Here is a 115,343-nt window from a genome sequence, read left to right as displayed (position 1 = left end):
GGCCAAAAAAGAAAAGCCTTTGGTGGTTTCCTTTGGAAATGTAGCGGCTTCCGGTGGGTATTATATCGGCGTGGGAGGCGATAAGATTTTTGCCGAACCTACTACGATTACAGGATCTATAGGTGTTTTTGGTACCATTCCCAACGTTCACGGGCTAGCAAAAAATATGGGGATAAATGCGGAGCAAGTGGGCACCAATAAAAACTCTGTAGATTATTCCTTTTTTGAACCCATGACCGATTCCTTCCGCAATGTTATGCAAGAAAGTATTGAGGAAACCTACGATACCTTTTTGGACCGCGTATCCAAAGGCCGAAATATGCCTGTGGAACGCGTAAACGAAATCGCCCAAGGCAGGGTTTGGAGCGGGGTAGATGCCCAAGCATTGGGTCTGGTGGATGAGCTCGGCAACTTGGACGATGCTATTGCCGCCGCCGCCGATATGGCCGGCTTAAAAGATTATGGCGTCCGTAAATACCCCAAATACAAATCGGATTTTGAGCGGTTTATGGAAGATTTTGGGTCGGTAAAGACCAAATTGGGAGAATCCATCATTCAAGAGGAAATAGGTACGGAAGCCTACGAAATTTTGAAGGAATTTAATCAATTTACCAAACAAGAAGGTATCCAGGCCAAGATGCCGTTCAGTCTAAAAATTAAATAATTGAGACCAATGGTTCCGAAGCGGAGCTTTTAAACAATATATGACGCAAAAGGACAAGAAGTTAGCATTTTCCATATATCTGTATCTAGGAGCATTGTTCATTACCTCTTTGGTGGTGTCCAACCTTATCTTCCAAAAGTTTTTCTCTTGGAGTCCCTTTGGGGATGTTACCGTTTTTGGAGCGCCGCTTTTTGAACTTTCGGTGGGAATTTTACCTTATCCCATCACTTTTTTGATTACCGATTTGGTCTCCGAGATTTACGGGCAAAAAAAAGCCAATCAGGTGGTAACTGCAGGTATTTTTGCTTCGATTTTCTCCATGGGCATTATTTTGTTGGCCAATTATTCCGTCTCCATCCCTACATCACCTGTGAATGATGCCACATTTACCACGGTGTTCGGATTATCTCCTTTGGGCGTATTGGCATCAATGCTGGCCTATTTGGGAGCTCAATATATAGATATCACCATCTATCATTTTTGGAAAAGAGTGACCAATGGTAGAATGCTCTGGCTCAGGAACAATTTTTCTACATTTTCCTCTCAATTCATAGATACCTTTACCGTGGTTGGCCTCTTGTGCATTTTTGGGGTATTGCCCTGGGACAAATTTTATGGATTGTTGATCAGTGGTGTGATTTTTAAAATAATGATTGCCCTCCTCGACACCCCTTTGCTCTATTTTTTCGTATATCTAATGCGAAAAAGATTTAACTTAAAAATAGGAGAGGAAATTTCTTTGGATTGAGTCTTCTCCTTTAATTTGTTGTAAAACATACAAGTATGAAGAAAAATGTCCTAAAAATTACCGCAATAACCCTACTTGTCCTACTAGCAATTATCATTGCCGTACCCTTGCTTCTTCAAGGTAAGATTGAAGAGATTATCAAAACCAAAGCCAACAATAGCATAAATGCGACCTTGGATTTCGAAAAGGCAGACCTTAGCCTTCTCAGAAGTTTCCCAAATGCGAATGTTGCACTAACCAATCTGTCGTTGGTGAACAAAGCCCCTTTTGAGGGCGATACCTTGTTCTCCTCTTCGGAGATCGAGTTGGCCATGTCCATAAAAGAATTGTTTAAGTCTGCAGATGAGCCGATTGTTATTAAAACGCTGAATATTGACGGCGCTAAATTGCACATAAAGGCAGATACAGAAGGCAACGCAAACTACGATATTGCCAAAGAAAGTGAAGAAACAGCTTCAACAACTTCTGAAGAATCCAGCAATAATTTTACGCTGAACATGGATTCCTACGCCATCACCAATTCGGAAATTATTTATGAAGATTTGGCCAGCGGAATGTTGTTGGACATTTCTGAGATGAACCATTCGGGAACGGGCGACCTTTCCTTGGAAAAATCAGAATTAAAAACCCTTACCGATGCTTTGGTGTCTTTTGAAATGGATAGTACCCAATACTTGAACAAGAACAAGATCAATCTTGATGCCTTAATCGGTATCGACTTGAGCGAGAACAAATACACTTTTTTGGAGAACAAAGCACTGGTGAACCAACTACCCTTGGTTTTTGATGGTTTTGTGAAAGTAAACGATGATAATCAAGAAGTGGACATCACGTTTAAAACACCATCGTCTGACTTCAAAAACTTTTTGGCGGTGATACCCGAAGCCTACGCCTCAAATATTGAAAACGTACAGACCACTGGAAATTTTGAGGTGAACGGAGAATTTAAAGGTGTGGTGGATGATGAACATATCCCAACCTTCAAAATTGCGATCAACTCGGAAAATGCATCGTTCAAATATCCAGATTTGCCCAAATCGGTGCGCAATGTGTATATCGATACCGAAATCAACAACGAAACTGGAATCACCGAGGACACTTATGTGAACATTAACAGGCTATCCTTTCTTATCGACGAAGATAAATTCAACTTGAACGCCAAAATTAAGGAGTTGATGGGTAATACCAAGGTAAATGCCCACATGGACGGAAGCATCAACTTGGCGAATATTTCCCAAGCTTATCCCGTGCCAGACGATTATAACCTCAAAGGAATTTTGAATGCCGATGTTACAACGGCCTTTGATATGGCCTCTTTGGAGAAAAAACAATATCAGAATACCAAGACCAGCGGAAAGGCATCCGTTTCAGGCTTTGAATATGCTTCGGAAGAGCTGAAGAATCCAGTGGCCATCAATACCGCTGCGGTTACTTTTAACCCCAATACGGTAACCCTTAATTCTTTTAAAGGAAAAACAGGAAGTACGGATTTTGATGCCAAAGGCACCTTGACCAATCTGTTGGGTTTTATGTTCAACAATGAAAATATTGAGGGAAACTTTACACTGGCTTCCAATAAGTTTGCCCTGAACGATTTTATGGTCGAGGAAACTGAAGCGGTGGAAACGGAAGGTTCAGAAGAAGAAAAATCGGCCCCAACGGGGGAGGAATGCATCAAAATACCCTCGTTTTTGGATTGTACCATCGAAGCTGCTGCCAATACGGTGGTGTACGATAACCTTAACCTGAAAAATGTAAAGGGAACCTTGGTCATCAAAGATGAGACGGCCACGGTAAAAAACCTTACTTCGGAATTGTTCGGGGGCACATTGGGCTTGTCCGGTTCCGTATCTACCAAACAAGAGGCCTCAACATTTGATATGAGTCTTGGAATGAACAATTTCAACATTGGAGAATCTTTTGCAGGATTGGAGCTTTTTAAAGTTTTGACTCCTTTGGCCAGTGCAATAAATGGAAAGCTCAATTCGGACATAAAAATATCGGGTAACTTACAAGATGATTTTACGCCAAACTTGGCCACCATTTCGGGCAACCTTTTGGCAGAACTCCTAAATCCAACTGTAGACACGCAAAAAGCGCCATTGGTCTCTGCATTGGATAGCAAACTTAGTTTTTTAAACACCAAGGAAATTAATTTGGACGGGCTTAAAACTGCTTTGAGTTTTGACAATGGTTCGGTTAAAGTGAAACCCTTTACCTTAAATTACAAGGATATTGCCATTGATGTAAATGGAAGCCACTCGTTCGACAAGCAAATGAATTATTCGGCCACTTTGAACGTACCTGCCAAATATTTGGGTGCCGAGGTAACTAAACTGATTGCCCAATTGAACGATGATAGCCTAGGAGAGGTCACTGTACCCGTAACGGCAAATATTGGGGGTAATTTTGCGAGCCCTTCCGTAAGCACCGATTTAACGTCGAGCGTGAAAACGTTGACATCTAAGTTGGTGGAAATGCAAAAACAGAAATTAATAGGTCAGGGTAAGGAAAAAGCCAAAGATCTATTGTCCGATGTCTTTAAAAAAGATGAATCCGATACCACCAAGACCAAAAACGATGGTGTTAAAGAAACCATTGGCAATATTCTGAGCGGTGGTAAAAAGGATACAACTACAACAGATAGTACAAAGGCCAAAAAGGGTGATGAAGTAAAAGATGCAGCCAAATCTATTTTGGGTGGACTGCTCAAGAAAAAGAAAAAGGATACGGTGAATTAAAAGAAGGAGGCTGTCTAAAAAGTCGGTTTTCGTCAACCTGAACTTGTTTCAGGTTCTCATAATGATTTGTTTATCAATATGATGGGATTCTGAAATAAATTCAGAATGACGCATTTCAATACTTTTTAGACAGCCTCTTTTTATTGGTTGATCTCGTTGTCGATGGTTTTCAGAATCTCAACTATACTTTGCATCAATGGGTTGTAATGCACTGTTTCCGTTTTGATACTGGTCAGTATGAACATGAGCATATTGTTCTCAAACTCTTTCGACTTTAGCAGGTTACGGTTGCTTGTTCGGTCCGAACTAGCGGGAATCCCCAATTCATCAGAAACCCCTGTTAGGTCATATAGTGTTTTAATGCTGTTTTCTTCGCTGCGGAACATATCGAGTATATTGTCCCGCTCATTGGCCAGCATCATTTCTTGTTTGGATATGTCCTCAATGTTGGAAATCCAATTGCTCAAAAGGATACGCAGGCGTGGATTGGCGATATCTTTTAAACTTCCCGAATTGATCATTTCCATCAAGAGGGAATTGTTGGGATTGAACGAAATATCGAAGGCCAAGGCATTATACAGCAAATTGGCGAGCTCTTGCTCATTGGGTAGGTTCTCCGGGTCAACCATATAGGCTAAAATTTTCTTGGAATCCTCATAGCTTTGTTTGTTAAAAGAAATAAGTTCTTTTAATTTGATTTGGCTGGTTTTGAACTCATCCCGAAGCCCTATAAGATAGATTTGTTCCTTCTCCCTTTTTATGCTAAGCTCGTTGGCATTGTTTATGGCAAGGGCGATAAGGATACCGATCACCACCAATACAATCTCTCCTAAGGCATATAGGATGTAATTGCGGACTTTTTTTTCGGCAATGGATTTCTTTCGTATTCTCCTAAAAACTTTGAGCATGGGATTAGATGCTTTGGCTAAATTCCATCGATTGATTTAGTTTGGCCTGTCCTTCATTTTTTCCAAAAAGTTCACCATTTCCCTGAGGCTGTTCTGCAGTTCATCGTAGCCCATTACGTCCCCAATGGACATAATATCGAGTAGGTTTTCTTTGGTTTTGGTTTTTAGGGATTGTTCCAAAAAATCCATGGAATCTTTGACCTCTTGCGATGGATTATTGATTCGCTTGAGCATTTTCAGGGTCTGTAGTACTTCTTTAAGCATTTTTGTTTATTAATGAGAGCGTTTAAATTAAAAAATCTTTATCAAAGTCAAATAATGACCAACAAAAGTTGTGTAAAGTCCAGAGGTTTATCGTTGAAACATTAGTTAAAGTTTATCCCCACAAAATATCCTTCACTTCCGCGGACATTGAATACGGTATTGTCCTCAAAAATAAGGTACTGTCCTTTGATGCCTTTGAGAACGCCTTTGTAGCTCGGGGTTTTGTCCAGATTAAGACTTTTAACCTTATCAGGGTATTGCAATACAGGAAACTCGAGATTGGTTTCTTCTCGATCATCCAAAAAATAATCAATGGCCTCCTTGGGAATGCTTGCCTTTAATTTATTGCGCCACGCTACCAAATCTACATCTTCAATATCATTTTTGAGCATTTTTTGCCAGCTGGTCTTGTCGCTCACATGGTCTTTGAGGGCAACTTCGGTAATGCCTGCCAAATAACGGTTGGGAACCTCTACGATTTCTATGGCCTCATGCGCTCCTTGGTCTATCCAACGTGTAGGAACTTGTGATTTACGGGTAACCCCAACTTTAATGTTACTGGAATTGGCCAAATACACAATATGGGGCTGTAGCTGCATTTTTTTTTCAAACTCAAGGTCTCGGTCCTCCTTGTCCAAATGGGCCGTACTCAGTTCGGGTTTCATGATCCAGTCGCCGGCACGGGGCGTTTCAAAAAAACAGGATTTGCAAAACCCCTGCCGATAAATAGGTTTGTCCTCACCACAATTTAAGCATTGAAATTTGATAAAATCAATCTGAAGTTCCCTGTTCAACCCTTGATTCATGTTGATAAAGTCGTTCTCAAAAACCAAAAAATATTGAATGGGACTTCCGATTTCCGTTCGCATCTTCCTCAGTACTCCTTCGTATAGCATATTAAAATGAATGTATTTATCTTATTTGAAAATGAGTGTTAGAAAAGCTATTTTAGCGGTTGGACCAACCTTAGTTTCTTTGGTTAAAGATACCTAAAATGCCAATACCATTATTCAACTCCATTGCTTCTTGGTTATTGAGAAAGCGCTACCATCAAATAGAGCTTTTTTTAAAGTATCCTTTGGATGTTCAGAATGAGGTGCTGCACCAGCTTTTGGACTTTTCCAAAGATACGATGATCGGCAAACAATATGGGTTTCAAGACCTTCCCAAGTATGATGAATTCCGAAACAGGGTACCTATTGTAACCTACGAAGATGTTGCCCCGCTTATTGAGCGTACACGTAGGGGCGAGCAGAACCTGTTTTGGCCAACTTCCATTAAATGGTTTGCCAAAAGCAGCGGGACTACCAATGCAAAGAGCAAGTTTATACCCGTAAGTACCGAGGCCCTGGAAGATTGCCATTACAAATCCAGCAAGGATTTGCTGTGCCTATACCTTAACAACAATGAAAACTCTCAATTATTTACAGGGAAAAGTTTAAGGTTGGGCGGCAGCAAGGAACTTTACGAGGATAACGGGACTTTTTTTGGCGATCTCTCTGCCATATTGATCGATAATATGCCCCTTTGGGCGGAATACAGTAGTACGCCGAGCAACAAGGTTTCCCTTATGACCGAATGGGAATCCAAACTGGAGGCCATTATCGAGGAAAGCATCCGTGAGAACGTAACCAGTTTGGTCGGCGTGCCGTCTTGGATGTTGGTATTGCTCAATCAGGTTTTGGAGAAAACCGGGAAAAACCACTTGTTCGAGATTTGGGAAAATTTGGAGGTGTATTTTCACGGAGGGGTAAGTTTTACGCCATATAAGAACCAGTATAAAAAACTCTTGCCCAGAAAAAGGTTCAATTATTACGAAACCTATAACGCATCCGAAGGGTTCTTCGGTATTCAGGATCAAAACAACTCCGATGAGCTTTTGCTGATGTTGGACTATGGGATTTTCTACGAGTTTATCCCGATGGATTCCAATGTGGAAGGGGAGCGGGCCATTCCACTTTGGGATGTTCAACTGGGCGTTAATTATGCCATGGTCATCACAACCAATGCAGGTTTATGGCGATATAAAATTGGTGACACCATACGATTTACTTCTAAAAATCCCTATCGAATCAAGATTACTGGACGTACCAAGCACCATATCAATGTGTTTGGCGAAGAGCTGATTATTGAAAATGCAGAGGAAGCCTTAAAGCAGGTTTGTTTAAAGACAGCGGCAGAGATAGTGGATTATACCGCCGCCCCTATTTTTATGACGGGCAAGGAAAAAGGCGCACATGAGTGGATGATAGAATTTAGAAAACCACCGGAGAGTATTGCGTATTTTACCGAAATGCTGGACAATGCCCTTAAATCCCTGAACTCGGACTACGAGGCAAAACGTTATAACAATATCACTTTAAAGATGCCCAAAGTGCATGTAGCGCGTAAGAATTTGTTCCATCAGTGGCTCAAGTCCCAGAACAAGCTAGGTGGCCAACACAAGATTCCAAGATTGTCCAACGAGAGGAACTGTATCGAGGAACTTCTTCAAATGAATATCCAATAGGGGTAGATTATCGTAAAAAATCGACATTCATCTGAGGTTTACGAAAACGTTTTCGTAAATTTGAACCGTTCACCGTAAAATTATTTCTTTTGAACAAATAAAAGAGGATTTGCAGCGTTTATTGATGAAATTCCCCCTATCAAATCTTTTGTAAACACAAAAACCATTAAAATCATGGCAGAAGAAAAACTTGTTATAATTTCAGACAAATGGGGGTCCAAAAAGGGACTTTGGATAGCCTCTTATTTTGGTTACCTTCAACAGTACTACGATATTGTTTATTATGATTGCCAACAATTGGGCAATATTGATGTTTCTATATCATCAGAAGAGAATATAGACAGAGCTTTTAAAGAAAATGGAATTAAAATGGCGGTCTCCAGCCTTATCAAAAAGGAAACCCAACCAGCGCATTATTTAGCTTTTGGTATGGGAGCAACGGTTATTTACAAAGCTTCGTTAATGGGCTTGCCAACAAAAACAATTACCGCTATTTCTGCTATTGGAATTGAAACAGAAGAACAAGCAGCACCTACCGATGTGCAATTAATTTACGGAGAGTGTGATAAATCCAAGCCTGGGTTAAAGTGGGCCAAAAGTGTTGGTGCCAATCTTAAGATTGTTCCAAATTTTGGGCACACCCTTTATTCTGATGAGAAAATTATCTCGGAGATTAGTTTGGAACTATTGGAGAATGTTACTAAAAAAGCAGTCTAAATTAAGAGACTGCTTTTAATTTTTTCACTGTTTCGTAAGAGAGCTTTTTCTCGGCATATCCTTTTGTTACCTTAAACTCTGTTTCATCACTACTAGGTAGGGAGAACATGGCGTCGGTAAAGACCGCTTCGCACAGGGAACGCAAACCTCGTGCCCCTAGTTTGTATTCCACTGCTTTTTCAACAATATAGTCCAATGCCTGGTCGGTAATGGTAAACTTGATGTCATCCATGGCAAACAGTTTTTCGTACTGCTTGATGATGGCATTTTTCGGTTCCGTTAAAATGGCACGAAGCGTTTTTGCATCCAACGGGTTCATATGGGTGAGCACGGGTAGCCTTCCAATAATTTCAGGAATAAGGCCAAACTCCTTCAAGTCTTTAGGGATAATATACTGAAGGATATTTTCTTGATCCAGGTTTTCCTCCGCTTTAGATGCACTATACCCTACCGCTTGCATATTCAAGCGCTTGGTGATGATACGTTCAATACCATCAAAGGCACCACCTGCAACAAAAAGGATGTTTTCGGTATTTACCTCTATGAATTTTTGGTCGGGGTGTTTACGGCCACCTTTAGGTGGAACATTAACGGTGGTACCTTCCAAAAGTTTTAAAAGTCCTTGCTGAACTCCTTCTCCGGATACATCGCGGGTAATGGACGGGTTGTCGCTTTTTCGAGCGATTTTGTCTATTTCATCAATAAAGACAATACCGCGTTCAGCTTTTTCCAAATTGTAGTCTGCAGCTTGTAGTAAGCGGGTCAATATGCTTTCCACATCTTCACCAACGTAACCAGCCTCAGTTAAAACTGTGGCATCAACAATGGCAAGGGGTACATTGAGCATTTTGGCAATAGTTTTGGCAATAAGGGTTTTACCGGTTCCGGTTTGCCCCACCATAATAATGTTACTTTTTTGGATTTCGATATCCTCATCCTTGCCCTTGGGCTGCAATAATCTTTTGTAGTGGTTATAAACCGCTACGGACATTACTTTCTTGGTTCTTTCTTGTCCAATTACAAATGTGTCCAAGAAATCGTGAATTTCCATAGGTTTTTTTAAGACCAGTTCGGAAGATAGATCTTGGTTTTTCGATTGTTTGGACTCTTCGGCCACAATGCTATGGGCTTGCTCAATACATCTATCGCAAATATGCGCATCAAGTCCGGCGATTAATAAATTGGTTTCCGGCTTTTTTCTACCACAAAAAGAACATTCCAAATTTTCCTTTGCCATATAATTTTAATCTTCAACCAACAATAACGCAAAAAAAATGGATTTGTTCTGCGTTAAGTGGTTGTTTTTTAATCAATTGTGGGGATTTCTATTTTTCCCTCACTAATATTTCATCAATCATTCCATACGCTTTGGCCTCTGGGGCTTTCATCCAGAAGTCACGGTCGCTATCTTCATATACCTTATCGAAGGATTGGCCCGAATGCTTGGAAATGATCTCGTAGAGTTCATTCTTGATCTTAAGCACTTCTTGAGCTGCAATTTCAATATCACTGGCCTGGCCCTGCGCTCCAGAAAGCGGTTGGTGGATCATTACCCTGGAATGGGGCAATCCACTACGTTTGCCTTCGTGTCCCGCACAAAGCAGCACGGCCGCCATGGATGCGGCAATACCCGTACAAATGGTGGCTACGTCCGGTTTTATAAACTGCATGGTGTCGTAAATGCCCAAACCTGCATACACACTTCCGCCTGGGGAGTTGATATAGATTTGAATATCCTTAGAGGCGTCCGCGCTTTCCAAGAAAAGCAACTGTGCCTGTACAATATTGGCCACCTGATCATTGATGCCCGTGCCCATAAAAATGATCCTGTCCATCATCAATCTGGAGAAAACATCCATGGCAACTGCGTTCATTTGCCTTTCTTCGATGATGTTTGGCGTCATGTCCATGGGGTACATGGTACTCATGAGCTTATCATAGTACATGCTGTTTATGCCATGGTGCTGGGTAGCGTATTTTTTAAATTCTTTTCCGTAATCCATAGGATTTGACTCGATTTATCTTAAAAAAAAGGTGCCGAAAAATTAGCTTTCCGGCACCGTAAAGATACTTAATTTTCTTTTAGCGAAGCCTTAGCTGTATGCTTCCTTGATGAAGTCGTCATAAGAGACTTCCTTCACCTTAAGGTTGGCCTTTTCTTTGTAAAGGTCCAAAAGTTTTTGGCTCATCAATTGTTCGGACAATCTTTTTACCTCGTCTTGATTGCTCATTACTCTAGCGGCAACACTTTCCAGTTCTTCTTCTTTAGGGTCCATGTGGCCGTATTGGGCCATTTGTGATTTAATGAACCCTTTGGCGAATTCCTTAAGTTCTTCAAATTGAACCTGAAGTTCGTTTTCTTGTATGATCTTGCCTTCGATCAATTGGTAGCGAAGTCCTTTTTCCGATTTTTCAAACTCTTCTTTGGCCTCATCTTCGGTCAATGGATTTTCTCCACTGATCTGGATCCATTTTTTCAAGAACTCGGAAGGAAGTTCAAATTTGGTTTCGTCAATCAATTTTTCGGTGATGTCGTTCAACAGTTTTTGGTCGGATTGTTGTTCGAATTGTTTTTCTGAATCTTCTTTGATTTTATCCTTCAACTCTTTTTCAGAGGTTACTTTTCCTTCTCCGAACAATTTATCAAAAAGCTCTTGGTCCAAAGCAGCTGGTTCTCTTTCGTTTATTTCTTCAATGGTGAAGGTAACGTCAACTTTTAGGTCGTCCGCTTTGTCACGGGCAATGCCCAAGGCGCCGGATAGGAGGTAGTCTTCTTTGAAAAGCCCTTTTGTGGAAAGAGTAACGGTATCACCAACTTTTTTTCCAAGGAGTGCATCAACAGCTTTTTTGCTCTTGATCTTATCCATTTCGATGGTGGCCTTGTGATCAATTTCCTCTTCTTCGTTGGCAAAGAAACCGGTTACTTCATCGGTTTTGCCCACTTCGGTCTTGGAAACCAATTTTCCGTATTGCTTTTGGATACGTTCCACTTGCTCCTCGATCATTTTTTTGTCGGCCACAATTTTATATTGGGTCACCGCTTTTTTGGTCTTTAAATTGACATCAAAGCTTGGTGCCAATCCCAATTCAAATTCAAAGTCGAGATTGTCCTTGTCCCAATCAAAATTGTCTTGTTGTTTTGGAAGGGGGTTACCCAAAACATCCAATTTTTCTTCGGTAAGGTATTTGTTCAGATTGTCTTGAAGCAGTTTGTTCACTTCATCCACCAAAACAGCCTTGCCGTACTGCTTTTTGATAAGCCCCATGGGAACCTGGCCTTTTCTAAAGCCCGGGATGTTGGCTTGTTTTCTATAATCCTTTAGGATTTTTTCTACTTTGTCTTGATAGTCTTCTTTGCTAATGGCAACTTTTACAACTGCATTAAGATCGTCAATCTGCTCTTTGGTTATATTCATTTCCTACCTATTTGCTTTCTAAAAATGGGATGCAAAAGTAATGCTTTTTTGTGATGCTGGCAACTTTTTAAACCGTTGACTTTCAAACAAAATGATTTCTATTGGTCTTCTTTTAAAATGGATTGTAAAATGGCTTGTAAAAATGCGAGCAGCAGACTAAATAGAATGGCCCACCAAAAACTGGCCACATGGAAACCGTCAATTAAATTGGCTGCCAAGAGTATGATTATGGCATTGATCACCAAGAGGAAAAGCCCTAAAGTGAGTATGGTAATGGGTAGGGTAAGGATAATCAATATAGGTTTCACCAAAAAATTGAGCAGACTGAGCACTACTGCCACGATTATAGCGGTAAACATGGAATCTACGCCCACTCCGGGCAATACGTAACTTAGTATTACAACTGCTAGGGCATTCAGTAAAAGTCTTAGGATTAGTTTCATAGGTTCAATTGATTTTGTAAATAAAAAAGGCACCGAAATTCGGTGCCTTTAAGATAAAGAAAATAATGTTTGTTTAGTCAATATATAGTCCGGTGTAATCCAAAGGATCAACGCCGGGCAAATTCGAATTGTATTTTGCGTTGATGGCCTCTATAAAGGCATTGGCCACAATGGCGTAACCTCTTGGTGCCGGATGAACACCATCCAAGGAAAACCCACCCCCTGTTGCAAATGTTGCATCCACAATGCTTCCATCGGCCTGTTGGAATCCATTTTCTTTTAACTCGTTCAACAATGCATTGGCATCCACAAGGGCAAGGTCGTAAGCTGCGGCCAAACCTGCAATGGTTTGGTTGTATGATTCAAGTGCAGTTTCCACAAGGTCTTGCTCATCGGTTGTCAGCACCCATTTATCTGCCAAAGGAACGGCAACTCCATTTATGGATGTTGGATTGTTCGGGTCGGCCAATGTTCCGATATGCGTTCTTGCGGTAAGCACCAAAAGGTCTTTTTCAGTGGCTTGTCTCATGTTGATCAGGGCAGGGTTATATGCTGTTAAATCAGTTAAGTTTTCATCCATGATCACTACTGCATTTCCTTCACCTGGGGAGAAAGTGATGGTTCTTTCCGCCAACTCTTCTTCGGTTATAATATTTAATTGTTGCAATTGGGCCAAACCAGCGTTGTAGGCACCATAAGCTTCTGCGCTGTTCAAAAAGGCAGCTGTGGCTTCATCCAAAGGAATGGGGTTGTGTGGTACGGTGGTAAAGTAAGGTATATCTGTTACGTTGGGCAAATTGGCAATGGCGCCATCTGCTCCGTTTGCCGTCATTGCTTGTAACATGGCATCAAGTGAGCCTGCAAAAACATTAGGGTCTGTAATATCGTTTCTGGAATAGGTACTTGGATCAAGGTTGCCAGTTTGGTCAACTCCTGTACCGCCTCCGGTGGCATACAATAAAATATCGTTGGAGCCTGTCCAAAGTGTGAAAAATGTTGCGCCCTGTGCGGCAGCATCCCCAATTACCGTAGCAGATTCTGAAGACGAAAACCTTACAAAGTATGGGTTGGCCGTTCCATTGGCCAGACCTGCCAGGCTACCATACCCCGGAGCCAATAATTCATAGCTTTTGGAGCCAGGAACACCCATGTTGTTGTATGTGCCAGGCAATTTAACGGCTACATCGGTCGAGCCTTGTCCTTCAACGGGAACTGGGCTTGGACTTTCGCCCAAAAAGGACAAAATCAATCTATTGCCTATTTCATCTATAGGATTTCCCCCAAGAGTCATTCCGCCTAAATTATCCGCCATAAGAGGGATTTCAAAACTTCCACCACCGGCGAGCGCAAAGTTGGCTGCCAGCATATTGGGGAAAGATGCTTTTTGTCCTTCTTCAAATAAGGCATTGTCGGAGAAACCAGCGGTCAGTGAGTTTCCTACAGCTACGTAATTTGAGAAATCTGCAGATCCTGAGGTGTATTCTACGGGTTCTGGGCCCGGTGTTTCGGTTATTGGGGTATCATCTTCGCATGCAATCAAGAATAAGCCTAGAAATGGGAGTAGGGCATAAAACTTTTTCATATCAAATAATCTGTAATAGTTAGTTTATGTTAATTGTAATGGTAAAACCAGAACTAACCAAATCTATATCAAATTTGTCATACAGACAATTAAATGGATGAAAAAATTATGCATGCATAATAAAAAGAGGTGAATTTTAAGAATTCAGAAACTTGAAACTCTTCTCGTAAAACTGTTTTGGGTTTTCTGCATGCAGCCAATGCCCAGCCTTGTCAATGGTTTCAATTTGGGCATTGGGGAAGTGTCTTTTGATTTCGGCAAAGTCGTGGGGTTGGATGTATTCCGAGCGGTCGCCACGCAAAAATAAGGTAGGGCCGTCATAAATGGCATTGGAGGTTATGTTTTCGCCAATTTCCTCCATACGCTCTTTAAGTACATCAAAATTGAAGCGGAACCCCAACTTTTCTTTTTCCACCCAATAAAGGTTTTTGAGCAGGAACTGTCTGATCCCTTTTACCTTGATGTGTTTGGAAAGCTCTTCATCCGCTTCACGTCTATCCGAAATTTGGTTAAAATCCAAATGGGAGAGCCCGTTGAAGATGAAATCGTGATGCGGGGGATAATATTTCGGAGCGATATCGGCCACGATTAATTTGGTTACCCGATCCGGATGAGAGGTGGCCAATTGCATGGCTGTTTTGCCTCCCATGGAATGGCCCATTACGTACGCGGATTCCAAATTGTGATAATCCATGTAATTGATGACATCATCACTCAATAGGTCATAATTGAACTCTTCGGAATGAAAACTTTTCCCGTGGTTGCGCTGATCTATCAAATGGACCTCGAACCCATTTTCTGCGTATTTGGAGCCAAGCGTCTTCCAATTGTCGGACATCCCTAAAAATCCATGCAAGATGATAAAAGGTTGTCCTTCGCCCAATATTTTTGAATGCAGTATCTCCATTATTTCAATCTATGTAAGTACATGTTCACCACATTTTCGAGGCCCAGGTAGATGGATTCACAAATCAAAGCATGACCTATGGATACCTCCAAAAGATGCGGAATGTGTTCTTTGAAAAATTTAATGTTGTCCAAGCTAAGGTCATGACCTGCATTAAGGCCAAGGCCAACTTCTTGTGCCATTTTGGCTGCCTCAACAAAAGGAGCAATGCCTTCTTCTTTGTTGCCTTTGGCAAATTCTTCGGCAAAACTTTCCGTGTAAAGTTCCACACGGTCAGTTCCTGTTTCCGCGGCTCCTTTTACCATTTCCACATCGGGATCTACAAAAATGGAGGTGCGGATGCCGTTTTCTTTGAAAGTTTTGATGACGTCCAACAAAAAATCTTTGTGTTTTATGGTATCCCAACCTGCATTGGAAGTAATGGCATCTTCGGCATCGGGTACCAAGGTAACTTGTGTAGGCTTCACCTCAAGCACCAAATCAATGAATTTTGGAATGGGATTGCCTTCAATATTGAACTCTGTGGTAACCACCTTTTTTAGATCTCGGGCATCTTGGTAACGAATGTGTCTTTCGTCGGGTCGTGGGTGTATGGTAATGCCCTGCGCACCAAAAGATTCGATGTCCTTGGTGGAAGTAATCAGGTTGGGCATGTTGCCTCCTCTGGAATTTCGTAATGTTGCCAGTTTATTTATGTTGACACTCAACTTTGTCATGGAGTTCTTTTTTAGATTGTCAAAAATAAGAATTCGGCATGCCTTTTGCCATTTTAAATTAGTATTTTGCACCTAATAGAAGTGATATGCAGATTCAAGACAAAATAACGAACACGGTTCCCGTTTTTGAGGTTTCGGAAACTTTGAAAGATGTAATTACATTTTTTGAGGAGACCACATTTTCACATGTTGGGGTGACCGAGAACGGTACATACTTGGGATTGCTTTCCGAGAACGACCTGGCCTGTTTTGAACCTACAAAGAAGATTGATGACTTTCGTTTGGAAATGGAGAGCTTTTTTGTGACCAAGGAAACCGCTTGGTTGGATGTGTTGGAAATGTTTTCGCGGAATGAGACCAATGTGCTTCCTGTTTTAGATGAAGACCGTTTGATTGTTGGGTATTACGATCTGGAAGATGTGGTGGATGTATTCATTGATACGCCTTTCTTTAGGGAGCCAGGTGCCATTTTGGTGGTTTCCATTGGAATCAAGGACTATTCTTTTAGCGAGATCGCCCAAATTGTGGAAGGGAACAATGCTCGTTTGTTGGGCGCATTCATTACAGATTCACAGAATGATATCGTCGAGATTACTTTGAAAGTGGGTACGCAAAGTTTAAACGAGGTGGCCCAAACCTTTAGGCGGTACAACTACACCATTGTGTTCGGGAACAGCGACGATCAGTTTTTGGAAGATTTGAAACAGCGTTCCGACTATCTAGAAAAATATCTTAACGTTTAGTATGAAGGTAGCCATTTATGGTCAGTCCTTTCAAAAGGAGGACCAGCTTTGTGTAGAGGAGCTTTTGGACGAGTTGAGGAAGTTGGATGCCATTGTTTATGTGGAAGAGAACTTCAACAAACTTGTCGCCACCATTACCAAAGAACAGGTAAAAGGGACATTTACGCAATCTGAAGGATTGGACTCATCTTTTGATATGTTCGTGAGCTTTGGCGGCGATGGTACCATGTTGCGGGCCGTTACCTATATAAAGGACTATGATATTCCCATCGTAGGAGTCAATACAGGCCGTTTGGGATTTTTGTCCACATTTAAAAAGGAGAATGTCCGAAAACTTGTTACCGAGTTTGAAGCAGGCCACTATACCATTGAAGAACGGACTTTGGTGGAAGTTGAACTGAACTCTGATTTGGACGAGTTCCATGGAATCAATTTCGCCTTGAACGAAATCACGGTAAGCCGAAAGGATACCACCTCCATGATTACCGTGGAAACCTGGCTGGATGATGAGTATTTGACCTCTTACTGGTCAGATGGACTGATTGTTTCCACCCCAACAGGTTCAACGGGGTACTCGTTGAGCTGTGGCGGCCCGGTTATTGCACCCTCGGCGGAATCCTTGGTGCTGACGCCCATTGCTCCACACAACCTTAATGCTCGCCCCTTGGTGATTTCCGATAAAACACAGATTAGATTAAAGGTTTCAGGTCGGGAACAGACCCATTTGGTGTCTTTGGACTCACGGATTGCAGATATTCCCAATGGAAAGGAAATCCGAATCAAAAAAGCGGACTTTACCATCAAAATGATCGAGTATAAATCCGAAAGCTTCTTGAAAACATTGCGCAACAAATTGCTTTGGGGCGAAGATAGGCGCAATTGATACCATCAAAAACAATAAAAGAAGCGAAAAACTGTTTAACAAGGGAGAGCAACTTTAAATATAAATTTATAGACCTTCCTTTACCCTTAATTCTTGAAACTTTTTGGATAGTATGCGGATAGTTTTAGCAGTTTTTCTATGCTGTGTAATCAAGGTAAGTGCACAAACCTACGAGATAGGGGTGTTTGCCGGTGGTGCCAATATGATAGGCGATGTGGGAAGGACCAATTACATTTTGCCTTCGGGTCCTGCATTTGGCGGGATATTTAAATGGAACAAAGGGAAGCGCTATGCATGGAGGGCCAGTGTTCTCTATGGCGAAGTAACCGCAGACGATACCGAATCCCACATGCAATCCAGACAACAAAGGGGGTATGTGGTAGATAATTCCATTTTGGAGCTCTCCGCAGGACTGGAAATCAACTTTGTTGAATACAACCTTCATAAGCTCGGACCCGCCTTCACGCCTTACTTATACACGGGTGTAACCTATTTTAGATACGATTTTAATTATATTGATGCCCTTCAGATGCAGGATATTAACCAAAAAGAAGGTAGTTTTGCAATTCCAATGACGGTTGGGGCTAAGTATCGTTTAAATCAATTCTTGATTCTTGGGGCCGAAATTGGGGCCAGATATACTTTTACGGACAATTTGGACGCAAGTAACCCACAAGGTTCCAATTTTGAGCAATTCCGATTCGGGAACATATTGAGCGACGACTGGTACGTTTTTTCAGGTATAACATTAACCTATACCTTTGGACGTAAACCCTGCCAGGATTGTTTTCAATAAAATGCACACACTAGAAGACGTAGACAAAGAAAAACTGCCGCAGCACGTGGCCATTATCATGGATGGTAATGGCAGATGGGCCAAGCAGCGTGGCAAAATACGCATGTTTGGTCACGAGAACGGAGTGGAATCAGTAAACCAAACCGTGGAGAGTTGCGCCAAACTCCAGATTCCATTCTTAACGCTTTATGCCTTTTCCACCGAAAATTGGAACCGCCCCAAAACCGAAATAGATACCTTGATGAAGCTTTTGGTCAACGCCCTTAAAAGGGAACTAAAGACCTTGAACAAGCATAATATTAGGTTAAGGGCTATTGGGAAAATAGAAACATTACCGTCAAAAGTATATAAAGAGTTGACCGAGGTAATGTCCAAAACCGAAAATAATTCGGGGATGACCCTAACGCTGGCATTGAGCTATGGCTCACGTGAGGAGATAAAAACAGCGGTTCAAGAGATTGCGGTCAAAGTTAAAAATAACATAATTTCCCCCGAAAATATTGATGAAACAGTTATAAATACACATCTTTACGCGCACTTTTTGCCTGATGTAGACCTACTTATCCGCACAAGTGGCGAATGCAGGATAAGTAATTTTCTACTTTGGCAGATTGCATACGCCGAATTATATTTTATTGATGTATTTTGGCCCGACTTTAGAGAAAACCATTTGGTAGAGGCCATATTAAGTTACCAAAATAGAGAACGACGATTTGGAAAAACGAGCGAACAACTTAACTAAGGGTATCACAAATTTCATCCTTTCGACCCTTTTTATCCCATTATTTTTATTTTCAGCCCAAGGTATTGCCCAAGAGACCGACTTCGAAGAGGGCAAACAATACATTTTGGGAGGGTTGACCGTAACGGGTTTACAAAGCTACAACGAACAAACGGTTAAGAGTTATACCGGTTTACGTGTTGGACAACCCATTAAGGTGCCTGGCGATGAAATAAGCGCAGTGATCAAAAAGTTGTGGAACCTGGATTTGTTCAGCAATGTGGAAATGTTCTACACCAAAATCGAAGATGATAAAATCTTCTTGGAACTCAATATTACAGAACGTCCTACCTTAAACAACGTAACGGTCTATGGTGTTAAAAAGAGAAAGGTGGAGGATATCATCGACGATACCGACCTTAAGAAAGGGAAAAAAATCACCGAAAGCTTAATTGCCAATACCAAGAATTATCTTCAGAACAAATATAAAAAGCAAGGTTTTTTAAACGCCAAGGTAAGCATTGCCACAACTGCCGATACCACAGGGACCAATGTGCAGAACATGGTCATCAATGTGAACAAGGGCGATAAGGTAAAGATAAAGGACATCAACTTTGTTGGTAACGAAAAGCTGTCCAATAAAAAGCTGAGGAAATCGCTTAAAAACACCAAGAAGAAAAAGTTTTACCGATTTTGGAAAAAGTCCAAATACATCGAAGCGGACTATGAGGAGGATTTGGACAACTTGATTGATACCTATGCCGAACGAGGGTATAGGGATGCAAGGGTGCTCTCGGATACTTTTGTAAAACTGGATGAGAAGAACATTGAGTTGACCATTAAAGTAGAAGAAGGCGATAAGTACTATTTTGGCGATATAGATTTTGTGGGCAACTCGGTGTACACAGATAGGATGCTGAGCCAAGTATTGGGTATCAAAAAAGGGGACACCTATAATGGAGTACTGCTTAAAGAGCGTGTTGCAGACGATTCCGACCCGGATGCCCAAGATTTGACCAACCTCTACCAAAACAATGGGTATTTGTTCTCAAGCATTAACCCGGTCGAGGTTTCCGCTGTAAACGACACCATTGATTTTGAAATACGGATCATAGAGGGGAAAGAAACCTTTTTGGACCATGTGACCGTTTCTGGAAACGATAAGACCAACGATCACGTAATATATAGAGAGATTCGTACAAGGCCAGGTCAAAAATACAGTAAATCCAATATAGTAAGGACCATTAGGGAGTTGGGACAACTTGGATTTTTTGATGCCGAGCAAATTGTTCCGGACATCATCAATCCAGACCCCAATGCGGGAACAGTGGATGTGAATTATAGCTTGGTGGAATCAGGTTCCAGCCAAATTGAGCTTCAAGGTGGTTTTGGTGGCGGTGGTTTCATCGGTACTTTGGGGCTTTCCTTTAGTAACTTCTCCTTAAAGAACATTTTTAACAAGGAAGCCTATAAACCTGTTCCTATGGGAGATGGCCAAACCTTTGCTTTGCGTTTGCAGGCCAGTAGGACTTTCCGTGTGTACAGTTTAAATTTCTCGGAACCTTGGTTGGGCGGTAAAAAACCCGTTAGGTTTAATTTGTCTGTTTCCAGGACACAGCAGTTTAGAACACAATACGACGAAAATGGAAGGTTCGATGTAGATAAATCAAGGGGTTTCGCTATTACTGGAGTATCTGCAGGTTTGGCCAAAAGAGTACAGTGGCCAGACGATTTCTTTACCATTTCACACTCGTTGAGCTATCAATTGTACGATTTTAACGATTACAATAGTGGGCTCTTCAATTTTGGTAATGGCAGCTCCAACTCCCTAAGTTACACTTTTGGTATTTCCAGAAGTTCCCAAGGACCCAGTAGAATTTTCCCCACCTCGGGTTCCAACTTTGAGTTGACGGCCAAATTCACACCGCCCTATTCCCTGTTCGGTGGGAAGGATTTTGGAGCGTTAAAAGAGGATATTGACGATGTAAATGTAAGGCTTCGAGAAATAGGAGAGCCTTCAACAACTGAAGAACAGCTTGAGTTTAACCAACTTCGTGAGGAATTGGAACGAATGGAGGAGGAAAGATTTAAATTGTTAGAGTACTATAAGGTAAAATTCAAAGGGGATTGGTATCAAGCCATAGTTGGTAAGCTTACTTTACGAACCAATGCCGAATTTGGATTTTTGGGTGCCTATAACCACGATATTGGAAACGTTCCTTTTGAACGTTTTTACGTGGGAGGAGATGGTTTAGGAAACTTTACTTTAGATGGTAGGGACGTAGTGCAGTTACGTGGTTACGAAAACCAATCACTAACCCCGTACAGTACCAATGCCGTAACCAATAGGTTGGAACAGGATGGAGGTACCATTTACAATAAATTCTCTCTGGAATTGCGTTACCCATTGACTTTAAAACCTTCAGCATCTATTTATGCACTATCATTTTTAGAGGCAGGTAATGCCTTCAACAATTTTAATGATTATAATCCGTTTGAGTTAAAAAGATCTGCCGGAGTGGGGCTACGTATATTTATGCCGGCATTCGGACTCTTGGGGATTGATTTTGGTTACGGCTTCGATACCGATGCCCGTCCAGGATCAGTTGGGCCAAGCGGCTGGCAAACGCACTTCATCATCGGGCAGCAGTTTTAATCAATGAAAAATCGTGTATTGCTAATTTGTAAATGATTCATTATAAATTAATTAGTAATTTTGGCACGATATTTTCTATGTAAAATGCGGAATCAAAGATGAATACCAAAGTTCTTTTATCATTAGTTGTTTTGATGTCGTCCCTTTATGGGTTCTCCCAAAGAGGAGTGCGGATAGGGTACGTGGATATGGAATACATCCTCGAAAATGTGGAAGAGTATCGGGATGCCACCGAACAATTAAACGCCAAGGCCCAAAAATGGAAACAAGAAATTGAGCTGAAGCAAAGCGTTATTGATCAAATGAAAAAAGATTTGATGGCGGAAAAAGTACTTTTGACCGATGAACTGATCTTGGAGCGGGAAGAGGAAATCCAAATTCTGGAAAAGGAAATGTTGGACTACCAACAAGACCGTTTTGGACCGCAAGGGGATTTGGTATTGCAAAAACAACTTTTAATACAGCCGATACAGGATCAGGTTTTCAACGAAGTTCAAAAAATCGGTGCCAATAAAAGATACGATTTTATTTTTGATAAATCCGCAGATGTTGTAATGTTGTACTCCGAAAAAAGACACGATATCAGTGACTTGGTTTTAAGGGAGATAGGACGCACCAGAAAAATCAGTGCATCCAACAAAAAACAAGAGCAGCAAAGCCGTTTGGAGCAGTTCCAAGAAGAGGAAGACCAAATCAGTGATGCCCTAAAGGAAAGACAGGAGCAAGCTGCTGAAGCCCAAAGCGAAAGAGAGAAGGCAGCAGAGGAAAGAAGGGCCGAAAAATTGAAGGAACGCGAAGAGCGGAAGAAAGCATACGAAGCAAGAAGAAAAAAATTATTGGAAGAGCGTGAAGCCCAGCGGAAAGCCAAATTGGAAGAACGAAAAAAAGCGCAAGAACAACAAAAGGATTCAATAGGATAATGTATATTGAAACACTAAATTTAAAGTCAAAAAAGTAACGTTGAGAATCATGAAAAATGTAAAAAGGATTGCTGTAGCCCTAGTATTGTTTGTTGCGGCTACGGGTTTTGTAAATGCACAGAGCAAGGTTGCACACATTAATGTACAGCAATTATTGTCTGAAATGCCGGAGATGAAGGCTGCGCAAGCTGAATTGAAGAAATTACAAGAAACCTACAGAGCAGACATTCAAAGCTCCATGACAGAGCTTCAAAACAAGTATACTCAATACCAAAACGAAGCCACTTCCAAAACAAGGGAAGAAAACGAACAAAGAGCGGTAGAGCTTCAAGGGTTCGAGAAAAACATTCAAGAAGCTGAGCAAGCGGCTATGCAAGAAATGCAGAAAAAGCAACAAGAATTGTTTGCCCCAATTTCCGAAAAAGCAAAAGCAGCTATTGAAAAAGTTGCAGCGGCCAAAGGTTACGACTATGTAATCGATGCCAGCCCAGGTTTGAGCTTGATCGTAGCCAAAGGTCCAGACCTTTTGCAAGAAGTAAAACAAGAATTGGGTTTCTAAACCGTGATTTTACAATATTTTAAAAAACCGCTTTTATTAAAAGCGGTTTTTTTATGCCATAAAAATTTAAGCCACTATTTTTAAGCATGCCAAAACCAATAGGAATTTTTGACTCAGGGGTGGGCGGCACCTCTATTTGGAAAGAGGTAGCAAAGATGCTTCCCAACGAAAAAACCATTTACTTGGCCGATAGTGCCAATGCTCCTTATGGTGAAAAGTCAAAAGAAGAGATTCTAAGACTCAGCATCAAGAATACGGAGTATTTACTGGGCCAAGGCTGTAAAATTGTTCTGGTCGCCTGTAATACTGCCACAACAAACGCCATAGATTACCTCCGTTCCCACTACAATGTTCCTTTTATTGGAATAGAACCAGCCATCAAACCTGCGGCCCTTCATACCAAAACCAAAAAAGTGGGGGTTTTGGCCACCAAGGGAACGCTCTCCAGCAGTTTGTTTCACAATACCTCCAAACTCTTCGCCGAAGGAATTACCGTGCTGGAACAAGAGGGCAAAGGACTGGTGGAGCTCATTGAAGCAGGTAAAATTCAATCCGAAGAAATGAAAACGCTCCTGCAGGCTTTTTTGCAGCCCATGCTCGATCAAAACATAGATTGTTTGGTGCTTGGTTGCACCCATTACCCGTATTTGATGCCCGTACTTAAGGATATATTGCCGGAACACATCAACATCATAGATTCGGGAGAGGCCGTGGCTCGTCAAACCAAAGCTGTTTTGGAGCACAATAACTTGCTTTCCAGTGTTGCTGAACCAGAACATATCTTTTACACCAATGCCGATGTTGAGGTTCTAAAAGATTTGGTTGACCGACCGACTGCCCAAGTTGCCTACCTGGATTTCTGAGCATTGAAAAACTGGGCAAGAAAAGATAGATAATAGACGATTCTGACTTGACATAAATATCAAGTTCAAGTGTGTTTAGTCAATTTGTGCTATCTCTGCCTGTGGCAAACAAGAGTGTCAAAAAAAAGGATAAAACTCAGAACTCCTAACTCATCACTCTTAACTTAAGTGCTTGGAATTTCAGTTTCCCCGATGGCCTATTCTTCCTTTCTTCGGTAGGTTAAGTAAGTAAAATCATATTTGTGCCTATCATCCTTTGGATGATGCTCCTCGTTTACCAATTCCCATTGTTCTTCATCAATCTCGGGAAAAAAGGCGTCTGCCTCAAAAATACCATGCACCCTTGTGAGTTCAATGTCCGTGGCTATGGCCATGGATTGTTTGTAGATTTTGCCGCCACCAATAATAAAAGCAGTTTCATTGTCCTCTACCAAACCAATGGCTTCACCAATGGAATGCACAATGGTACAAGGGAACTTGGGCGTATAATCTTCATCTCGGGTAATGGCAATGTGTGTTCGGTTGGGTAAAGGCTTGGGAAAGCTCTCCAAGGTTTTTCTGCCCATGATTATTTTGTGCCCGGAGGTCAAACTTTTAAAACGTTTAAAATCGTCCGGTAAGTGCCAAACCAAGTCGTTGTCCTTGCCCAGGGCATTGTTTTCGGCCGCCGCCGCAATAATGATCAATCGCCTCATTGATCTTTTTTTTTATTGATTTTGGAAAGCGGGAAATCCGTCTCTATTTCCTTCTGGATTTCGCCAATGCGCTTTTTTTGAAGATTAACCAATCGTTCCCGTTGTTGACGTTCCCAATTTTGTCCCATGAACTTATGGGTCACAAAAACATTGAATGTATGCAGGGCAACCAAAAAAGCCCAAGCCAATAGGATCCATACGGACCAATCGTAGGCTTCCCCGTACTTGAGCACCTTGTTGGCGAGAATCAAAAAAATACTACCGATCAAAAAAATCACAAAGTGGATGAACAACCTTTTCTTTTGTTTGATGCGTTTATGGGCATACTCCAAAAGTTCGTGCTGCTCCATATCTATTTCGGGCTTCTTCTTTTTACCAAATGACAACATGGAATGGCTATCTTTATCAACAAAGATAACTGAATTGTATCCAAAAATCCCGATATGCAAAACTTAAGAAAAAAATTCCCTGTTCTTAACCAATGTGTTTATGCCAATACCGCTGCCTCTGGTTTATTGAGTGAAGATTTAATGGAATGGCGTCAAGGGCACGACCTCGATTACCTGATCGGCGGCAGCGAAATGAAGAACAAGGGCTTTGCCCATATGCCCGAGATCAAGAAAACCGTCGGAAAATTTTTTAATTGCAAGCCCGAAAACGTGGCTTTGGTGCCCAACTTTAGTTTAGGGTTCAATTTGTTGCTGGAAGGATTGCCCAAGGATAAAAAAGTGTTGTTGGTCAACAAGGATTACCCGAGTGTAAACTGGCCCTTCGAGACCCGAAATTTTAAGCGGGATTATGTGGATGCCGATGTGCACATGGAAGAAAACATCCATAAAAAAGTAAAAACGGGGGATGTTGATGTCTTGGCACTCAGTTTGGTACAATGGGTAGATGGCATTCGTATTGATTTTGATTTTCTGAAAGATTTAAAAAAAGAGTTTCCCAACCTGATTATTTTGGCCGATGGCACCCAATATTGTGGCACAGAACCTTTTGATTTTAAAAATTCCGGGATTGATATTTTGGGAACCAGTGCCTATAAATGGATGTTGGCGGGGTATGGCAATGGTTTTTTCTTGGTTAAAGACGAAGTGATGGATCAGTTTGAACTTAGAGGTATAGGAAACGGTTCTGTAGATAACGATGCATCCAAACGTAACAGCATAACCTTTTGTAAATTTTTGGAGCCAGGCCATTTGGATTCCCTCAATTTTGGAAGTTTGGAATTCGCCGTTAAATTTTTGGACGAAATAGGTCCAGAGAATGTGCAGGCGCAATTGCAAAAGCTATCAAAAAAGGCAATGGCCGCTTTTACAGAACTGGACCTGTTGCCCCCTTCCGTCACTAAAAGAAAGCAGCACAGCACCATATTCAATATTAAGGGAGATGAGAAGCTCTTCAATAAGCTCACTGAGGAAAATGTGGTGGCCTCACCACGTGGGGGAGGCATCCGCTTGAGCTTTCATTTTTACAATACCGAAGAGGAAATCGAGGCCATTGCAAAAATATTACGGTCCTGAATGACCTGAATCATTTTTCAGGAAACATCAGTACTTATTTTTGTAAAAGTAATCCTATTGTTAGGGGTATTTTATCAATTTGATAAATCGAACGTAACTTATTGTAAATAAGAGGTTTTATCTGTTGCTTTGCCCTTAATTTAAATTATTGGTACCATGGCGATTAAGAAACAATACCTAAAGAGCAAGCCAATCTGCAAAGTAACCTTCACCGTTCCTGCAGATGGGGCTGAGAGCGTTGCGGTAGTTGGTGATTTCAATAAATGGAACCCAAAAAAAAGCAGCCTGAAGAAATTAAAGAACGGGACCTTTAAGGGCACGTTTGAGCTACCTGTAGAAAACAGCTACGAGTTTAGATACTTGATTGACGGTAATTATACCAACGATTCCGAGGCCGATCGTTATCAATGGAACGATTATGCCGGAACCGAGAATGCCGTGTTGGAAGTGTAAATGATTTTTGAGCTGCCATCAGATTCCGCTGGACTGTGATGGTGGTTTTTTCTTTTTAAATTAGCAGTAGGTCTGGCTAGGTTTTAAAAATAGAGGTGTCGATTTCATCAAAAGAAGTAATCACATCATAATTCCATTGGCTGTAATCATTTTTGGCCGAATCAACGATAATGACTTTTTTGGCCTTGGAGTTTTCAGCTGCCAGTATTCCTGAGGTCGAATCTTCAAAAATCAACGTTTCACTGGCATCGATTTCTAAAACATCCATAGCTTTTAAAAAGATTTCTGGATGGGGCTTACTTTTTATTTCTCCATTGCTATAAACGATTCGGTCCAGGTCAAAATATTTTTTTAGCTCCAAGTGTTCAAAATAGAACTGCAGATTGTATAAATCAGAAGCCGTTGCAATGGTAAATGGGATATGGTTTTTATCCAGATATTCCAAAAGATCCAAAACTCCGGGAGCCAACTCCATTTTTTCTTTTAAACATAGCGACTGGTAAATATCCTCTTTTTCTATACTTAAGGTGTTTATGTCATCTTTTGATAGATTTTTGGAGAACAGATTGGACATGATTTCAGCATTGTTTTTACCATGGATTTTAAGGTTTTTCTCATCGTCGGTGAGTACAAAGGAATGCTTCTTTAAAAAAATGTCCCAAGCCTGATTATGCAAGTGGGTATCAAAAAACAGGGTGCCATTAAAATCAAATATTACACCTTTTATCTCCATAAAGTTCAAATTTGCTCAATTATCGATTCTCCAAGGAGGGGTTGGTCTATTTCGTCCAGTAATCCACCACGGTTACATCCGCAATATGTGGGCCTGCAATGTCGCCAAACGCTACATGGTCGGGATGGGTAAGGTAGGTGTCGCGATCAGCTTCGTTATCAAAAGTTAAAAAGAAACAGTGCGTAAGTCCTTTGTTCAAATTCTCCGGGCTATTGTTTTTGCCCCATTCATAGCCTTTTATTTCCGAAATTTTTGAAGGCAGGGCATTGAATGCCTCTTCCACCTGTTGTATATCGGCCTGCGAAGAGGTTTCCTTAAATTTGAACAATACTACGTGGCGCAATTGAGGCCCCGTTACTTCTTCTGTTTTTTCCACAGTTTCTTCTTCCTGTTTTTCGGTGGTTTCTTTTTTGGCTTGCTCGCCACAACTGGCAAATAACAGTGCGGCAAATAGGGTGATGATGGGTTTCATGGGTTTGATTGTGTTTGTTATGAATTCAATCAAATGTACGATTTTACACAGATAAATATTGTTTCTGTTTCTGTCTCAACTGTTTTTCCGTCACCCTGAACTTGATTCAGGGTCTCACAAGCCTGTTTGCCTATTTTGATGGGATGCTGAAACCTGCCTTTGCCGGCAGGCGAGTTCAGCATGACTACACGATTTTTTCTCTATACATTGATTTTGGCGTCCAAGGTCATAATTTGTTATGACGTTTCATTTATTTGGGTTGATTACATTTGAACCATGACCGAAAGTGAGAGAAAATTTTTGGACTTGTTTAAAGATGCTTATGCATCTCCTTCTGACCTCGCTAAAGAGTTGGAGTTGGGAATTGACATGCTTTTTTATTTGGAAGAAGGAGTCTTTTTGAGAAGGGAAATCCAAAATGTGGCCGCTGCTTTGCGGGGTATAAGTACGGTGTTGAAGAGTTGTGATTGGCACGAGCCAAGAGGCTCGTGCTAGCGGGGGCTTCACTACCAATATTCAAAAATCCGGGATATTTTTCCGTTTTTGAACTCGAAAAGTGTCATTTGTGGTTCTCCTTCCTTGATCCCATCCTCTTTTTTTTCCACAAATATTCTTTGTATAACAACAGCGTTCAGCCCGATGATTTTATTGATGATCTTTATATTCGTGACTGTCCCGTCGTAACCTCCATTTTTTTGGTTCCTGGCATATCCGTTGTACAGATCTTCTCTTGTGTAAGTCCCGCCATATTTTGGATGGACGTATTCAAAATCATCTGTAAAAAGCTGAAAGACACTATCAATATCCTCGATTGTTGAGTTTGCCTGAAATATTTTGAGGTTCAACTCGTAATAGTTTTCTATGACCGTATTTAATGAGTCTTTATGGGCTTCTGTGGCATCCTGTGCGGCAATGCGGTCACTGGCGAAGAGAATCAAAAAAATAGAAACTGAAATTTTTAAATGTGTTTTCATAACCGATTTTTTCTTATAAACTTCCTAATTGTTGATGCAGGCCTGCCTTTGTCGGCAGACAGGCGTCACGCTCGTTCCATTTTTGGATCAGTAAGGTGTACTGGTCACGAGCCTAGAGGCTCGCGCTAGCGGGTGCTAGCGGGTCTTAAACAGTTAAATTTTGAGTTTATGTGTTTCCAATAGATAGATTGCTAAAGTTGATGCAGCTCCGACGGCTAATTTGGCATGCCTTGGTTGCAAATCCTTAAATTTTCCATCTTTTCCGTGCCCACTTCCATATTCATTTCTAACTTCTCCAATTCCTTGTACAACTGACGATAAGCTACCTAGTATTTGTTTAATGGAACTTGCTGCTTTTGCTTCATTTGGAATGTCATCAGGAGTCAGCTTTAATAATTTTGTTGTTTCCTTCATTAATCTAGTTAAGTCCCAGTTTTTGTCATAAACTTCATCCCTTTCTTCAAAAATTGATTTACAAGATGTTTCGATTAGTTCTTTTGCAAGACCAATAGAAATATGTGGAGAATTTTCAATTGAAGACTCCATTAAATTAATTTGTTGAGAAACATAATCAGCAGTAAGGATTTTTTTAATGTTTTGACCTTTTTTTTCAATAGAGTCTTTTCCTGTGATTTTAAGTCTCCCAATGAATATTGGTTTGTTAGAAATCCGAGTTTTTTCAACTAACTCAAAATTGTCTTCTTTTAGATTGTCATTAAATATTTGAAGCATTTTGTTAACTTCAGACGATTCTCCTCTTACCAGTGGATGTATCATTTCACATAAGAAGTCCAAAAAAATGGAGTCATCACAGTTCAATAAATTGAATCTATCATCATAAAAAATCCAATTATCTTCCCAATCGTTAGGGTTGTTTACCCTATGTTGCCAAATATCGCCTGCTGCATTTTGGAATCTACTATCATAAGACGGCATGCTGTCCAAATCAAACATTCTCGATAGAAAATCTGCCTCTTCTAATCGTCCTGACCACCAAAAACCTTCAACTTGAATAAAGTCAAATATATTTCTTCTTGTAATTGTAGAGATTTTATTCAAGTCTCCCTGCTTATTAATTGTATACTATTACTCATTTATGGAAATAAAAAAAACTTTATTACCCAATATAATAATAAAAAACGGTAGCCTTTAAGGCGGTTACACCGCTACAACCCCCTTAATATGCGGATGCGGGTCGTAGTTCAAGAGCTCAAAATCATCAAAAGTAAAGTCAAAAATATCCTTTACTTCGGTGTTCAATTTCATGGTGGGCAAAGGGCGTGGGTCGCGGCTCAATTGCAGCTGCACTTGCTCCAAATGGTTGTTGTAAATGTGCGCGTCACCAAAGGTGTGGATAAACTCTCCGGGCTGGTAGCCACAAACTTGTGCCATCATCATAGTAAACAGGGCGTAAGACGCAATGTTAAAAGGTACACCCAAAAAAATGTCCGCACTACGTTGGTACAATTGGCAGGAAAGTTTGCCATTGGCCACATAAAATTGGAAAAAAGCATGGCAGGGTGGGAGTGCGGCCTTACCGTTCGCCACATTTTCTGCAAACGACACCGAAGTATCGGGCATAACGCTGGGGTTCCAAGCAGAAACCAACATTCTGCGGCTATTTGGATTGTTCTTCAAGGTTTCCACCACATCCTTGATCTGGTCAATTTCCTCACTGTTCCAATTGCGCCATTGGTGTCCGTACACGGGGCCCAAATCACCATTTTCATCGGCCCACTCGTTCCAAATACGTACGCCATTCTCTTGCAGATAGGCGACATTGGTATCCCCCTTTAAAAACCATAACAATTCATGGACAATGGATTTGAGATGCAATTTTTTGGTGGTCACCATGGGGAATCCTTCGGAGAGGTCGAACCGCATTTGATAACCAAAAACGCTCAAGGTTCCTGTTCCTGTACGGTCCCCTTTTTGGTTCCCGTGCTCCAATACGTGTTTTAGAAGGTCGTGGTACTGTTTCATGCTGCCTGTTTCGTTACTTATGTCATTTCGAGTGGTTTTCCGCTTGCGGAAAATTGTATCGAGAAATCAGTTTTCGGAATTTCACTCAAACTGACGTCTTTGTATATTTTTTGACTGTTTTCTTATGTCATTTCGAACGAATGAAATGAGGAGAAATCCAAGATATCTCGACTACCCCTTCGACTGCGCTCAGAGTGACAGCTCGATGTGACAAAAAATCAATCCATCGAAATTACTTCAATAAGTGTTTTTTGGAAACAAAAAGGCAAAAGACTTATGAAGAGTTTATTAACTGTGAGGGGGTGAAGGGTGAAAGGTTACCCTAAAATCATCCCAGCAATGGTTGCCGACAACAATGAGGCCAATGACCCGCCCAAAACAGCTTTCATCCCAAAAGAGGAAAGTACTTTACGTTGACCTGGCGCCAATGACCCTATACCTCCAATTTGAATACCGATGGAGGCAAAGTTGGCAAAGCCACAGAGCATGTAGGTGGCCATGATTACCGATTTGTTGTAAGTGAAGTGCACTCCGCTTGCCACATTTTTAAGATCGGCCAATTGAATATACCCTACAAATTCGCTTGCGGCCAGTTTTATCCCGAGCAGTTGCCCCATGAGCATAATGTCTTCATTGGCAACACCTATCAACCACATAAGCGGTGCGAATATGGTTCCTAGAATGGCTTCCAAGGAAAATTCGGTGTACGGGGAATTGGCGGCAATCCAATTATTAAAGGTGGTTATATCACCGACCCAACCCAAAATACCGTTGATCATGGCGATAAAGGCCACAAAAACCAAGAGCATGGCCCCAACGTTCAAAGCGAGTTTTAAGCCTTCGGTAGTTCCGTTGGCAATGGCATCCAAGATGTTTGCACCAATTTTTTCGGAGGAAACCTCAACATCGGTATTTACTTTTTCCGTTTGGGGATATAATATCTTTGAAATGACAATGGCGCCGGGTGCAGCCATTACCGATGCGGCCAAAAGGTGCTTGGCAAATACCAAGCGTAGTTCGGGGTCGTCGCCCCCTAAAAACCCAATATAAGCGGCCAAAACGGCTCCGGCAACAGTGGCCATGCCGCCAATCATCACCAAAAGGATTTCGGACTTGTTCATTTTTTCCAGATAGGCTTTGATCAGCAAAGGTGCCTCGGTCTGTCCCAAAAAAATGTTACCTGCCACGGAAAGGCTTTCCGCTCCAGAAATGCCCAAACTTTTTGAAAGCAGCCATGCCATCCATTTTACCACTACCTGAATCACTCCCAAGTAATAGAGAACAGAGGTTAGGGCTGAGAAAAATATAATGGTCGGCAATACCTGAAAGGCAAAAATATAGCCGAAGGTGTCCATGTCCACCACAAGTCCTTCAAATAGGAATTGGCTTCCTGCCCGGGTAAAGTCCAAAATATTTACAAAAATGTTTCCGACTTGATCGAATAGGTATTGAATAAAACGGACCTTTAGTACTCCAATGGCTATCAAAATTTGGAGGGATAGGCCTATGCCCACCGTTTTCCAATTGATGGCTTTTCTGTTGGAACTGAACAAAAATGAAATAAAAATGAGCGCTGCCATACCCAAAGCACCACGCAGCAAAGTGGTAATGGTAAACCCTTGGTTGGGTATGATTTCTGTGGCTTCCTGTTGGGCTACGCTATCTGTAATAGTGGAGCCAATGGCAATGTTAAGTGAATCTGCGGGCAACGAATTTTGGCCGAAAGCGACCGAACAAAGGAATAAAAGTATCAGTAAACTTTGGGTCTTTTTCGCCATGTACGTTGGTGGTTTATTTGCGCTTGGAAATTTCATCCCTCAATTTGGCAGCCTTTTCGTAGTCTTCGCTGGCTACTGCCTTATCCAGTTCTTTATGGAGTTCTTGAAGGGACATTTCTCTGTATCCATGGGTGTCGGAACCAGATTCGATCTCTACTGCTTCCCCTTCTTGAAGGATTTCATCGACCATAATGCTATCGTCCTCACCTTCCTCTTTTTCTTTGGAAGAGAATTTTAGGAAGATTCCAGCTTTGTCCAAAATGGTCTTGTAAGTAAAAATAGGAGCGTTAAACCTGAGTGCAAGCGCAATGGCATCGCTGGTCCGGGCGTCGATGATTTCCTCATTGTTATCACGCTCGCAAATAATGCTGGAATAAAAAACGCCATCCACCAATTTGTGGATAATCACCTGCTTGACCACAATCTGAAATCTGTCCGCAAAGTTTTTGAACAAGTCGTGGGTCAAGGGTCTGGGCGGTTTTATCTCTTTTTCCAATGCAATGGCAATGGACTGTGCTTCAAATGCGCCTATAACAATGGGGAGTTTTCGGTCTCCCTCTTCTTCATTTAAAATAAGGGCATACGCGCCATTTTGTGTTTGGCTGTATGATATTCCCTTTATTTTTAATCGTACTAAACTCATATATCTCCTCCTAAAGCAAAAGGGCCGTTCAAATAAGTGGCTTTACCAGTTATCTGAACAGCCCCTTGCAATGGGCAAATTAACAAAATTTAAGCGTTTTGGGCTTTAAATTCTTTTAATTTTTCGATGAGTTTGGGCACAACCTCGAAGGCATCCCCGACTATTCCGTAATCCGCTGCCTTAAAGAAAGGTGCTTCTGGGTCGTTGTTGATGACCACTTTTACCTTGGAAGCGTTGGTACCTGCCAAATGCTGAATGGCTCCGGAAATTCCGATGGCAATGTACAGATTGCTCGCAACCGGCTTACCTGTTTGGCCAACGTGTTCGCTGTGCGGGCGCCATCCCATATCCGAAACTGGTTTGGAGCATGCTGTGGCAGCCCCCAAAACATCGGCCAATTCTTCTATCATGCCCCAATTTTCAGGTCCTTTGAGTCCGCGACCTCCTGAGACAACGATATCGGCATCGGCGATGGTCGCTTTTCCAACTATTCTGTCCACTTCTACGGATTTAACCGCAAAGGCGTTGTCGCCCAAGGATGGTACAAAGTCTTCAACAGAGGCGGAAACACTATTTTCCACTACTCCAAAAGCGTTGCTGGAAACCCCGATTATCTTGATATCTGACGAAATCTCTGTCAAGGCAAACCCTTTGTTACTGAAAGCGGTTCGTTTTACTATAAAAGGTGAGGTGCTTTCGGGTGCGGCCACTACGTTGGGTACATATCCTGCGGTCAATTTAGCTGTTAGGATAGGAGCCAAAAATTTACTGTCCGCGCTGGAACTCAATATAATTACTTTGGTATCTTCCGCTTTTGCAGCCTGGGCCAATACATCAGCATAGGCTTTGGCATTGAAGGTGGCCAAGGAATCGTCCGATATCTTCAAAACTTTAGAGACCCCGTAGGTTCCCAATGAGGCATCGTCCTCGGCATTAAAAGAGACCGCTGTTACGGTTGTGCCTAAATCCTGGGCCACTTTATGTGCGTAAGAGGCCACTTCGAAGGCATTTTTTTTGAATTTTCCCTTGAGGGATTCTGTATATACTAGTACTGACATAATTTCTAATCTTGTTTAGATAACTTTTGCTTCGTTGTGCAGCAGTTCGACCAATTCCCCTACATTACCGGCATCGACCAATTTAACGGGTCCTTTGGCAGCAGGTTTTTCAAATTTTTGGTCTTGAGTGGGTTGAGTGGCTTCAACGGGTTCTACCACGTTCAATGCTTTTTTACGGGCCATCATGATACCTCTCATGTTAGGGATGCGAAGGTCGCTTTCCTCTACCAATCCTTTTTGTCCACCGATAACCAATGGGAGGGAAGTGCTTATTTTTTCCTTACCTCCATCAATTTCGCGAATTGCGGTTGCGGTATTTCCTTCGATTTCCAAACCTATACAGGTGTTCACAAAGTTTATATTCAACAAAGTGGCTAGTATTCCTGGGACCATGCCCCCGTTATAGTCAATGGATTCCCTACCGGCAATAATTAGGTCGTATTCTCCATTTTTGACCACTTCGGCCAACTGTTGGGCCACAAAAAAGCCGTCCGTTGGTTCGGCATTTACCCGAATGGCCTCATCGGCACCAATGGCCAGGGCCTTTCTAATGGTCGGCTCAGTCTGGGCCCCGCCAACATTGACTACGTGGACGGTCGCTCCTTGTTTTTCCTTGAACCACATGGCCCGGGTAAGACCAAACTCATCATTTGGATTAATAACAAATTGAACCCCGTTTGTGTCAAACTTGGTATCGCCTTCCGTAAAATTGATTTTGGAAGTAGTATCCGGTACGTTGCTTATGCAAACTAAAATCTTCATATATACTTTAGGTTTATCTGCTCAAATATAATTATAAAAATCCTAAATTTATTATGCATGCATAATAAATTTTGTTCTTTTTTTGGATTTGGGTCAGGCAAGTTTCGGGTAGTTTTTGCTATTTTTGCTTGCGTTTTTAAGCAGACTATAAATATTTAGTACGATTCAATGAAAACATTACAGTTTAGGGAGGCGATAGCTGAGGCTATGTCCGAAGAAATGCGAAGGGATGATACCATTTATTTGATGGGCGAGGAAGTGGCCGAATATAACGGTGCTTATAAGGCTTCCAAAGGCATGTTGGATGAATTCGGACCGGAGCGGGTAATCGATACCCCGATTTCAGAACTTGGTTTTGCCGGTATCGGTGTTGGTTCTGCAATGAACGGCAACAGGCCCATTATAGAATTTATGACATTCAACTTTTCCTTAGTGGGAATTGACCAAATCATAAACAACGCTGCCAAAATCCGACAGATGTCCGGCGGACAGTTCAATTGCCCGATTGTATTTAGAGGCCCTACGGCTTCTGCGGGACAGTTGGGAGCCACACACTCCCAAGCTTTTGAAAGTTGGTATGCCAATACTCCTGGGCTTAAGGTTGTAGTTCCTTCGAACCCTGCCGATGCCAAGGGATTGTTGAAGGCTGCCATTCGCGATGATGACCCCGTGATTTTTATGGAATCGGAGCAAATGTATGGCGATAAAGGAGAGGTGCCCGAAGGGGAGTACACAACTCCTTTAGGTGTTGCCGATATTAAAAGGGAAGGTACGGACGTGACCATTGTTTCCTTTGGAAAAATCATCAAAGAAGCTTACAAAGCTGCTGATGAATTGGAAAAAGAAGGTATCAGTTGTGAAATTATAGATTTAAGAACAGTACGTCCTATGGATCACGATACCATTCTTAAATCCGTTAAGAAAACCAACAGAATGGTAATCTTGGAAGAAGCATGGCCCTTTGGCAATGTGGCTACCGAAATTATCTATCACGTACAGGACAAAGCGTTCGATTATTTGGATGCCCCTATCGTAAAATTGAACACTGCAGATACTCCTGCACCTTATTCTCCAGTGCTTTTGGCTGAGTGGTTGCCCAACCACGAAGATGTGATAAAGGCTGTTAAGAAAGTGTTATATAAGCTGTAGAATCATATTTTAAGGTATATTAGCCCTGTCAACTTTGTTGACGGGGCTTTTTTTTAGGGAATATTTTTTTGATTAGAAATTACTTTGAACCAAATTTGACCTAAGTTAAATGGGGATAGGCTCTAATGCTTTTCTCCGTTGTCCCTTATATCTGCCTATGAAAAGATTCTTTTCCGTTTTTTTTCTGATTTTTATTACCTGCGTTACCGCACAAACCAAGATTGAAGGCGTTGTTACTGACGATGCTGGCATGCCCATTGCCTTTGCCAATATTATATTCACCAATTCTTCTGAAGGAACCATAACCAACGATAACGGGCGCTTTTATATGGAGTCCGACGAAACGTATGAGTCCATCAAAGTATCTTTTATTGGTTACGAGACCAAAGAGATTCCCTTGGAACAAAAGGTGAACTACGGCATGGAGATCATACTTACAGAATCTGCGGAGCAGCTTCAGGAAGTGATCGTGTATACAGGGAAACAATCCAAAAAGAATAATCCGGCAATCGACATTTTAAGAAAGATCTGGTCCAAAAAACGGGAGAACGGAGTGCGCAAGTTCAAACAGTACCAGTACGATAAATATGAAAAAATTGAGTTTGACCTCAATACCATCGACAGTGCCTTGATCAAAAGTAAACTCTTCAAAGGATTGGAGTTTATGTTCGAGGACTTGGATACATCCCGAATCACGGGAAAAACCTATTTGCCCATGTTCCTCAACGAAACTTTTTCCAAAGTCTATGGCGATAATGTAATGGATAGGGAGAAAGAAGATGTTTTGGGAAACAAAAGCTCAGGTTTTAGTGGTAATCAGGCCATAACCGCCTTTGTGGAGGATTTATATTCCGACTACGACATTTACGATAACTATCTCAAATTTTTTGATAAAAGTTTTACCAGCCCATTGTCCAAAACCGGAGTTGATGTGTACAATTACGTGTTGTCCGACAGTACCTTTATTGACAATAAATGGTGCTACAATATTATATATTACCCGAGGCGTAAGAACGAACTCACCTTTAAAGGGGACTTTTGGGTGAACGATACCACCTTTGCCATCAAAAAAATTAACATGCAGGTCACCAAAAGTGCCAACATCAACTGGGTAAAGGAAATCTATATAGAGCAGGATTTTGAGGTGGTCAGCGATTCTGTTTTTCTCTTGAAGCGGGATTACATGCTGAGCGATTTTAGCTTTTCAAAAAAAGAGGAATCACGGGGGGTGTACGGCAAGCGTACCACGGTTTTTGATAATTATAATTTTGATAACCCACGTTCCGAAGATTTTTACAAGGCAGTTGCCGACCCCTACGATCCAAGGGTTTTCTCGCAGGACAGTATTTTCTGGAAAAATGCCCGTTTGGAAAGTTTGAACGAGGACGAGTCGGGAATCTTTAAACTGCTGGATACCTTAAAAACCGTTCCCAAGTTCAGAACATACTACGATATCGTAAGTATTTTGGGTTCTGGATATATCGAAATAGATAAATGGAACATCGATATTGGGGATATCTACAGCACCTTTGGTTATAATGATGCCGAAGGTATTCGTATGCGGGCCGGCGCACGGACCTATTTTGGACAGAACGATATGTGGCGTTTGGAAGGATATATGGCCTATGGTTTTGATGATAAAAAATTTAAGCACGGGTTTTCGGGCAAGTTTTTGCTCGATAGAAAAAACCGGCTAATTATATCTGGAGGAAATCGAAGGGACATTGAGCAATTGGGGCTTAGTTTAACGAGCACGAATGATGTGATGGGGCGGAGCATCGCTTCATCTTCATTGGTGACCGTGGGTTCCAACGACCGTTTGACGAACATTAACCTATCGACCCTGAATGTGGAGATGGAGCCCGTTAAAAATTTCAAAATCAATGTAGGAGGCTCCTTCCGAACCTTGAGTTCTGCCTTGCCCGATGCTTTCAGTCTAGACTATGTGGACCCAAGTTCACCAACGGGCATTTCATCCGAAATAAAACAGTTTGACCTTAACACCACATTGATCTATACACCGGGCAAACGTACCATTGGTTACGGAGTGGAACGCTCTAACATCAATGACGATTACAGCACCCTGGTTTTAAAATACACCAAAGGTGTGGATGGATTTTTGGAAAGTGATTTTGATTATGAGAAGATCCAATTCTCTTACCAACAACCATGGCAAATAGGCGGTTTTGGCAGGTTGACCAGTAGCGTGGAACTGGGAAAGACTTTTGGGGAAGTGCCTTTGGGTCTGTTGAGTGTAATTCCGGGCAACCAGACGCTATTTTCACTGTACAATGTATTCCCCAATCTGGATTTCTACGAGTTCGTTACCGATACCTATGCCACGATACACCTGGAACATAATTTTAATGGTAGATTATTCTCCCGAATTCCGTTGTTGCGCAAACTCAATCTTAGGGAAATTGTGGGAATAAGAGGCGCCTGGGGGCAATTATCCGAAGAAAACATAGCTTTGAGTGCCCCGACCAATATTCCTTTAATGGCACCGGAGGACCAAGTGTATTGGGAATATTCACTTGGTGTGGGAAACATTTTTAAAATACTTCGGATAGACTTTAACTTTAGAGGAAACTACCTCGATAATCCAGATGCAAGGGCATTTGGAATAACGGGAACTTTCGGATTTAGCTTTTAATTCTCACGAAACAGCCAATTTATACGCCCTATTCCAGTTATACTGGTTATTTTTGCACAATAAATTTATCACTAACATGTCTAAAAAACCACGTATTACCTTTGATGTACTGGTAGAAATACCCAAAGGTAGCAGAAACAAGTACGAATACGATTTTACCCTCAACAAAATTCGATTTGATCGAACCTTATTTTCCTCAATGATGTATCCGGGCGATTACGGGTTTATTCCAGAAACCTTGGCCTTGGATGGCGACCCGTTGGATGTATTGGTGCTTTGCACCGAGCCAACCTATCCGATGGTGGTTGTGGAAGTAAAGCCAGTTGGGGTTTTTCACATGACCGATGAAAAAGGTCCGGATGAAAAAATTATCTGTGTTCCGGTTTCCGACCCAATATGGAGCAAAAGAGATGATATAAGTGAATTGAACCCACATCGGTTAAAGGAAATCGAACATTTCTTTCAAGTATATAAAGATTTGGAAGAGAAGAAGGTAGATACCGGAGGATGGGGAGACGTTAACGAGGCTGTTAAAATCTACCATGAGTGCGTACAACGCTACGAAGATAGCGATCACAAAAAAAGGCGGGCTTACACGATATAAATTACTAAATATAGCTTTAAAAAAATGCGCTTTTAATAATTAAAGGCGCATTTTTTTTATTACTTCGTATTTTACTACATTAGCTGGCATTAAAAATTTCTAAATAATCTAACCTATGGATTTAATCGTAAAATTTTTGCCTGTATTTGGTGTCTTGGCCCTCCTGTATGTATTCATCAAGAATGTATGGATTTCTAAACAAGAGGTCGGGGACGAAAAAATGGCAAGGATTGCAAAGAACATTGCCGATGGAGCAATGTCATTCTTAAAGGCCGAGTATAAAATACTGAGCATCTTCGTGGTCTGTGTGGCCGTTTTGCTCTTCTTCAAGGGAAGCAACGAAACAGGCTCCAATGGCATGGTGGCCGTTTCCTTTATTGTAGGGGCCATCTGTTCCGCTCTGGCCGGATTTATCGGAATGAAAGTCGCGACCAAAGCCAATGTAAGAACTACCAATGCAGCAAGAACCTCTCTTGGTAAAGCCCTTGAAGTTGCATTTGCCGGTGGAGCTGTTATGGGACTTGGTGTGGTAGGACTTGGTGTTTTGGGATTGAGCGGTCTGTTTATGATTTACAGCGGACAAGGCTGGGAAATCGCCGAAGTCCTTAATGTACTCTCCGGTTTCTCCCTTGGAGCATCTTCCATAGCACTTTTTGCCCGTGTAGGCGGGGGTATTTACACCAAAGCTGCCGATGTTGGGGCCGATTTAGTGGGTAAAGTAGAAGCAGGAATACCTGAGGACCATCCATTGAACCCTGCAACCATTGCAGATAATGTGGGGGATAATGTAGGGGATGTAGCTGGAATGGGCGCCGACCTTTTTGAGTCTTATGTAGGTTCCATAATCGGTACCATGGTATTGGGTGCAGTTTTTGCCGGATTACCGGAATTTCAAGCTGCTTTTGATGGCCTTGGCGCGGTGTACTTGCCGTTGGCTTTGGCTGCAGTAGGAATTATAATGTCGATTATCGGTACATTCTTTGTCCGAGTAAAGGACGGGGGAAATCCACAAACCGCATTGAATATTGGAGAATTTGGGTCAGCAGGCTTGATGTTGATAGCTTCTTACTTTATCATCAATGCCATGCTTCCAGAATCTTGGGTGGAAGGCGGTAAGGAATTTACTTCCATGGGAGTATTTTTGGCAACTATTGCCGGTCTAGTGGCCGGATTGTTGGTCGGAAAAGTAACGGAATATTATACGGGAACGGGAACTAAACCCGTAAACTCCATTGTACGCCAGTCCGAAACGGGGTCGGCAACCAATATTATTGCAGGTCTGGGTGTGGGAATGATGTCCACGGCCATTCCGATTATATTGATTGCAGCCGCCATATTGGTTTCCCATCATTTTGCGGGATTATATGGAATTGCCATCGCAGCGGTCGGAATGTTGGCGAATACAGGTATTCAACTTGCTGTTGATGCCTATGGGCCTATTTCGGATAATGCCGGAGGTATTGCTGAAATGGCGGAACTTCCTGGAGAAGTGCGTGATAGAACGGATAAATTGGATGCCGTTGGAAACACTACGGCTGCCATTGGTAAAGGATTTGCCATTGCCTCTGCAGCATTAACGGCATTGGCGCTTTTTGCCGCCTTTATGAAGACTGCAGGTGTGCAGTCTATCGACGTTTCTCGCCCTGATATTATGGCTGGACTTTTAATAGGAGGGATGCTTCCGTTTGTGTTTTCTGCTCTTTCCATGAATGCAGTAGGTAGAGCTGCCATGTCCATGATTGAGGAAGTACGCCGTCAATTTAAAGATATTCCAGAATTGAAAGCTGCCTTGGCCGTTATGCGTAAGCATGATTCTGACCTTTCCAAAGCAAGCAAAGAGGATATGGAGATTTTTGAAGCGGCCGATGGTAAGGCAGAATATCAAAAGTGTGTGGCCATCTCAACACAGGCATCCATTAAAGAAATGGTATTGCCAGGATTGTTGGCAATCGCGGTCCCAGTCGCCGTTGGATTTATTGGTGGAGCTGAGATGTTGGGTGGACTTTTGGCAGGTGTGACCACAGCTGGAGTTTTAATGGCCATATTTCAATCCAATGCTGGAGGTGCTTGGGACAATGCCAAAAAGACCATAGAAAGTGAAGGTCGCAAGGGTAGCGATGCCCATAAAGCAGCCGTTGTGGGGGATACCGTTGGTGATCCTTTTAAGGATACTTCGGGTCCTTCCTTAAATATTTTGCTTAAATTAATGTCCGTAGTGGCCTTGGTAATCGCTCCTAGTTTGGTGAGTCTTGCACCAACTGATGAGGTGGGTATGGTAAAAGAGGATGGAACTATGATCACGATTACCGAAGAGGGAATGAAAGAGACCAAAGCGGTTGAAAAACAAATCCGGGTAGAGATAAGCAATACTGAAGATGGAGCTTACAAAGCCGTGATTACTTCCAGTTCCAATGTAGATGGCGAAGTAGTGGAAGAAACCAAAGAGCTTATGGCTGAAAGTAAAGAAGAATTGGAAAAAAAGATACAAGCATATAAGAGTGCCGAGGCAAAGGATTAGCTCGCGCTTTATAGCAAAGCTGGAAAAACCACGCCAAATGGCGTGGTTTTTTTATGATGTCACCATTGAGCGGAGTCAAGATGTATTAGTTTATAGAGGTCAGTAGATATTTGAATACTAAAAATAACCTAAAAAGTGTCAGGCTGAGCCTTTCGGCTTCGCTCAGGATAAACTAAAGTCGAAGCCTTTTTTGACGTTCAAAGAGTTCTCGACTGCCCCGGTACTAAGATTGGGACGGGCGCTCGAACTGACATAGGGAAACCTCATAACAAGCATTTTAAATGCATAAATTGTATGTGCTGTTTCTTAGTCTGATGGGGAAATAAAAAGTTATTTTAGTCTATCAATGCCTGATAAATCAAAGTCCTTAATTTTCCATGATCATCAATATCCCCCGAGGGAATCAATTGTGTGAAATATACGACCACCAATTCTTCTTTTGGATCTACCCAATAGGAGGAATGGTAGGCGCCGCCCCATCCATATTCACCAACGGATCCTGGGGTGCCCCTAGCTCCTAAATCTTCCACAATGGAAAAACCCAAGCCAAACCCAGTGCCTCCCACCCAGGGAAACGTGGCTTTGCCCAAGTGATTTACCGTCATAAGTTCAACGGTTTTTGGGGAAAGGATGCGTTTTCCGTTCAATGTTCCTTTGTTGAGCATCATTTGCAGGAATTTGGCGTAGTCCATTGAGGTGCTCAATAGTCCCGCTCCACCTGAAAAACTTTTACGAGGGCCTTCCACGTAAGCGCCTTGCCCAACCATGCCCCCGGGATTGGGCGCACGTTCCAAACCATCTTCTGATGGGGAATACACCACGGCCAAACGTTCTTTTTTGGCTTCGGGAAGGTAAAAATGAGTATCATTCATCTCTAGAGGATTAAGAATGTTTTCTTGTAAAAAAACATCCAAAGTTTTTCCTGAGACCACCTCTATCAAAGCACCAAGAATATCGGTATTGTAGCCGTAAACAAATCGTTCTCCGGGCTGTGACTCAAATGGCAATCCGGCCATTCGGGTTACTGTGGCCTGTATGGGTTCTTCCCGATCGGCAAAATACCACCCTTGTATTTTTGCTTTTTTCCATAGATCGGCTGCGGTTCCTTCTCCATATGAAACTCCCGAGGTGTGTGTTAGTAAATCGCGGATGGTAATCGGTCTATTTGCTGGCACAATATCATAGGTGCCATCATCTTTGCTAACGGCAACTGTGGTCTCCATAAAAGCGGGTATATATTTTCCAACTGGGTCGGTAATCAATAATTTGCCCTGTTCTTGAAGCATCATAATTCCTACACTGACAATGGCCTTGGTCTGTGACGCTATTCTAAAGATGGAGCCCTTGGTCATGGGAAGATCGTTCTCAATATCATTTTTTCCGAAAGGCTCAAAATAGGCAATCTTACCTTTTCGGGCAACAAGGATGGTTGCGCCGGGCAATTCATTGTCATTTACATAATCCTGAAAGGTTGAGGTTAGGTATTGCAAACGCTCTGAAGAAAGCCCTACATCTTCGGGAGAGACTTTATCCAACTGCTGGGCGGTTACTGTAAATTGTAAAAAGAAGTAGAAAAGGAGAATGGGAAATCTAAAGAGGAATGTTGTTTTCATGATGGGTTGAGCAATGTGTTTCTTTGTTATTTCTGAAGTTCTAAAAGTTCCAATGCCTTTTTTAACTCTTCTTGTAGCTCATCGTAACCTATAATACGGCCAATGCCAACATACTCTAAAAAGTGGGTCCGTAGATTTTGGTATAGGGTTTCCTTGATTTGACTTTGCAATTGGACTACCTCCTTGGTTTGCTCCATACTTTCCAATTGCTTGTAAAGTTTTAAAATATCTGAGTTCATGGTATTGGTTTTTCTTTATTCCTTATTACTCTGTTGGAATGGATATTAATCAAATCTATATAAGAACAATATAAATCAAGCAGAATATAGCAAATCCTTTGAGAAAATACTTGATGAACTTAAAAAATAGTGTCAATTCAATTTTCTACCCCTTTAAAAATTATTTAAAATAAAGATAAAGTTCTGTTTTACTCGAATAATCCATGGATTTCCCCATCAATACGATTGATGACTTCGCCCAAATCTTCTGGGTTATCCACAAAATCCAAATTGTCCACATCAAAAATGAGCAGTTTTCCTTTTTGGTAAGTGTTTACCCATGCTTCGTAGCGTTCGTTCAAGCGGCTGAGGTAATCAATGGAAATGGAGTTTTCGTAATCACGACCACGTTTATGAATCTGGTTTACCAAATTGGGGATGGTGCTTCGCAAGTAAATCAAAAGGTCTGGGGGTTGCACCAAGCTCTCCATTAACTCAAAAAGACCTTTGTAGTTTTCAAAATCACGATTGGTCATCAAGCCCATGGCGTGCAGGTTGGGTGCGAAAATGTGGGCATCCTCATAAATCGTCCGATCTTGGATCACACTCTTTCCACTTTCCCTGATCTTTAAAATTTGACGGTATCTACTGTTCAAAAAGTAAATCTGGAGGTTAAAGCTCCAACGTTCCATCTGGGTGTAAAAATCATCCAGATAGGGATTGTCCACTACATCCTCAAAATGGGCTTCCCATTTATAATGTTTTGCAAGTAAGTTTGTTAAAGTCGTTTTTCCAGCGCCAATATTTCCTGCTACAGCAATATGCATGGGGTGTAAGTGTTTTTAAGTTGGTGTTTATGGATCAGGGAGTTTTTAATCATCGCAATATACAAAGTATATCCACTTGAAGAAAAAAAACTGGTTCAAATGGATGATCTTGCATTAGCGGCAAACAAAGTTTTAAAATATGTTCCAAATACGTACTTTTGCGCTTCAAAACGAGGAAAGATTTGACTGATTGCAACCTCGGCACCTTTAATTGGGTATACGAAAAATGCTAAAGCAGTTCGTGTCGGCTTCTGTTGGCATCTCTTCACCAAGGGTTTGGAACTTCTTCGCACTTTTTTGTCAAATCTTCAATTTTAAAAAAGAGAAATGGCGTATTTGTTTACATCAGAATCCGTTAGTGAGGGACATCCAGATAAGATTGCGGATCAGATAAGTGATGCACTGCTGGATAATTTTTTGGCCTTTGACCCCGAGAGCAAAGTGGCATGCGAAACTTTGGTAACCACAGGTCAGGTGGTTTTGGCCGGCGAGGTTAAAAGCCATACCTATGTGGATTTACAGAGTATTGCACGTGAGGTTATCAATAAAATTGGTTACACCAAAGGCGAGTACAAATTTAGCGGGGACTCTTGCGGGGTAATTTCATTGATCCACGAGCAATCGCAGGACATCAACCAAGGGGTTGATCGTGGCACTAAAGAAGAACAGGGTGCCGGTGACCAAGGAATGATGTTCGGTTATGCTACTACGGAGACGGAAAATTACATGCCCTTGGCATTGGATATCTCGCACAAAATTTTGGAGGTGCTCGCCAATTTAAGAAGAGAGGGAACACGCATTCCATACCTACGTCCTGATGCCAAGGCCCAGGTAACTATTGAGTATTCGGATGACAACGTTCCGCAACGGATTGATACCATTGTGGTGTCGACTCAACATGATGAATTTGACTCCGACGAAGCGATGTTGGCCAAAATCAAGAATGATATTATCAACATCTTGATTCCTGAAGTGAAAAAGTTATTGCCTGAGAGCATCCAAAAATTGTTCACGGACAATATTAAATACCACATCAACCCAACTGGAAAGTTTGTGATCGGTGGGCCGCACGGTGATGCCGGTCTTACTGGAAGAAAGATTGTGGTGGATACCTACGGTGGCAAGGGAGCCCACGGAGGAGGAGCTTTTAGCGGTAAAGATCCAAGTAAAGTGGACCGAAGTGCGGCCTACGCTGCCCGGCACATGGCCAAAAACTTGGTAGCTGCAGGTGTTGCAGGAGAAATTTTGGTACAGGTGAGCTATGCCATTGGAGTTGTGGAGCCTACATCTATTTTTGTGGACACCTATAACTCTTCCCATGTGGATATGACGGATGGTGAAATTGCCCAAAAAGCATCCGAACTCTTCGATATGCGACCTTTCGCCATTGAAGAACGCTTAAAACTTCGGAATCCTATTTATCTGGAAACGGCTGCTTATGGTCATTTGGGCAAAGAACCAAAAACCGTGACCAAAGTTTTTGAATCTCCTTACAATGGAAGAATCGAAAAGGAAGTGGAACTGTTCACTTGGGAAAAATTGGATATGGTGGACAGGGTGAAAGAAACCTTTGGTTTATAGTCCTGATCCATCACTTAACATAAAAGTAGGAGGCTATCTAAAAGGTGGGTTTTCGTCAACCTGAACTTGATTCAGGTTCTCATAGTAATTTGTTTGTCAGTATGATGAGATTCTGAAATAAACCTGCCTGGCCGGTAGGCAGGTTCAGAATGACGCTTTCAATACTTTTTAGATAGCTTTTTTTATTGGTATACTCCAGCGAACTTTGGTAGTTTTAGCATATCAAAAAAATAAAAATGAGAAGTTCAGTTAGCATCCTGTTTCTAAGTATTTTAATGTTGTTTGTAACCGTGAGTTGCAAAAAAACGGTAAAGACCGAAGTCCAAGAGGTTGATACTTATGTAGCTGAGAATTACACCAAAAAAGAAGTGGACATTGAAATGCGGGACGGGGTAAAACTGCACACGACCATTTATGCTCCGAAGGACACTTCCAAAGCGTACCCCATCATTATGCAGCGTACTCCGTATAGCTCTAGACCTTATGGAGAGGGTAATTTTAAGACCAAAATCGGTCCTAACGAGCACTTGATGAAAGAAGGGAACATCATCGTTTACCAAGATGTTAGGGGAAGATGGCTCAGCGAGGGGCATTACGAAAATATGAGAGCTTATATTCCCAATAAAACCTCCGATGGCCAAGTGGACGAAAGTTCGGATACCTACGATACTATTGAATGGTTGGTGAACCATGTGGAAAACAACAATGGCAACGTGGGTGTTTGGGGAATATCGTATCCCGGATTTTATGCTACTTATGCCACCGTGGATGCGCATCCAGCGTTAAAAGCCGCTTCGCCACAGGCCAGTATAGGGGATTTCTTTTTTGATGACTTTCACCATAATGGTGCTTATTTATTGAGTTATTTCAGGGCAACTTCTTTGTTTGGAACACCGCGTCCCAATGGTGACCAGCCCATTGATACAGCTTGGTATACCTTGCCAGAACTTCCAACAGAAGACCAGTACCAATTCTTTTTGGATGCCGGACCACTCAAAAATTTGGATTACTTTTTTGAATACGAAACCGCCGATACCCCGACCATACGTCCCGAAGGTGTTACCGATGATTTCTTTTGGAACGAATTGAAGGAACACCCGAATTATGATACCATGTGGCAAAGTAGGGGACTTATCCAACATTTGAAAAATGTGAAGAGCAGTGTGGCCACGATGGTAGTGGGAGGTTGGTTTGATGCCGAAGACCTTTATGGTCCATTGGAAACCTACAAAAACATTGAAAAGTACAACGAGAACAATTACAATACGATGGTTTTTGGACCTTGGGATCACGGAGCTTGGGCTAGGGACAAACAGCGCAATACGGTGGGCAACTACTATTTCGGTGATTCCATTTCCTTGTTTTTTCAAAAAGAAATTGAGACGAAGTTCTTCAACCATTTCCTAAAAGGAGAAGGGGATAAGAATTCGGGATTGCCAGAGGCCTATGTGTTTGATACGGGCAAAAAAGAATGGAAAAAGTACGATACATGGCCACCAGAAAATGCGGTAAAACAGACTATGTATCTTTCCGATGACCAAGAACTCACTTCCGAGCAAATGGGAACCACGGGAATTCAGTTTATCAGCAATGTGAAGAAACCTGTTCCCTATTCCGAAGATGTGAAGACCGTTTTCACTCCAAGAAAATACATGACGGACGACCAGCGTTTCGCCGCTCGCCGTTCCGATGTTTTGGTGTTCGAAACCGATGTGATGGAGGAAGACCTCACTTTGGCAGGAGATATCTTGGCTAAACTAAAAGTGGCCACCACGGGCACGGCAGCCGATTGGATTGTTAAAGTAATCGATGTGCACCCAGCGGATGCCGAGACCAATGAGGAAATGCAAGACCACCTTAAAATGAGCAATTACCATTTAATGGTAAGGAGCGAGGTGCTCCGCGGTCGGTTCAGGAACAGCTTTTCCGACCCGGAACCTTTTACGCCAAATAAAAAAACCGATGTAAACATCAAGCTTCAGGATGTGTTCCACACCATTAAAAAGGGGCACAAATTGCAGATTCAGGTACAGAGCACGTGGTTCCCGCTTATTGACCTAAACCCGCAGACTTATGTGGAGAATATTTTTAAAGCGGACGAGTCCGATTTCAAAACACAGACCCACACTGTTTTTACCGATTCCAATATAGAGTTTACGGTGTTGAAATAAATAGTAGAAGTTCGTAGGCAGGCTCATTTGATGAAATTTTTCCAAAAGATTAGGAAAATCAAATTTTCCATCAGTATATTTGTCGTTCGAAGTTCAAACAAGTATTGATTAGTTATCAAGAAAGGTGGAGGGAGTAGACCCTTTGAAGCCTTAGCAACCCTTGGCCCCCAGTGCCGAGAAGGTGCTACATTCTATCCCAGTTGGGTATAGATAACGACAATCGACCATTTTCGATTTCATTTTCTTATAACTTTTTGATTTTCTTACGCCCATCGGCTAAGGGTTTGACTTTTTAATTTTTCGTTTTAACAATTAAAAAAAGCAAAGTCATGAGCGATCAAAAATTTTCTACCAATGCCCTGCACGCAGGACACGATGTAACAGCAAACGGAGGAACAAGAGCGGTGCCCATTTATCAGAGTTCAGCCTATGTGTTCAACGATTCCGATCATGCGGCCAACCTTTTTTCTTTGGCAGAGTTTGGAAATATTTACACAAGGATTAATAACCCGACAAACGATATTCTGGAGCAGCGGCTTGCCGCTTTGGAAGGCGGAATTGCCTCAGTGGTCACAGCCTCGGGAACTGGAGCGATAAACACCGCATTGCTGGTCTTGCTCAAAGCCGGGGACCATATCGTAGCTTCCAACAGCTTGTATGGTGGTACCTATAACCTATTTAGTGTTACCCTGCCCCGTTTGGGCATCACCACAACATTTGTAGACCCATCGGATCCATCCAATTTTGGTAAAGCCGTAAAAGAGAATACCAGGGCTTTTTTTGTGGAATCCTTGGGCAATCCAAAGTTGGATGTACTGGATTTAAAAGCAATTTCCAAAGAAGCTAAAGCGGCACAAGTGCCATTTATTGTGGATAATACCGTTGCTTCACCGGCACTATTGAACCCAATTGAACACGGGGCCAATATCGTCATTCATTCCCTTACCAAATACATTAATGGCAACGGGACGGCTCTGGGCGGCGTTATAATCGACGCAGGTAATTTTGATTGGGCCAATGGTAAGTTCCCGGAATTCACTGAACCTTCTCCAGGATATCACGGATTGGTCTATCACGATGCACTTGGACCAGCAGCATATATTGCCAAGGTGCGGGTGGAAGGATTACGGGATCACGGGGCATGCTTGAGCCCTTTTAATGCCTTTCAGATTATTCAAGGATTGGAAACCTTGGAAATTCGCATGAAAAAACACAGTGAGAATGCTCTGGCATTGGCACAATGGCTGGAAACCAGGGAGGAAGTTGAGTGGGTAAACTATCCAGGGTTGGATTCCAATACCTATAAAGCTTTGGCGGATGAGTACTTGCCCAATGGACAAAGTGGTATTGTTACCTTTGGTGTTAGGGGAGGATATCAGGCCGCCAAGAAAATTGCGGACCAGACCAAACTATTTTCGTTGTTGGCCAATATTGGTGATACAAAATCCTTGATTATCCACCCAGCAAGTACAACGCACCAACAGTTGGGCGCAGAAGATCAAGAGTCCGCAGGGGTAACCCAAGATTTGATTCGATTGTCCGTAGGCTTGGAAGATTTGTCCGATCTAAAGGCAGATTTAAAAAATGCCTTTGCAAGCATTTAATCGGAGTTAATAATGTGATGGAATAGCTATGTTAAAGTATCTGAAAATAGAAAATTTTAAAACGCTGAGTGGCATCGAGCAGGATATTGAGTTATCCTACCAGATATTTGGGAAACCCTTGCATTCGGCACCCATAATCTTGGTAAACCACGCGCTCACCGGTAATTCCAACGTAGCAGGTAAAGATGGATGGTGGTCCGATTTGATAGGGGATGGAAAATGTATCGATACAGAGAAGTACACCATTTTGGCATTCAATATCCCAGGAAATGGTTTCGATGGTTTTATTATCGAAAATTATAAAGATTTTGTGGCCGGGGACATTGCCAGAATGTTTCTCTGGGGATTGGAGCAATTAAAGGTCGGTAAATTGTTCGCCATTATCGGTGGTTCATTGGGAGGTGGAATTGCTTGGGAAATGGCGGCCATTGACCCAAAAATTACGGAACACTTAATTCCCGTGGCATCCGATTGGAAATCTACGGATTGGTTGATTGCCAATTGTCAGATTCAAGAACAGTTCTTGGTCAATTCCAAACAGCCCGTGCACGATGCCCGTATGCATGCGATGTTGTGCTACCGCACTCCAGAATCTTTCAAAGAGCGGTTCAAAAGAAGTACCAACGAGGAGCTTCAGGTATTCAACGTTGAAAGCTGGTTGATGCACCACGGCAAAAAATTACAGGAGCGTTTCCAATTGTCCGCCTATAAGTTGATGAACCAATTGTTGAAGTCCATCGACATTACCCGTAATGGGGAAGAGGCTTTCAGGGCATTGCAGGAAAGTGATACCAAAATCCATATCATCGGGGTCAATTCCGATTTGTTCTTTACGGCTGAGGAGAACAAGGAAACTTTTAAAAGATTGGCCCAGGCCAACACCAATGTTACCTATGGTGAAGTGCAATCGGTACATGGTCACGATGCCTTTTTGATGGAGTTTGAGCAATTGGAAAAATTGTTGGAAACCGTTTTTCGGAAAAATACGGAACGCATCAAAATTTTAAAGTTTGGTGGAAAATCCTTGGCCAACGGTGAAGGCATTCAGCGCGTATTGAAAATTATCACTCAAAGATTTGAAGAGAAGGAACACTTTGCCGTCGTGGTTTCCGCTCGTGGAAAGGCCACGGACCAATTGGAAAACTTGCTCGAAAAGGCAGCCAAGGGAGTCGATTTTCAGACAGATCTAAAAAAGTTTGCCGACTATCAGAACAATAATTTTGATGGTCTCGATATTGATCGAGAGCTGGCTGTCATCGAAAAAATATTGAATGGGGTTTCCCTTACAGGTGATTACAGTTTAAAGACAAAAGATGAGATTTTATCTTTTGGAGAATTGTTGTCGGCCAAATATGTAACGGCCTCACTTAATGTATCTGGATTAAAGGCAAGGCTTTTGGATTCCAGAAAATTGATCACTACGGATGATAATTACAGCAATGCCGAGGTGGATCATGGTGCGTCCAAAGAAAACGTGCTTCGATATTTCCATGAATTGGAAAAGGATACCATTCCAATAGTCACTGGATTTATCGGTTCCAATCGTGATGGTTCCACTACCACCTTGGGAAGGAACGGTAGCAACTATTCCGCCGCTCTCTTGGCCAACTTTTTAGATGCTGGAGAGTTAATCAATTACACCCATGTTGATGGTATTTTTACTGCCAATCCAGATTTGGTGCAAGATGCTAAGTTGATTGATGTAATATCCTATGGTGAAGCCAATGAGCTTGCCAATTTTGGGGCAAACATTCTCCATGCAAAAACCATAATCCCATTAATTGAGAAGAATATTCCGTTGCGCATCTGCAATACCTTCAATGATGATAACGAAGGAACCTTGATCGGACCAAAAACCGACAATGGTGGAATTAAATCCCTTTCGGTGCTCGATAACATGGCCCTTATCAATTTAGAAGGTAGGGGACTGCTCGGAAAAGTAGGTGTGGACATGCGTATTTTTAGAGCTTTGGGCCAAAATGGCATTAGTGTCGGAATTGTTTCCCAAGGGTCTTCGGAAAGGGGCATTGGTCTTGTCGTGGACGAATCCAAAGCCGATAAGGCAAAAAAAGTGCTGGACCAAGAATTTGAAACCGATTATTCTTCCAAGGATATCAACCAGATTTCCGTTGTCAAAGACGTTTCGGTCATTTCCATTGTGGGGATGGATTTGAGTAGCTTTCACAAACCGTTCAATGCATTGGCCAAAAATCAGATCATTCCATTGTTGTTCAACAATACCGTTACGGGGAAGAACGTGAGCATGGTCGTGAAGAAATCCGATTTAAACAAGGCCATCAATGTGATTCACGGGCAAATCTTCGGAATTGCCAAGAAAATAAATCTGGCATTGTTTGGACATGGCAATGTAGGAGGCACGCTGATCAGTCAGATTTTGGATTCAAAAAATAGCATTGAGGGAAGAAAAAGCATTGAGTTAAAAGTGTTTGCCGTAGCAAATTCCAAAAAAGTGCTTCTGGATGCTTCAGGAGTTGGTGCCGATTGGAAAGAACGTTTGGAAAAAGAGGGACAGCCCTATCAGATTGAAGATATAATCGCCTTTGCCAAACAGTATCATTTAGAAAACCTGATTGCTGTAGACAACACGGCAAGCAAAACCTTTGTAGAGCAGTACGAACCATTGATAACACACGGCTTCGATTTGGTTTCATCAAACAAAATAGCAAACACGCTGAGTTTTGAAAAATATAAATCGATTAGGAAGTGTTTGGATAAAAATCAAAAACAATATCTCTACGAGACCAACGTAGGGGCAGGTCTTCCGCTTATCGATACTATCAAGTTATTGCATTTGTCAGGTGAAAACATAACCCGAATCAAAGGGGTGTTCTCTGGGTCGTTGAGTTATATTTTCAATACTTTTTCGGAGAAAGATGTTTCCTTTTCGGAAATTGTAAGGGAAGCTATGGAAAATGGGTTTACCGAACCCGACCCAAGGGAAGATTTGTCTGGAAATGATGTGGGGAGGAAGCTGTTGATTTTGGCTAGGGAGTTAGATCTTCAAAATGAGTTTTCCGATATTGATGTACAAAACCTGATACCCGAAGAGCTCCGAACCTTGGATTTTGAAAAATTTATGGAGCGTATCGGGGAGATGGATAAGATTTACAAGAAAATTAAAGAGAGCCAAGAAGAAGGACATGTGTTGCGCTATGTGGGTGATTTACATGGCGATTTGCAACAAGATAAGGGTGTTTTGGAAGTAAAATTGATTTCAACGCCTAAAGAAAGTGCATTGGGGCAAGTAAAAGGCTCCGATTCCATCATTGAGATTTATACGGAGTCCTACGGGGAGCATCCCTTGGTGATTCAAGGAGCTGGTGCAGGGGCGGCCGTAACGGCAAGAGGCGTATTTGGAGATATTTTAAGAATAGCAGAAAAGATATGAGCAAGAAAGGCAAACAATTCGAGACACAGGCAATAAGAACGCAAATGGAGCGCAGTCAAAATTTGGAACATTCCAGTCCCATTTACATGACATCGAGCTTTGTTTTTGAAGATGCGGAAGATATGCGCGCATCCTTTGCGGAGGAAAAGGATCGGAATATTTATTCCAGATATTCCAATCCCAATTCAAACGAATTAATTGAAAAAGTGTGCAAGATGGAAGGTGCCGAGAGTGGTTTCGCCTATGCCTCTGGCATGGCAGCCGTTTTTTCTACCTTGGCGGCCTTGCTGGATGCCGGCGATCATGTAATATCATCCAAGAGTATTTTTGGTTCCACACATACCCTGTTCACTCAGTTTTTTCCAAAGTGGAATGTTGGCACCAGTTATTTTGATGCCAATGATTTATCGGAGATTGAGGGATTGATCAAACCCAATACCAAGATTCTTTATGCGGAAACCCCGACCAACCCGGGTGTGGATGTGCTGGATTTGGAAGTTTTGGCGAAGATTGCCAAAAAGCACGATCTTATTTTTATTATCGATAACTGCTTTGCGACACCTTATCTGCAGCAACCCATAAAATTCGGTGCTGACTTGGTAATCCATTCGGGAACTAAGTTAATGGACGGTCAAGGAAGGGTGTTGGCCGGAATCACGGTAGGTAGCGGTGAGTTGATGGATAAGGTATATCGTTTTTCCCGTATCACTGGTCCAGCATTGTCACCGTTCAACGCGTGGGTATTGTCCCGAAGTTTGGAAACCTTAGCTGTTCGGGTAGATAGGCATTGTGAAAACGCCTTGAAACTGGCCACTTATTTGGAAGGTCATAATAAAATCGAGTGGGTAAAATATCCTTTCTTAAAATCACATCCCAAGCACGAAATTGCCAAAAAACAAATGAAAGCAGGAGGCTGTGTGGTTGCTTTTGAGGTCAAAGGAGGTCTGGAAGCAGGCAGGGAATTTTTTGATAGCATCCAACTATTATCCTTATCTGCCAATTTGGGTGATGCCCGAAGCATTGTCACTCATCCCGCATCCACTACCCACAGTAAACTCACAACAGAAGAACGTGAGGCTGTGGGAATCTCCGATGGAATGGTTCGGGTGTCCGTGGGCCTAGAGCATATTGATGATATTATTGCCGATATTGAGCAGGCTTTAGGGTAATCTTTCTGAAAATTGGTTTTAGAGGTAGATTGTTAATTTTCCCTATATTCGTGCGATGCTCTCCAAGAAAACAAAATACGGACTCAAAGCACTTACCTACCTTGCTAAAGTAGAGGGTAGAGAGCCCATTCAAATTGCAGAGATTGCTAAACACGAAAATATTTCCCAAAAGTTTTTGGAAAGTATTTTGCTCACGCTCCGCAGAAATGGACTTTTGGGCTCTAAAAAAGGTAAGGGAGGAGGGTATTATTTGATTAAGGAACCAAAGGATATCCACATGACCACCGTAATGCGGGTTTTGGAAGGACCGATTGCCATGGTACCTTGTGTAAGCCTCAATTTCTACGAAAAATGTGATGACTGTCCGGATGAGGAGGAATGCTCGGTCCACAAACTAATGCTTCAGGTAAGGGACAGTGCACTCGATGTTTACCGGAACAATACGCTGGCCGATTTGCTCTAAATCAATGCTTCACGGTTATTTTTAGCTTAAAAATTCTCAAAATTCCCTGTTAATTATAGATAATCTACTAAAACTATAGGGTAAAAGTAAATTTATGATTCATTTTGCTTTTTCTTCAGAAAAATAATTTTACTTTTGAAATCCCTACCAATTGAGTAGGGTAATAAAAGTTTAAAAATGATTACTGATCAGTTGATAATAAAAAGCGACAAGGAGCAAAGTACTTATACAAAGGACAGCACTTCGGAAAGCCCCAAAAGAAGTATCGTAAAATCCATAAGTTGGAGAATTGTGGGCACTCTGGATACTATATTGATATCTTGGGTTGTAACAGGGACTTTAAGTATGGCTTTTTCAATTGGATTGGTGGAACTGGTCACCAAAATGGTGCTTTATTTTTTTCACGAGAGAATATGGAACTCCATCAAATGGGGTAAATAAAATTAATGGCAATGGCATTGACGCAAGAAGAAATACAGAATTTGAACCGCCAGTTTAAGGGCATTCCACCAGAGGAAATCATATCATGGGCAATAGGTCATGGTAAAAAATCCGTGGTCACCACTAATTTTAGACCATACGAGGTGGCTATCCTTCATGCAGTTACCGAAGTGGATAAAAGCATTCCGGTAATTTGGTGCGATACGGGCTACAATACACCTCAAACCTATAAACATGCCGAAGAGTTGATTTCCAGATTGGAACTCAACATAAAATTATATGTGCCAAAACAAACAAGTTCCCACCGCGATGCAGTTATGGGAATTCCACAAATAGATGATCCATTGCACAAGGAATTTACAGAGCAAGTGAAGTTGGAACCTTTCCGTAGGGCAATGGCCGAGCACAAACCAGATGTTTGGTTCACAAATCTACGCAAAGGCCAAACCGCCCACAGAGATTCCTTGGATGTTTTGAGTTTGAGCAAAGACGGCGTACTTAAAGTGAGCCCGTTTTACCATTGGAGCGACACCCAGTTGGACGCTTATTTAAAAGCACAAGGGTTGCCGAACGAACACAAATATTTTGATCCGACCAAAGTATTGGCGAACCGCGAATGTGGTTTGCATACCTAATAAAATAGTAATTGCCCCTTGAGCGTAAGCACGAGGTAAAAACAAAATTGAACTTTGAGTACACTTACAGAAGAAATAAAAAAGCCAGAGACCTTGAACGGAGTTGAAAGACCAAACGCAAATGCTCTGGAACATGAAGCAATTTATATTATTCGCGAAGTGGCGGCACAGTTTGAAAAACCTGTACTGTTATTTTCCGGAGGAAAAGATTCCATTACATTGGTACGTTTGGCCCAAAAAGCATTTTGGCCCGCCAAAATACCATTTCCCTTAATGCATATTGATACGGGACATAACTTTCCCGAAACCATTGAGTTTAGGGACAGATTGGTCGAAGAACTAGGTGTGGAACTGATTGTGCGGAACGTTCAGGACTCCATTGATGAGGGAAAAGTGGTTGAAGAGACCGGTAAATATGCCAGCAGGAATATGTTGCAGACCACAACCCTGTTGGATGCCATCGAAGAATTTAAATTCGACGCCTGTATTGGAGGAGCCCGAAGAGATGAGGAAAAGGCAAGAGCCAAAGAGCGTATTTTTTCAGTGCGTGACGATTTTGGACAATGGGACGAAAAAAACCAACGACCAGAATTATTTGATATGCTGAACGGTGAAATTGAAATTGGTCAAAATGTGCGGGTTTTCCCCATCAGTAACTGGACAGAATTGGATGTTTGGAGCTATATCCAAAAAGAAAACATAGAAATACCATCCATTTACTTTGCACACAAAAGGAGTACCTTCCTGCGGGATGGCTTGATTTGGTCTGCTGAGGATGATGTGGTTTTTAGGGCAGACGATGAGCAAGTGGAAGAACGAATGGTGCGTTTTAGAACCGTGGGAGATATGAGCTGTACCGCAGCGGTTGAATCCCATGCCGATACCATAGATAAGGTAGTGGCCGAAATCAGGGATTCAAGAATTTCGGAAAGAGGCGCGCGGATTGATGACAAACGTTCCGAAGCCGCAATGGAAAAACGGAAACAACAAGGTTACTTTTAATTGGAAGAAGAAATGGAAGTTTTAAAAATAGCAACAGCAGGAAGTGTAGATGACGGTAAAAGTACCTTGATCGGAAGATTGCTGTACGATACAAAATCAATGACCGACGATAAATTGGAGGCCATTGAAAGGACCAGCAAACAAAAAGGATACGATTATCTCGACTTTTCATTGGCAACCGATGGATTGGTGGCCGAAAGAGAGCAGGGCATCACTATTGATGTGGCCCATATCTACTTTTCAACCCCATCCAAAAGTTATATTATTGCCGATACTCCTGGCCATGTAGAATATACTCGAAACATGGTTACCGGAGCCTCTACATCGCAGGCATCCATTATTTTGATCGATGCTCGAAAAGGAGTAATCGAGCAGACCCACCGCCACTTTTTCATCAACAACCTGTTGAGGGTGAAAGATGTTATCGTGGCCATCAATAAAATGGACTTGGTGGATTTTTCGGAAGAAACCTATAACAAAATCAAGGCCGATTTTTCAGAATTGATGGGGAAAAGAGATTATCAAGATCAAAACATAACCTTTATACCCGTTAGTGCCTTAAAAGGGGACAACGTAGTGAACCGTTCCGAGCATACACCTTGGTATCAAGGGCAAACCTTATTGGAACACTTGGAAGAACTTGATCAAAAAGACATCTACAACACAGGAACACCCCGTTTCCCGGTGCAATATGTAATACGTCCAAAAACGGAAGAATTTCATGATTTTCGTGGGTTCGCAGGGAAAGTGTATGGTGGGGAACTCAATGTTGGCGATGAAGTAGTAGTGCTTCCATCTATGACCCGTTCCAAAATAAAGGCAATTTATTTTTACGATAAGCAGTATCAAACCGCTCCAAGAAGGTCTTCAGTGACCATTACTTTGGAAGATGAGGTGAATGTAAGTCGTGGAGATATGTTGGTAAAAGCCGGTGATTTGCCCACTGTGGACAAACAATTGACCGCTACCGTATCTTGGATGGACAGTGACAACTTTACCCCGGGAGGAAAGTATGTGCTTCAGCATGGGGTAAATAAAGTACTCGCCAAGGTCGATGCCATTGAGCATAAAATCCATCCGGATTATTCAGGAATTGAAGAGAATGTAACTTCACTTCAAATGAACGACATCGCAAAAGTGCGCTTAAAATTGAACAAGCCTATTTTTTATGATAGGTTCAAAGACCATCGTACAAACGGTTCATTTATCATTATCGATAGTCGAACAAACAACACCGCAGGCGTAGGATTTATTGAATAATTTCTTCCATTAAGTGGAGGATAAGGGAGTTTATTTGAAATAACTCTATAAAATAGATAGGAAAAATAGATTATGCAAAGCTTTAGAACAGAAATAGAAAACCCAGTTGTACAAAAGGACATCATTGAATTGGAGAAAAAAATTCGAGAGTTCAAAGGAGGAAATACAGATGAGGAAAAGTTCCGAAGTCTTCGTTTGGCCCGTGGAATATATGGTCAGCGCCAACCGGGGGTACAAATGGTTCGGATAAAACTGCCTTATGGCAAGGTCACTTCCAACCAATTGCTTCAAATTTCTGATGTTTCCGATGAATATTCGCGAGGAAGATTGCATATCACCACCCGTCAAGATATTCAGATTCACTACGTGGATTTGGAACGGACCCCTGAGCTTTGGGCCCAATTGGAAAGGGATGAAGTAACCATTCGCGAAGCCTGTGGGAATACTGTTCGTAACGTTACGGCAAGTGAAACGGCAGGTATCGATGTAAACGAGCCCTTTGATGTTTCGCCTTATGCCCATGCCGTGTTCGAGTATTTCCTAAGAAACCCAATAGGGCAGGAAATGGGAAGAAAATTCAAAGTTTCCTTTTCCGCCAGCGATGAAGATACCGGCTTGTCCTACATGCACGATCTTGGCTTTATTGCCAAAGAAAAAGATGGCGAAAGAGGCTTTAAAGTAATGTTGGCCGGTGGATTGGGTTCCCAACCACGCCACGCCGACGAATTGTACAGCTTTTTGCCCACCGATAAAATCATTCCATTGATGGAAAGCGTAATCCGTGTATTTGATAGATACGGAGAACGTAAGAGTAGGGCAAAAGCCCGTATGAAATTCTTGTTGAAGGACATTGGTCTGGATGGTTTCAAAAAACTGCTCAATGAAGAGCAATTGGCTGTGCCACATCATACCTATCCCATTAACTTTGAGGATTACCCCAAAGTAAAAATTGCTGAGGTTGAAACCCCTGAAGTTGCCATTGAGGATCAAGGAACTTTTGAAGAGTGGAAATCCACCAATTTGGTACCTCAAAAACAAGAAGGCTATGTGGCCATTGGGATAAAAGTGCTTTTGGGCGATTTTTATACCGATAAAGCCCGTGAGCTGGCAAAACTGGTTCAAGACTATGCTGCTGGGGAGGTTCGTTTGTCCCTGAGACAAAACATATTGATTCCCTACGTAAAAGAGGAATTGGTTCCTTTCTTTTACCAAGAATTGAAAAAACTCGGCTTTGCCGAAGCAGGATATAACAAAGCGCTGGACATCACGGCCTGCCCGGGAACGGATACCTGTAATTTGGGTATTGCCAGTAGCACGGGAATTGCCGATGAGCTGGAGCGTGTAATCAAGGCAGAATACCCACAATACATCAAAAACCCGGATGTCGTTATCAAGATCAGTGGTTGTATGAATGCTTGTGGACAGCACAATATGGCGCACATCGGCTTCCAGGGAATGTCCGTGCGTACCAAGGATAAATTGGTGGCGCCCGCCCTTCAGGTTTTGTTGGGAGGGGGGAATTATGGCAATGGCAATGCAAGATTTGCCGATAAAGTGGCCAAAATACCAAGTAAACGAGGGCCTCAGGCATTGCGTCTAATTTTGGATGATTTTGAGGCCAACGGCAACGGAGCATCCTTTACCGATTATTACGAGGAAAAAGGACAACATTATTTCTATGATTTCCTTAAGCCATTGACCGATGTTGACAATCTGACCCAAGACGATTTTATCGACTGGGGGAACGAGAAAAAATATAAAAAAGAGATAGGAATCGGGGAGTGCGCGGGTGTTATCGTTGACCTAGTGGCCACCTTGTTCTTTGAAAGTCAAGAAAAGATTGAAAATGCAGAAGAAGCCATCAAAGAAGAAAAGTGGGCGGCAAGTATCTATTATTCCTATCAATCTATTGTAAACTCTGCCAAGGCATTGTTGACAGCAGAAAAAGTAAAGACCAATACCCATGCAGGAATCATCAAGGATTTTGATAAACTGTATGTGGGAACAGGAAAAATCACCTTTGAGGGTGGGTTTGGAGAAGTAGCCTTACAATTAAATCAAAACAAACCATCCGAAACCTTTGCGAAAAGCTATTTGGAGGATGCCAAAAATGTTTTGAACAGATTGGAAGCATTCAGAAAATTAGAGTTGGAACATGCGTAGCGGAAAGTTGACAGTCGTGGGTGCAGGCCCGGGCGATGTGGAGTTGATCACCCTAAAAGGGGTCAGGGCCCTGCAAAGTGCAGATGTGGTTTTGTACGATGCCTTGGTCGATTCCAGATTGTTGGAGCACGCCCCACATGCGGAGAAAATATTTGTGGGCAAGCGCAAAGGTTGCTACGCCTATCAACAAGAACAGATCAACGATTTGATTATTGAACGGGCAACCCAAGAACTGCACGTAGTACGACTGAAAGGAGGGGACCCCTTTGTATTTGGAAGAGGGGCCGAAGAGATGGAACATGCATCAAAATTTGGGGTAGAAGTGGCCGTAGTGCCGGGAATTTCATCCTCGGTATCCGTACCGGCATCACAAAACATTCCCGTAACCAAAAGGGGTGCTGCCGAAAGTTTTTGGGTGATAACCGGAACTACAAAGGAGCATAAATTGTCCAGCGATGTATGCTTGGCGGCAAAATCCAATGCCACGGTCATTATTCTTATGGGAATGTCCAAACTAGGGGAAATCATGCAACTCTTCAAAGAAGAGGGGAAAAAGGAAACCCCGGTGGCCATTATTCAAAATGGTACCACGGAAAACGAAAAAATAGGTATTGGCACTGTTGCTTCAATTGAGCACAAGGCAAAGGAGCAGCAGTTGTCCAATCCAGCCATTATAATTATCGGTGAGGTGGTCAATCATCGTCAAAGCATATTGGATATTCAAAAGGAATTTCAAGAAGAGGGAAAAAAATTGCTAGAGAAAATATAAAAATTGTCAGGTCAAAGTATGTCACCCTGAGCGCAGTCGAAGGGGGTTTCAAGACCATTTAATCTTAGAATTATGATCAAAACAGATATCATTATCATCGGAGCCGGTCCAACTGGTTTGTTCACCGTTTTTGAGGCGGGATTGCTTAAGCTAAAATGTCATTTAATCGATGCATTGGCACAACCAGGAGGGCAATGTTCGGAAATCTATCCGAAGAAACCCATTTACGACATTCCGGCCTACCCAGAAATTTTAGCGGGTACTTTGGTGGACAACCTTATGGAACAAATAAAACCATTTGAACCAGGTTTTACTTTGGGAGAACGCGCGGAAACCTTGGATAAGCAAGAAGATGGTTCCTATATCGTTACCACAAACAAGGGAACGCAGCATCATGCCCCGGTTGTTGTAATTGCTGGTGGATTAGGGTCTTTTGAACCCAGAAAACCTATGATTCCAAATATCGGGCTTTTTGAAAGCAAGGGAGTGGAATACATGATCAAAGATCCGGAGCAGTTCCGTGATAAAAAAGTGGTGATATCCGGTGGAGGTGACTCTGCATTGGATTGGGCCATCTTTTTGGCCGATGTGGCTTCCGAGGTTTCCTTGGTACACCGTAGAAACGAATTCCGAGGTGCATTGGATTCTGTTGAAAAAGCAAGGGAATTGGCCAAATTGGGTAAAATTCAATTGTACACCAAGGCCGAGGTAAAGGAAATCCATGGTAAGGATGACCTGCATGCCGTAGTGATCAAGTACAACGATGAAGAAAAGGAATCGACCTACGTGGAAACCGATTTCTTTATCCCATTGTTCGGATTGTCCCCAAAATTGGGACCATTGGGCAACTGGGGCTTGGAAATTGAGAAAAATGCCATTAAAGTGAACAACGCCAAAGATTATCAGACCAATCTTCCGGGAGTGTTTGCCATTGGCGATGTCAACACCTATCCAGGGAAGCTGAAGCTGATTCTATCCGGATTCCACGAAGCGGCCGTGATGTGTCAATTTGCCTATCAAATCATCAATCCAGATAAGCGATTTGTAATGAAATATACCACCGTTGGCGGTGTACAAGGATTTGACGGTTCCAAAAAAGAGGCCAAAAAAGAAGTAGTACAGAGCATCAATTAATTATTTGTTTTAGAAGAGAGAACGCCTCCCAAAAGCAATTTTGGGGGGTGTTTTTGTTTTTAAAGTATATTTGAATTTTACAAGGAAATGGACAATCTTTTTACATTACGTGATTTTTATGGTAAACTAAGTTTGCCCATTCCCGAGAACATTGGGAAGGATATCGGCCATTTCAATGTTTTTAATATCGCCGAGTACCGTACAAGGTTGAGCAAAGGTGAAATGCGATACGATAGGCGTTCCTATTTTAAGATTAGCCTTATCAACGGAAAAAACCGTGCGGAGTATGCCGACAAGGTGATCCATATTGAGAACAAGGCCCTTTTGTTTGCCTCACCCCGGATTCCCTATAATTATGTGCCCCAAGATGAAGACCAATCAGGGTATTTCTGCGTTTTTACAGAAAACTTTTTATCTAAAGATAAAAGCGGAATCATTTTGGAAAAACTGCCCCTGTTTCAACCCGGGGGTTATCCCATACTCAATATTTCGGAGGAAAATTATGAAGAACTGGAACACCTCTTTAAAAAAATAGATAGGGAGCTTTCTTCCGACTACCCATTCAAATTTGATTTGATACGGGCCTATGTGATTGAATTGCTGCACATGGGACAAAAACTACATCCGGTCCAGCCCGTGGAAAACGGAAAAAATGCCGCCATCCGTATCACCGATATGTTTGTGGAGCTATTGGAGCGGCAATTTCCTATAAACACTCCAGCGCAAAGATTGTTGTTGAAAACCGCCAACGACTTTGCCGAGCGCTTGGCCGTACATGCCAATCACCTCAATAAAGTACTCAAAGAGACTACGGGCAGCACAACAACTGCAATAATCCATGCAAGAATATTCGAGGAAGCCAAAATACTGCTCAACAACACAGATTGGAACATTTCAGAAATCGCGTTCAGTTTGGGTTTTGAGGAAGTGGCCCATTTTTCCAATTTCTTTAAAAAACATGCGCAGCTATCCCCTTTAAAATTTAGGTCCGCCGTCAAAGTTTGATTTTTACAAAAAACAGATTGATGCTCGCAACCCCACTGGGGCATGCACGGCTAATTTTGTTTTAAAATCAAAAATCAAATAAAATGAGCAAAGAAAAAATTGCACTGGTAACCGGTGGTAGCCGTGGACTGGGCGAGGATATGGCCATCAATTTGGCAAAGAAAGGGTTAAATGTTTTGTTGACCTACCACAGTAACAAGGATGAGGCGGACAAAACGGTGAACGAAGTTGAAAAAATCGGTCAAAAAGCCTACGCGCTTCAACTGGATGTTGCCGATAACCAAAGTTTTGATGCCTTTGCGGATAAGGTCAAAAAAGTGATTGATTCCCATTTCGGGGCATCAAAGATTGATTTCTTGATCAACAATGCCGGGATAGGAATCAATGCCCCGATCAGTGAAACCACAGAAGAGCAGTTCGATGCTCTCGTGAACATTCATTTTAAAGGAGCTTTTTTCTTAACACAAAAAATGTTGCCCATCCTTACTGATGGTGGAGGCATCGTGAATGTTTCCAGCGGATTGGCACGGTTCTCCTTTCCGGGCTACTCCGTTTATGGATCAATGAAAGCGGCCATCGAGGCATTGACCCGATATCAAGCCAAAGAATTGGGAGTGCGTCAAATAAGGTCAAATGTGGTTGCTCCTGGGGCCGTTGAAACAGATTTTGGTGGCGGAACCAATAAAAATGATGAAGCTAAAAGAGCTGCTATATCCAATTTTACTGCCTTGGGCCGTGTTGGAATCCCTAGTGATATAGGCGGTGTGGTGGCTTTTTTGTGTACCGATGATGCGAAATGGATCAATGCACAACGCATTGAGGTCTCGGGCGGAATGATGGTCTAAAAAACATCACATAAATTTGATGAAAACGGGTTGAGCGATCAATCCGTTTTTTATTGTTGGTTTTCTAAAAATTCATGGGCATTTTTTGCTTTTCACTGGGGAGTACCGTTTCTTTGTAGTTCAGTTCATTTATAAGTTGAAAGTGTTATCAAGAAAGGTGGAGGGATTGGACCCGTTGAAGCCTTAGCAACCCTCGACTTCGAGAAGGTGCTACATTCTACCCTTGTCCTGAACGATTCTCGGGAAAGTACGGAGCAACATCCTGCCATTGGGGAAGGATAACGAAAAAATACATGATCAAAGTATTTACCGCACTTTTCTTGATACCATTACTGCCTTTTTTAAAGGAAGAACGTTTTATGGAAAAAATTGAAGATATATTGAAGAAACGGATTTTGGTGTTGGATGGGGCCATGGGCACCATGTTGCAGCGCTATAAATTCGGAGAGGAAGATTTTAGGGGAGAACGGTTCAGGGATTGGCCCAGTGATTTGCAGGGAAACAACGATTTGTTGTCCTTGACTCAACCAGAGGCCGTCAAAGATATCCATCGAATGTTTTTGGAAGCAGGTGCGGACATTATTGAAACCAATACATTTTCGGGTACAACCATAGCCATGGCCGATTATGGAATGGAAGAATTGGTGTATGAACTGAATTATGAATCAGCAAAGATTGCAAAGCAAGTAGCAGAGGAATTCACAAAAAAGAATCCAGATAAACCCCGATTTGTGGCAGGAAGTATAGGTCCGACCAACAAAACGGCCAGTATGTCCCCAGATGTGAACGATCCGGGCTATCGTGCCGTCTCTTTTGATGAACTCCGAATAGCGTATAAACAACAAGTAGAGGCCCTGTTGGATGGAGGTTCAGATGTTTTACTGGTAGAGACTATATTTGATACCCTAAATGCAAAGGCAGCCCTTTTTGCCATTGAAGAGGTAAAGGAGGAACGCAATATAGAAGTGCCCGTGATGGTAAGCGGTACCATTACCGATGCATCGGGAAGAACTTTATCTGGGCAAACGGCAGAAGCATTTCTAATTTCAGTTTCCCATATTCCCATTTTATCCATTGGATTCAATTGTGCCTTGGGGGCCAAACAATTGGTGCCCCATTTGGAGGTGATTTCGGCAAAATCGGAATTTGCTACCTCTGCGCATCCTAATGCAGGATTGCCCAATGCCTTTGGCGAATACGATGAAACACCCGAACAAATGGCGGCACAAATCAAAGAATATGTGGACAAAGGCTTGGTGAACATCGTGGGCGGGTGTTGCGGAACCACTCCAGAGCATATAAAGGCCATTGCCGATGTGGTAAAGGATTATGAACCGAGAAAACTTTTGACTCCAGCATAGTTTAACCTTATGGCAAAAGACAGCAAACAGCGACATCTGAAATTAAGTGGCCTGGAACCTTTGGTCATCACCCCTGAGAGTAATTTCATCAACGTAGGGGAGCGTACCAATGTTGCGGGTTCCAAACGGTTTTTAAGGCTCATTAAAGAAGAAAAATTTGATGAGGCCCTAGATATTGCCCGCGATCAAGTCGAGGGTGGTGCCCAGATCCTTGATGTGAACATGGATGATGGCTTGATAGATGGTAAAAAAGCCATGGTCAAGTTTTTGAACTTGATCGTATCCGAACCCGATATTGCCCGAGTGCCCATTATGATCGATAGTTCCAAATGGGAAATCATCGAAGCTGGATTGCAAGTGGTGCAGGGTAAATGTGTGGTGAATTCCATCAGTCTCAAAGAAGGAGAAGAAGAATTTATCCGACATGCCAAATTGATCAAGCGATATGGTGCCGCAGTTATTGTTATGGCCTTTGATGAAGTTGGCCAAGCCGATAATTTGGAACGTAGGATTGAAATTGCCAAGCGATCTTACGATGTGCTGGTCAACAAGGTAAAATTCCCTCCAGAGGATATTATTTTCGACCTGAATATTTTTCCGGTCGCCACAGGAATGGAGGAGCACAGGCGCAACGCTATCGATTTTATAGAGGCAACCCGTTGGGTTAAGGAAAACCTTCCCTATTGCAGTGTTAGTGGGGGAGTAAGCAATGTGTCGTTCTCGTTTAGGGGGAATAATCCTGTACGGGAGGCTATAAATTCAGCCTTTTTGTTCCATGCCATTAAAGCTGGGATGAACATTGGGATTGTAAATCCTACCATGTTGGAGGTCTATGATGATATACCCAAAGACCTGCTCGAACATGTAGAAGATGTACTATTGGATAGGCGAGACGATGCTACCGAACGCCTATTGGAATTTGCTGAAACCGTTGTGGGGACCACAAAGGAAAGCAAAGTGGACCTTTCGTGGAGAGAAGAGCCATTACAAGACCGTATTACCCGTGCCTTGGTCAAAGGAATAGACCAATATATTATTGAAGATGTGGAAGAGGCCCGCCAACAGGCTGCCAAACCTTTACATGTTATAGAAGGCAACTTAATGACCGGGATGAATGTGGTAGGTGACCTTTTTGGAAGCGGAAAAATGTTCTTGCCGCAAGTGGTGAAATCTGCTAGGGTGATGAAGAAGGCCGTAGCATATTTGACCCCGTATATTGAAGCATCCAAAGACAAAAATGCAAAGGCGGCCGGAAAAATACTGATGGCCACTGTTAAGGGCGATGTGCACGATATTGGAAAAAATATAGTAAGCGTAGTGCTTGCCTGCAACAATTATGAAATTGTGGATCTTGGTGTGATGGTTCCTCCCGAAAAAATCATCAACAAAGCCAAGGAAGAACAAGTGGATATTATTGGTTTGAGCGGATTGATTACCCCATCTTTGGACGAAATGGTGTTCTTGGCCAAGGAGATGGAGCGTCAAAACTTTGATGTTCCACTTCTGATTGGCGGTGCTACCACGAGCAAAGCCCATACAGCAGTGAAGATTGACCCTCAATACAGTCAGGCTGTAGTGCACGTAAACGATGCATCGAGAGCGGTAACGGTAGTGGGGGATTTGCTTCAGGATGAGACTTCTTCGGGTTATAAAAAATCCATCAAACTGGATTATGAAAGCTTCAGGGACAAGTTTTTGAAACGTGGCAAGCAGAAGGAATACCTGACTTTGGAACAAGCGAGGAAAAACAAGCTTCAAATCAAGTGGGAGCCTTTCGATATTAAAAAACCAAACCAGTTGGGCATTCAAGTTTGGGAAGATTTTGATTTGACCAAATTGGAAGAATACATTGATTGGTCTCCGTTCTTCCGAAGTTGGGACTTGCACGGTAAATATCCCGATATTTTGACCGATGAAGTTGTTGGTGAACAGGCCAAAGAGCTCTTTAAAGATGCCAAAGAGCTTTTGAACCAAGTGTTGGATGAAAAACTATTGAAGGCCAAGGCTATCTTCGGGTTGTTTCCTGCCAATCAAATCAACGAAGATGATATAGAAGTAGAAAAGGAAGAAGAAACCTTCATTTTTAGAACCCTTCGCCAACAATTGAAGAAACGTGAAGGAGTTCCCAATATCGCATTGGCTGATTTTATCGCCCCCAAGGATTCAGGAATTCAAGATTACATAGGTTGTTTTTGCGTGAGTGCAGGTTTTGGTACCCAAGAATTGGCCGCTCAGTTTGAAAAAAATCACGATGATTACAATTCCATTATGATCAAAGCTTTGGCGGATAGATTTGCAGAGGCTTTTGCAGAATATCTTCACAAAGAAGTCCGGACCAAATATTGGGGCTATGCAGTAGATGAAAATTTGGACAATACGGAGCTGATCAAAGAAAAATATCGAGGTATCCGACCCGCACCCGGTTACCCTGCCTGTCCCGACCACTTAGAGAAACTCACTATTTGGGAGATGATGGATGTGGAAGGAAAAATAGGTGTAAAACTGACCGATAGTCTGGCCATGTGGCCCGCTGCAAGTGTTAGTGGGTATTATTTTGGACATCCACAGGCCAAATATTTTGGATTGGGAAAAATAAAGCAAGACCAAGTTCAGGATTTTGCGGAGCGAAAAAATATGAAACTGGAGGAAGCCCAAAAATGGCTGGCTCCCAACATAGTTGACGAATAACCAATGAAAATTACCGATCACATAAAAAAGGCGAATGGCAAAACCCTTTTCAGTTTTGAGATTGTGCCACCCGTAAAAGGAAAAAGCATTCAAGAGCTCTACAAAAATATTGACCCTTTGATGGAGTTCAAGCCCCCTTTTATTGATGTGACCACCTCTAGGGAAGAATACATTTATAAGGAGAAAGATGGTCTGTTGGATAAAAAACTTACGCGTACACGTCCTGGAACTTTGGGCATTTGTGCCTCATTAAAGCATAAATACAATGTGGATACCGTTCCTCATGTGCTATGCGGAGGTTTTACCAAAGAGGAAACCGAATACCTATTGGTGGACTGTCAGTATTTGGAGATAGAAAATGTAATGGCACTCCGTGGTGATGCCAGAAAAGAGGAAAAATATTTTACCCCCACAGAAGGCGGTCACCAGTATGCCACGGAATTGGTAAAACAAATTCAGGATATTAACGAGGGTAAGTACCTGCACGATACCATCGAATCAAGCGATTTGAACAGTTTTTGTATCGGGGTGGCAGGCTATCCCGAAAAACACATGGAAGCACCTTCCCTTCAATCTGATTTAAAACGCTTGAAGGAAAAAGTGGATTTGGGAGCGGATTATGTGGTGACCCAGATGTTTTTTGACAATCAAAAGTTTTTTGCCTTTGTTAAGGCTGCACGTGAAATGGGCATTGATGTTCCGATTATTCCGGGAATCAAGCCAATAGCCGTTAAACGTCACTTGCAATTATTGCCCCATGTTTTCAGTATAGATCTGCCACAAGATTTGATTGATGCCGTTGAAGCTTGCAATAACAATAAAGAAGTGCGTCAAGTTGGGGTGGAATGGGCCATTCAGCAGTCCAAAGAATTGAGGGAAGCAGGTGTGCCTGTATTACATTATTACTCCATGGGAAAATCGGATAATGTGAAAGCCATTGCCAAGGAGCTTTTTTAAAAGTTGATGTTAAGTGTGCATGGCAGCGGAACAATCCAATCTGTAAAATGAAGGTTTGTTTTTTTCTTAGTTTTCTTTTCTTATGACCATAGGAGTTTTTTTATTTTCCTACTTTAGCGCCCCATGAGGTGCCTACTTAGCCTATTCGTATTTTTGACTTCATTTTTTGGGTTGTGCCAAACGGATGATGCCCCAAAGGATTTTGTATTGGATGCGAACCAATTCTATGGTTCCATTCTTCTGCACAATCCGGATATTTCACATTTGATCACTAATCACCCGGGAGGGGTAATTTTGGGTGTCAGTAGAAAAACTTACGGGCACAAGGAGTGGGAGGCAGATTTTGGGTATCCAGATACGGGTTACACATTTGTCTATCAAAACACCAACAATCCAACTCTTGGGGAACATTTTGGGGTGTATGGGCACTATAATTTCTATTTCTTTAAAAGAAACGTTCAGTTACGAGTGGCGCAAGGATTGGCATACACTAACAATCCTTATGACAAGGATGAAAATTTTAGGAACAATGCCTACGGAAGCCATATTTTGAGCAGTACTTTATTAATGCTGAATTATCATAAGGAAAATCTTTTTGCGGGATTGGGTGTCAATGCTGGACTTTCGTTCATTCATTATTCCAACGCAAATTTTAAGGCACCCAATACATCGACCAATACATTCGCCATAAATTTTGGATTGATCTATAATCTTGATGAGGAAACCAATTATGAATACCTAGTACCGGAGCCGAAAGGGATAATAACAGAGCCTGTCCGTTATAACTTGGTACTTCGCGGCGGGGCCAACGAAAGTGATGTAATCAATATGGGGCGTTACGGCTTTGCGACTATATCTGCTTACGCCGATAAACGTTTGGGCAAACGAAACGCTGTTCAATTGGGAACGGATATTTTCTTTTCTAACTTTATAAAGGAGTTGATCAGGTATCAGTCTATTGCATTCCCAGAATTGGATGTTGATGCGGATACCGATTATAAAAGAGTGGGACTTTTTCTTGGTCATGAACTCTTCGTAAACAAAATGAGTGTTGTGGCCCAATTGGGATACTATGTATATTACCCTTTTGATTTTGAAGGAAGGATGTACAACAGAATTGGGATGAAACGGTATTTTGGTGATAAGGTCTTTGGTGCCATCACATTAAAATCACATGGGGCCAAAGCAGAAGCGATCGAATTTGGAATAGGAATCAGGTTATGAAAATGTGGAAGTACAAAATTCAAAATGCAAAGAGTCCCCTTGAGGGCGCTTTAGGAGTGTTTTTGATGCTGGTTTCTTTTTTATTTGCCTCTTGCAACGGTGATAATGTACCCGATTGTTTTCAAAACGCAGGTGATTTGGTACGCCATACGGTAGATGTTCCTGAATTTAGCACCATTACTGTTTTTGAAAACCTAAATGTGGTATTGAAACAGGGCGAGGAACATAAGGTGGAGATAGAAACGGGGGAATATCTTATAAATGATGTTTTCGCGGAGGTAGAGGATGGTCGCCTTGTCCTTCGAAACGAGAACAGTTGCAACTATGTGCGCGATTATGGATTGACCACCGTTTATGTTACATCGCCAAACATTACAGAAGTTCGCAGTAGCACAGGACTTTTAGTTTCCAGTGATGGGGTGTTGAGCTACCCAAGCCTAAATTTGGTTGCAGAAAGCTATTCGAATCCTGAAAGCGAAACTACGGATGGTTCTTTTGATTTGAATTTGAATTCGACTACGGTAAGAATTGTGGTGAATGGGATAGCTTATTTTAAGCTTAGGGGAAATACAGAAAATTTTAATGTTACTGTGGCCGCAGGGGATTCCAGAATTGAGGCAGAGGGCTTAATCGCTGATAGGATTGGTATTAGCCACAGGGGCTCCAACGATGTCTATGTTAATCCTCAGCTACGGATAGGCGGTACAATTCGAGGGACAGGTGATGTGATAAGTGTTAACCGTCCACCGGAAGTAGAAGTGGAAGAGCTCTACAATGGGAAGTTGATTTTCCAAGATTGATGTAGCTTCAAACAATAATGTTAGTTTTCAGCAACTTAAATATTTCTCTTTATTTTCTATATTCAAACCGAATCTTTGGGAAACCTTTTTGCACATATTAAAAATCTGTTTTCAACATTTCCAAAAATTAAATCACTGGAAGGGCTTCAAAGGTTGGATAAAGCTGATGTACTTTTTCATAATCTTGTGGCAGAGAAAAAAGTACCAGGTTTGGCCGTTACCATTCTGGATAATGGTGAGCAGGTACTTCAAAAAGGATATGGATTTACCGATTTGGAAAAGAGGGATAAGGTAGATCCTAAACGTACGGTTTTCCGTATCGCGAGTATTTCTAAATGCATCACTGGATTGGCCTTGGGCAAAATGGTGGAGGATGGGATTGTGGATTTGGATGAATCTTTTTACACCTACGTGCCTTATTACCCCAAAAAGAAATACGATTTTACGTTGCGGCAATTGGCAAGTCACACCGCCGGCATTAGGGGATACAAGGGCAAAGAGTTTGCTTTGAACCAAGCTTATTCCATCAAAGACAGTATAGCAGTTTTTAAAAATGACCCTTTGCTTTTTGAGCCCGGAAGTGACTATCTCTACAACAGTTTCGATTTTGTATTGCTGTCCTTGGTCATGCAAGAAGCGAGTGGGGTACCTTTTCAAGATTATGTGAAGGAAAATATTTTGATGCCCTTGGGATTGAAACATACCTTTTCTCCGAACGAAATGGATATCGATTCGGGTGTAGTCGAGAACAAAACCCAATTCTATACTAAACGGGCAATCTGCTTTACTGAAGCCGCTGAGGTGAACAATGCTTATAAATTGGCTGGAGGCGGGTATTTGTCCACCTGTGAGGATATTGCTAAACTGGGACAGGCTATTTTAGATCGCCAGTTGCTCCAAAAAGAGACATATAATCAGTTATTGACCTCTCAAGTGGTAAATGGAAAACCTGCCTACTACGGCCTCGGGTTTCAAGTGAGTCAAGATGCAAAGGGAAGGCCGTTTTTTGGCCATGTGGGAAACAGTGTTGGTGCATACACCAATCTTTTTGTGTATCCCAGAGAGCAAAAAGTAATTTCAATATTGATCAATTGTACCGATCCAAAGGTGCAAAAAGAATTGGACCTAGCCATTGATGCTGTTTTCGAAATCCGAGCTTAGACTTTACTTGCCAATGCCTCTTCAATCTCCAATGCATACTTTTTGCATAAGTCAAAAGTATCCGTTACATCTTTCATAGTTGTTCTTGGGTTGATGAGACACATCCGAAGTACAATTTGTCCATTCAAAATGGTGGTGACCAACAACGCTTTGCGTGATTCCACTACTTTTTCAGAAATGTACTGGTTGATTTTATCCAATTCTTTCTCTGAATAATTTTTGTTTATGGGGTTATACCTAAAGTTGATAACGGCCAATGTCGCTGGGAAAACCACTTCCCAACTTTTACTGCCACGGAGCATGGTTTCCACCTCTTCCGCCAAATCAATATTATAGGTAATGGCATCGCGGAACTCTTTTAATCCAAAAGTTTTTAGGGACATATAGAATTTAAGGGCCCTGAACCTACGGGTCAATTGGATGCCATGGTCATAAAAATTGATTTCAGAAGTATTACCTTCAATATCCCTTAAATATTCAGGTTTTTCGGTGAAGGTATGGCTAAGATTTTTGTGGTTTCGCACCAAAAGACAACCCATTTCATAAGGCTGGAAGAACCATTTGTGTGGGTCCACGGTCAAAGAATCGGCTTTTTCAATGCCCTTCATGGCCTGTTTGCCTTTTTGTGATAAAATGGCGGCTCCGCCATAAGCACCATCAATATGGAACCAGATATCTTCTTTCTTGCAAATTTTCCCTAATTCCACCAATGGGTCAACCGTTCCAGTGTTGGTGGTTCCCGCAGTTGCTATCAAACAAAAGGGGTAAAGACCTTCCAACCTATCTTTGGCAATACAGTTCTTCAATTTGTTTACGGAGAACTTGAGTTCGTTGTCGGTAGGAATAATTCTAATTTGTTCTTTTTTGAAGCCCAATACCCGAATTGCCTTTATGTTGGATGAGTGTGCTTGATCGGAAAGATAGATAACCGCTTTGGAGAAATCATCACCACATTTTATTCTTCGAGCTGTAACCACCGCGGTAAGGTTGGCCATAGAACCTCCGCTAGTGAAAATACCGCCTCCCTTTTTCTTTGGAAAACCAAAAATCTTCAATAACCATTGAATGGTAACAATTTCCAGTTCAGCTGCAGCAGGACTGGCGGCCCATCCTCCAGAGAAGATGTTGTAGCCCGTTGCCAGCGTATCGGCCATAACGCTTACATAATTACTTGGGCCGGGAACAAAAGAAAAAGACCTTGGGTGCGCCATATTGGCACTATTGGTCATTACTTTTTCCAGGACAAAATTAAGCACCTGAGATGGGTCGGAACCTTTTTCGGGAGCCTCTTCGAGGAACAAAGAATCCATTTCTTCACGTGAGCCAAGGGCTACGGGCAATTTTTGATCTTGTGTAGCGTGATGTTCCACAATGGCATCCACGATCTGATAGCCATAGTTTTTCATTTCTTCTTTGGAAAGTTCCAATCTGGCGTTGTTCTTCTTCATAGGTCCGTTTTCTTCTGAACCGCAAAAGTACCATATTTTCAACGGTTTTTCGACAATTTCAAACCTTGGTCAAATCAAGCAGAACCGGAAAGGGTTAAGAAGTAAGTTCGGTAAACAAGCTCTCCAAATTTTTGTTCTTTCTGCTAAGCTGAAGCGTTTTTAATTTATTGTCGTGGGCAAAATCGAACACTACGGGTCGCATATCTTTTGAAGTGTTGAAGGCAATTTCATAAACAAAACCACCCGTATTTTTCACTTTGGAAACATTCGGCATTTGCTGTAGCAATTGTTCTTCCACGCGATAATCAAACTCCACTTCAATAATCTGTTCCTTGGCTTCACGGAGTTCTTCTAATTTTTTATCGGCCACCAGTTCCCCTTTGTTGATTATGATTACGCGGTCGCAAACGGCTTCCACCTCTTTCATAATATGTGTGGAAAGTAAAATGGTTTTCTCTTTGCCGATTTCCCGGATCAGTTTTCGGATCTCGATTAATTGGTTGGGGTCGAGTCCTGTGGTGGGTTCATCCAAGATCAAAACTTCGGGATCGTGAAGCAACGCAGCAGCAAGCCCAACTCGCTGACGGTATCCTTTGGATAGCTGTCCGATTTTTTTGTGGGCCTCGGGAGACAATCCCGTTTGTTCAATAACATTATTTATTTTGGATTTGTCCACCTTGTAGACATCCGCATTAAAGGCCAAATACTCTTTTACATACATTTCCAAGTACAGCGGATTGTGTTCTGGCAGGTACCCAATACTTTTTTGAACGTTTTTTTCAGCCTCCAACACATCAAAACCATTTACAGCTGCTTTACCATTGTCCGCTTTATAAAAAGTGGTCAAAATTCGCATCATGGTAGATTTGCCGGCACCGTTTGGGCCTAAAAAACCTACAACTTCTCCTTTGTTGATGGTGAAGGAAACATTGTTCAACGCTTTTTGGGAACCAAATGTTTTAGTAATGTTCTGTACAGTGATGGACATTTATTGGGCTATGTTTTGTAGTTTATTTTGGATTTCTCTCAGAGAATCTATATTACAATCATTCAGATGATGTTTAAATGTATTCCCTTCATATTCCATAAGCAATTGCGAACCTTCAGAATATTTTCCAGGAACGGAAATACTCGAAAAGATTTCCACAACAAAACTAAGGATAGTAATCAACCAATTGGTTCTTCTTTCTTTTATTTCAAATGTTTCAATCTTATCAAGTATAAATGATGAGCTTGACAGAACCTTGCTTTTATCAACTATTTTAATGGAATTATCGGACAAATCAATTTCAAATTTTGGCTTTTCTCTTAAAGTATACGTTCCATTTTTCATTGTGAAGGCTTAGAGTCAAATCAAAAATACACTTTTAGTTGTTTTAATCCTTGGGTTTCAGAAACTAGGATATATGGTTATGAATCGTTATGAAATAATCGTAAGAATAGGAATTCGTAAAAAAGCATCATTTCTGTAACATAATGTGCAGTGAAAATCTATTTTTTGAAAAAAATCAAAAAAAATTTGGGAATGTCTGTGTGTTTCAAATTGAATACCTAAATTAGCCGACAATTAACAACGAGATGACAAACACGTATTTCTGGAACCGTTTTTATTTTTACTTCTTTTTTCAAAGAGGAACGGGACTATTGTAGATACGTTTGAAGTATAACCAATTTATAAAGTCCCGATACAATCGGGGCTTTTTTTTTGCAATGGAATTAATAAAAGTCGCCATACAAGGAATAAAGGGATCCAACCACCATCAGGTTGCCACGGATTTTTTTGGAGATGATATTGAGTTGCTAGAGTGCAACTCTTTTGATGCAGTCGTGGACAATTTGTTGATCGGTACCGCCGATAAAGGTATAATGGCGATTGAAAACTCCATCGCCGGTTCCATTATACCCAATTACAACTTGGTCTACCACAACAACATTCATGTAATCGGGGAGCATTATCTGAACATCCACCATAATCTAATGGTGATGAAGGGGAAATCTTTTGATGACATCCAAGAAGTACATTCGCACCCCATGGCATTGTTGCAGTGCAAGGAATTTTTTAAGGCACATCCCCAGATCAAACTGGTGGAAAGTGTGGATACAGCGGAAACGGCCAAAAGAATCAAAGATGAAAACTTGGAACACATCGCGGCAATAGCCCCCAAAATGGCTGCCGATCTGTATGATTTGGAAATAATTGCGGACAACATACAGACCATTGTGAACAATTCCACGCGGTTCATCATTCTTAAAAAGCAAAACAAAGTACTTCCAGAAGAGGAAATCAACAAGGCATCGTTGCGATTTATAACCGATCACAAAAGGGGCAGTTTGGCAACCGTATTGAACGTGATGAGTGATTGCAATATGAACATGACCAAAATACAATCCTTGCCCGTGATCGAGACCCCATGGAAGTATGCCTTTTTTGTGGATGTAACCTTTGATAAATATGAGCACTTTGCCAAGACCAAGTCTTTGATGCAGATCATGGCCGAAGATTTCAAGGTTTTGGGGGAATATAAAAATGCATTGTTGTAATGGTAACAGCAGATAGGCTAAATAGCGTACAGGAATACTACTTCTCCAAAAAATTAAGAGAGGTAAGGGGGTTGATTGCCCAAGGCAAACCCATTATAAATATGGGGATTGGTAGTCCGGATTTGGCACCTTCACCACAGGTATTGGAAACCCTTCGGGATTCCATTATCGAGGCGGGGGCGCATCAATACCAAAGCTACCAAGGATTGCCACAGTTAAGGGAGGCCATTGCCGATTTCTATCAGCAAAAGTTTGCTGTATCAGTAGATCCTAGCACCGAAATTTTGCCTTTGATGGGTTCCAAAGAAGGAATTATGCACATTAGTATGGCCTTTTTAAATGAGGGAGATGAGGTGCTGTTGCCCAATCCCGGATATCCTACCTATGCATCGGTCACCAATTTGGTGGGCGGAAAAGCGGTCAATTACGATTTGAAAGCAGAAAATGTCTGGTTCCCAGATTTGGACGGATTGTCCAAGAAGGATTTATCCAAAGTAAAGTTGATGTGGGTCAGCTATCCGCACATGCCCACGGGTGCTACTGCAACTAAGGAACAACTGGAGTCATTGGTCAATTTTGCAAGAGCCAACGGTATTCTTTTGGTGAACGACAACCCGTACAGTTTTGTATTGTCCAGCAATCCAACCAGTATTTTATCCATAGCTGGAGCAAAAGATTGCACCTTGGAGCTGAACAGTTTGAGCAAGACATTTAATATGGCAGGTTGGCGTGTTGGGATGGTGCTCGGTGGTTCAGAACATATCAACGCCATACTCAAAGTTAAGAGCAATATGGATTCCGGAATGTTCTACGGCATTCAAAAAGGAGCGATTGCTGCATTGCAAAGTGGCCCCGAATGGTTCGAGGAATTGGATGAGGTATACACCAAAAGACGAGAACTGATGTTTCAATTGGCGGACAAATTGGGATGTACCTATGATAAAAATGCCGTGGGTATGTTTGTTTGGTGCAAGTTGCCGAATGGTGCTTTGTCATCAGAAAAATTTATAGACAAAGTATTGTACGATAAAGATATTTTTGTTGCCCCGGGAACCATATTTGGGAGCAATGGCGAAGGCTATATTCGTTTTTCACTTTGCGTGAGCGAAGAAAAAATCAAAGAAGCCATAGAAAGATTTTAGATTATGAAAGTAGTAATCATAGGAGTTGGGTTGATTGGGGGTTCTTTTGCCAAAGATGTAAAAAAGCTTCATCCCGAAGCGGAAATTATTGGTGTGGACAAAAGCGAAGCCCACTTGGATGAGGCACTCCAACTTCAAATTATAGATAAAAAAGGAGATTACACTGATCTGGAAACGGCCGATATGGTCTACGTGGGTATCCCAGTGAATGTTCTAGTCACCGAATTGCCCAAAATTCTGGATGCATCAGGAGATGAAACTGTGGTAATGGATGCAGGTTCCACCAAACGTTTGATCTGCGAGCAGGTTGAAGATCATCCCAAACGAAGGAATTTTATGGCCTGCCACCCCATTGCGGGTACCGAATTTTCAGGTCCGGCAGCGGCATTCGAAGGTTTGTATACCGGCAAGACCATGATTATTTGCGAAGTGGAAAAAACAGCCTTCAAGCTTCAGGAAAAAGCGTTGACCATTTTTCAAGATATAGGTATGCGGATTCGGTACATGAACCCCGAAGCTCATGACAAGCACATCGCCTACGTATCCCATTTATCACACATTAGCTCTTTTATGTTGGGAAAGACGGTTATTGAGAAAGAAAAAAATGAGCGTGATATTTTTGACATGGCAGGGAGTGGTTTTGAAAGCACTGTTCGCTTGGCAAAAAGTTCACCCGATATGTGGACGCCGATTTTTGAGCAGAACAAGGACAACGTTGTCGAGACACTCGAAGAGTATATCGATAATCTAACAAGGTTCAAACAACTGATCTTGGACAACGATTTCGAAAATGTCCACCAAGAAATGAGTAATACCAATAAAATAAAACAAATACTAAAAGGAATACCACTTACTAAAAAATAGAGCGTATTATGGAAAACAAAAAGGAAATGAGGAAATGGTTGGATGACATGAATTTGGGTCATCCCCTGGTAATTGCAGGTCCATGTAGTGCCGAAACCGAAGATCAGGTGCTTAAGATAGCACATGAGCTTAAAGATACAGACGTGAATTATTACCGTGCTGGAATCTGGAAACCAAGAACTCGTCCTGGAAATTTTGAGGGAGTTGGAGCCATTGGATTGAAGTGGTTGCAAAAAGTTAAGGAAGAAACCGGTTTAAAAACCGCTACCGAGGTAGCCAATAGGGCACATGTGGATTTGGCATTGGAATATGATGTGGATCTATTGTGGATAGGAGCGCGTTCCACCGTAAGCCCTTTCATTATCCAAGAAATTGCCGATGCTTTGGAAGGAACCGATAAAATTGTTTTGGTGAAAAATCCCGTGAATCCCGATTTATCCCTTTGGTTGGGCGCCGTGGAGCGTTTGCACTCCGCCAATATTGAAAAATTGGGCGTGATCCACAGAGGATTCTCCACCTATGAAAAAACGAAGTACAGAAACATTCCAGAATGGCAATTGGCCATTGAGTTACAAACAAAGTTTCCTGATTTGCCTATCATAAACGATCCTAGCCACATTACCGGTAAGCGCGATATGATCTTTGATGTATCGCAAACCGCATTGGATCTGAACTTTGATGGTTTGATGATCGAAACACATTATGATCCGGACAATGCTTGGAGTGATGCTGCACAGCAAGTAACCCCAAAAACATTGGTTCAGATTATGAAGGATCTTCGAATTAGAAAGGAAACCGATGAAGAAGCTGAGTACAATAGCAAGTTGACCAACCTTAGGGCACAAATTGATGTGTTGGACAATCAATTGATTGATTTGCTAGGTAAAAGAATGAAGGTTTCCGATGGTATCGGCGAGCTGAAAAAGCAAAAGAATGTTGCCGTACTTCAAAGCAATCGTTGGAACGCCATTTTGGGCAATATGATCTTGGAAGGTGAACAACGCGGATTGAGTGAGGAATTTGTTTTGAAGATGTTCAAGGCAATTCACCAGGAATCCATCAACCACCAAGAAAAAATCATCAACGCATAGGCTGATTTTTAATCAGTTAGTTTAGAAAACTATTTGTAGCTTCGATAAATTTTGGGGTTGCAAATAGTTTTTTTGTTTCAAACTGTAACAATTCCACAAAAGCATCATCTTTCAGGAGTAAACTACCTCGGGGCAAGCCTGTCTGCCGACAAAGGCAGGCCCACGAGACATTTATAAGAAAGGAAGTTTTCATTTCGAGGCAAGCCTCGGAGCAACTTGCCTGACGGCAGTCAGGTTTAAATATCGATTATCGAGTAAAAACACGCTATCATGAAAAAAATGTACACACTTAGTCTTCTTTTACTTCCCTTGGTCATGTTCTCGCAACGAATCATTGATAAGGAAGTTGGTGAATTCAACAAAATCAAGGTTTTTGACTTGATCGAAGTCAACTTGATCCAATCCGATGAGAACAAAATCATGATCAAAGGTTGGAACGTTGATGACATTAAATGGACCAACAAAAATGGAACCTTGAAACTCAGAATGCAGTTGGACAAAAAATTTCAGGGAGAGGACACCATGATCGAAGTCTACTATACCAATTTGGATGTAATCGATGGTAACGAAGGGGCCCAGATTACGTGCAACGAAATGGTACAGAAAAGCAAAATTGAACTGCGGGCTCAAGAAGGGGCAACCATTCGTATTGGAATGGATGTGGATTATGCCGACATACGAGCGGTGACGGGAGGTATTGTTCAAGCCTCTGGCTTGGCAAAAAACCAAACGGTTGTACTCAACACTGGCGGTATTTTTGAAGGTAGAGAACTACGGACCAGCACCACTGATGTAAAGATTTCGGCTGGTGGCGAAGCCGATGTATTTGCTTCTGAAATGGTCGACATCAATGTAAAGGCCGGTGGTGATGTTTACGTATACGGGAATCCGCAAACAGTCCATAAAAAAACATTTGTTGGTGGAAGGGTTTACATTAAGGATTAATGAAACTTGTTGCCAACAAAAAGCCCTCCGATTTTGGAGGGCTTTTTTTCTTTTCGGCAATCGCCCATATTTATTTTTTAAAGATGTAACGGGTTATAAAAATACCTTGTCCGTCTCCTTTTCCACCTTCACTTTCCACACCACTTACTACAAAGGCCAGCTCCCATCCATTGGAAACCATATCGTTTATCATGGAAGTGATAAGGGCATCGTTGGCCGCAATGTTCTGAAAACGGATACCACCTATATTGTAGAAGTTCAATAGCTTGGTTTCCTCAAAATTCTTTACGCGGATTTCGTTTCTTTTGGATTTGTTACGGGTATTGTCATCCTCGGTTTGGACACTTGTAAACTCTTTGTAATCCTTATCTTCCAAGGCGTTTATAATCCTAGACCGTCCCAAACCGTTGGGTACTATGGATTCAACGCTGGTAACTACGTGGTACTGTTGAGCGCTCATGGTAAAAGTTGCTGCAAATAGTACCACTGCAGCCAAAATGATTTTTTTCATAATTAAAATGTTAATGATTGTTAAAACTCTTAACAAAGATATACGACGAAAAAGCAGGAATATTGTTTCTTTGTAATCAAAATGTGAACAAATAGTGGACGGAACTGTTTATAAATCAACGGGAAGCTGGTATACCGTAAAATCCTCGGAAGGGGTGTTTTACGAATGCCGTATCAAAGGAAAGTTCCGAACACAGGGCATTAAAAGCACCAATCCGGTAGCTGTTGGAGATCATGTTGAGTTTGAGTTGGAAAATATTGGAGATGAGACGCTTGGTGTTATCCATAAGATAGGAGAGCGCAAAAATTATATCGTTCGTAAGTCGGTAAAACTTTCCAAACAGACCCATATTATTGCTTCCAACCTTGATCAAGTTTTTCTGTTGATCACCCTCAACAACCCGCCCACTTTCACCAGTTTTATAGATCGGTTTTTGGTCACTGCAGAAGCCTACGATATTCCCGTAGTTCTTCTTTTTAACAAGATGGATGTGTATAGCGAAGAGGAGAAGGGCGAGGTTGCTTATCTAATTGACCTTTACACCAAAATTGGCTACCCTTGCATACAAATTGAAGCGAAAACAGCTAAAAATGTGGATAAGGTAAAAGAACTGATGGTGGGCAAGACCAGTATGTTTGCTGGTCACTCCGGTGTGGGAAAGTCCACTTTGGTCAATGCATTGGAACCAGGTTTGAAGTTGAAAACGGCCGAGATTTCCGAGCAGCATATGCAGGGACAGCACACCACAACTTTTGCAGAGATGTACGATCTCTCTTTTGATGCCCGTATTATTGATACCCCAGGAATTAAAGGTTTTGGCATTGTGGATATGGAAAAGCATGAAATAGGGGATTATTTTCCAGAGTTCTTTGCTTTGAAATCAGAATGTAAGTTTAATAATTGCCTCCATTTGGATGAACCCAAATGTGCCGTGAAAGAAGCGTTGGAGCATGATGAAATTGCGGCAAGCCGATACCGAAGCTATGTTCAAATGTTAACAGGCGAAGAAGACAATCCGTATAGGGAAAGATAAATGAGAACAGTATTACAACGAGTTTCAAAAGCAAGTGTTACAGTCGATGGCAAAGTGATTTCATCCGTAGGAAAAGGTCTATTGGTATTATTGGGCATAGAGGATGCCGATAACAAAGACGATATTGATTGGTTGACGAATAAAGTTCTAAATCTTCGAATTTTCAATGATGAAGATGGTGTAATGAATCGTTCCGTGTTGGATATTGACGGAGATATTATCGTGGTCAGTCAATTTACCTTGCATGCACAAACAAAAAAAGGAAATCGCCCATCGTACATAAAAGCTGCAAAACCAGATGTAGCTATACCTATGTACGAAAAATTTGTTCAAGTTTTGGAACAGAAACTGGGAAAAAAAGTAGGTACGGGAATTTTTGGCGCCGACATGAAAGTTGAGCTTCTTAATGATGGCCCTGTAACCATTTTTATAGATACAAAAAACAAAGAATAATTACTTTTTGTCGAAAAAATTATCTTTATTGTAGGAAATCAATCACTTTGCCGTTACCTAACTAACCATTTCCCAATAAACGAATGCGATTCTTTTTCTTTTCCCTATTTAGTTTACTCTTTTATTTTTCATTTTCTCAAACCTATAATGTAGGCTCCATACCAAAAGAGTTGCGCCAAAGCGCCGATGCAGTTGTACGCTTGGATAAAATGGACGTTGTGGTCGAAGCCTTGGACAAAATGACTGTTACCAGTAAAAGGGTGGTCACGGTATTGAACGAAAAAGGGAATGCGCATATTCATGCCTATGCCTTTTACGAAAAAAACGATAAGGTCTCCAAACTGGAAGCTATTATTTATGATACACGGGGCGAGGAAATCAAAAAAATCAAAAAAAGGGACTTTTTAGACCAAAGTGCCATTGGTGGAGGAACGCTTTATTCTGAATCACGGGTTTTGGTCATGCAATATACACCCTCGCAATATCCCTATACCGTTGAGTTTACCAAAGAGTATTCAACTCCTAACACGGCATTTGCCCCCAATTGGTCCTTTTTGGATGATTATCGGGTCGGAACCGAAAGGAGCGAGTTTTCTTTTGCCGTAGAATGCGGTATACCGTTTAGGCATAAGGAAGAGAATTTAGGACCCTACCAGGTTGAAAGCATCGAGACTGCAACTGGTATAACCTACAAGGCCAAAAACTTAAGACCTTTGGAGCGCGAACCCTTATCCCCTGCGTTTAGCGATTTTGCACCCCATATAAAAATTGCAATGAACGAATTTCATTTAGAGGGCATTAATGGCAGGGCGACAACATGGCAAAAATTGGGCAAATGGATGCACGATGAGCTTCTGGAGGGCAGGGATGCATTGTCCGAATCCACGATCTCATATATTAAAAACCTGGTTGGTGGAATATCCGACCCATTGGAGAAAACAAAAAAAGTATACGATTATGTACAGGAGAACACCAGATATATCAGTGTTCAATTGGGAATAGGTGGATGGATGCCCATTAGCGCATCGGATGTAGACCGTGTAAAATATGGAGATTGTAAAGGGCTTACCAATTATACCAAAGCATTGCTAAAGGCCGTTGGGGTGGAGTCGTACTATACCGTTGTGCACGCCGGCCCCCAGATAAGGCATTTGGATAAGAATTTTCCTTCTATGCAGGGGAATCACGTTTTCTTGAATGTACCCCTAGAGAATGAGGAAGTTTGGTTGGAGTGTACCAGTCAAACAACACCCATTAACCATTTGGGAACATTTACCGACAATCGGAATGTGCTTAAAGTCACTCCCCAAGGTGGTGAATTGGTCAGGACCAAAGAGAATCTTGATGAAGAAAATTACCAGTTTACCCAAGCCAATTTTCAATTGAGGGATGAAAAGAACGTAATCGGTCAAGTAAAAATATTTTCGAGGGGATCCCAGTACGATCAAAAATATTGGAGAACCACAAATACTCGGTCGGAGCAAGAGGAATTCTATAAAACCTACTGGAATTATGTTCAAAACCTAAAGTTGGGCGAGGTTGCCTATCAAAATAATGAAGATGAAATCGAGTTTGTGGAAACCGTAGAGTTCAAGGCCGACAATTACCTTTCTAGTGCTGGGGACAAACTCTTGTTCGCACCAAACATATCGAACAGAAATTTAGGTGTTCCAGATAGGGTAAGAAATAGAAAGATGCCACTGGTCATTTCCCGGGGCTATCTGGATGAGGATGAGTTTACCATCCATTTACCGGAAGGCTATGTTCCAGAAACCTTGCTGCTCCCCGTAAATGAAGAAACCAAGTTTGGTTCCTATTCTGTATCGGTGGAACCCAAAGAACCCGGTGTACTTGTTTACAAAAGGCGACTACTCATAAAATCGGGAGAGTACCTAAAAGAAGATTACAAACTGTATCGGAACTTTAGAAAAAAAGTGGCCACTTATGATAATGCAAAAATCGTTTTAAGTAAATAAAAATTATAGAAAAACAGGAATGAAAAGAGTATTTGCATTCTTTATTTTGCTAAATAGTTTGGCCATATTCGGGCAAGAACCCAAATTCGGTGAACTGACCGATTTCGAGTCCGGATTCAAAAGCTATGAAAAAGATACGACCGCCCATGCAGTTTATCTATACGAGAAAGGCGAAAACTATTTTGAGGTAAGGAGAGATTACGTCTGGTTGATAAAAAAATACCACGCCAAAATTAAAATTTTAGATAAGCAGGGTTTCTCGGAAGCGGAAATAAGTATCCCCTATTACCACTCGGACAATGGTACCGAAAGAGTTAACGACATTAGGGCCATAACCCATACCAATGGGGCAAAGCACAATGTAATGGCTCATAATGTATTCGATGTTGAGGTGAGCGAGCATTGGTCGGAGAAAAGATTTACTTTTTCGAATGTGCAAAACGGTTCCATTTTGGAATATACCTACGAAATCCAATCCCCATTTTTTTATAATTTGAATGGATGGGACTTTCAGGATGATATTCCTAAAATTCACACAGAATATAATGCGAAGATTCCGGGGAATTATATTTACAACAGGTCATTGTTGGGCAACTTCCCCTTAGATGTGAACGAAGCCACCATTAAAAAAAGTTGTTTCAGTATTCCAGGAACAAGTCAACAAGCAGATTGTGAGGTGCTCAGGTATGTGATGGAGGATGTTCCAGCTTTTAAAAGTGACGAGGAATATATGTTGGCTCCTTCCAATTATAAATCCAGATTGGAATTTGAACTTTCCGAATACCAGAGTTTTAGGGGCGTTAAGGAACGATACACCAAATCATGGAAAGATGTGGACAAGGAATTTAGAACAGATGGGGACATCGGTGGTCAGCTTAGGAAGAAGAATTACTTTGAACGAAACCTGCCCCTCGATATCCTAGCAGGAAAGGAAGAAGACCTCACCAAGGCCAAAAACCTCTACAACTTTGTTAAATCCCATTATTCATGGAACGGAAAGTTCGGTATTTTTAGGGACAACAAGGTTAAAAAAGCATTTGATGAAGGTGTGGGGAACGTTGCTGAAATCAATATTACCCTTATCAACCTGCTCAATGCGGCAGGAATGGATGCGGATTTGATGCTGTTGTCCACTCGGGCCCATGGTCTGCCCAAAAAAAGCCATCCGGTAATGTCCGATTTTAATTATGTGATTGCCAAATTGGATATTGATGGTACCACCTACCTGTTGGATGCAACGGAAAAACAGTTGCCCTTTGGAATGCTGCCGTACCGATGCCTGAACTATTACGGTAGGGTAATGGACCTGGATGGGGAGAGCTATTGGTTCGACATTGAAGCTCCCAAGGGCAACAGCAAAGAAGTAATGTTACGGTTAAACCTGAACTTTGAGGACGGTACTGCCAAAGGAAACTTTGATGAGATTTCAAGAGGCTATGAGGCCTATTTTAAAAATAACCATTTGGCAAGTATTTCCAATCAGGAATATTTGGACGAGGTGGAGAACAGTACCAATGGCGATTTTTATATTAATGAGTACAACATTGACGAGGATAAATCCAATGAGAATATGTTGATGGAGCATTTTACCTTCGAGCTCGAAAACCTGAATACCTCTAAAAACATCTACTTCAACCCTTTTTTGATTCGCTTTTTCCAAACCAACCCATTTAAAAGCTCGGAACGAAATTATCCCGTCGATTTTGGGTACTGGCGAAATTACAAGTACATGGCCAACATTAAAATTCCCGAAGGTTATCGAATAAAGGATCTTCCGGAAAACAACAACATTGCACTTCCGGGGGGCAGTGGGGTGCTCCGGTTCAATTGTTCCACATCCCAGGATAATATTATAGTGTTTTTTAATCTTCAATTAAGGTCAACACAATACAAAAGTGAGGGCTATGCCTTTGTAAAGGAGTTATTTGAACAGGCTGTAACTAGTATCAACCAAAGTTATTTGGTGTTTGAAAAGGAGTAATCAGGTATTGTTGTTACCTTAGTGCCAACTTCAAAATTGGTTTCAGGTGAACATAGAAAATGCACAACAAGCTGTTGACGAATGGATCAAGAACCATGGGGTACGCTATTTTAACGAGCTTACCAATATGGCCCAACTTACCGAAGAGGTAGGCGAGGTGGCGCGAATTATTGCACGGCGTTATGGGGAACAGAGCGAAAAAGAATCCGATAAGGCCAAGGATTTGGGCGAGGAACTGGCCGATGTGGTTTTTGTGGTACTCTGTTTAGCTAATCAAACGGGAATAGACTTGCAGGAAGCCTTTGACAAAAAACTGGACCTTAAGGCCAAACGGGACCACGACCGCCATCAAAATAACAAAAAGCTCAAATAAAGTTGCCTGCTTAAAGGGACATTAGGGCTGTTTTTTCTAGTTTTGACAATTCATTCAAACCCTAACGAATTGAGACTCCAACTTTCTGCACCCGACGATAGAAAAATTCAAAAGGCCATTGCAATAACCGGTTCCAAGAGTGAGACGAATCGGTCTTTATTGTTGCAGGCCCTTTTTCCAAATATCAAAATAGAGAATCTTTCCAATTCCGACGATGGAGCGGTCATGCAAAAAGGATTGGCCAAATCAACAGGTGAAGTGGATATTCACCACGCTGGTACTGCCATGCGGTTTTTAACCGCCTATTTTGCTTCACAAGAAGGAAAACAAGTAGTACTTACGGGTTCTCAGCGTATGCAGGAACGTCCCATAAAAGTTTTGGTAGAGGCACTTCGATCGTTGGGTGCCGATATTGATTACGCCAAGGAAGAAGGTTATCCACCGCTCAAAATATTTGGAAAGAAACTGGAAAAGAGTCAAGTTTCCCTTCCGGCCAACATCAGCAGCCAATATATTTCGGCCTTGTTGTTGATAGCACCCAGTTTGGAAAATGGTCTTGAATTGGAATTGATAGGGAAAATCACTTCGGTACCCTATATAAAAATGACTTTGGCACTTTTAGGGCAAATCGGGGTACAGACCGCTTTTGAAGGGAATATAATTAAGGTCTCTGCAAAAGAAAGTGTGGCAGATATCACCTTGGTGGTGGAATCCGATTGGAGTTCGGCAAGTTATTTTTACAGCATTGCCGCAATGAGCGAAATTGGTACCGAGATACAATTGTCTTCGTACAAAGAAAGTTCTTTGCAAGGTGATAGTGTGTTGGCCAACATCTATAAAGATTTTGGAGTGCAGACCAAATTTTCCAACAATACCATTCTCCTCAAAAAAACTTCCGAGGTAAAATCGGCTCATTTGGAGTATAACCTTTCCAATGCCCCTGATATTGCACAGACCATTGCTGTAACTTGTCTTGGTTTGGGCATTGGCTGCCATCTTACAGGCCTGCACACTTTACCGATCAAGGAAACAGACCGTTTGGCAGCATTACAGACCGAACTTGGCAAGTTTGGAGCCACGGTGGATATAGATTCCGAAAGTTTGACCTTGCAACCGCAATCCAACCTAAAAAGCGAAGTGGCAGTCGACACCTACAACGACCACCGAATGGCAATGGCCTTTGGCCCCTTGGCACTTAAAGCAGATTTTGTTGTGAATGATGCAGAGGTGGTATCCAAGTCCTATCCCGATTTTTGGAACGACCTAAAAACACTGGGATTTAGCATCGCGGAGATGTAAACCACATTTAATCATCAAATTACTTGACATCCGCTATTGTGAGGTTGTATATTTGCCGTCTTTAAAAAATCGAAAAAAAGTCCACATGAAATTATCAAACTTCAATTTTGAATTGCCTAAGGAACTATTGGCAGAATATCCCGCGGAACACAGGGACGAATCCAAACTAATGGTGGTTCATAGGGATACAGGAAAAATTGAACATAAAATGTTCAAAGATCTAGTTGATTATTTTGATGAAGACGATGTAATGGTCTTGAACAATACCAAGGTATTTCCTGCTAGACTTTTTGGAAACAAGGAAAAAACCGGGGCCAGAATCGAAGTTTTCTTGTTGCGCGAGCTAAACCAAGAGCAACGCCTTTGGGACGTATTGGTAGATCCAGCAAGAAAAATACGTATCGGGAACAAACTTTATTTTGGAGAAGACGAGAGCTTGGTGGCAGAGGTAATTGACAATACCACTTCCAGAGGAAGAACATTGCGTTTTCTTTACGATGGTTCGTACACCGATTTTAGAAGAAAACTTAGGGAATTGGGAGAGACTCCACTTCCTAAATATATAAAAAGAGAGGTTACGCCCGATGATGAGGAGCGTTACCAAACCATTTACGCAAAGCATGAAGGTGCCGTGGCCGCCCCAACAGCAGGATTGCACTTTTCCAAGCACTTGTTGAAGCGTTTGGAAATCAAAGGAATTGATTTTGCCGAAGTCACCTTGCATGTCGGTTTGGGAACCTTTAACCCCGTTGAGGTAGAAGATTTGTCCAAACACAAAATGGACAGTGAAGAATTGGTGATTGATGAAAAAGCAACCGAAATCGTAAACAACGCAAAGGCAAACAAAAGAAAAGTTTGTGCCGTAGGTACAACGGTTATGCGTGGATTGGAAAGTGCAGTATCATCCGAGCATACCTTAAATACGTTCGAGGGATGGACCAACAAGTTCATCTTTCCTCCATACGAATTCAGCATAGCAAACTGTATGATCACGAACTTTCACCTGCCCAAATCAACATTATTGATGATGGTTTCTGCATTCGCAGGTCACGACCTGATCAAAAAAGCGTACAAGCAGGCCATTTTGGAAGGCTACCGCTTTTATTCCTACGGGGATGCCATGTTGATTTTATAAAAACAAAATTTCATAAAAGAGAAATCCCGTTCGCTTTATGGCCAGCGGGATTTTTTCTTGTTTATCTTTAAGTGGTGGAAATCAAAAAAAAGGACATACGAGCATTGACAAAGGAACAGCTCCGACAGTTTTTTGTGGATCAGGGTGATAAGGCGTTTCGTGGCAACCAGGTATATGAATGGTTATGGCAGAAATCTGCCCACGATTTTGATGCCATGACCAATATTTCCAAGGAAACCCGAAAAATGTTGGAAGATAACTTTGTCATCAACCATATTCGGGTGGACCAAATGCAACGTAGTTCGGATGGTACCATTAAGAATGCCGTTCGCTTGCATGATGGATTGATCGTCGAATCCGTTTTGATTCCAACAGAAACCCGTACCACCGCCTGTGTTTCCAGTCAGGTTGGCTGTAGTTTGGACTGTAGGTTTTGCGCCACCGCTCGATTAAAGCGTATGCGAAACCTAAATCCCGATGAGATTTATGATCAAGTGGTGGCCATTGACAATGAAAGCCGTTTGTATTTTGACCGACCCTTGAGCAATATTGTTTTTATGGGTATGGGAGAGCCTTTGATGAACTACAACAATGTACTCAAGGCCATCGATAAGATAACCTCTCCCGAAGGATTGGGCATGTCTCCCAAGCGAATTGTGGTTTCTACCTCGGGGGTGCCCAAGATCATTAAGAAAATGGCAGACGAAGAGGTGAAGTTTGGTTTGGCGGTTTCCTTGCACTCCGCTATTGATGAAGTACGTACGTCTATAATGCCCTTCAATGCCACATTTCCATTAAAAGATTTAAGGAAGGCGTTGGAATATTGGTACAGTAAGACCAAGAACAGGATTACTTACGAATATGTGGTTTGGAAAGGAATAAACGATACCCAAGAGGCCGTGGATGCCTTGGTAAAGTTTTGCAAATTTGCACCTTCCAAAGTCAATATTATAGAATATAATCCTATTGATGATGGTGAATTTCAGCAAGCATCCAGCAAAGCGGTAGAAATGTACCAAAACACATTGGAACGAAATGACATCACGGTAACAGTACGCAGGTCCCGCGGTAAAGATATTGATGCCGCTTGTGGGCAACTCGCGAATAAAAGCTAGGTTTAAGAAGTCGGAAGTCAGTTCGAGCTGTCATCCTGAGCGCAGTCGAAGGAGCAGTCGAGAACTCTTGGTTAGTTAAGTTCAAGTTCAAGCATCAACAAACCCTGTAAACCACCAATACTGTAAGGACTGTATCTTAAAACTTCGATTTCATTCCTACAACTCTTTCATTTTCCCTACTTTTAGGCATTCAAAACCAAACACCACACCTGTTACGTTGAAAATCGTTTCGCAGATAAGGGAACCCATTGAAACCGAGATGCAGCTTTTTGAGGAAAAATTCCTCAAATCCATGTCTTCCAAGGTAGCACTGTTCAATAGGATTACCTACTACATAGTAAATAGAAAGGGCAAACAGATGCGCCCCATGTTCGTGTTTTTGACCGCCAAATTGTTGAATGGCGAGGTCAACGAGCGTACCTACACCGGAGCATCCATTATCGAATTGATCCATACCGCTAGCTTGGTGCACGACGATGTGGTGGACGATAGTAACAAACGTAGAGGGTTTTTCTCCATCAATGCATTGTGGAAGAACAAAATTGCTGTTTTGGTAGGTGATTTTCTTTTCTCCAAAGGACTTTTGGTCTCTTTGGAAAATAAGAATTACGATTTGCTCCATATTATTTCCAATGCGGTTAGGGATATGAGCGAAGGGGAATTGCTTCAAATTGAAAAAGCACGATTGTTGGATATTACAGAAGATGTTTACTACGACATCATCCGACAGAAAACAGCAACTTTGATTGCGGCTTGCTGCAGTATGGGAGCTTGTTCTGTTCGACCCGATTCTGATGAAGTGGAAACCTTTAGGAAGTTCGGTGAGCTTTGCGGAATGGCCTTTCAAATCAAAGATGACCTTTTTGACTATGGTGCAGAGAAAATCGGAAAACCTACGGGAATCGATATCAAAGAACAGAAAATGACGCTTCCCTTGATTTATGCCTTGAACAATAGCGATAAGGATAAGAAGAAGTGGTTGATCAACTCCATCAAAAAGCACAACAAGGACAAAAAAAGGGTTAAGGAAGTAATCGAGTACGTCAAAGAGAGGGGTGGACTGGATTATGCCGTGGTCAAAATGTTGGAGTTTAAGGATGAAGCTTTGGCCATTTTGGACAATTATCCCGATTCCGAGTACAAAAGTGCCCTCACACTTATGGTCAATTACGTGGTGGACCGAAAAAAATAAAAATTTAAAAACTTGAAAATCAAACAAATACTGAAAATTTTTATTTTCAGGCAACCCTTCATGAATTTATCCCGTCTATTAAAATAGAAGCACTTTTATAAACCAAACTTTGAAGATCATCGCGTTACATAGCAACGAAAAACAATTGATCAAAAAATCAATCAAAGGAGACCAACAGGCTCAAAAGTTGCTGTACGATAAGTTTTCGCCCAAAATGTTGGGGGTGTGTAGGCAATACATCAAAGACCTTCATTTTGCGGAGGATGTGATGATCAATGGTTTTGTCAAGGTATTTAAGCATTTAGGTTCCTATCAACATAAAGGGAGTTTAGAAGGTTGGATCAGAACGATAATGGTACGAGAAAGTATTTCGTATTTGCGTAAAAGGCAATTTGTGGTTTATGATGATGATGCTCTGGAAGTGAACGGAGAGGTTTCATCTGGAAATGATGATCTCTTGGATGTGGAATATGTGCAATACCTTATTGATGAATTGCCAGAAGGCTACAAAGCAGTGTTTTTGCTTTACGCCATAGAAGGTTACGGACACAAGGAGATTGCAGAGCTGTTGGAAATATCCGAAGGAACTTCAAAATCGCAATTGTTCAAAGCCAGAAAGATGCTTCAAGAGAATTTAAGTTTAAACGGAATGTCGCCTAAATCAAAATCGGCGAGTAAAAAGTAGCGGGTATGGATAAGTTGGAAAAACATATCAAGGAGAAGTTGAAGGAACGAACCATTGCCCCGTCAGCGAATGCTTGGGACAAAATCGCTTTGCAAGTTAAGGAGCCATCACCAAGAAAAAAGAATACTTGGTTCCCGTACGCCATTGCTGCAAGTGTTGTGGGCATTGTATTCGTATCAATCTTCTTTTTTGCCAAGGATAATCCTGAGGCGGAACAAATACAGGTAGTGGAAACCGATACCAAAACGGCCAAAGAAATCGAACCAGAGCATAAAGTTGTCAAAGAATTTGTACAGGAGGAACAAACCGAGGTTGTGGAGACAGGGCTTGAATCGGTTACACCAGAAAAAACGGAGGAATTCAGTCCAAAAGAGTCGATTTCCAAAGCAGCAGTTGCCGAACAGGAAGTAAAACAGCCATTGCAAGACGAGGTTATAATAAACTCAAATAAATTAATTGCGCAAAAGGTAGGGGAAGTAGTGGCACAAGTAGAGCTTATGGAAACCGCACAGCGAGATGTTTCCGATGCGGAAGTGGATTCACTTTTAAGGGCGGCACAGCGACAGATTTTGACCGATAAGTTATTTTCCGAAAGTGGTTCTGTGGATGCCATGTCCCTGCTGGCCGAGGTGGAGGATGAGCTGGACGAATCGTTCCGGGACCAAATCTTTGATGCGTTAAAATCAGGTTACCTAAAACTACGTACCGCGGTGGCAGACCGAAATCAATAAAATTATTCATCAATCAAAACAAGCCTTCTACAACTTCCTGTCCAAAACGGGCGGGAAGGAGGGAGGTTTATAATCCAAAACAATCATGAAGACAATTACATTTTATTCAGCAGTGTTATTCTTGTTCTTAGTTTCCCATATAGCTTTTGGGCAGGAGGACTATCAAAAGAAAATTGAGGCGTTGAAAGTTGAAAAGCAGCGTATCATAGAACAGGAGAAAGAAGCCCTTAAGTTCGAGGTTAAGGATATCAATCAACGATTGGAGGATGGCGATATTTCTGAAAGCGAGGCCAAAACCTTAAAAGAGGAAGCTGCCAAACGGCGAGCTTTAAATATTGAGAACCGAGTTGCCATTATCGAGAACAAGATTGCTTGGTTGGAACGCAATGAGGGCGAGGTGCTCATGTTGACCGAGTTGGATACCCTAGAGGGAGACAGAGTGCGTATAGGACTGCTTATTGATGGTAAGCCTGCCGTTACCTTTAATTCCAAAAGATGGAAAAAAGAAATAAAATATGACAGACGCACCTATTCCGATTTTGTAATGGCCATTGGTCTGAACAATGCGTTGATCGAGGGGCAATCGTTGAATGACTCGCCCTATAAAATTGGGGGAAGCCGTTTTTTTGAAATGGGTTGGCAATGGCGGACCAGAGTTTTTAAAAATTCCAATTGGTTACGTTTTAATTACGGATTTTCATTTCAGTTTAATGGTTTAAAGCCAGATGGGAATCGAATCTTTGTACAAGAGGGTGACCAAACTGTTTTGGAAGAGTTTGAATACGATTTGGATAAATCTAAATTTAGAATGGACAATCTTGTATTTCCAGTACATTTTGAGGTAGGTCCATCTCGCCTAAAGAAAACAGAACGAACTATGCGTTACTCCATACGTAATCAGTTTAGGTTAGGTTTTGGGGGTTATGGTGGCTTTAGCTTGGGAACCCGTCAAAAATTAAAATATAATAGAGATGGTGAAAATGTAAAGGACAAACTTAAAAGGGATTACAACAGCAGTGACCTAATTTATGGTGTGAGTGGATATATGGGGTTTGATGGGGTACTACTTTATTTAAAATATGACCTAAATCCCATTTTTAAAGATGCGGATGTAAAGCAGAACAACATATCATTAGGCCTTCGGTTCGATATTTAACCATTTTTGAACCTTCAAGAAATGCGGTCAGGATTTTTCTGGCCGTTTTTTTATTTGGATAACGCCCTTTCCATTTCTGGGGTAAACTCCTCTTTGTAGTACACTTTTCTGCAATGCGAACATTCCGCGTATCTCACATTGTTGATGGTAAAGAGAGGAATCCAGAACAGATGTGCATAGTTGGGCTGCGCCACCGCTGTCAATGTCCCGGTTTGGTGACAATAAGGACAGCTAACGTTTGGAAGCGCTTTGGTTTCCTTTTTGCCTGGTCTTGTTCCGAAAAAAAGTATCATTTAAAACTAAAATTGCTTGTTGTGCATTTTGGAGCAACTATCTATTGGAAAATGCGTCATGCTGAACTCGCCTGCCTGCCGGCAAAGGCAGGTTTCAGCATCCCATCACATATTTTCATCCAATACTCATAAAATGAGACCCTGAAATAAATTCAGGGTGACGAAAACCTATGCTATTTTAACATATTATGGCCATAGCCAATAATAGTAAAGGTAAAATAGAAAAATGCACAACAGGTTAAAATTATTGGCATCAAAGTTATAGCTTTCCTGTATGAATGAAGAAAAATGATTTTCGTTTTTAAATATTTTCTACATTCGCCCACATTTATGAAACATTGAACGCCTACCACGACTTGGAGGATTGGTTGTCCTGGATGGATGACATCTCCAGTAAGGATTATGTGATTATCAACCATTTTTTGAAGGACGAATTGTATGCCGAGATCAAATCTTTTTTTCTTGGTAAGCTCCCCAATTTCAAGGAAGCGGGTATAGGTGCCCATTCCGATAATCAAATTGATGCCAGAATACGTGGAGATTTTACGTACTGGTTGGACAGGGAAAGAGATGCCCAATTGCAAACGTATTGGAATCTATTGGATGAGACCATGCATATCTTTAACCGGTATTGCTATCTCAGTTTATCGGGATATGAATTCCACTTGGCCCATTATCCATCGGGCGGCCATTATGATAAACATTTAGATCAGTTCGAGAACAGGAACAACCGTATGATTTCCATGATCATTTATTTAAATGATGATTGGAAACCTGGCGATGGTGGCGAATTGGAAATTTTTGAAAAAGACGGAACAAGTTTCTTGGTAGAGCCCTTGGCTGCCCGTTGTGTGCTATTTAAAAGTGCAGAGGTGCCCCATGCTGTATTAAAAGCCCATAAAAATAGGTTTAGCCTAACTGGTTGGTTGTTATATCAACCTTCATCAGTAGGAAAACTATCAGTATAATCAATCTTTTTTGTACGGAATCTGTTTAATAAGTTCATCATTTTGCCCCGACGAAGCACTATAGGACATTACCATGGTCCCTTTTGTGCCGTCGTTGGCCTCAATGGTAAATACAGTGGATTGATCTCCTGGATTCGTTATGCCTTCAAAACGGTAGGAATCGATGATTTTCAAATCGTCAGGTTGGTATTCCTTTTTGGAATATAATGCTTTAATACAATTTTCCATTGCTTCAAAATCTTCTTTGTAACCCTCTTGGGTCAATGTGTTTACCGCCTCGGAAAGCGTGTCGAAACTATGTTTGTCCATGTGTGTAGATTATGTTTTAAACTTTTTATTCCTTTTTACCATATTGTATTTGCTGATATGGCTGAGCTATCAATAAATACAATCTCAAAATTCTTCGTAGATGGAGAGTCTTCAACACTATTTGCAAAAACCATTTGATGGTTTTCTGTTTGAAGAAAAATTTCCATAAACCTCAATATTTTTTGGGTCTGGTATTCTATTGTGCCATAAATTATCAAAATTTTTATGTCTTTAGGGTGAATGTTATTCTACCTAAACACACATATCAGTTTTTATAAGCTACATAATTTTGGTCAATTATACCCGATTTTGAATCATAATTTACCTCCCACTACAGGCAATGTAAGTTCAGTACCATCCAAATCCACTGAGAGCTCTGTTCCCGGTTCGGGCCAAAGTGTGAACTCTTTATCACTTGAAAAAATCATCAATCCAATTTGTTGGCCTTTGGGAATGATTTGGTCATCAGGCATCAATTCAAATTCCATTTCGTAAAATTTATTGGGAATCAAAGGCTTGCTCTCTGTTAATGAACTATGGTTTTGAGGGTCGGCCCATCCACGTGTAATAATGTTGTCCGTAATTTTGGTGTTGAAGCCATCGTTCCAAGGCAAGGATACCAACCAGACAGATAAATTGGCAGCGGGTTTGTTGCTGGCCAATTTAATCTTGATTTTAGGCACTCCGGAAATGTGTACATCCGCTGTTAAAGGTTCGGTGACATACAGCAATCTATGCTTTGTGGTTTCTGCTTGTGCCAAACTGGATCCAGAAAAGGAGTAATTGTCAACCAAGGTTTCAGTTCCTTGATTTTTGGGTTTGTTGGTGGTCAGCTGTCCTTTTTCAGGGGCTCCTTTGGTCAAGAACAATTGTATGTCCTTAGCCTCTGGATTGGGATAATCCTTGTAAGGTGTCGGGTTATCTTTTTTATCATTTTCGCGAACGATCCATGCCTTGGGCTCTTTTTCCACACCATTTTCAATGCCATATAGGTAACGTGTGAACCACCGGTTCATCATGGAAATTGGAGGTGGCCCACCGTGTCCGTTTTGGTGGTAATAAATCTGTACGGGCAATCCCATTTCTTTAGCTTTCTTATAGATTCGATAGCTATGCTCCGGCATTACGTTCCAGTCGTTGAATCCATGTGCCATCAAAAGCGCTGCTTTCATGGGTTTCATATCGTTGAGGTAATCCCGTTCGGCCCAAAAATCGTTGTAATCTCCTGTAACACGGTCCTGTCCGTTTTTCATTTCGGTATCGCGTATCACTTTGTTGTTTCTTGCTCTTTTGGACTCATCACCACTATGGATAAAATCGTATAGCACATCAATGTCCTCACCTAAATAGCCACCGGGAGAACGTACCAATCCATTGGAGCGGTAATAATGATAATACGAAGTATTGGGCGCAATGGGGATAATGGCTTCCAGACCTTCAACCCCGGTTGTGGCCGCAGCTAGGGGGATGGTACCGTTGTAAGAAGTTCCCGTCATGCCCACTTTTCCCGTGGACCAATAGGCCTTTACTTCTTTATCACCATTACGTTCGGTATAGCCTTTTGCTCTTCCATTGAGCCAATCTATCACTGCTTTTGGAGCTAGGGATTCGTTGTCGCCACCAACGGTCGGGGCACCATCGGAAAGCCCGGTGCCCGGAGAAGAGGAGTGGACCACAATATAGCCTCTTGGTACCCAAGTCCTTACTTGAGAATTCGAAATTATGGGACGCTCTCCTATACGTGTTACGTTCGGGTGTTTACGAGGTTCCCCAGATTCACCGAGTTCGTGCTTCACATCCCAAAAAATTCCTTTATCCAAACCAGCGGTTCCTGCATAGTACGGGCTGGATTCGTAAATAACAGGAAGTTTCAGGTTTTTGGAGTCCGTTTGTTCCGGGCGTGTCACATCCACATGCATACGATCTAGTTTACCGTCACCATCCGAATCAAAAGTGGTTTCTACCCAAAGATCATGACGTATCCATGTACTTGGGTCGGAAAAAGCTTCTACTACTTGGGCCTCTCCATTTTCAAAAATAGGAGATGCTTTTTTTGCTATTTGACCTTGGGCGACCAGTATAAAGGCCATTAAAAATATGCTCAGTATCCAAATTTTACGTGATGCTCTTTTCATCATACAATCCTTGTTTTAAAAAATATTCCCTGTTATTGTGGAATGTGCTTCTAAGATAATAAATCTTAAATAGGGATTTGAATTTCCGATTCACCTAAACTTTGTTTTTATTATCCAATTAAAGGTAAGGAGTGAGTGGCAAGAAATTGTACTTTATCAAAAACTATGGATTTTAAATCAGTAGTGGTTTATTATCTTTAACAGCTATTTTAAAAGAACGCCTTGATTTCAAAAACTACCATAGACCAAGTATATGAAACCGCCCGGCTGGAGGAGGTAATCGGCGATTTTGTACAATTGAAGAAGTCAGGGTCCAACTTTAAGGGGCTGAGCCCTTTTACGGATGAACGCACTCCTAGCTTTATGGTTTCGCCCGTTAAGCAAATCTGGAAGGATTTTAGTAGCGGAAAAGGGGGCAATGTGGTGGCTTTTTTAATGGAACATGAGCACTTTACCTATCCTGAGGCCATTAAATACTTGGCAAAAAAGTATAACATTGAGGTAGAGGAAACCGAACAGACAGATGAGCAAAAGGAGCAGGCCAATGAGCGGGAAAGCATGTATTTGGTCTCCGAGTATGCACAAAAGTTTTTTACCGAAACACTATGGAACAGTGAACCCGGCAAAGCCATTGGACTGACTTATTTTAAAGAACGCGGCTTCACCGATGAGACGATAAAGAAGTTTGGACTGGGGTATAGTTTGGATGAGTGGGAGGCCTTTACCAAAGAGGCATTGGGCAAAGGTTACAAATTGGAGTTTTTGGAGAAAACCGGTCTTACCATTGTTAAGGAGAAAGGTGGAGGCGAAAATCGAACGTTCGATAGATTTAAGGGAAGGGTTATGTTTCCCATACATTCCATGAGTGGGCGGGTACTTGGATTTGGTGGACGAATATTGACCAACGACAAAAAGGCGGCCAAATATTTAAACTCGCCCGAAAGCGAGATCTACCATAAGAGCAAGGTGCTTTATGGTATCTATTATGCCAAGCAGGCCATTGCCAAAGAGAACAATTGTCTTTTGGTGGAAGGTTATACCGATGTTATTCAAATGTACCAGCGGGGAGTGGAAAATGTGGTGTCATCCAGTGGAACGGCATTGACCTCCGAGCAGATTCGTTTGATCAATAGGCTCACCAAAAATATTACGGTCCTGTTCGATGGGGATGCGGCGGGATTGCGTGCATCGCTCCGTGGTATCGACCTAATTTTGGAGCAAGGTATGAATGTGAAGGTCTGTACCTTTCCAGAAGGTGAGGACCCGGATAGTTTTGCCAAAAACAATACGTACGAGGATGTAGTGCTTTATCTTCAAGAGAATTCCAAAGACTTTATCCAGTTCAAAACCTCTTTGTTGGCAAAAGAGGCAGCCAATGACCCTATAAAAAGAGCTGATACGGTTAGGGATATCGTAAATAGCATCAGTAAGATTCCCGATCGTATCCGTCAGGAAATATATGTTCAGGAATGTGCAAAGATTATGCAAATTTCTGAAGATGTACTCTACAATACCTTGGCTCAGATTGATAAAAAACATCAGACGGAAGCCTCTAAAAAAGTAAAGAAAGAGCAAAAGGCCTTCGAAGTTGTCAAGAACGATGCCGTGGTGGAAAAGGTGGATGTTCAGTATGAGTTGGAGCGTAAGATCATCGAAGTTCTTTTGCTATATGGAGACCAAAAACAGGAATTCGAGGATTTGGTGCTCAAAGAAAATGAAGAGGGCGAATTGGTGCTGGAGCCCGAGGTTGTGGAGGCGAAAGTGTATGAAAAGGTATATTTGGATCTTCAGGATGATGAAATTGAACTATCCAACGAGCAATTCAAAACGATTTACTACAAATTGATTGAAAAACTTAATGAAGATGCTGATTTTTCGATAAGTACTTTTTTATCCGATCTGGACCAAGAAACCGTCTCACAAGTGTCCTCCATTTTAATGGAAGAGGAACAATATGTTTTACATGATTGGGAACGACGGGACATCTATCCAAAAGAGAAGCAGATAGGCGTTGCTCAATTGGTGGGCGAGACCATTCTTACTCTTCGCTGCAATTTGATAAAAAATCGTATAGAAAAACTTAAGGAGCGAACTCAAGATAGCCAAGGCGATAATACGGAAGTTTTGGAAGAAATAATGAATTATCTCCAGCTTAATAAATTGTTGAACGCGAAATTGAACCGCGTACTTTCCTAAAAATATAAAACCCCTTCCAATTTTAATTGAAAGGGGTTTCCACAATAGTTGGTTTGGTTGGGTATTCCTAATAGAGTTCCAGGGCTTTTGCCTGTTGTAGCAAGTCCACCAAATTATCCACGTTCAACTTCTTCATCAACCGGGCTTTGTATGTACTTACTGTTTTTTCGTTCAAGTTTAATCCTTCGGCAACTTCTTTGTTCCTTTTTCCACTGGCCAATAGTTTAAGTACCTCGACCTCTCTGGAAGAGAGTTTTCTAAAGAATCTGCGTGGTTTTTGTGTCCCTTCATCAAAAGCAAGGCGTTGGGCGAGTTCATTGGTAATGAACATGTTGCCTTCGCTCACCTTTTTCACTGCGGAAATAATGTATTCCAAATCGGCGGTTTTGGATAGGTAGCCAAATGCACCGGCGCGAATGGTGCTGAGCGCATATACATCTTCTGACTGCCCACTGTACATTAAAGTCTTAATGTCCGGAAAGTCCACTTTAATTTTTCTAAGGGTAGCAATTCCATTGATTTCTGGAATGTCCATCTCTAAAATAACTACATCGGGGGTTATGGTTTTCAATGTATTAAAAAGCTCTTTGGTAGTTGAAACATCAGCTATAACTTCAATATCTGAACTTGATTCAAGTACCTGTCTAATACCAAGCCTAACAATAGGATGGTTGTCAGCTATCAATACTTTTATCATTTTTTTAGGTTTAATTTAATAAATGGTTAGTGGCTAAATACTTACAATGCATAGCGGGCAAGATAAGAATTTAATAGTGTAAAGTTGTAATTTTTTTCTTAAAACCACAGTTTTTCTATGGTTTTTTTCGTTTTAAACTGGGATTTTCCAGATGAACAGTTATTTTAACTCACTGGGAATCTCACAGATAGGAATGGGAATCATCTTATGTTTGTTGGCAGTATTGTAGTTTTTGTAGATGGTAAACACTTTTTTTTCCCTACCTGAAAAATCATTGGCTGTTTTACCTTGGTCATCCATTTGCATGGCCCATTCCAGTTCTGGGTAAGAGGCCCCGATTTGGTCTTCATCTGTTCGGCTATCGCCCCAAAGCCCATCGGTTGGTGCAGCTTCCATAATATCTTGGTTTACACCGAGCACCCTTCCAAGTTCGTAAACCTCTGTTTTGACCAAGTCGGCAATTGGGCTAAGGTCAACACCGCCATCACCATATTTAGTGTAGAAACCGACGCCGAAATCTTCCACTTTGTTTCCGGTACCGGCAACTAAATACCCTTCGAGGGCTGCAAAATAGTAGAGTGTAGTCATACGAAGTCTTGCACGGGTATTCGCTAGGGACATGAATCGGTCTTCCTCGTTGTCCACCTTGGGAAAGGCATCTACCAACGTATCGAATACAGGTGTCAGGTCAACGGGTTGACGGGAAACATTGGGGAAGTTTTCAATTAACCAATCTATATGCCTGTCCGCACGGGTTACTTGGTTTTCGCCTTGGTGAATTGGCATTTCCAAACATAAAAGGTCCAATCCTGTTTTGGCGCAGAGTGTTGAGGTTACTGCAGAATCAATTCCGCCAGAGACTCCAATTACAAAACCTTTGCATTTTGCGTTTTCGGCATACTCTTTTAGCCAATCAACAATATGGGTTATAACCTTTTCTGTTTGCATATCTTACTATTTAGATTCAATAAATTACCTTTGTGCCCTGTAAATTTAAACCCTGTGCCCTTAAAAATGAAGTGGTTGTTAAAATACTTTACGATTCCGGTATTTAGAAGTTTTGTTTTGGTGATGATATTACTTTTTTCATCATGTGGGGAAACGGATAAGACAGCGGAGGAAATAGATAAGGTATCCATTGATTTACAGATTTCAAGGTTTGATCAAGAATTTGCCAAGGCAACTGCGAACGATATTCCCAAATTAAAGGCTGAGTACCCTTATTTGTTCCCGGAACAGTTTCCGGATAGCGTTTGGGTGGTCAAACTAACGGACACCCTTCAAGTTGAGCTTTCGGAAGTAGTTGCCAAGGCTTTTGGCAATTTTGAACAGGAATCCAAAGATTTGGAATCACTTTTTAAACATATTGAATATTATTTTCCGGAAACCGAAACACCCCATGTGGTAACACTTACTTCGGATGTTAGATACGATAGTCGGGTTATTTTGGCAGATTCCCTTTTGTTGATCGGTCTTGATAACTATTTGGGGGTGGATCATCATTTTTATGAGGGGATTCAAAGGTATATTGCAGCGTCTTTGGACAAAAAGTTCTTAACCTCCGATGTGGCCAGTGCTTTCTCCAAAAAAGTACTGGCTTACCCAAGAAACCGGACCCTGCTTTCCCGTATGGTATATTATGGTAAAGAGCTTTACCTAAAAGATAAATTGATACCCTTGGCCACCGATGCCCAAAAAATTGGATATTCTGAAGAGGAAATGGAATGGGCAAAAGCCAATGAAGAACAAATGTGGAAGTATTTTGTGGAGCGCGAACTGCTGTATAGTACCGATACGGGATTGGATAGAAAATTCTTGGACCCGGCCCCCTTCACTAAATTTGGGTTGGAGCTGGACAATGAATCGCCCCCACGCTTGGGACGATATATGGGATGGCAAATTGTAAGGGCCTTTATGGAGAAAACAGACACAGACTTAAAGCAAATGTTGCATTTGCCAGCGGATGAAATTTTAAAAGAATCGAATTACAAACCAAAAAAATAAATGGCAGTAGAACATACTTCGGAGATAACCTTGACAGTTGGATTGGATGAGAACCGAGTGCCCGAGGAATTGAAATGGTCGGCACAAGATGGTGGGATTAATGAGGAAGAGGCCAAGGCCATGATGCTGTCCGTGTGGGATAGCAAAAATCAGGAATCCTTAAAAATCGACCTTTGGACCAAGGATATGCCAGTGGACGAAATGAAGGTATTTTTCCATCAAACCTTGGTAACCATGGCCGATACCTTTTTCAAGGCCACCCAAGATGAAAAAATGACGGCTACCATGAAGGATTTCTGTGATTATTTTGCAGAAAAGCTGGAATTGAAAAAATAAATCTAATCCAAGGGGGTGTTTGCACGATTAAATTTTGTCTTATCCTCTCCGCGTAGTTCCAAAGCATTCTCAATTGTTTGTTTTGTAGGGTATTGCAGGAATAGAAAAAATATTAGGAATGCGCCAATAATCAGATAGACCAAGTTTTGTGTGTTGGCAAAAATCACGATGCTAAAAAGTGAGCCACCTTCCAATAATGCGTACTTAATGATCGAGGCAGTTTGAAATTTGTTCAGTTTGTCTTTTAACGAAGCATTTTTAGGTATGGACTGAATTGTTTTCCTGAAGATTCGGTTTCCGAAAAAAATACTTGCCAAGGCAATAATGGGTACTATGGCCATAAAAATATCACCGGTATTGGAAACATCAACTTTTGAATCGTTATTGTTGAAATAGAAAAGAGTGCCCAAAATTACCGGGGTAACCGAAATTCCCAAATGTAAAAACGCCATGGTCTTGATGAATCCAGATGGGGAATAATTGTTGCTTGTATTTTTCACGGATGCAAAAGTGTTTACGAGCCTAAAATACCAATTTTATCCAAATGGCCTTCATCGCTTCATAAAATATAAAAGCCCCGATATGAAGTGCCCCCAAAAAGTTAGACGCTATTCGGGGCTTTTTATTTGTTATAGAAAAACTACCGTCCAATTTTGTCCAGACTCATCGGAACTTCCATGAGCAATACCCTACTGTCGGTATTTGATTTAAAGTCAAAGGAATCGGTTTCCCAAAGACCAAATCCATCCCTTTTTTCCAATTTTTGCCCATTGATCTCAACTTCGCCGTCCAATACAAAGGCATATACCCCGTTTCCTTCCTTATTTATTTGATAGGTGTCTGTAGCGCCTGCTTCAAATTTTCCCAAGTGGAACCAAGCATCTTGATGAACCCATACACCTTTATCATCAGGGTTTGGGGAAAGTACTTGGTAAAAGGCATTTTTCTTTTCAATATCCCTTATCGAAATCTGGTCGTACCTGGGTTCCACGTTTCTTTTGTTCGGGAAAACCCATATCTGTAAAAACTTAACCTCTTGGTCGGTGTTTTTGTTGTACTCACTATGCTGAATGCCAGTACCGGCACTCATCACCTGGACATCACCTTCCTTTATTGTGGTGGTGTTGCCCATGCTGTCCTTGTGTTCCAAATCGCCTTCCAAAGGAATGGAGATAATTTCCATATTATCGTGCGGATGTGTTCCAAAACCCCTGCCTGGCGCTACCTGATCATCATTAAGGACACGTAAAACGCCAAAATGCATACGCTCAGGGTCGTTGTAGCCCGCAAAACTAAAAGTATGATGAGAGTTTAGCCAGCCGTGATCAGCATGGCCGCGAGTTGTTGCTTTGTGCAATACAGATTTCATAGTATCAATCTTTTATTTTAAAATAGCTGTTTTCAGATATAGGGTCAGTCGTAAAACACAGCATTATCTTACCGCTCTATAGATCCTGGAAATAAAACTTATAAACTATTTGTTGCTCTGGAAAAACTCTTGGTTGATGCCGTCAATAAAATCCAAAAGCTCTTCCCTGCCCATCCGGTTTGTGGACGAAGTGGTAAAATGTGGGGGAACTTCTTCCCAAGCACCTTCCAATAATTTTTGAAGGTAGGTATTGGCCTGCTTTTCAATAACGGCAGGTTTTAGTTTGTCCGCTTTGGTAAAAATAATGGCAAATGGAATCTGGTTGGTGCCCAGCCACTCCATGAACTCTAGGTCCACGGGTTGGGGTTCGTGTCGAATATCTACCAAAACAAAACCACAGACCAACTGTTTTCTTTTTTGAAAGTACTCCGTGATGTACTTCTGAAATGTTCTTTTGTCCTTTTTGGAAACCTTGGCGTAGCCGTAACCGGGCAAATCTACCAAAAACCAATTGTTGTTGATCTTAAAATGGTTGATGAGCTGTGTTTTCCCAGGTCGACCCGATGTTTTGGCCAATGCTTTGCGTTCCACCAACATATTGATCAAAGATGATTTCCCTACATTGGACCTGCCGATAAAGGCATATTCAGGTAAAGGTTCGTTGGGGCATTTGGCAACATTGGAGTTGCTCATTACAAACTCGGCGGAAGAAATCTTCATTTTGAATAGATGTTAGACGCTAGATTAGAGACAATAGACTTAAACCTGTTGCTTTGTTTTGACATTTTGGTGTCGAATGTATTTTAATTTTTTGAAACCAGTTATTTTTCAATTCTGGATATGGGTAAAGATACATTTGCTATTGAAAATTTATTGGAGAACTAAGGAAAAGCAATGACTATTATAACGCAAAAACGTCCTTAAAAAAGTTATAAAGCGTCTAATATCTAACTACTAGAATCCTCTCTTCTTCAACCAAGCTTCCAGAATATGGTTAAAATCGTTGGGGTGCTCCATCATGGGGGCATGACCGCATTTTTCTATCCAATACAAATCGGAATCGGGCAACAGTTCATGGAATTCCTTGGCCACGTTTGGTGGTGTCACCGTATCATTTTCCCCCCAAATAATACAGGTTGGCGTCTTCATGTGGGGCAAATCCTTGGACATGTTGTGGCGAATGGCACTTTTGGCAATGGCCAGTGTCTTTACCAGTTTCATCCTATCGTTTACCGTGGCAAAAACTTCGTCCACAATTTCTTTAGTGGCCACTTTTGGGTCGTAAAATACGTCCTCAGCCTTCTTTTTTATGAACTCGTAGTCGCCGCGTTTAGGGTATCCATCTCCCATGGCACTCTCGTAAAGTCCAGAACTACCTGTAATAACCAATGCTTTTACCATTTCTGGGAACATTTTGGTGTGCAATAGCCCAATATGTCCACCAAGGGAATTTCCCAGCAAAATCACATCCTTCAATCCTTTGTGCTCAATAAACCCTTCCAAAAATGTAGCAAAGTTCTTTACCGTGGTTTTTAGGAGCGGCATATCGTAAATGGGCAGCTCGGGAATAAGCACCTGATATCCTTTAGAGGGGAAATATTCGGATACACCCTGGAAGTTGCTCAACCCTCCCATCAAACCGTGCAATATAATCATGGGAGTCCCTTCTCCCTTTTCTATATATCGGTACTTGCCATCCTCGATTAAATGCTCTTCCATCTATAGTTAGTTGGTAGTAAGAGGCGCAAATATAGGAATTTCATATCACAAAGATTTTAGGTTTTAAACAGAACTGCGATAAGTTTTTTAATCCGGTCAATTCTATTCTCGAATGAGTTTGTCGATCTCAAGTTTGATTCAGGGTCGAATCAGGAGTTTTTCATCGAAAAGTGGATAATTTATTAACAAAAGTGGTGTTATGTGGAGAAATGTGGAAATAAAATCTATATATTTGAGTTGTATTAAGTAACCAATTGATTTCTAGTGACCCATATTATAGGACAACATGATTGTAAAGCTGATTCCAAAGGAAGGGTATTGTTGCCTATTTCTTTGAAAAATCAGTTGTTGCCTGTTTTAAAGGAAGGGTTTGTTATCAAGCGGTCGGTTTTTCAGCAATGTTTGGAGTTGTACCCTAAGCAAGAGTTCGATGTCCTCATGCAGAAAGTCATGAAGAAAAGCAAAATCAACCGAAAGTACGATGCTTTCGTGAGAAACTTTGTGGCCGGTATGAAGGAAGTGAGCATTGATGGGGATTCCGGAAGATTGCAGATTCCAAAAAACTTAGTGGAGTTCGCTGGAATTGAGAAAGAGGTGGTTCTGAATGCGGTTTTTGATAAAATCGAGATTTGGAACAAGGATATGTACGAGAAAGTCTTGGCAGAAGGCGAGAAGGATTATGCCGATCTGGCCGAGGAGATTTTTGACGACGATGAATAGTGCATACCACAATCCGGTATTGCTGAAGGAATCAGTGGACGGATTGAACATAAAGGAAAATGGGGTGTATGTGGATGTCACCTTTGGTGGTGGCGGACACTCCAGGGAAATTTTAAAAAGATTGGGCGATGGTGGAAAGTTGTTCGCGTTTGATCAAGACGAGGATGCCCTGCAAAATGCATTGGATGATGACAGGTTCCAATTGATCAATCAAAACTTTCGCTACCTCAAACAGTATTTAAAGTTCTATGGCATTCGGAAAGTTGATGGAATCTTGGCGGATTTCGGGGTTTCTTCCCATCAGTTCGATGAGGCCGAGCGCGGTTTCTCCATTCGGTTCAATGCAGATTTGGATATGCGAATGGACAGGAACAATCAATTGACGGCCTTTCGGGTGGTGAACACCTATTCCCAAGAAGATTTAGCGTCGGTACTTTTTCAGTATGGCGAGTTGCGAAATGCAAATGCCATGGCCAAGACCATTGTTTCGGCACGGTCTGATGAGCCCATCAAAACAACAGATGATTTGAAAAAGGTTTTGAGCAGGTTTTTGCCAAAAATGAAGGAGAACAAAATTTTGGCTCAAATCTATCAAGCTATTAGGATAGAGGTAAACCAAGAAATAGCCGTGCTCAAGGAGTTTTTGGAGCAAGTGCCGGAGATGTTGAACAAAGGGGGGAGGTTGAGTTTGATCAGTTACCATTCCTTGGAAGATAGATTGGCAAAGCGCTTTATCCGTGCAGGAAAGTTCGACGGCGAACCCGAGAAGGATTTTTATGGAAATATCAATGTTCCATTAAAAAAAGTCGGGAAGTTGATTACGCCATCAGCAGAAGAAATAGCCAATAACAATAGAGCTAGAAGTGCAAAGCTCCGCATTGCGGAAAAAATATAAAGATGTGATTGAAATGTCATCTCGAGCTGTCACCCTGAGCGCAGTCGAAGGGGCAGTCGGAAGATGTGATGTGGATAGATTCCCGCCTTCGCGGGAATGACAAAGCGAACAAGAAATGAGAAAAGGATTGCTGGACATATTAAAAGGAAGGTTTTTGGTAAGCGGTGACGCTCCCAAAAACTGGATGTTTTTATTGTTTGCCTCTTTTTTGGCGGCTTTGATGATTTCCAGTAGTCATAATGCCGATAGAAAAGTATTGGAGATTGCTGAGTTGAACGAGGAAGTGCGAAAACTTAAAAGTGAGTTTTTTGAAGCCCGTTCCAGTGTTCAGCAACTTAAATTGGAATCGACCTTGCGGGAGGTGGTGGCCGAAAAAGGATTGGTGCCATCGGAAAACCCTCCACAAAAAATTAAAGTTAAATCAGCGGAATAGTGGCCATTACCGAAAAAAATATCATGAACAGACTGTACCTCGTTGCCGGGGGCTTGCTTGTTTTGGCCATTGCCGTAGTGGTAAAGTTGGTGGATATTCAAATGGTGCAGGGCAAAAAGTATAAGGAGTTGGCCTTGAGCAAAACCGAGAAAATGTTTACCATTGAGCCCAATCGTGGCAATCTTTATTCGGAAGATGGTAGTTTGTTGGCCGCATCCGTACCTAAATATGAAATCCGGTTTGACGCCCAGACCGTTTCACAAGAAAATTTTCAGAACAATGTGACTGCCCTGTCGGATTCCTTGGGCGCACTCTTCAATAGGCCATCTTCTTACTACAGACAGTTGTTCCGAAAGGCAAGGGCGAACGATAATCGCTACAAGTTGATAGCCCGAAATGTTGGGTATCTGGACTATGTGCGCATCAAACAGTTTCCGCTGTTCAACCTTGGACCATACAAGGGCGGATTTATTGAGACCCATCGTGTGGTTCGCGAGTACCCTTTGGGTAAAATGGCAGCAAGGAGCATTGGTTACGAGCGCGTGGATGAAAACGGGTACTACACCCGTGTAGGTTTGGACGGGGCATTTGGTGAATCCTATTTGCGCGGTAAGGAAGGAAAGCGATTAAAGCAAAAAATAGCCAAGGGACAATGGAAGCCAGTGGGGCTGGACAATATTGTAGAGCCTCAAGATGGTCTGGACGTGGTTTCGACCATCGATATCAATATTCAAGATATAGCCCATCATGAGTTACTGAAACAATTGGAAAAATATAAGGCCGACCATGGCTGTGTAGTGGTCATGGAAACCAAAACCGGCGAAATCAAGGCCATTTCCAATCTGGGAAGAACGTCCGAAGGCAAGTATTATGAAAAACTGAACTACGCTGTTGGAGAATCCCATGAACCAGGTTCCACTTTTAAATTGATGTCCCTAGTGGCAGCCTTGGAAGATAAGGTAATCGACACCAGTACCGTAATTGATACGGAAAAAGGAAGATACCGTATTTATGATGGTGTAGTGAAAGATTCTAAATGGGGCGGATACGGAAAGATTTCGGTCGCCGAGGCCTTTGCCGTTTCTTCCAACACGGCTTTTGCGAAAATCATCAACGAAAATTATAAGGAACAGCCCGAGAAATTCGTCAATCGCTTGATGAACATGGGACTTCATAAAAAATTGGACTTGCCGATTATAGGTGAGGGCGACCCGGTAATCCGTTACCCCGGTGATAAAGGTTGGTCCGGAATTTCTTTAGGTTGGATGTCGCACGGTTATGAAGTGTCCTTGACCCCGATACAGACCTTGGCTTTCTACAATGCCATTGCCAACAATGGCGAGTATGTAAAACCTCGATTGATTCAAGAAGTACGTGAAGGCAACAAGGTTTTTAAACGATTTGACAAGGAAGTGTTGAATTCTTCCATCTGTTCCAAAGAAACGGTAAAAAAGGCACAACAATTATTAAAGGATGTGGTGGAAAAGGATTATGGTACAGGACATAAACTGTACTCCAAAAACTTTTCTATGGCTGGAAAAACAGGTACCACACAAAAAAACTATGTAGAGAAGAATCCCGATAAGTTGGCATATATCTCATCATTTGCAGGGTATTTTCCAGCGGACAATCCAAAATATTCATGCATCGTGGTCATCCATGAGCCAGATAAACAGGAAGGGTATTATGGGGCTGATGTATCCGGTCCCGTATTCAAATCCATGGCGCAGAAAATACATGCCATTTCACCTATGGTAGATGAAGTGGACATCAAAGTTATTGAGGATAAGGACTTGGAGAAGCAGTACCAACAATATTATGCCCAAGTTCAAAAAAAATACGGCACTGTGCCCAATGTAAAAGGAATGAGCGGTATGGATGCCGTTTCCCTGTTGGAAAATCTGGGAATTGAAGTAGAGGTGCACGGCAACGGAAAAGTAAAGAATCAGTCGGTAAACCAAGGAACCAATATAAAACAGGTCAAAAAAATAGTATTGAAACTTTCATGAAGTTATTGAAGGACATATTATATGGTGTGAGTCTTTCCGCGGTGAGCGGGGATACCAATGTAATGGTGAACAATGTTCATTTTGATTCCAGAAAGGTGGAAATGGATGATGTGTTCGTGGCCATTCGTGGTACCGTTACCGATGGCCACAAATTCATACAAAAAGCTGTGGATTTGGGTGCACGTGCCATTGTGTGCGAAGAGCTTCCTGAACTCATGGTGAATGGGGTCACCTATTTACAGGTGGCCAATTGCAACAGTGCTCTGGCTGTTATTGCTTCCAATTTTTATGATAATCCATCCAAGAATTTAAAATTGGTCGGGGTAACGGGTACCAATGGAAAAACCACGGTGACCACGCTTTTGTACCATCTTTTCAAAAAAGCAGGTTTTAAAGTAGGCTTGATTTCTACCATAAAAGTAATGGTGGACGATGACGAGTACAAGACCACCCATACGACCCCCGATGTGCTTACCATCAACGATTATTTGTCCAAGATGAATGCAGCAGGTGTGGAGTTCTGTTTTATGGAGGTGAGTTCCCATGGAATTCATCAAAAAAGGGCGGAAGGACTTTATTTTGAAGGTGCCATCTTCACCAATCTGTCCCACGACCATTTGGATTACCACAAAACGTTTGCGGACTACAGGGACACCAAGAAAAAATTGTTCGATGGTTTGCCAAAAACCGCGTTTGCCTTGGTCAACATCGATGATAAAAATGGCTTGGTGATGCTACAGAACACCAAAGCCAAAAAATATACCTATGCCTTAAAATCCTTTGCCAATTACAGGGGGCAGATTTTGGAAAAGCAGTTCAATGGCCAACTATTAAAGGTGGACGATAATGAACTGTGGTCCAAACTTATTGGGGATTTCAATGCCTATAATTTATTGGCTATTTATGCCACGGCCGACATTTTGGGGCTCGAAAAGATGGAGACCCTTAGGTTGATGAGCGAGTTGGAAAATGTGGATGGCAGGTTTCAATATTACATATCAAAAGATAAGATAACGGCTATTGTTGATTATGCCCATACGCCGGATGCACTCAAAAATGTATTGATTACAATCAATGCATTGAGGACTGGAAATGAAAACGTCATCACCGTAGTGGGGTGTGGTGGTGACCGTGACAAGTCTAAGCGTCCGGTTATGGGTCATATCGCTTCGGAAATGAGCAATCAGGTCATTTTTACATCCGATAACCCCAGAACGGAATCACCTGCTGTCATAATTGAAGAAATGGAAGCTGGAGTAGAACCCCAAAACACAAGAAAGGTGCTATCCATTGAAAATAGGAAGCAAGCCATAAAAACGGCATGTAAACTGGCATTGACCAACGATATAATCCTAGTGGCGGGAAAAGGCCATGAGACCTATCAGGAAACCAATGGGGTCCGGGTAGATTTCGATGATTTTAAAGAAGTGAAAGAAGCTTTGTCCAGTTTGGGCAAATAAATTGAAATAGAAAATTCAAAGAAAAAGTCTAACGTCTAGATTCTAATATCTAACGTCTAAAATATGTTATACTACTTGTTCGAATTTTTAGAGAAACAATACCAACTGCCGGGCGCGGGACTTTTTCAATTCCTTACGTTCAGGGCCGCCTTGTCCGTATTGTTATCGCTATTGATCGCCATGGTCTACGGAAAACGAATCATATTGTTCCTTCAGAAAAAGCAGATTGGGGAAAGCATCCGTGATCTTGGTTTGGAAGGACAGAAGCAAAAAGCAGGAACACCCACCATGGGCGGACTTATCATCATCATGTCCACCTTATTGCCGGTGATTCTTTTTGCAGATATCAAAAATATCTATGTCATTCTTTTGATAGTGACTACGGTTTGGATGGGCGTTATCGGATTTATAGATGACTATATCAAAACCTTTAAAAAAGATAAGCAAGGTTTAAAGGGAAGGTTTAAAGTGATGGGGCAAGTTGGATTGGGTTTGATTGTTGGATTGACACTATATTTTCATCCAGCGGTTACCATTAAAGAAAAGGACTCGACCACCATAACCGAAAATTTTAAAGTAGAAAGGGTATTTGGCGATGAAACCAAAGCGGTACGTACCAATGTTCCCTTTTTTAAGAACAACGAACTGGATTACGCGGATTTTATCTCATGGATTGGTGACGGAGCCGAAGATTATGCATGGATCATCTTTATCCCTGTGGTGATTTTGATCGTGACCGCAGTTTCCAATGGAGCCAATCTTACGGATGGTATTGATGGTTTGGCAGCGGGGTCGTCGGCCATAATTGTGCTGACGCTCGGAATTTTTGCCTGGGTGTCCGGTAATATACAATTCTCTGATTATTTGGACATTTTTTACTTGCCTCGAGTGGGCGAGTTGGTGGTTTTTATTGCAGCTTTTGTTGGGGCTTTGGTCGGTTTTTTATGGTACAACACCTATCCGGCCCAAGTATTTATGGGAGATACCGGTAGTTTGACCATTGGTGGTGTTATTGCGGTTATTGCCATTATCGTTAGGAAAGAATTGTTGATTCCTATTTTATGCGGAATCTTCTTTGCGGAATCGCTGTCCGTGATGTTGCAGGTGGGCTATTTTAAGCACACAAAGAAGAAATATGGCGAAGGAAAGAGGATATTTTTAATGGCGCCCCTACATCATCACTATCAGAAAAAATTGTATCACGAGAGCAAGATAGTAACCCGTTTTTGGATTATAGGAATCATGCTGGCCATTATCAGCATCGTTACACTTAAAATTCGATAAAAATGGACCGCTTGGTGATACTCGGAGGAGGAGAAAGTGGCGTTGGAACCGCCATTTTGGGAAAGCAAAAAGGATTTGAGGTCTTTGTTTCGGACAAGGGCGACATAAAAGAGAATTACAAAAAAGTTCTTGAACATTTTGAGATTGAATGGGAGTCTGGCGAGCATACTGAAGCTAAAATTCTGAATGCAGACTTGGTGATGAAGAGTCCCGGGATTCCGGATACGGTTCCATTGGTGAAAAAACTTGTGGAAAAGGGTGTTCCGGTGATTTCGGAAATAGAGTTTGCATCAAAATATACCGATGCCAACTTGATTGGAATTACGGGAAGCAACGGGAAGACCACAACCACCATGTTAACGCACCATTTGTTGAAAGATGATGGGGTGAACGTGGGCATGGCTGGAAACATTGGTGATAGCTATGCTAAAATGGTGGCTGAGCAAGATTTTGATCATTATGTGTTGGAAATAAGCAGCTTTCAGTTGGACGGTATTGTGGATTTTAAGCCACATATCGCTGTAATTACCAACATAACGCCAGATCATTTGGATAGATATGATGACAAGTTTGAGAATTATATCGCATCCAAATTCAGAATAGCCATGAATCAGGATGAGAACGATTACCTGATTTATGATGCCGATGATGAGGTGATTCAAGAATGGTTGAAAAACCACCCTGTTCAATCCAAATTGATTCCTTTTTCTGTAAAAAGAAAACTGGAAGAAGGGGCTTGGCTGGAAAACAAAACGATAAAAATAAAACTAGAACATAAAACCTTGGAAATGAGTGAAGATATTTTGGCCTTAAAAGGGCAGCACAACGTAAAGAACACAATGGCAGCAAGTATGGCAGCCATGCTGGTTAAGGTCAGAAAGGAGACGATTCGCCAGAGTATCCAATCTTTTCAGGGCGTGCCCCACAGATTGGAAAATGTATTGAAGATCAACCATGTGGAATACATTAACGATTCCAAAGCAACCAATGTCAACGCTACTTATTATGCGTTGGATGGTATTAAAAAGCCGATTGTTTGGATTGTTGGGGGTGTCGATAAAGGAAACGATTATTCCGAATTGATGCCGTTGGTTCGGGAAAAGGTAAAGGCCATTATTTGCTTGGGTGTGGATAATTCCAAGTTGATAGATGCCTTTGGAAACGTAATCGACCTTATGGTAGAGACCTATTCCATGGAAGAAGCCGTTAAGGTGGCTTATAAAGTTGCGGAGCGCGGAGATGCTGTTTTGTTGTCACCTGCCTGTGCAAGCTTCGACCTTTTCAAAAATTATGAGGATAGGGGAGATCAATTTAAAAACGCAATAAAAAATTTGTAAAACGTGTTGGCAATATTCAAAAATCTGAAAGGTGATAAAGCCATTTGGGGCGTAGTGGCCCTCTTGGCTCTTTTCTCATTTTTGCCAGTGTACAGCGCCAGTACCAATTTGGTCTACGTCAATGGTGATGGGACCACTTTGGGCCATTTGGTAAAACATGCTGTGCTCTTGTTCTTGGGCTTTGGTATTATTTATGCCGTGCACAAGATACCTACACATTACTTTAAAGGGCTGTCCATAATTGCCATGCCCATTGTAATATTGCTGTTGATTTACACACTGACCGTGGAAACACGTATTGGTGGGGTGACCGCAAACCGCTGGATAAAGATTCCATTGGTCGGGGTCAATTTCCAGACATCGACATTAGCAGCAGTGGTCTTAATGATTTGGATTGCCAGGTACCTGACCAAGATCAAGGATGCAAAAATCACGTTCAAAGAAAGTATTTTACCGCTTTGGTTGCCTGTAGCCCTTGTGGTTCTGTTGATTTTGCCCGAAAACTTTTCAACCGCCGCCATTATCAGTTTAATGGTGTTGGTGCTGTGTTTTTTGGGGGGGTATCCTTTAAAATATTTGTTCGCCATAGTGGCGACAGGAATTGTATTTGCTGGAATGTTCCTGTTTGTACTTTTCAAGGCCCCCGAGGTGTTGCCGGACAGGGCGGGGACATGGAAATCACGGATAGAAACCTTTATTCACCCAGAGCAAGCGGATAAAGATGATCTGCACCAGCTGACCTTGGCGCAGATTGCCGTTGCCGAAGGTGGCGTAGTGGGCAAGGGAGCAGGAAAGAGTGTGATGAAGAACATGCTGTCCCAGAGTACGTCGGATTTCATTTTTGCCATCATAATTGAAGAATATGGTTTGTTGGGAGGCGGAGCTTTGCTCTTTTTCTACCTCTTGTTGCTTTTCAGGATAGTTGTGGTCGCACACTCGTCCAAAACGGTTTTTTCAAAATTATTGGTGATAGGCGTGGGATTGCCGATTGTGTTCCAAGCTTTCATCAATATGGCGGTAGTGGTACAGTTGTTTCCGGTTACGGGGCAGCCGTTGCCTTTGATCAGTATGGGAGGAACTTCGATTTGGATGACCTGTATGGCAATTGGGATCGTACTAAGTGCGAGCAACAGAAAGGAAAATTTGGAGGAGGAATCCCACGGAATAGATGAAACGAATCCTTTAGAAGTATTAAGTGGACAGCTATAGGTTTATACTTTCTGGAGGAGGAACGGGAGGACATATTTATCCTGC

108 protein-coding genes and 2 riboswitches (2 of these 110 cut by a window edge) are annotated in these 115,343 nt (G+C 41.8%); of the genes, 71 read left to right on the top strand and 37 right to left on the bottom strand.

Annotated features, from left to right (window positions below; genetic code table 11):
• The 3 genes in view from sppA to GO009_RS05905 are tightly spaced (at most 40 nt apart) and all read left to right on the top strand, a layout consistent with a single transcriptional unit that may run on beyond the window.
• Window positions 1–664 carry the end of a signal peptide peptidase SppA gene (sppA, locus tag GO009_RS05915; protein ID WP_163625295.1) on the top strand. Its footprint begins 1,097 nt before the window's first position, so only the last 664 of its 1,761 coding nucleotides appear in the window; its start codon lies beyond the left edge, outside the window; the stop codon is at window positions 662–664.
• Window positions 665–704: 40 nt separating this feature from the next.
• Window positions 705–1,412 (top strand): queuosine precursor transporter, encoded by a 708-nt coding sequence (locus GO009_RS05910; RefSeq protein ID WP_163625294.1) that lies wholly within the window; start codon window positions 705–707, stop codon window positions 1,410–1,412.
• A 35-nt stretch (window positions 1,413–1,447) separates the two neighbouring features.
• Window positions 1,448–4,153: an AsmA family protein gene (locus GO009_RS05905; RefSeq protein WP_163625293.1), complete on the top strand. Its 2,706-nt coding sequence runs from the start codon at window positions 1,448–1,450 to the stop codon at window positions 4,151–4,153.
• Window positions 4,154–4,293: 140 nt separating this feature from the next.
• Here GO009_RS05905 and GO009_RS05900 read toward each other — a convergent pair whose 3' ends face one another.
• The 3 genes from GO009_RS05900 to GO009_RS05890 all read right to left on the bottom strand — a co-directional run bounded on the left by GO009_RS05900 (window position 4,294) and on the right by GO009_RS05890 (window position 6,221).
• Window positions 4,294–5,061 (bottom strand): DUF6090 family protein, encoded by a 768-nt coding sequence (locus GO009_RS05900; protein WP_163625292.1) that lies wholly within the window; start codon window positions 5,059–5,061, stop codon window positions 4,294–4,296.
• Between the two features lie 36 nt (window positions 5,062–5,097).
• Window positions 5,098–5,325, bottom strand: a complete 228-nt coding sequence (locus tag GO009_RS05895) for a hypothetical protein (protein ID WP_163625291.1) — start codon at window positions 5,323–5,325, stop codon at window positions 5,098–5,100.
• A gap of 101 nt (window positions 5,326–5,426) precedes the next feature.
• Window positions 5,427–6,221, bottom strand: a complete 795-nt coding sequence (locus GO009_RS05890) for a DUF2797 domain-containing protein (protein WP_163625290.1) — start codon at window positions 6,219–6,221, stop codon at window positions 5,427–5,429.
• 98 nt (window positions 6,222–6,319) lie between these two features.
• Here GO009_RS05890 and GO009_RS05885 point away from each other — a divergent pair, with 98 nt between their 5' ends.
• Together GO009_RS05885 and GO009_RS05880 are read left to right on the top strand one after the other, a co-directional pair.
• The gene (locus GO009_RS05885; RefSeq protein WP_163625289.1) at window positions 6,320–7,834 is read left to right on the top strand and encodes a GH3 auxin-responsive promoter family protein; all 1,515 of its coding nucleotides are present in this window, start codon (window positions 6,320–6,322) and stop codon (window positions 7,832–7,834) included.
• A gap of 174 nt (window positions 7,835–8,008) precedes the next feature.
• Window positions 8,009–8,551 (top strand): hypothetical protein, encoded by a 543-nt coding sequence (locus GO009_RS05880; RefSeq protein WP_163625288.1) that lies wholly within the window; start codon window positions 8,009–8,011, stop codon window positions 8,549–8,551.
• 1 nt (window position 8,552) lies between these two features.
• Here the strand turns inward: GO009_RS05880 and clpX are convergent, their stop codons facing one another.
• The 7 genes from clpX to GO009_RS05845 all read right to left on the bottom strand — a co-directional run bounded on the left by clpX (window position 8,553) and on the right by GO009_RS05845 (window position 15,615).
• Complete coding sequence (gene clpX / locus GO009_RS05875) at window positions 8,553–9,788, bottom strand: ATP-dependent Clp protease ATP-binding subunit ClpX (protein WP_163625287.1); 1,236 nt, start codon at window positions 9,786–9,788, stop codon at window positions 8,553–8,555.
• Between the two features lie 88 nt (window positions 9,789–9,876).
• Window positions 9,877–10,554: an ATP-dependent Clp endopeptidase proteolytic subunit ClpP gene (clpP, locus tag GO009_RS05870; RefSeq protein ID WP_163625286.1), complete on the bottom strand. Its 678-nt coding sequence runs from the start codon at window positions 10,552–10,554 to the stop codon at window positions 9,877–9,879.
• A gap of 90 nt (window positions 10,555–10,644) precedes the next feature.
• Entirely contained in the window at window positions 10,645–11,967 is a 1,323-nt protein-coding gene (gene tig / locus GO009_RS05865; RefSeq protein WP_163625285.1) for a trigger factor, read from the bottom strand.
• A gap of 98 nt (window positions 11,968–12,065) precedes the next feature.
• Window positions 12,066–12,410, bottom strand: coding sequence for a phage holin family protein (locus GO009_RS05860; protein WP_163625284.1), 345 nt, complete (start codon window positions 12,408–12,410; stop codon window positions 12,066–12,068).
• 73 nt (window positions 12,411–12,483) lie between these two features.
• Window positions 12,484–13,992, bottom strand: a complete 1,509-nt coding sequence (locus GO009_RS05855) for a G-D-S-L family lipolytic protein (RefSeq protein WP_163625283.1) — start codon at window positions 13,990–13,992, stop codon at window positions 12,484–12,486.
• Window positions 13,993–14,128: 136 nt separating this feature from the next.
• On the bottom strand, window positions 14,129–14,899 hold the full coding sequence (locus tag GO009_RS05850) for an alpha/beta fold hydrolase (protein WP_163625282.1): 771 nt from the start codon (window positions 14,897–14,899) through the stop codon (window positions 14,129–14,131).
• Complete coding sequence (locus GO009_RS05845) at window positions 14,899–15,615, bottom strand: pyridoxine 5'-phosphate synthase (protein WP_163625281.1); 717 nt, start codon at window positions 15,613–15,615, stop codon at window positions 14,899–14,901. The genes GO009_RS05850 and GO009_RS05845 overlap by 1 nt, the downstream gene beginning before the upstream one ends.
• An 86-nt stretch (window positions 15,616–15,701) precedes the next feature.
• Between GO009_RS05845 and GO009_RS05840 the strand changes: the two genes are divergently transcribed.
• The 8 genes from GO009_RS05840 to murI all read left to right on the top strand — a co-directional run bounded on the left by GO009_RS05840 (window position 15,702) and on the right by murI (window position 23,756).
• Window positions 15,702–16,358 (top strand): CBS domain-containing protein, encoded by a 657-nt coding sequence (locus GO009_RS05840; protein ID WP_163625280.1) that lies wholly within the window; start codon window positions 15,702–15,704, stop codon window positions 16,356–16,358.
• Window position 16,359: 1 nt separating this feature from the next.
• On the top strand, window positions 16,360–17,241 hold the full coding sequence (locus GO009_RS05835) for an NAD kinase (protein WP_163625279.1): 882 nt from the start codon (window positions 16,360–16,362) through the stop codon (window positions 17,239–17,241).
• Between the two features lie 112 nt (window positions 17,242–17,353).
• Complete coding sequence (locus tag GO009_RS05830) at window positions 17,354–18,037, top strand: DUF6089 family protein (protein WP_163625278.1); 684 nt, start codon at window positions 17,354–17,356, stop codon at window positions 18,035–18,037.
• Between the two features lies 1 nt (window position 18,038).
• Entirely contained in the window at window positions 18,039–18,779 is a 741-nt protein-coding gene (locus tag GO009_RS05825) for an isoprenyl transferase (protein ID WP_163625277.1), read from the top strand.
• Window positions 18,751–21,414 carry an outer membrane protein assembly factor BamA gene (gene bamA, locus GO009_RS05820; protein WP_163625276.1) on the top strand — a complete coding sequence of 888 codons (2,664 nt, stop codon included), beginning with the start codon at window positions 18,751–18,753 and terminating at the stop codon, window positions 21,412–21,414. Before GO009_RS05825 ends, bamA begins: the two co-directional genes overlap by 29 nt.
• Before the next feature lie 98 nt (window positions 21,415–21,512).
• Window positions 21,513–22,334 carry an OmpH family outer membrane protein gene (locus GO009_RS05815; protein WP_163625275.1) on the top strand — a complete coding sequence of 274 codons (822 nt, stop codon included), beginning with the start codon at window positions 21,513–21,515 and terminating at the stop codon, window positions 22,332–22,334.
• A gap of 49 nt (window positions 22,335–22,383) precedes the next feature.
• Complete coding sequence (locus GO009_RS05810) at window positions 22,384–22,893, top strand: OmpH family outer membrane protein (protein WP_014033248.1); 510 nt, start codon at window positions 22,384–22,386, stop codon at window positions 22,891–22,893.
• An 86-nt stretch (window positions 22,894–22,979) separates the two neighbouring features.
• On the top strand, window positions 22,980–23,756 hold the full coding sequence (gene murI / locus GO009_RS05805; protein WP_163625274.1) for a glutamate racemase: 777 nt from the start codon (window positions 22,980–22,982) through the stop codon (window positions 23,754–23,756).
• A 197-nt stretch (window positions 23,757–23,953) separates the two neighbouring features.
• Here the strand turns inward: murI and GO009_RS05800 are convergent, their stop codons facing one another.
• Window positions 23,954–24,451 carry a dihydrofolate reductase gene (locus tag GO009_RS05800; RefSeq protein ID WP_163625273.1) on the bottom strand — a complete coding sequence of 166 codons (498 nt, stop codon included), beginning with the start codon at window positions 24,449–24,451 and terminating at the stop codon, window positions 23,954–23,956.
• Window positions 24,448–24,840, bottom strand: coding sequence for a 2TM domain-containing protein (locus GO009_RS05795; RefSeq protein WP_163625272.1), 393 nt, complete (start codon window positions 24,838–24,840; stop codon window positions 24,448–24,450). The genes GO009_RS05800 and GO009_RS05795 overlap by 4 nt, the downstream gene beginning before the upstream one ends.
• A gap of 54 nt (window positions 24,841–24,894) precedes the next feature.
• Between GO009_RS05795 and GO009_RS05790 the strand changes: the two genes are divergently transcribed.
• Both GO009_RS05790 and GO009_RS05785 read left to right on the top strand, forming a co-directional pair.
• The gene (locus GO009_RS05790) at window positions 24,895–25,974 is read left to right on the top strand and encodes an aminotransferase class V-fold PLP-dependent enzyme (RefSeq protein WP_163625271.1); all 1,080 of its coding nucleotides are present in this window, start codon (window positions 24,895–24,897) and stop codon (window positions 25,972–25,974) included.
• Between the two features lie 156 nt (window positions 25,975–26,130).
• Window positions 26,131–26,427, top strand: coding sequence for an isoamylase early set domain-containing protein (locus GO009_RS05785; protein ID WP_163625270.1), 297 nt, complete (start codon window positions 26,131–26,133; stop codon window positions 26,425–26,427).
• Window positions 26,428–26,503: 76 nt separating this feature from the next.
• Here GO009_RS05785 and GO009_RS05780 read toward each other — a convergent pair whose 3' ends face one another.
• Together GO009_RS05780 and GO009_RS05775 are read right to left on the bottom strand one after the other, a co-directional pair.
• Window positions 26,504–27,160, bottom strand: coding sequence for an HAD family phosphatase (locus tag GO009_RS05780; RefSeq protein ID WP_163625269.1), 657 nt, complete (start codon window positions 27,158–27,160; stop codon window positions 26,504–26,506).
• A 46-nt stretch (window positions 27,161–27,206) separates the two neighbouring features.
• Entirely contained in the window at window positions 27,207–27,632 is a 426-nt protein-coding gene (locus GO009_RS05775) for a Dabb family protein (protein ID WP_163625268.1), read from the bottom strand.
• Window positions 27,633–27,908: 276 nt separating this feature from the next.
• On the opposite strand from GO009_RS05775, the gene GO009_RS05770 reads away from it, so the two are divergent.
• Window positions 27,909–28,127: a hypothetical protein gene (locus GO009_RS05770; RefSeq protein ID WP_163625267.1), complete on the top strand. Its 219-nt coding sequence runs from the start codon at window positions 27,909–27,911 to the stop codon at window positions 28,125–28,127.
• Between the two features lie 11 nt (window positions 28,128–28,138).
• Here GO009_RS05770 and GO009_RS05765 read toward each other — a convergent pair whose 3' ends face one another.
• The 7 genes from GO009_RS05765 to GO009_RS05735 form a co-directional block, all read right to left on the bottom strand.
• Window positions 28,139–28,606: a DUF4440 domain-containing protein gene (locus GO009_RS05765; protein WP_163625266.1), complete on the bottom strand. Its 468-nt coding sequence runs from the start codon at window positions 28,604–28,606 to the stop codon at window positions 28,139–28,141.
• A 153-nt stretch (window positions 28,607–28,759) separates the two neighbouring features.
• Entirely contained in the window at window positions 28,760–29,665 is a 906-nt protein-coding gene (locus GO009_RS05760) for an abortive infection family protein (RefSeq protein WP_163625265.1), read from the bottom strand.
• A 99-nt stretch (window positions 29,666–29,764) separates the two neighbouring features.
• Window positions 29,765–30,589 carry a thymidylate synthase gene (locus tag GO009_RS05755; RefSeq protein ID WP_163625264.1) on the bottom strand — a complete coding sequence of 275 codons (825 nt, stop codon included), beginning with the start codon at window positions 30,587–30,589 and terminating at the stop codon, window positions 29,765–29,767.
• Between the two features lie 317 nt (window positions 30,590–30,906).
• Window positions 30,907–32,367, bottom strand: coding sequence for a nucleoside transporter C-terminal domain-containing protein (locus GO009_RS05750; RefSeq protein WP_163625263.1), 1,461 nt, complete (start codon window positions 32,365–32,367; stop codon window positions 30,907–30,909).
• Window positions 32,368–32,380: 13 nt separating this feature from the next.
• Window positions 32,381–33,010: a bifunctional nuclease family protein gene (locus tag GO009_RS05745; protein ID WP_163625262.1), complete on the bottom strand. Its 630-nt coding sequence runs from the start codon at window positions 33,008–33,010 to the stop codon at window positions 32,381–32,383.
• Window positions 33,011–33,099: 89 nt separating this feature from the next.
• On the bottom strand, window positions 33,100–34,068 hold the full coding sequence (locus tag GO009_RS05740) for an electron transfer flavoprotein subunit alpha/FixB family protein (protein WP_163625261.1): 969 nt from the start codon (window positions 34,066–34,068) through the stop codon (window positions 33,100–33,102).
• A 15-nt stretch (window positions 34,069–34,083) separates the two neighbouring features.
• Window positions 34,084–34,830: an electron transfer flavoprotein subunit beta/FixA family protein gene (locus GO009_RS05735; protein WP_163625260.1), complete on the bottom strand. Its 747-nt coding sequence runs from the start codon at window positions 34,828–34,830 to the stop codon at window positions 34,084–34,086.
• A gap of 168 nt (window positions 34,831–34,998) precedes the next feature.
• Between GO009_RS05735 and GO009_RS05730 the strand changes: the two genes are divergently transcribed.
• The 4 genes from GO009_RS05730 to GO009_RS05715 all read left to right on the top strand — a co-directional run bounded on the left by GO009_RS05730 (window position 34,999) and on the right by GO009_RS05715 (window position 41,754).
• Window positions 34,999–35,979 carry a pyruvate dehydrogenase complex E1 component subunit beta gene (locus GO009_RS05730; protein WP_163625259.1) on the top strand — a complete coding sequence of 327 codons (981 nt, stop codon included), beginning with the start codon at window positions 34,999–35,001 and terminating at the stop codon, window positions 35,977–35,979.
• Window positions 35,980–36,136: 157 nt separating this feature from the next.
• Window positions 36,137–38,632: a DUF5686 family protein gene (locus GO009_RS05725; protein ID WP_163625258.1), complete on the top strand. Its 2,496-nt coding sequence runs from the start codon at window positions 36,137–36,139 to the stop codon at window positions 38,630–38,632.
• Between the two features lie 76 nt (window positions 38,633–38,708).
• The gene (locus tag GO009_RS05720) at window positions 38,709–39,236 is read left to right on the top strand and encodes an inorganic diphosphatase (RefSeq protein WP_163625257.1); all 528 of its coding nucleotides are present in this window, start codon (window positions 38,709–38,711) and stop codon (window positions 39,234–39,236) included.
• A gap of 115 nt (window positions 39,237–39,351) precedes the next feature.
• Complete coding sequence (locus tag GO009_RS05715; RefSeq protein WP_163625256.1) at window positions 39,352–41,754, top strand: sodium-translocating pyrophosphatase; 2,403 nt, start codon at window positions 39,352–39,354, stop codon at window positions 41,752–41,754.
• 335 nt (window positions 41,755–42,089) lie between these two features.
• On the opposite strand, the gene GO009_RS05710 is transcribed toward GO009_RS05715, so the two are convergent.
• From GO009_RS05710 to GO009_RS05700, 3 genes are all read right to left on the bottom strand, one after another.
• Complete coding sequence (locus GO009_RS05710) at window positions 42,090–43,367, bottom strand: serine hydrolase (RefSeq protein WP_163625255.1); 1,278 nt, start codon at window positions 43,365–43,367, stop codon at window positions 42,090–42,092.
• A gap of 26 nt (window positions 43,368–43,393) precedes the next feature.
• Complete coding sequence (locus GO009_RS05705) at window positions 43,394–43,606, bottom strand: hypothetical protein (protein WP_163625254.1); 213 nt, start codon at window positions 43,604–43,606, stop codon at window positions 43,394–43,396.
• Window positions 43,607–43,794: 188 nt separating this feature from the next.
• Entirely contained in the window at window positions 43,795–44,412 is a 618-nt protein-coding gene (locus tag GO009_RS05700) for a deoxynucleoside kinase (protein ID WP_163625253.1), read from the bottom strand.
• A 327-nt stretch (window positions 44,413–44,739) separates the two neighbouring features.
• Between GO009_RS05700 and metK the strand changes: the two genes are divergently transcribed.
• The 21 genes from metK (at window position 44,740) to GO009_RS05595 (ending at window position 72,254) form a co-directional block, all read left to right on the top strand.
• On the top strand, window positions 44,740–45,993 hold the full coding sequence (metK, locus tag GO009_RS05695) for a methionine adenosyltransferase (protein ID WP_163625252.1): 1,254 nt from the start codon (window positions 44,740–44,742) through the stop codon (window positions 45,991–45,993).
• A 236-nt stretch (window positions 45,994–46,229) separates the two neighbouring features.
• Complete coding sequence (locus GO009_RS05690; protein ID WP_203532366.1) at window positions 46,230–48,164, top strand: CocE/NonD family hydrolase; 1,935 nt, start codon at window positions 46,230–46,232, stop codon at window positions 48,162–48,164.
• 109 nt (window positions 48,165–48,273) lie between these two features.
• Window positions 48,274–48,381: riboswitch (SAM riboswitch) on the top strand.
• Window positions 48,382–48,493: 112 nt separating this feature from the next.
• The gene (locus GO009_RS05685; RefSeq protein ID WP_163625251.1) at window positions 48,494–49,768 is read left to right on the top strand and encodes an O-acetylhomoserine aminocarboxypropyltransferase/cysteine synthase family protein; all 1,275 of its coding nucleotides are present in this window, start codon (window positions 48,494–48,496) and stop codon (window positions 49,766–49,768) included.
• Between the two features lie 28 nt (window positions 49,769–49,796).
• Complete coding sequence (gene thrA / locus GO009_RS05680; protein ID WP_163625250.1) at window positions 49,797–53,177, top strand: bifunctional aspartate kinase/homoserine dehydrogenase I; 3,381 nt, start codon at window positions 49,797–49,799, stop codon at window positions 53,175–53,177.
• The gene (locus tag GO009_RS05675) at window positions 53,174–54,346 is read left to right on the top strand and encodes a PLP-dependent aspartate aminotransferase family protein (protein ID WP_163625249.1); all 1,173 of its coding nucleotides are present in this window, start codon (window positions 53,174–53,176) and stop codon (window positions 54,344–54,346) included. The genes thrA and GO009_RS05675 overlap by 4 nt, the downstream gene beginning before the upstream one ends.
• Window positions 54,347–54,401: 55 nt before the next feature.
• A complete protein-coding gene (locus tag GO009_RS05670) occupies window positions 54,402–54,809 on the top strand; it encodes an Rrf2 family transcriptional regulator (protein ID WP_163625248.1) in 408 nt (135 codons plus the stop codon).
• Window positions 54,810–54,986: 177 nt separating this feature from the next.
• Window positions 54,987–55,250: a DUF2061 domain-containing protein gene (locus tag GO009_RS05665; protein WP_163625247.1), complete on the top strand. Its 264-nt coding sequence runs from the start codon at window positions 54,987–54,989 to the stop codon at window positions 55,248–55,250.
• An 11-nt stretch (window positions 55,251–55,261) separates the two neighbouring features.
• The gene (locus tag GO009_RS05660) at window positions 55,262–55,885 is read left to right on the top strand and encodes a phosphoadenosine phosphosulfate reductase family protein (RefSeq protein WP_163625246.1); all 624 of its coding nucleotides are present in this window, start codon (window positions 55,262–55,264) and stop codon (window positions 55,883–55,885) included.
• 93 nt (window positions 55,886–55,978) lie between these two features.
• Window positions 55,979–56,887: a sulfate adenylyltransferase subunit CysD gene (cysD, locus tag GO009_RS05655; protein ID WP_163625453.1), complete on the top strand. Its 909-nt coding sequence runs from the start codon at window positions 55,979–55,981 to the stop codon at window positions 56,885–56,887.
• Window positions 56,888–56,899: 12 nt separating this feature from the next.
• On the top strand, window positions 56,900–58,147 hold the full coding sequence (locus GO009_RS05650) for a sulfate adenylyltransferase subunit 1 (protein WP_163625245.1): 1,248 nt from the start codon (window positions 56,900–56,902) through the stop codon (window positions 58,145–58,147).
• A gap of 72 nt (window positions 58,148–58,219) precedes the next feature.
• Window positions 58,220–60,310, top strand: coding sequence for a HEPN domain-containing protein (locus GO009_RS05645; protein ID WP_163625244.1), 2,091 nt, complete (start codon window positions 58,220–58,222; stop codon window positions 60,308–60,310).
• Window positions 60,303–61,079 (top strand): uroporphyrinogen-III C-methyltransferase, encoded by a 777-nt coding sequence (cobA, locus tag GO009_RS05640; protein ID WP_163625243.1) that lies wholly within the window; start codon window positions 60,303–60,305, stop codon window positions 61,077–61,079. The genes GO009_RS05645 and cobA overlap by 8 nt, the downstream gene beginning before the upstream one ends.
• A gap of 72 nt (window positions 61,080–61,151) precedes the next feature.
• Window positions 61,152–62,213: an NAD(P)/FAD-dependent oxidoreductase gene (locus tag GO009_RS05635; RefSeq protein WP_163625242.1), complete on the top strand. Its 1,062-nt coding sequence runs from the start codon at window positions 61,152–61,154 to the stop codon at window positions 62,211–62,213.
• Between the two features lie 87 nt (window positions 62,214–62,300).
• On the top strand, window positions 62,301–63,218 hold the full coding sequence (locus GO009_RS05630) for an AraC family transcriptional regulator (RefSeq protein WP_163625241.1): 918 nt from the start codon (window positions 62,301–62,303) through the stop codon (window positions 63,216–63,218).
• 83 nt (window positions 63,219–63,301) lie between these two features.
• Window positions 63,302–64,063 carry an SDR family NAD(P)-dependent oxidoreductase gene (locus tag GO009_RS05625; protein WP_163625240.1) on the top strand — a complete coding sequence of 254 codons (762 nt, stop codon included), beginning with the start codon at window positions 63,302–63,304 and terminating at the stop codon, window positions 64,061–64,063.
• A gap of 142 nt (window positions 64,064–64,205) precedes the next feature.
• Window positions 64,206–64,314: riboswitch (SAM riboswitch) on the top strand.
• A gap of 108 nt (window positions 64,315–64,422) precedes the next feature.
• A complete protein-coding gene (locus GO009_RS05620; RefSeq protein WP_163625452.1) occupies window positions 64,423–65,424 on the top strand; it encodes a homocysteine S-methyltransferase family protein in 1,002 nt (333 codons plus the stop codon).
• A gap of 9 nt (window positions 65,425–65,433) precedes the next feature.
• A complete protein-coding gene (metH, locus tag GO009_RS05615; protein WP_163625239.1) occupies window positions 65,434–68,112 on the top strand; it encodes a methionine synthase in 2,679 nt (892 codons plus the stop codon).
• A 3-nt stretch (window positions 68,113–68,115) separates the two neighbouring features.
• Window positions 68,116–69,069 (top strand): methylenetetrahydrofolate reductase [NAD(P)H], encoded by a 954-nt coding sequence (gene metF / locus GO009_RS05610; RefSeq protein WP_163625238.1) that lies wholly within the window; start codon window positions 68,116–68,118, stop codon window positions 69,067–69,069.
• A gap of 123 nt (window positions 69,070–69,192) precedes the next feature.
• The gene (locus tag GO009_RS05605; RefSeq protein WP_163625237.1) at window positions 69,193–70,293 is read left to right on the top strand and encodes an acyloxyacyl hydrolase; all 1,101 of its coding nucleotides are present in this window, start codon (window positions 69,193–69,195) and stop codon (window positions 70,291–70,293) included.
• Window positions 70,294–70,295: 2 nt separating this feature from the next.
• Window positions 70,296–71,093 (top strand): head GIN domain-containing protein, encoded by a 798-nt coding sequence (locus GO009_RS05600; protein WP_239057395.1) that lies wholly within the window; start codon window positions 70,296–70,298, stop codon window positions 71,091–71,093.
• Window positions 71,094–71,168: 75 nt separating this feature from the next.
• Window positions 71,169–72,254 (top strand): serine hydrolase, encoded by a 1,086-nt coding sequence (locus GO009_RS05595; protein ID WP_163625235.1) that lies wholly within the window; start codon window positions 71,169–71,171, stop codon window positions 72,252–72,254.
• Here GO009_RS05595 and GO009_RS05590 read toward each other — a convergent pair.
• From GO009_RS05590 to GO009_RS05580, 3 genes are all read right to left on the bottom strand, one after another.
• Entirely contained in the window at window positions 72,251–73,702 is a 1,452-nt protein-coding gene (locus GO009_RS05590; protein WP_163625234.1) for an aminotransferase class V-fold PLP-dependent enzyme, read from the bottom strand. The genes GO009_RS05595 and GO009_RS05590 overlap by 4 nt on opposite strands.
• Window positions 73,703–73,796: 94 nt before the next feature.
• A complete protein-coding gene (gldA, locus tag GO009_RS05585; RefSeq protein ID WP_163625233.1) occupies window positions 73,797–74,690 on the bottom strand; it encodes a gliding motility-associated ABC transporter ATP-binding subunit GldA in 894 nt (297 codons plus the stop codon).
• Window positions 74,691–75,035, bottom strand: coding sequence for a hypothetical protein (locus GO009_RS05580; protein WP_163625232.1), 345 nt, complete (start codon window positions 75,033–75,035; stop codon window positions 74,691–74,693).
• 377 nt (window positions 75,036–75,412) lie between these two features.
• Here GO009_RS05580 and GO009_RS05575 point away from each other — a divergent pair, with 377 nt between their 5' ends.
• The 5 genes from GO009_RS05575 to GO009_RS05555 all read left to right on the top strand — a co-directional run bounded on the left by GO009_RS05575 (window position 75,413) and on the right by GO009_RS05555 (window position 80,285).
• Window positions 75,413–76,243 carry a prephenate dehydratase gene (locus tag GO009_RS05575; RefSeq protein ID WP_163625231.1) on the top strand — a complete coding sequence of 277 codons (831 nt, stop codon included), beginning with the start codon at window positions 75,413–75,415 and terminating at the stop codon, window positions 76,241–76,243.
• Window positions 76,243–77,385 carry a pyridoxal phosphate-dependent aminotransferase gene (locus tag GO009_RS05570; RefSeq protein ID WP_163625230.1) on the top strand — a complete coding sequence of 381 codons (1,143 nt, stop codon included), beginning with the start codon at window positions 76,243–76,245 and terminating at the stop codon, window positions 77,383–77,385. Before GO009_RS05575 ends, GO009_RS05570 begins: the two co-directional genes overlap by 1 nt.
• 3 nt (window positions 77,386–77,388) lie before the next feature.
• Window positions 77,389–78,249 (top strand): prephenate dehydrogenase, encoded by an 861-nt coding sequence (locus GO009_RS05565; protein ID WP_163625229.1) that lies wholly within the window; start codon window positions 77,389–77,391, stop codon window positions 78,247–78,249.
• 8 nt (window positions 78,250–78,257) lie between these two features.
• Window positions 78,258–79,340 carry a bifunctional 3-deoxy-7-phosphoheptulonate synthase/chorismate mutase type II gene (locus GO009_RS05560; RefSeq protein ID WP_163625228.1) on the top strand — a complete coding sequence of 361 codons (1,083 nt, stop codon included), beginning with the start codon at window positions 78,258–78,260 and terminating at the stop codon, window positions 79,338–79,340.
• 270 nt (window positions 79,341–79,610) lie between these two features.
• Window positions 79,611–80,285 (top strand): head GIN domain-containing protein, encoded by a 675-nt coding sequence (locus GO009_RS05555; protein WP_163625227.1) that lies wholly within the window; start codon window positions 79,611–79,613, stop codon window positions 80,283–80,285.
• 70 nt (window positions 80,286–80,355) lie between these two features.
• Here the strand turns inward: GO009_RS05555 and GO009_RS05550 are convergent, their stop codons facing one another.
• Window positions 80,356–80,796 (bottom strand): hypothetical protein, encoded by a 441-nt coding sequence (locus GO009_RS05550; protein ID WP_163625226.1) that lies wholly within the window; start codon window positions 80,794–80,796, stop codon window positions 80,356–80,358.
• A 94-nt stretch (window positions 80,797–80,890) separates the two neighbouring features.
• Between GO009_RS05550 and rsgA the strand changes: the two genes are divergently transcribed.
• The 12 genes from rsgA to GO009_RS05490 all read left to right on the top strand — a co-directional run bounded on the left by rsgA (window position 80,891) and on the right by GO009_RS05490 (window position 93,925).
• Entirely contained in the window at window positions 80,891–81,829 is a 939-nt protein-coding gene (rsgA, locus tag GO009_RS05545) for a ribosome small subunit-dependent GTPase A (RefSeq protein ID WP_163625225.1), read from the top strand.
• Window positions 81,830–82,282, top strand: coding sequence for a D-aminoacyl-tRNA deacylase (dtd, locus tag GO009_RS05540; protein WP_163625224.1), 453 nt, complete (start codon window positions 81,830–81,832; stop codon window positions 82,280–82,282).
• A gap of 83 nt (window positions 82,283–82,365) precedes the next feature.
• Window positions 82,366–84,258, top strand: coding sequence for a DUF3857 domain-containing protein (locus GO009_RS05535; protein ID WP_163625223.1), 1,893 nt, complete (start codon window positions 82,366–82,368; stop codon window positions 84,256–84,258).
• Window positions 84,259–84,277: 19 nt separating this feature from the next.
• Entirely contained in the window at window positions 84,278–86,239 is a 1,962-nt protein-coding gene (locus tag GO009_RS05530; RefSeq protein WP_163625222.1) for a DUF3857 domain-containing protein, read from the top strand.
• 46 nt (window positions 86,240–86,285) lie between these two features.
• Window positions 86,286–86,612, top strand: a complete 327-nt coding sequence (locus tag GO009_RS05525) for a nucleotide pyrophosphohydrolase (RefSeq protein WP_163625221.1) — start codon at window positions 86,286–86,288, stop codon at window positions 86,610–86,612.
• Window positions 86,613–86,681: 69 nt separating this feature from the next.
• Window positions 86,682–87,911, top strand: coding sequence for a 3-phosphoshikimate 1-carboxyvinyltransferase (locus GO009_RS05520; RefSeq protein WP_163625220.1), 1,230 nt, complete (start codon window positions 86,682–86,684; stop codon window positions 87,909–87,911).
• Between the two features lie 85 nt (window positions 87,912–87,996).
• Complete coding sequence (gene queA, locus GO009_RS05515; protein ID WP_163625219.1) at window positions 87,997–89,046, top strand: tRNA preQ1(34) S-adenosylmethionine ribosyltransferase-isomerase QueA; 1,050 nt, start codon at window positions 87,997–87,999, stop codon at window positions 89,044–89,046.
• Between the two features lie 74 nt (window positions 89,047–89,120).
• Entirely contained in the window at window positions 89,121–90,161 is a 1,041-nt protein-coding gene (gene rlmN / locus GO009_RS05510) for a 23S rRNA (adenine(2503)-C(2))-methyltransferase RlmN (RefSeq protein ID WP_163625218.1), read from the top strand.
• Window positions 90,162–90,378: 217 nt separating this feature from the next.
• Window positions 90,379–91,353, top strand: coding sequence for a polyprenyl synthetase family protein (locus tag GO009_RS05505; RefSeq protein ID WP_163625217.1), 975 nt, complete (start codon window positions 90,379–90,381; stop codon window positions 91,351–91,353).
• A gap of 109 nt (window positions 91,354–91,462) precedes the next feature.
• Window positions 91,463–92,038 (top strand): RNA polymerase sigma factor, encoded by a 576-nt coding sequence (locus GO009_RS05500; protein WP_163625216.1) that lies wholly within the window; start codon window positions 91,463–91,465, stop codon window positions 92,036–92,038.
• 5 nt (window positions 92,039–92,043) lie between these two features.
• Window positions 92,044–92,769 (top strand): hypothetical protein, encoded by a 726-nt coding sequence (locus GO009_RS05495; RefSeq protein WP_163625215.1) that lies wholly within the window; start codon window positions 92,044–92,046, stop codon window positions 92,767–92,769.
• An 85-nt stretch (window positions 92,770–92,854) separates the two neighbouring features.
• Window positions 92,855–93,925: a hypothetical protein gene (locus GO009_RS05490; RefSeq protein WP_163625214.1), complete on the top strand. Its 1,071-nt coding sequence runs from the start codon at window positions 92,855–92,857 to the stop codon at window positions 93,923–93,925.
• Window positions 93,926–93,975: 50 nt separating this feature from the next.
• Here the strand turns inward: GO009_RS05490 and GO009_RS05485 are convergent, their stop codons facing one another.
• Window positions 93,976–94,218, bottom strand: coding sequence for a zinc-ribbon domain-containing protein (locus tag GO009_RS05485; RefSeq protein ID WP_163625213.1), 243 nt, complete (start codon window positions 94,216–94,218; stop codon window positions 93,976–93,978).
• Window positions 94,219–94,556: 338 nt separating this feature from the next.
• Here GO009_RS05485 and GO009_RS05480 point away from each other — a divergent pair, with 338 nt between their 5' ends.
• Window positions 94,557–95,186: a 2OG-Fe(II) oxygenase gene (locus tag GO009_RS05480; RefSeq protein ID WP_239057394.1), complete on the top strand. Its 630-nt coding sequence runs from the start codon at window positions 94,557–94,559 to the stop codon at window positions 95,184–95,186.
• Here the strand turns inward: GO009_RS05480 and GO009_RS05475 are convergent, their stop codons facing one another.
• Window positions 95,187–95,495: a phosphoribosylpyrophosphate synthetase gene (locus GO009_RS05475; RefSeq protein ID WP_163625212.1), complete on the bottom strand. Its 309-nt coding sequence runs from the start codon at window positions 95,493–95,495 to the stop codon at window positions 95,187–95,189.
• Window positions 95,496–95,809: 314 nt separating this feature from the next.
• Window positions 95,810–97,633 carry a Xaa-Pro dipeptidyl-peptidase gene (locus GO009_RS05470; protein ID WP_163625211.1) on the bottom strand — a complete coding sequence of 608 codons (1,824 nt, stop codon included), beginning with the start codon at window positions 97,631–97,633 and terminating at the stop codon, window positions 95,810–95,812.
• Window positions 97,634–97,852: 219 nt separating this feature from the next.
• Between GO009_RS05470 and dnaG the strand changes: the two genes are divergently transcribed.
• Entirely contained in the window at window positions 97,853–99,826 is a 1,974-nt protein-coding gene (gene dnaG, locus GO009_RS05465; protein ID WP_163625210.1) for a DNA primase, read from the top strand.
• A 67-nt stretch (window positions 99,827–99,893) separates the two neighbouring features.
• On the opposite strand, the gene GO009_RS05460 is transcribed toward dnaG, so the two are convergent.
• Entirely contained in the window at window positions 99,894–100,523 is a 630-nt protein-coding gene (locus tag GO009_RS05460) for a response regulator transcription factor (protein WP_163625209.1), read from the bottom strand.
• Window positions 100,524–100,682: 159 nt separating this feature from the next.
• Window positions 100,683–101,471, bottom strand: coding sequence for an NAD(+) synthase (gene nadE, locus GO009_RS05455; RefSeq protein ID WP_163625208.1), 789 nt, complete (start codon window positions 101,469–101,471; stop codon window positions 100,683–100,685).
• Window positions 101,472–101,537: 66 nt separating this feature from the next.
• On the opposite strand from nadE, the gene gldB reads away from it, so the two are divergent.
• A complete protein-coding gene (gene gldB / locus GO009_RS05450; protein WP_239057393.1) occupies window positions 101,538–102,527 on the top strand; it encodes a gliding motility lipoprotein GldB in 990 nt (329 codons plus the stop codon).
• On the top strand, window positions 102,528–102,863 hold the full coding sequence (gldC, locus tag GO009_RS05445; protein WP_014033322.1) for a gliding motility protein GldC: 336 nt from the start codon (window positions 102,528–102,530) through the stop codon (window positions 102,861–102,863).
• Window positions 102,864–102,865: 2 nt separating this feature from the next.
• Here the strand turns inward: gldC and GO009_RS05440 are convergent, their stop codons facing one another.
• The 4 genes from GO009_RS05440 to GO009_RS05425 form a co-directional block, all read right to left on the bottom strand.
• Complete coding sequence (locus GO009_RS05440) at window positions 102,866–103,363, bottom strand: hypothetical protein (RefSeq protein ID WP_163625206.1); 498 nt, start codon at window positions 103,361–103,363, stop codon at window positions 102,866–102,868.
• Between the two features lie 140 nt (window positions 103,364–103,503).
• Window positions 103,504–104,232: a pirin family protein gene (locus tag GO009_RS05435; RefSeq protein ID WP_163625205.1), complete on the bottom strand. Its 729-nt coding sequence runs from the start codon at window positions 104,230–104,232 to the stop codon at window positions 103,504–103,506.
• 105 nt (window positions 104,233–104,337) lie between these two features.
• Window positions 104,338–104,952, bottom strand: a complete 615-nt coding sequence (yihA, locus tag GO009_RS05430) for a ribosome biogenesis GTP-binding protein YihA/YsxC (protein WP_163625204.1) — start codon at window positions 104,950–104,952, stop codon at window positions 104,338–104,340.
• A gap of 234 nt (window positions 104,953–105,186) precedes the next feature.
• A complete protein-coding gene (locus GO009_RS05425; RefSeq protein WP_163625203.1) occupies window positions 105,187–105,951 on the bottom strand; it encodes an alpha/beta fold hydrolase in 765 nt (254 codons plus the stop codon).
• A gap of 264 nt (window positions 105,952–106,215) precedes the next feature.
• On the opposite strand from GO009_RS05425, the gene mraZ reads away from it, so the two are divergent.
• The 9 genes from mraZ to murG form a co-directional block, all read left to right on the top strand.
• Window positions 106,216–106,671, top strand: coding sequence for a division/cell wall cluster transcriptional repressor MraZ (gene mraZ / locus GO009_RS05420; protein ID WP_014033327.1), 456 nt, complete (start codon window positions 106,216–106,218; stop codon window positions 106,669–106,671).
• Complete coding sequence (rsmH, locus tag GO009_RS05415) at window positions 106,664–107,566, top strand: 16S rRNA (cytosine(1402)-N(4))-methyltransferase RsmH (protein ID WP_163625202.1); 903 nt, start codon at window positions 106,664–106,666, stop codon at window positions 107,564–107,566. The genes mraZ and rsmH overlap by 8 nt, the downstream gene beginning before the upstream one ends.
• A 115-nt stretch (window positions 107,567–107,681) precedes the next feature.
• Window positions 107,682–107,999: an FtsL-like putative cell division protein gene (locus GO009_RS05410; RefSeq protein ID WP_163625201.1), complete on the top strand. Its 318-nt coding sequence runs from the start codon at window positions 107,682–107,684 to the stop codon at window positions 107,997–107,999.
• Window positions 107,999–110,008 (top strand): penicillin-binding protein, encoded by a 2,010-nt coding sequence (locus GO009_RS05405; protein WP_163625200.1) that lies wholly within the window; start codon window positions 107,999–108,001, stop codon window positions 110,006–110,008. Before GO009_RS05410 ends, GO009_RS05405 begins: the two co-directional genes overlap by 1 nt.
• Window positions 110,005–111,468, top strand: a complete 1,464-nt coding sequence (locus tag GO009_RS05400) for a UDP-N-acetylmuramoyl-L-alanyl-D-glutamate--2,6-diaminopimelate ligase (protein ID WP_163625199.1) — start codon at window positions 110,005–110,007, stop codon at window positions 111,466–111,468. The genes GO009_RS05405 and GO009_RS05400 overlap by 4 nt, the downstream gene beginning before the upstream one ends.
• A 63-nt stretch (window positions 111,469–111,531) precedes the next feature.
• Window positions 111,532–112,752 (top strand): phospho-N-acetylmuramoyl-pentapeptide-transferase, encoded by a 1,221-nt coding sequence (gene mraY, locus GO009_RS05395; protein WP_163625198.1) that lies wholly within the window; start codon window positions 111,532–111,534, stop codon window positions 112,750–112,752.
• A gap of 2 nt (window positions 112,753–112,754) precedes the next feature.
• Window positions 112,755–114,089 (top strand): UDP-N-acetylmuramoyl-L-alanine--D-glutamate ligase, encoded by a 1,335-nt coding sequence (gene murD / locus GO009_RS05390; RefSeq protein ID WP_163625197.1) that lies wholly within the window; start codon window positions 112,755–112,757, stop codon window positions 114,087–114,089.
• Between the two features lie 3 nt (window positions 114,090–114,092).
• Entirely contained in the window at window positions 114,093–115,298 is a 1,206-nt protein-coding gene (locus GO009_RS05385) for an FtsW/RodA/SpoVE family cell cycle protein (protein ID WP_163625196.1), read from the top strand.
• Window positions 115,285–115,343, top strand: the 5' portion of a protein-coding gene (gene murG, locus GO009_RS05380) for an undecaprenyldiphospho-muramoylpentapeptide beta-N-acetylglucosaminyltransferase (RefSeq protein ID WP_163625195.1). 1,030 nt of this gene lie beyond the right edge of the window; 59 of the gene's 1,089 nt are visible here — the first part of the coding sequence; it begins with the start codon at window positions 115,285–115,287; the stop codon falls past the right edge of the window. The genes GO009_RS05385 and murG overlap by 14 nt, the downstream gene beginning before the upstream one ends.

This window comes from Allomuricauda sp. TY007 (assembly GCF_010468565.1).
GTDB lineage: Bacteria > Bacteroidota > Bacteroidia > Flavobacteriales > Flavobacteriaceae > Flagellimonas.
Note: the sequence above shows the minus strand (reverse complement) of the source record. Positions and strands in the feature narration are given on the sequence as shown.

What these genes read in the sequence shown, in the direction of transcription:
- GO009_RS05620 (WP_163625452.1), top strand. Translation starts at nt 64,423, where the DNA reads ATGGAAAAAATTGAAGATATATTGAAGAAACGGATTTTGGTGTTGGAT.
- GO009_RS05700 (WP_163625253.1), bottom strand. Translation starts at nt 44,412, where the DNA reads ATGCATATTGCTGTAGCAGGAAATATTGGCGCTGGAAAAACGACTTTA.
- GO009_RS05855 (WP_163625283.1), bottom strand. Translation starts at nt 13,992, where the DNA reads ATGAAAAAGTTTTATGCCCTACTCCCATTTCTAGGCTTATTCTTGATT.
- GO009_RS05635 (WP_163625242.1), top strand. Translation starts at nt 61,152, where the DNA reads ATGATCAAAACAGATATCATTATCATCGGAGCCGGTCCAACTGGTTTG.
- GO009_RS05715 (WP_163625256.1), top strand. Translation starts at nt 39,352, where the DNA reads ATGGATTTAATCGTAAAATTTTTGCCTGTATTTGGTGTCTTGGCCCTC.
- GO009_RS05860 (WP_163625284.1), bottom strand. Translation starts at nt 12,410, where the DNA reads ATGAAACTAATCCTAAGACTTTTACTGAATGCCCTAGCAGTTGTAATA.
- GO009_RS05775 (WP_163625268.1), bottom strand. Translation starts at nt 27,632, where the DNA reads ATGAAACCCATCATCACCCTATTTGCCGCACTGTTATTTGCCAGTTGT.
- gldB (WP_239057393.1), top strand. Translation starts at nt 101,538, where the DNA reads ATGAAGTGGTTGTTAAAATACTTTACGATTCCGGTATTTAGAAGTTTT.
- GO009_RS05830 (WP_163625278.1), top strand. Translation starts at nt 17,354, where the DNA reads ATGCGGATAGTTTTAGCAGTTTTTCTATGCTGTGTAATCAAGGTAAGT.
- GO009_RS05905 (WP_163625293.1), top strand. Translation starts at nt 1,448, where the DNA reads ATGAAGAAAAATGTCCTAAAAATTACCGCAATAACCCTACTTGTCCTA.
- GO009_RS05665 (WP_163625247.1), top strand. Translation starts at nt 54,987, where the DNA reads ATGATTACTGATCAGTTGATAATAAAAAGCGACAAGGAGCAAAGTACT.
- GO009_RS05410 (WP_163625201.1), top strand. Translation starts at nt 107,682, where the DNA reads ATGAGAAAAGGATTGCTGGACATATTAAAAGGAAGGTTTTTGGTAAGC.
- GO009_RS05895 (WP_163625291.1), bottom strand. Translation starts at nt 5,325, where the DNA reads ATGCTTAAAGAAGTACTACAGACCCTGAAAATGCTCAAGCGAATCAAT.
- murD (WP_163625197.1), top strand. Translation starts at nt 112,755, where the DNA reads ATGGACCGCTTGGTGATACTCGGAGGAGGAGAAAGTGGCGTTGGAACC.
- GO009_RS05710 (WP_163625255.1), bottom strand. Translation starts at nt 43,367, where the DNA reads ATGAAAACAACATTCCTCTTTAGATTTCCCATTCTCCTTTTCTACTTC.
- GO009_RS05770 (WP_163625267.1), top strand. Translation starts at nt 27,909, where the DNA reads ATGACCGAAAGTGAGAGAAAATTTTTGGACTTGTTTAAAGATGCTTAT.
- GO009_RS05560 (WP_163625228.1), top strand. Translation starts at nt 78,258, where the DNA reads ATGGAAAACAAAAAGGAAATGAGGAAATGGTTGGATGACATGAATTTG.
- nadE (WP_163625208.1), bottom strand. Translation starts at nt 101,471, where the DNA reads ATGCAAACAGAAAAGGTTATAACCCATATTGTTGATTGGCTAAAAGAG.
- queA (WP_163625219.1), top strand. Translation starts at nt 87,997, where the DNA reads ATGAAATTATCAAACTTCAATTTTGAATTGCCTAAGGAACTATTGGCA.
- GO009_RS05840 (WP_163625280.1), top strand. Translation starts at nt 15,702, where the DNA reads ATGCAGATTCAAGACAAAATAACGAACACGGTTCCCGTTTTTGAGGTT.
- GO009_RS05890 (WP_163625290.1), bottom strand. Translation starts at nt 6,221, where the DNA reads ATGCTATACGAAGGAGTACTGAGGAAGATGCGAACGGAAATCGGAAGT.
- yihA (WP_163625204.1), bottom strand. Translation starts at nt 104,952, where the DNA reads ATGAAGATTTCTTCCGCCGAGTTTGTAATGAGCAACTCCAATGTTGCC.
- cobA (WP_163625243.1), top strand. Translation starts at nt 60,303, where the DNA reads ATGCGTAGCGGAAAGTTGACAGTCGTGGGTGCAGGCCCGGGCGATGTG.
- mraY (WP_163625198.1), top strand. Translation starts at nt 111,532, where the DNA reads ATGTTATACTACTTGTTCGAATTTTTAGAGAAACAATACCAACTGCCG.
- thrA (WP_163625250.1), top strand. Translation starts at nt 49,797, where the DNA reads ATGTTAAAGTATCTGAAAATAGAAAATTTTAAAACGCTGAGTGGCATC.
- GO009_RS05735 (WP_163625260.1), bottom strand. Translation starts at nt 34,830, where the DNA reads ATGAAGATTTTAGTTTGCATAAGCAACGTACCGGATACTACTTCCAAA.
- GO009_RS05750 (WP_163625263.1), bottom strand. Translation starts at nt 32,367, where the DNA reads ATGGCGAAAAAGACCCAAAGTTTACTGATACTTTTATTCCTTTGTTCG.
- GO009_RS05495 (WP_163625215.1), top strand. Translation starts at nt 92,044, where the DNA reads ATGGATAAGTTGGAAAAACATATCAAGGAGAAGTTGAAGGAACGAACC.
- GO009_RS05645 (WP_163625244.1), top strand. Translation starts at nt 58,220, where the DNA reads ATGCAAAGCTTTAGAACAGAAATAGAAAACCCAGTTGTACAAAAGGAC.
- GO009_RS05660 (WP_163625246.1), top strand. Translation starts at nt 55,262, where the DNA reads ATGGCATTGACGCAAGAAGAAATACAGAATTTGAACCGCCAGTTTAAG.
- GO009_RS05435 (WP_163625205.1), bottom strand. Translation starts at nt 104,232, where the DNA reads ATGAAATCTGTATTGCACAAAGCAACAACTCGCGGCCATGCTGATCAC.
- GO009_RS05810 (WP_014033248.1), top strand. Translation starts at nt 22,384, where the DNA reads ATGAAAAATGTAAAAAGGATTGCTGTAGCCCTAGTATTGTTTGTTGCG.
- GO009_RS05460 (WP_163625209.1), bottom strand. Translation starts at nt 100,523, where the DNA reads ATGATAAAAGTATTGATAGCTGACAACCATCCTATTGTTAGGCTTGGT.
- GO009_RS05630 (WP_163625241.1), top strand. Translation starts at nt 62,301, where the DNA reads ATGGACAATCTTTTTACATTACGTGATTTTTATGGTAAACTAAGTTTG.
- GO009_RS05725 (WP_163625258.1), top strand. Translation starts at nt 36,137, where the DNA reads ATGAAAAGATTCTTTTCCGTTTTTTTTCTGATTTTTATTACCTGCGTT.
- GO009_RS05550 (WP_163625226.1), bottom strand. Translation starts at nt 80,796, where the DNA reads ATGAAAAAAATCATTTTGGCTGCAGTGGTACTATTTGCAGCAACTTTT.
- GO009_RS05555 (WP_163625227.1), top strand. Translation starts at nt 79,611, where the DNA reads ATGAAAAAAATGTACACACTTAGTCTTCTTTTACTTCCCTTGGTCATG.
- GO009_RS05835 (WP_163625279.1), top strand. Translation starts at nt 16,360, where the DNA reads ATGAAGGTAGCCATTTATGGTCAGTCCTTTCAAAAGGAGGACCAGCTT.
- GO009_RS05900 (WP_163625292.1), bottom strand. Translation starts at nt 5,061, where the DNA reads ATGCTCAAAGTTTTTAGGAGAATACGAAAGAAATCCATTGCCGAAAAA.
- GO009_RS05780 (WP_163625269.1), bottom strand. Translation starts at nt 27,160, where the DNA reads ATGGAGATAAAAGGTGTAATATTTGATTTTAATGGCACCCTGTTTTTT.
- GO009_RS05910 (WP_163625294.1), top strand. Translation starts at nt 705, where the DNA reads ATGACGCAAAAGGACAAGAAGTTAGCATTTTCCATATATCTGTATCTA.
- GO009_RS05425 (WP_163625203.1), bottom strand. Translation starts at nt 105,951, where the DNA reads ATGGAAGAGCATTTAATCGAGGATGGCAAGTACCGATATATAGAAAAG.
- gldA (WP_163625233.1), bottom strand. Translation starts at nt 74,690, where the DNA reads ATGTCCATCACTGTACAGAACATTACTAAAACATTTGGTTCCCAAAAA.
- GO009_RS05650 (WP_163625245.1), top strand. Translation starts at nt 56,900, where the DNA reads ATGGAAGTTTTAAAAATAGCAACAGCAGGAAGTGTAGATGACGGTAAA.
- GO009_RS05570 (WP_163625230.1), top strand. Translation starts at nt 76,243, where the DNA reads ATGGTAACAGCAGATAGGCTAAATAGCGTACAGGAATACTACTTCTCC.
- GO009_RS05400 (WP_163625199.1), top strand. Translation starts at nt 110,005, where the DNA reads ATGAAGTTATTGAAGGACATATTATATGGTGTGAGTCTTTCCGCGGTG.
- GO009_RS05705 (WP_163625254.1), bottom strand. Translation starts at nt 43,606, where the DNA reads ATGAACTCAGATATTTTAAAACTTTACAAGCAATTGGAAAGTATGGAG.
- GO009_RS05600 (WP_239057395.1), top strand. Translation starts at nt 70,296, where the DNA reads ATGTGGAAGTACAAAATTCAAAATGCAAAGAGTCCCCTTGAGGGCGCT.
- GO009_RS05690 (WP_203532366.1), top strand. Translation starts at nt 46,230, where the DNA reads ATGAGAAGTTCAGTTAGCATCCTGTTTCTAAGTATTTTAATGTTGTTT.
- GO009_RS05575 (WP_163625231.1), top strand. Translation starts at nt 75,413, where the DNA reads ATGGAATTAATAAAAGTCGCCATACAAGGAATAAAGGGATCCAACCAC.
- GO009_RS05605 (WP_163625237.1), top strand. Translation starts at nt 69,193, where the DNA reads ATGAGGTGCCTACTTAGCCTATTCGTATTTTTGACTTCATTTTTTGGG.
- GO009_RS05675 (WP_163625249.1), top strand. Translation starts at nt 53,174, where the DNA reads ATGAGCAAGAAAGGCAAACAATTCGAGACACAGGCAATAAGAACGCAA.
- GO009_RS05785 (WP_163625270.1), top strand. Translation starts at nt 26,131, where the DNA reads ATGGCGATTAAGAAACAATACCTAAAGAGCAAGCCAATCTGCAAAGTA.
- metH (WP_163625239.1), top strand. Translation starts at nt 65,434, where the DNA reads ATGGCAAAAGACAGCAAACAGCGACATCTGAAATTAAGTGGCCTGGAA.
- GO009_RS05795 (WP_163625272.1), bottom strand. Translation starts at nt 24,840, where the DNA reads ATGTTGTCATTTGGTAAAAAGAAGAAGCCCGAAATAGATATGGAGCAG.
- GO009_RS05580 (WP_163625232.1), bottom strand. Translation starts at nt 75,035, where the DNA reads ATGAAAAATGGAACGTATACTTTAAGAGAAAAGCCAAAATTTGAAATT.
- gldC (WP_014033322.1), top strand. Translation starts at nt 102,528, where the DNA reads ATGGCAGTAGAACATACTTCGGAGATAACCTTGACAGTTGGATTGGAT.
- GO009_RS05670 (WP_163625248.1), top strand. Translation starts at nt 54,402, where the DNA reads ATGCTCTCCAAGAAAACAAAATACGGACTCAAAGCACTTACCTACCTT.
- GO009_RS05565 (WP_163625229.1), top strand. Translation starts at nt 77,389, where the DNA reads ATGAAAGTAGTAATCATAGGAGTTGGGTTGATTGGGGGTTCTTTTGCC.
- GO009_RS05535 (WP_163625223.1), top strand. Translation starts at nt 82,366, where the DNA reads ATGCGATTCTTTTTCTTTTCCCTATTTAGTTTACTCTTTTATTTTTCA.
- GO009_RS05470 (WP_163625211.1), bottom strand. Translation starts at nt 97,633, where the DNA reads ATGATGAAAAGAGCATCACGTAAAATTTGGATACTGAGCATATTTTTA.
- GO009_RS05740 (WP_163625261.1), bottom strand. Translation starts at nt 34,068, where the DNA reads ATGTCAGTACTAGTATATACAGAATCCCTCAAGGGAAAATTCAAAAAA.
- tig (WP_163625285.1), bottom strand. Translation starts at nt 11,967, where the DNA reads ATGAATATAACCAAAGAGCAGATTGACGATCTTAATGCAGTTGTAAAA.
- GO009_RS05625 (WP_163625240.1), top strand. Translation starts at nt 63,302, where the DNA reads ATGAGCAAAGAAAAAATTGCACTGGTAACCGGTGGTAGCCGTGGACTG.
- GO009_RS05475 (WP_163625212.1), bottom strand. Translation starts at nt 95,495, where the DNA reads ATGGACAAACATAGTTTCGACACGCTTTCCGAGGCGGTAAACACATTG.
- GO009_RS05850 (WP_163625282.1), bottom strand. Translation starts at nt 14,899, where the DNA reads ATGGAGATACTGCATTCAAAAATATTGGGCGAAGGACAACCTTTTATC.
- clpP (WP_163625286.1), bottom strand. Translation starts at nt 10,554, where the DNA reads ATGGATTACGGAAAAGAATTTAAAAAATACGCTACCCAGCACCATGGC.
- GO009_RS05885 (WP_163625289.1), top strand. Translation starts at nt 6,320, where the DNA reads ATGCCAATACCATTATTCAACTCCATTGCTTCTTGGTTATTGAGAAAG.
- GO009_RS05880 (WP_163625288.1), top strand. Translation starts at nt 8,009, where the DNA reads ATGGCAGAAGAAAAACTTGTTATAATTTCAGACAAATGGGGGTCCAAA.
- GO009_RS05765 (WP_163625266.1), bottom strand. Translation starts at nt 28,606, where the DNA reads ATGAAAACACATTTAAAAATTTCAGTTTCTATTTTTTTGATTCTCTTC.
- metF (WP_163625238.1), top strand. Translation starts at nt 68,116, where the DNA reads ATGAAAATTACCGATCACATAAAAAAGGCGAATGGCAAAACCCTTTTC.
- GO009_RS05590 (WP_163625234.1), bottom strand. Translation starts at nt 73,702, where the DNA reads ATGAAGAAGAACAACGCCAGATTGGAACTTTCCAAAGAAGAAATGAAA.
- GO009_RS05490 (WP_163625214.1), top strand. Translation starts at nt 92,855, where the DNA reads ATGAAGACAATTACATTTTATTCAGCAGTGTTATTCTTGTTCTTAGTT.
- GO009_RS05825 (WP_163625277.1), top strand. Translation starts at nt 18,039, where the DNA reads ATGCACACACTAGAAGACGTAGACAAAGAAAAACTGCCGCAGCACGTG.
- GO009_RS05720 (WP_163625257.1), top strand. Translation starts at nt 38,709, where the DNA reads ATGTCTAAAAAACCACGTATTACCTTTGATGTACTGGTAGAAATACCC.
- GO009_RS05530 (WP_163625222.1), top strand. Translation starts at nt 84,278, where the DNA reads ATGAAAAGAGTATTTGCATTCTTTATTTTGCTAAATAGTTTGGCCATA.
- GO009_RS05730 (WP_163625259.1), top strand. Translation starts at nt 34,999, where the DNA reads ATGAAAACATTACAGTTTAGGGAGGCGATAGCTGAGGCTATGTCCGAA.
- GO009_RS05790 (WP_163625271.1), top strand. Translation starts at nt 24,895, where the DNA reads ATGCAAAACTTAAGAAAAAAATTCCCTGTTCTTAACCAATGTGTTTAT.
- GO009_RS05845 (WP_163625281.1), bottom strand. Translation starts at nt 15,615, where the DNA reads ATGACAAAGTTGAGTGTCAACATAAATAAACTGGCAACATTACGAAAT.
- GO009_RS05685 (WP_163625251.1), top strand. Translation starts at nt 48,494, where the DNA reads ATGAGCGATCAAAAATTTTCTACCAATGCCCTGCACGCAGGACACGAT.
- murI (WP_163625274.1), top strand. Translation starts at nt 22,980, where the DNA reads ATGCCAAAACCAATAGGAATTTTTGACTCAGGGGTGGGCGGCACCTCT.
- GO009_RS05800 (WP_163625273.1), bottom strand. Translation starts at nt 24,451, where the DNA reads ATGAGGCGATTGATCATTATTGCGGCGGCGGCCGAAAACAATGCCCTG.
- GO009_RS05815 (WP_163625275.1), top strand. Translation starts at nt 21,513, where the DNA reads ATGAATACCAAAGTTCTTTTATCATTAGTTGTTTTGATGTCGTCCCTT.
- dtd (WP_163625224.1), top strand. Translation starts at nt 81,830, where the DNA reads ATGAGAACAGTATTACAACGAGTTTCAAAAGCAAGTGTTACAGTCGAT.
- rsmH (WP_163625202.1), top strand. Translation starts at nt 106,664, where the DNA reads ATGAATAGTGCATACCACAATCCGGTATTGCTGAAGGAATCAGTGGAC.
- GO009_RS05485 (WP_163625213.1), bottom strand. Translation starts at nt 94,218, where the DNA reads ATGATACTTTTTTTCGGAACAAGACCAGGCAAAAAGGAAACCAAAGCG.
- GO009_RS05745 (WP_163625262.1), bottom strand. Translation starts at nt 33,010, where the DNA reads ATGAGTTTAGTACGATTAAAAATAAAGGGAATATCATACAGCCAAACA.
- metK (WP_163625252.1), top strand. Translation starts at nt 44,740, where the DNA reads ATGGCGTATTTGTTTACATCAGAATCCGTTAGTGAGGGACATCCAGAT.
- clpX (WP_163625287.1), bottom strand. Translation starts at nt 9,788, where the DNA reads ATGGCAAAGGAAAATTTGGAATGTTCTTTTTGTGGTAGAAAAAAGCCG.
- GO009_RS05755 (WP_163625264.1), bottom strand. Translation starts at nt 30,589, where the DNA reads ATGAAACAGTACCACGACCTTCTAAAACACGTATTGGAGCACGGGAAC.